110 protein-coding genes and 2 tRNA genes (2 of these 112 running past the window's edge) are annotated in these 111,042 nt (G+C 62.3%); 49 read left to right on the plus strand and 63 right to left on the minus strand.

Going from position 1 to position 111,042, the window contains the following annotated elements; translation table 11 throughout:
- Both C8N43_RS17685 and C8N43_RS17690 read right to left on the minus strand, forming a co-directional pair.
- Positions 1-684: the 5' portion of a mandelate racemase/muconate lactonizing enzyme family protein gene (locus C8N43_RS17685; protein ID WP_107847357.1), read on the minus strand. The gene continues 546 nt to the left of window position 1, outside the view; 684 of the gene's 1,230 nt are visible here — the first part of the coding sequence; it begins with the start codon at positions 682-684; the stop codon falls past the left edge of the window.
- Positions 685-696: 12 nt separating this feature from the next.
- Positions 697-1,785 carry an alcohol dehydrogenase catalytic domain-containing protein gene (locus tag C8N43_RS17690; protein WP_107847359.1) on the minus strand — a complete coding sequence of 363 codons (1,089 nt, stop codon included), beginning with the start codon at positions 1,783-1,785 and terminating at the stop codon, positions 697-699.
- A gap of 129 nt (positions 1,786-1,914) precedes the next feature.
- On the opposite strand from C8N43_RS17690, the gene pobA reads away from it, so the two are divergent.
- Genes pobA through C8N43_RS17705 form a run of 3 tightly spaced genes read left to right on the plus strand, consistent with a single transcriptional unit; the run spans position 1,915 to position 5,124 of the window.
- Complete coding sequence (pobA, locus tag C8N43_RS17695) at positions 1,915-3,072, plus strand: 4-hydroxybenzoate 3-monooxygenase (protein ID WP_107847060.1); 1,158 nt, start codon at positions 1,915-1,917, stop codon at positions 3,070-3,072.
- On the plus strand, positions 3,069-3,854 hold the full coding sequence (pcaD, locus tag C8N43_RS17700) for a 3-oxoadipate enol-lactonase (RefSeq protein ID WP_107847061.1): 786 nt from the start codon (positions 3,069-3,071) through the stop codon (positions 3,852-3,854). The genes pobA and pcaD overlap by 4 nt, the downstream gene beginning before the upstream one ends.
- Before the next feature lie 49 nt (positions 3,855-3,903).
- A complete protein-coding gene (locus C8N43_RS17705; protein ID WP_107847062.1) occupies positions 3,904-5,124 on the plus strand; it encodes a TCR/Tet family MFS transporter in 1,221 nt (406 codons plus the stop codon).
- Here the strand turns inward: C8N43_RS17705 and C8N43_RS17710 are convergent.
- The 9 genes from C8N43_RS17710 to fabA form a co-directional block, all read right to left on the minus strand.
- Positions 5,093-6,280, minus strand: a complete 1,188-nt coding sequence (locus C8N43_RS17710) for an endonuclease/exonuclease/phosphatase family protein (protein ID WP_107847063.1) — start codon at positions 6,278-6,280, stop codon at positions 5,093-5,095. The two genes, C8N43_RS17705 and C8N43_RS17710, sit on opposite strands and share 32 nt — an antisense overlap.
- A complete protein-coding gene (locus C8N43_RS17715; RefSeq protein ID WP_107847064.1) occupies positions 6,277-7,257 on the minus strand; it encodes a threonine ammonia-lyase in 981 nt (326 codons plus the stop codon). Before C8N43_RS17715 ends, C8N43_RS17710 begins: the two co-directional genes overlap by 4 nt.
- Positions 7,254-8,075, minus strand: a complete 822-nt coding sequence (locus C8N43_RS17720; RefSeq protein ID WP_107847065.1) for an alpha/beta fold hydrolase — start codon at positions 8,073-8,075, stop codon at positions 7,254-7,256. The genes C8N43_RS17715 and C8N43_RS17720 overlap by 4 nt, the downstream gene beginning before the upstream one ends.
- Positions 8,072-8,758, minus strand: coding sequence for a haloacid dehalogenase type II (locus C8N43_RS17725; protein WP_107847066.1), 687 nt, complete (start codon positions 8,756-8,758; stop codon positions 8,072-8,074). Before C8N43_RS17725 ends, C8N43_RS17720 begins: the two co-directional genes overlap by 4 nt.
- A 56-nt stretch (positions 8,759-8,814) precedes the next feature.
- The gene (locus tag C8N43_RS17730) at positions 8,815-9,597 is read right to left on the minus strand and encodes a metalloprotease (RefSeq protein ID WP_107847067.1); all 783 of its coding nucleotides are present in this window, start codon (positions 9,595-9,597) and stop codon (positions 8,815-8,817) included.
- Positions 9,598-9,686: 89 nt separating this feature from the next.
- Positions 9,687-10,136, minus strand: a complete 450-nt coding sequence (locus C8N43_RS17735) for an RDD family protein (RefSeq protein ID WP_107847068.1) — start codon at positions 10,134-10,136, stop codon at positions 9,687-9,689.
- Complete coding sequence (locus C8N43_RS17740) at positions 10,133-10,921, minus strand: enoyl-ACP reductase FabI (protein WP_107847069.1); 789 nt, start codon at positions 10,919-10,921, stop codon at positions 10,133-10,135. The genes C8N43_RS17735 and C8N43_RS17740 overlap by 4 nt, the downstream gene beginning before the upstream one ends.
- 4 nt (positions 10,922-10,925) lie before the next feature.
- Complete coding sequence (gene fabB, locus C8N43_RS17745) at positions 10,926-12,155, minus strand: beta-ketoacyl-ACP synthase I (RefSeq protein ID WP_107847070.1); 1,230 nt, start codon at positions 12,153-12,155, stop codon at positions 10,926-10,928.
- Positions 12,156-12,233: 78 nt separating this feature from the next.
- Complete coding sequence (fabA, locus tag C8N43_RS17750) at positions 12,234-12,743, minus strand: bifunctional 3-hydroxydecanoyl-ACP dehydratase/trans-2-decenoyl-ACP isomerase (RefSeq protein ID WP_107847071.1); 510 nt, start codon at positions 12,741-12,743, stop codon at positions 12,234-12,236.
- Between the two features lie 164 nt (positions 12,744-12,907).
- On the opposite strand from fabA, the gene irrA reads away from it, so the two are divergent.
- The 3 genes from irrA to C8N43_RS17765 all read left to right on the plus strand — a co-directional run bounded on the left by irrA (position 12,908) and on the right by C8N43_RS17765 (position 14,943).
- On the plus strand, positions 12,908-13,324 hold the full coding sequence (gene irrA / locus C8N43_RS17755; RefSeq protein WP_107847072.1) for an iron response transcriptional regulator IrrA: 417 nt from the start codon (positions 12,908-12,910) through the stop codon (positions 13,322-13,324).
- Complete coding sequence (locus C8N43_RS17760) at positions 13,296-13,976, plus strand: DUF1007 family protein (protein ID WP_107847073.1); 681 nt, start codon at positions 13,296-13,298, stop codon at positions 13,974-13,976. Before irrA ends, C8N43_RS17760 begins: the two co-directional genes overlap by 29 nt.
- Before the next feature lie 79 nt (positions 13,977-14,055).
- A complete protein-coding gene (locus C8N43_RS17765; protein ID WP_107847074.1) occupies positions 14,056-14,943 on the plus strand; it encodes a mechanosensitive ion channel family protein in 888 nt (295 codons plus the stop codon).
- Between the two features lie 35 nt (positions 14,944-14,978).
- Here C8N43_RS17765 and C8N43_RS17770 read toward each other — a convergent pair whose 3' ends face one another.
- The 3 genes from C8N43_RS17770 to C8N43_RS17780 form a co-directional block, all read right to left on the minus strand.
- Positions 14,979-16,427, minus strand: coding sequence for a TRAP transporter large permease (locus tag C8N43_RS17770; protein ID WP_107847075.1), 1,449 nt, complete (start codon positions 16,425-16,427; stop codon positions 14,979-14,981).
- A 3-nt stretch (positions 16,428-16,430) separates the two neighbouring features.
- A complete protein-coding gene (locus tag C8N43_RS17775) occupies positions 16,431-17,243 on the minus strand; it encodes a TRAP transporter small permease subunit (RefSeq protein WP_107847076.1) in 813 nt (270 codons plus the stop codon).
- Between the two features lie 181 nt (positions 17,244-17,424).
- Complete coding sequence (locus tag C8N43_RS17780; protein WP_107847077.1) at positions 17,425-18,471, minus strand: TRAP transporter substrate-binding protein; 1,047 nt, start codon at positions 18,469-18,471, stop codon at positions 17,425-17,427.
- Between the two features lie 134 nt (positions 18,472-18,605).
- Here C8N43_RS17780 and C8N43_RS19680 point away from each other — a divergent pair, with 134 nt between their 5' ends.
- Both C8N43_RS19680 and C8N43_RS17785 read left to right on the plus strand, forming a co-directional pair.
- A complete protein-coding gene (locus tag C8N43_RS19680) occupies positions 18,606-18,758 on the plus strand; it encodes a hypothetical protein (protein ID WP_158270013.1) in 153 nt (50 codons plus the stop codon).
- Between the two features lie 137 nt (positions 18,759-18,895).
- Positions 18,896-20,977, plus strand: a complete 2,082-nt coding sequence (locus C8N43_RS17785) for a putative bifunctional diguanylate cyclase/phosphodiesterase (protein WP_107847078.1) — start codon at positions 18,896-18,898, stop codon at positions 20,975-20,977.
- A gap of 10 nt (positions 20,978-20,987) precedes the next feature.
- Here the strand turns inward: C8N43_RS17785 and C8N43_RS17790 are convergent.
- Positions 20,988-21,064 (minus strand) — tRNA-Arg (locus C8N43_RS17790).
- Between the two features lie 95 nt (positions 21,065-21,159).
- Between C8N43_RS17790 and C8N43_RS17795 the strand changes: the two genes are divergently transcribed.
- The 6 genes from C8N43_RS17795 to C8N43_RS17820 all read left to right on the plus strand — a co-directional run bounded on the left by C8N43_RS17795 (position 21,160) and on the right by C8N43_RS17820 (position 25,018).
- Entirely contained in the window at positions 21,160-21,765 is a 606-nt protein-coding gene (locus tag C8N43_RS17795; protein ID WP_107847079.1) for a TetR/AcrR family transcriptional regulator, read from the plus strand.
- 95 nt (positions 21,766-21,860) lie between these two features.
- Positions 21,861-22,538 carry a PspA/IM30 family protein gene (locus C8N43_RS17800; protein ID WP_107847080.1) on the plus strand — a complete coding sequence of 226 codons (678 nt, stop codon included), beginning with the start codon at positions 21,861-21,863 and terminating at the stop codon, positions 22,536-22,538.
- 24 nt (positions 22,539-22,562) lie between these two features.
- Positions 22,563-22,850: a hypothetical protein gene (locus tag C8N43_RS17805; RefSeq protein WP_107847081.1), complete on the plus strand. Its 288-nt coding sequence runs from the start codon at positions 22,563-22,565 to the stop codon at positions 22,848-22,850.
- Positions 22,851-22,965: 115 nt separating this feature from the next.
- Entirely contained in the window at positions 22,966-23,604 is a 639-nt protein-coding gene (locus C8N43_RS17810; protein WP_107847082.1) for a lysophospholipid acyltransferase family protein, read from the plus strand.
- A 1-nt stretch (position 23,605) separates the two neighbouring features.
- Positions 23,606-24,574, plus strand: a complete 969-nt coding sequence (locus C8N43_RS17815) for a phosphatidate cytidylyltransferase (protein WP_342748733.1) — start codon at positions 23,606-23,608, stop codon at positions 24,572-24,574.
- 30 nt (positions 24,575-24,604) lie between these two features.
- Positions 24,605-25,018: a hypothetical protein gene (locus tag C8N43_RS17820; protein WP_107847083.1), complete on the plus strand. Its 414-nt coding sequence runs from the start codon at positions 24,605-24,607 to the stop codon at positions 25,016-25,018.
- Here C8N43_RS17820 and C8N43_RS17825 read toward each other — a convergent pair.
- Positions 25,015-25,326 (minus strand): ETC complex I subunit, encoded by a 312-nt coding sequence (locus tag C8N43_RS17825; protein ID WP_107847363.1) that lies wholly within the window; start codon positions 25,324-25,326, stop codon positions 25,015-25,017. The two genes, C8N43_RS17820 and C8N43_RS17825, sit on opposite strands and share 4 nt — an antisense overlap.
- Before the next feature lie 124 nt (positions 25,327-25,450).
- On the opposite strand from C8N43_RS17825, the gene uvrB reads away from it, so the two are divergent.
- The 3 genes from uvrB to C8N43_RS17840 all read left to right on the plus strand — a co-directional run bounded on the left by uvrB (position 25,451) and on the right by C8N43_RS17840 (position 28,922).
- Positions 25,451-27,658, plus strand: a complete 2,208-nt coding sequence (gene uvrB, locus C8N43_RS17830; protein WP_211308622.1) for an excinuclease ABC subunit UvrB — start codon at positions 25,451-25,453, stop codon at positions 27,656-27,658.
- Positions 27,659-27,924: 266 nt separating this feature from the next.
- Positions 27,925-28,296 (plus strand): HNH endonuclease, encoded by a 372-nt coding sequence (locus tag C8N43_RS19945; protein WP_425437100.1) that lies wholly within the window; start codon positions 27,925-27,927, stop codon positions 28,294-28,296.
- Positions 28,297-28,496: 200 nt separating this feature from the next.
- Complete coding sequence (locus C8N43_RS17840; protein ID WP_107847368.1) at positions 28,497-28,922, plus strand: hypothetical protein; 426 nt, start codon at positions 28,497-28,499, stop codon at positions 28,920-28,922.
- A 65-nt stretch (positions 28,923-28,987) separates the two neighbouring features.
- Here the strand turns inward: C8N43_RS17840 and C8N43_RS17845 are convergent, their stop codons facing one another.
- The 3 genes from C8N43_RS17845 to C8N43_RS17855 all read right to left on the minus strand — a co-directional run bounded on the left by C8N43_RS17845 (position 28,988) and on the right by C8N43_RS17855 (position 30,170).
- Positions 28,988-29,269 (minus strand): hypothetical protein, encoded by a 282-nt coding sequence (locus tag C8N43_RS17845; RefSeq protein WP_107847085.1) that lies wholly within the window; start codon positions 29,267-29,269, stop codon positions 28,988-28,990.
- 110 nt (positions 29,270-29,379) lie between these two features.
- Positions 29,380-29,937, minus strand: a complete 558-nt coding sequence (locus C8N43_RS17850) for a hemerythrin domain-containing protein (RefSeq protein ID WP_245913076.1) — start codon at positions 29,935-29,937, stop codon at positions 29,380-29,382.
- Positions 29,937-30,170 carry a TFIIB-type zinc ribbon-containing protein gene (locus C8N43_RS17855; RefSeq protein ID WP_107847086.1) on the minus strand — a complete coding sequence of 78 codons (234 nt, stop codon included), beginning with the start codon at positions 30,168-30,170 and terminating at the stop codon, positions 29,937-29,939. The genes C8N43_RS17850 and C8N43_RS17855 overlap by 1 nt, the downstream gene beginning before the upstream one ends.
- A gap of 114 nt (positions 30,171-30,284) precedes the next feature.
- Here C8N43_RS17855 and C8N43_RS17860 point away from each other — a divergent pair, with 114 nt between their 5' ends.
- Positions 30,285-30,626 carry a hypothetical protein gene (locus C8N43_RS17860; protein WP_107847087.1) on the plus strand — a complete coding sequence of 114 codons (342 nt, stop codon included), beginning with the start codon at positions 30,285-30,287 and terminating at the stop codon, positions 30,624-30,626.
- Here the strand turns inward: C8N43_RS17860 and C8N43_RS17865 are convergent.
- The 4 genes from C8N43_RS17865 to C8N43_RS17880 form a co-directional block, all read right to left on the minus strand.
- Positions 30,623-31,030, minus strand: a complete 408-nt coding sequence (locus tag C8N43_RS17865; protein WP_107847088.1) for a universal stress protein — start codon at positions 31,028-31,030, stop codon at positions 30,623-30,625. The two genes, C8N43_RS17860 and C8N43_RS17865, sit on opposite strands and share 4 nt — an antisense overlap.
- 132 nt (positions 31,031-31,162) lie before the next feature.
- Complete coding sequence (locus tag C8N43_RS17870) at positions 31,163-33,454, minus strand: glycosyl hydrolase family 28-related protein (RefSeq protein WP_107847089.1); 2,292 nt, start codon at positions 33,452-33,454, stop codon at positions 31,163-31,165.
- A gap of 186 nt (positions 33,455-33,640) precedes the next feature.
- Positions 33,641-34,042, minus strand: coding sequence for a DUF4864 domain-containing protein (locus C8N43_RS17875; protein WP_107847090.1), 402 nt, complete (start codon positions 34,040-34,042; stop codon positions 33,641-33,643).
- A gap of 63 nt (positions 34,043-34,105) precedes the next feature.
- Positions 34,106-35,683 (minus strand): lysine--tRNA ligase, encoded by a 1,578-nt coding sequence (locus C8N43_RS17880; protein WP_107847091.1) that lies wholly within the window; start codon positions 35,681-35,683, stop codon positions 34,106-34,108.
- Positions 35,684-35,812: 129 nt separating this feature from the next.
- Here C8N43_RS17880 and C8N43_RS17885 point away from each other — a divergent pair, with 129 nt between their 5' ends.
- A complete protein-coding gene (locus C8N43_RS17885) occupies positions 35,813-36,235 on the plus strand; it encodes a tellurite resistance TerB family protein (RefSeq protein ID WP_107847092.1) in 423 nt (140 codons plus the stop codon).
- A gap of 2 nt (positions 36,236-36,237) precedes the next feature.
- On the opposite strand, the gene C8N43_RS17890 is transcribed toward C8N43_RS17885, so the two are convergent.
- Positions 36,238-36,681, minus strand: a complete 444-nt coding sequence (locus tag C8N43_RS17890) for a response regulator (RefSeq protein ID WP_107847093.1) — start codon at positions 36,679-36,681, stop codon at positions 36,238-36,240.
- Positions 36,682-36,900: 219 nt separating this feature from the next.
- Here C8N43_RS17890 and C8N43_RS17895 point away from each other — a divergent pair, with 219 nt between their 5' ends.
- Positions 36,901-38,961 carry a PAS domain-containing hybrid sensor histidine kinase/response regulator gene (locus C8N43_RS17895; RefSeq protein WP_107847094.1) on the plus strand — a complete coding sequence of 687 codons (2,061 nt, stop codon included), beginning with the start codon at positions 36,901-36,903 and terminating at the stop codon, positions 38,959-38,961.
- Between the two features lie 17 nt (positions 38,962-38,978).
- On the opposite strand, the gene dacB is transcribed toward C8N43_RS17895, so the two are convergent.
- A complete protein-coding gene (gene dacB / locus C8N43_RS17900) occupies positions 38,979-40,463 on the minus strand; it encodes a D-alanyl-D-alanine carboxypeptidase/D-alanyl-D-alanine endopeptidase (RefSeq protein ID WP_107847095.1) in 1,485 nt (494 codons plus the stop codon).
- A gap of 66 nt (positions 40,464-40,529) precedes the next feature.
- Here dacB and C8N43_RS17905 point away from each other — a divergent pair, with 66 nt between their 5' ends.
- A complete protein-coding gene (locus C8N43_RS17905; RefSeq protein ID WP_107847096.1) occupies positions 40,530-41,384 on the plus strand; it encodes a DMT family transporter in 855 nt (284 codons plus the stop codon).
- Here C8N43_RS17905 and C8N43_RS17910 read toward each other — a convergent pair.
- Complete coding sequence (locus C8N43_RS17910) at positions 41,359-41,958, minus strand: nicotinate-nucleotide adenylyltransferase (RefSeq protein WP_107847097.1); 600 nt, start codon at positions 41,956-41,958, stop codon at positions 41,359-41,361. The genes C8N43_RS17905 and C8N43_RS17910 overlap by 26 nt on opposite strands.
- A 1-nt stretch (position 41,959) precedes the next feature.
- Positions 41,960-42,991 (minus strand): L-glyceraldehyde 3-phosphate reductase, encoded by a 1,032-nt coding sequence (gene mgrA, locus C8N43_RS17915; protein ID WP_107847098.1) that lies wholly within the window; start codon positions 42,989-42,991, stop codon positions 41,960-41,962.
- 178 nt (positions 42,992-43,169) lie between these two features.
- Between mgrA and C8N43_RS17920 the strand changes: the two genes are divergently transcribed.
- Positions 43,170-44,345 (plus strand): Hint domain-containing protein, encoded by a 1,176-nt coding sequence (locus tag C8N43_RS17920; protein WP_158270014.1) that lies wholly within the window; start codon positions 43,170-43,172, stop codon positions 44,343-44,345.
- A gap of 23 nt (positions 44,346-44,368) precedes the next feature.
- A complete protein-coding gene (gene ettA, locus C8N43_RS17925) occupies positions 44,369-46,024 on the plus strand; it encodes an energy-dependent translational throttle protein EttA (RefSeq protein WP_107847100.1) in 1,656 nt (551 codons plus the stop codon).
- 20 nt (positions 46,025-46,044) lie between these two features.
- Here ettA and C8N43_RS17930 read toward each other — a convergent pair whose 3' ends face one another.
- Together C8N43_RS17930 and C8N43_RS17935 are read right to left on the minus strand one after the other, a co-directional pair.
- Positions 46,045-46,593: an REP-associated tyrosine transposase gene (locus C8N43_RS17930; protein WP_107847372.1), complete on the minus strand. Its 549-nt coding sequence runs from the start codon at positions 46,591-46,593 to the stop codon at positions 46,045-46,047.
- Positions 46,594-46,653: 60 nt separating this feature from the next.
- On the minus strand, positions 46,654-47,028 hold the full coding sequence (locus C8N43_RS17935) for a BrnA antitoxin family protein (protein ID WP_245913077.1): 375 nt from the start codon (positions 47,026-47,028) through the stop codon (positions 46,654-46,656).
- A gap of 227 nt (positions 47,029-47,255) precedes the next feature.
- Here C8N43_RS17935 and C8N43_RS17940 point away from each other — a divergent pair, with 227 nt between their 5' ends.
- Entirely contained in the window at positions 47,256-47,429 is a 174-nt protein-coding gene (locus tag C8N43_RS17940; RefSeq protein WP_107847102.1) for a DUF1328 domain-containing protein, read from the plus strand.
- A gap of 153 nt (positions 47,430-47,582) precedes the next feature.
- Positions 47,583-47,813 carry an HP1242/YdcH family protein gene (locus C8N43_RS17945; protein WP_107847374.1) on the plus strand — a complete coding sequence of 77 codons (231 nt, stop codon included), beginning with the start codon at positions 47,583-47,585 and terminating at the stop codon, positions 47,811-47,813.
- A 13-nt stretch (positions 47,814-47,826) separates the two neighbouring features.
- Here C8N43_RS17945 and C8N43_RS17950 read toward each other — a convergent pair whose 3' ends face one another.
- The gene (locus tag C8N43_RS17950) at positions 47,827-48,087 is read right to left on the minus strand and encodes a hypothetical protein (protein WP_107847103.1); all 261 of its coding nucleotides are present in this window, start codon (positions 48,085-48,087) and stop codon (positions 47,827-47,829) included.
- A 151-nt stretch (positions 48,088-48,238) separates the two neighbouring features.
- On the opposite strand from C8N43_RS17950, the gene C8N43_RS17955 reads away from it, so the two are divergent.
- Positions 48,239-49,405: a geranylgeranyl reductase family protein gene (locus tag C8N43_RS17955; protein ID WP_107847104.1), complete on the plus strand. Its 1,167-nt coding sequence runs from the start codon at positions 48,239-48,241 to the stop codon at positions 49,403-49,405.
- Here the strand turns inward: C8N43_RS17955 and C8N43_RS17960 are convergent.
- Positions 49,402-49,605 carry a dodecin family protein gene (locus tag C8N43_RS17960; RefSeq protein WP_107847105.1) on the minus strand — a complete coding sequence of 68 codons (204 nt, stop codon included), beginning with the start codon at positions 49,603-49,605 and terminating at the stop codon, positions 49,402-49,404. The two genes, C8N43_RS17955 and C8N43_RS17960, sit on opposite strands and share 4 nt — an antisense overlap.
- A gap of 94 nt (positions 49,606-49,699) precedes the next feature.
- Between C8N43_RS17960 and C8N43_RS17965 the strand changes: the two genes are divergently transcribed.
- Complete coding sequence (locus C8N43_RS17965; RefSeq protein WP_107847106.1) at positions 49,700-50,248, plus strand: gamma-glutamylcyclotransferase family protein; 549 nt, start codon at positions 49,700-49,702, stop codon at positions 50,246-50,248.
- Here C8N43_RS17965 and glpK read toward each other — a convergent pair.
- Complete coding sequence (gene glpK / locus C8N43_RS17970; RefSeq protein WP_107847107.1) at positions 50,245-51,732, minus strand: glycerol kinase GlpK; 1,488 nt, start codon at positions 51,730-51,732, stop codon at positions 50,245-50,247. The genes C8N43_RS17965 and glpK overlap by 4 nt on opposite strands.
- Positions 51,733-51,760: 28 nt before the next feature.
- Positions 51,761-53,359 (minus strand): glycerol-3-phosphate dehydrogenase, encoded by a 1,599-nt coding sequence (gene glpD, locus C8N43_RS17975; RefSeq protein ID WP_245913078.1) that lies wholly within the window; start codon positions 53,357-53,359, stop codon positions 51,761-51,763.
- Positions 53,360-53,372: 13 nt separating this feature from the next.
- Between glpD and C8N43_RS17980 the strand changes: the two genes are divergently transcribed.
- Positions 53,373-54,188, plus strand: coding sequence for a DeoR/GlpR family DNA-binding transcription regulator (locus tag C8N43_RS17980; protein ID WP_342748734.1), 816 nt, complete (start codon positions 53,373-53,375; stop codon positions 54,186-54,188).
- Here the strand turns inward: C8N43_RS17980 and C8N43_RS17985 are convergent.
- The 6 genes from C8N43_RS17985 to C8N43_RS18010 form a co-directional block, all read right to left on the minus strand.
- Entirely contained in the window at positions 54,185-55,015 is an 831-nt protein-coding gene (locus C8N43_RS17985) for an NAD-dependent epimerase/dehydratase family protein (protein ID WP_107847109.1), read from the minus strand. The two genes, C8N43_RS17980 and C8N43_RS17985, sit on opposite strands and share 4 nt — an antisense overlap.
- Before the next feature lie 37 nt (positions 55,016-55,052).
- Positions 55,053-55,964, minus strand: a complete 912-nt coding sequence (locus tag C8N43_RS17990; protein ID WP_107847110.1) for a hypothetical protein — start codon at positions 55,962-55,964, stop codon at positions 55,053-55,055.
- Entirely contained in the window at positions 55,958-57,361 is a 1,404-nt protein-coding gene (locus C8N43_RS17995; protein ID WP_107847111.1) for an L-serine ammonia-lyase, read from the minus strand. Before C8N43_RS17995 ends, C8N43_RS17990 begins: the two co-directional genes overlap by 7 nt.
- A gap of 83 nt (positions 57,362-57,444) precedes the next feature.
- Positions 57,445-58,713 carry an ABC transporter permease gene (locus C8N43_RS18000; protein ID WP_107847112.1) on the minus strand — a complete coding sequence of 423 codons (1,269 nt, stop codon included), beginning with the start codon at positions 58,711-58,713 and terminating at the stop codon, positions 57,445-57,447.
- On the minus strand, positions 58,710-59,516 hold the full coding sequence (locus tag C8N43_RS18005) for a taurine ABC transporter ATP-binding protein (RefSeq protein ID WP_107847113.1): 807 nt from the start codon (positions 59,514-59,516) through the stop codon (positions 58,710-58,712). The genes C8N43_RS18000 and C8N43_RS18005 overlap by 4 nt, the downstream gene beginning before the upstream one ends.
- 78 nt (positions 59,517-59,594) lie before the next feature.
- On the minus strand, positions 59,595-60,599 hold the full coding sequence (locus C8N43_RS18010; RefSeq protein WP_107847114.1) for a taurine ABC transporter substrate-binding protein: 1,005 nt from the start codon (positions 60,597-60,599) through the stop codon (positions 59,595-59,597).
- Between the two features lie 491 nt (positions 60,600-61,090).
- Between C8N43_RS18010 and C8N43_RS18015 the strand changes: the two genes are divergently transcribed.
- From C8N43_RS18015 to C8N43_RS19850, 5 genes are all read left to right on the plus strand, one after another.
- Positions 61,091-62,509 carry an aminotransferase family protein gene (locus tag C8N43_RS18015; protein WP_107847115.1) on the plus strand — a complete coding sequence of 473 codons (1,419 nt, stop codon included), beginning with the start codon at positions 61,091-61,093 and terminating at the stop codon, positions 62,507-62,509.
- 144 nt (positions 62,510-62,653) lie between these two features.
- Entirely contained in the window at positions 62,654-63,238 is a 585-nt protein-coding gene (locus C8N43_RS18020; RefSeq protein WP_107847116.1) for a hypothetical protein, read from the plus strand.
- A gap of 85 nt (positions 63,239-63,323) precedes the next feature.
- Positions 63,324-64,307 carry a membrane dipeptidase gene (locus C8N43_RS18025; protein WP_107847117.1) on the plus strand — a complete coding sequence of 328 codons (984 nt, stop codon included), beginning with the start codon at positions 63,324-63,326 and terminating at the stop codon, positions 64,305-64,307.
- Positions 64,304-65,956: a hypothetical protein gene (locus tag C8N43_RS18030; protein WP_107847118.1), complete on the plus strand. Its 1,653-nt coding sequence runs from the start codon at positions 64,304-64,306 to the stop codon at positions 65,954-65,956. The genes C8N43_RS18025 and C8N43_RS18030 overlap by 4 nt, the downstream gene beginning before the upstream one ends.
- Positions 65,953-66,558 carry a hypothetical protein gene (locus C8N43_RS19850; RefSeq protein ID WP_245913079.1) on the plus strand — a complete coding sequence of 202 codons (606 nt, stop codon included), beginning with the start codon at positions 65,953-65,955 and terminating at the stop codon, positions 66,556-66,558. Before C8N43_RS18030 ends, C8N43_RS19850 begins: the two co-directional genes overlap by 4 nt.
- Positions 66,559-66,583: 25 nt before the next feature.
- On the opposite strand, the gene C8N43_RS18040 is transcribed toward C8N43_RS19850, so the two are convergent.
- The 15 genes from C8N43_RS18040 to C8N43_RS18110 form a co-directional block, all read right to left on the minus strand.
- Complete coding sequence (locus C8N43_RS18040; protein WP_107847119.1) at positions 66,584-67,123, minus strand: histidine phosphatase family protein; 540 nt, start codon at positions 67,121-67,123, stop codon at positions 66,584-66,586.
- A 38-nt stretch (positions 67,124-67,161) separates the two neighbouring features.
- Positions 67,162-68,037, minus strand: a complete 876-nt coding sequence (locus C8N43_RS18045; protein WP_107847120.1) for a dimethyl sulfoxide reductase anchor subunit family protein — start codon at positions 68,035-68,037, stop codon at positions 67,162-67,164.
- Positions 68,037-68,780: a 4Fe-4S dicluster domain-containing protein gene (locus C8N43_RS18050; RefSeq protein ID WP_107847121.1), complete on the minus strand. Its 744-nt coding sequence runs from the start codon at positions 68,778-68,780 to the stop codon at positions 68,037-68,039. Before C8N43_RS18050 ends, C8N43_RS18045 begins: the two co-directional genes overlap by 1 nt.
- On the minus strand, positions 68,777-71,593 hold the full coding sequence (locus C8N43_RS18055; RefSeq protein ID WP_107847122.1) for a molybdopterin oxidoreductase family protein: 2,817 nt from the start codon (positions 71,591-71,593) through the stop codon (positions 68,777-68,779). The genes C8N43_RS18050 and C8N43_RS18055 overlap by 4 nt, the downstream gene beginning before the upstream one ends.
- A 9-nt stretch (positions 71,594-71,602) precedes the next feature.
- On the minus strand, positions 71,603-72,364 hold the full coding sequence (locus C8N43_RS18060) for a sulfite exporter TauE/SafE family protein (protein ID WP_107847123.1): 762 nt from the start codon (positions 72,362-72,364) through the stop codon (positions 71,603-71,605).
- Entirely contained in the window at positions 72,361-73,299 is a 939-nt protein-coding gene (locus C8N43_RS18065; RefSeq protein ID WP_107847124.1) for a phosphate acyltransferase, read from the minus strand. The genes C8N43_RS18060 and C8N43_RS18065 overlap by 4 nt, the downstream gene beginning before the upstream one ends.
- Before the next feature lie 90 nt (positions 73,300-73,389).
- Positions 73,390-75,159 carry a sulfoacetaldehyde acetyltransferase gene (xsc, locus tag C8N43_RS18070; protein WP_107847125.1) on the minus strand — a complete coding sequence of 590 codons (1,770 nt, stop codon included), beginning with the start codon at positions 75,157-75,159 and terminating at the stop codon, positions 73,390-73,392.
- Between the two features lie 207 nt (positions 75,160-75,366).
- Positions 75,367-76,830 (minus strand): MocR-like pyridoxine biosynthesis transcription factor PdxR, encoded by a 1,464-nt coding sequence (pdxR, locus tag C8N43_RS18075; RefSeq protein WP_107847126.1) that lies wholly within the window; start codon positions 76,828-76,830, stop codon positions 75,367-75,369.
- Between the two features lie 72 nt (positions 76,831-76,902).
- Positions 76,903-78,345, minus strand: coding sequence for an NAD-dependent succinate-semialdehyde dehydrogenase (locus tag C8N43_RS18080; RefSeq protein WP_107847127.1), 1,443 nt, complete (start codon positions 78,343-78,345; stop codon positions 76,903-76,905).
- A 3-nt stretch (positions 78,346-78,348) separates the two neighbouring features.
- Positions 78,349-79,335, minus strand: a complete 987-nt coding sequence (locus C8N43_RS18085; RefSeq protein WP_107847128.1) for an aldose epimerase family protein — start codon at positions 79,333-79,335, stop codon at positions 78,349-78,351.
- Entirely contained in the window at positions 79,332-80,423 is a 1,092-nt protein-coding gene (locus C8N43_RS18090) for a Gfo/Idh/MocA family protein (protein ID WP_107847129.1), read from the minus strand. The genes C8N43_RS18085 and C8N43_RS18090 overlap by 4 nt, the downstream gene beginning before the upstream one ends.
- Entirely contained in the window at positions 80,420-81,775 is a 1,356-nt protein-coding gene (locus C8N43_RS18095) for an L-fucose/L-arabinose isomerase family protein (RefSeq protein ID WP_107847130.1), read from the minus strand. The genes C8N43_RS18090 and C8N43_RS18095 overlap by 4 nt, the downstream gene beginning before the upstream one ends.
- The gene (locus tag C8N43_RS18100) at positions 81,776-82,801 is read right to left on the minus strand and encodes a tagatose 1,6-diphosphate aldolase (RefSeq protein WP_107847131.1); all 1,026 of its coding nucleotides are present in this window, start codon (positions 82,799-82,801) and stop codon (positions 81,776-81,778) included.
- Positions 82,792-83,655: a PfkB family carbohydrate kinase gene (locus tag C8N43_RS18105; RefSeq protein ID WP_107847132.1), complete on the minus strand. Its 864-nt coding sequence runs from the start codon at positions 83,653-83,655 to the stop codon at positions 82,792-82,794. Before C8N43_RS18105 ends, C8N43_RS18100 begins: the two co-directional genes overlap by 10 nt.
- Entirely contained in the window at positions 83,655-84,875 is a 1,221-nt protein-coding gene (locus tag C8N43_RS18110) for a cytochrome-c peroxidase (protein WP_107847133.1), read from the minus strand. Before C8N43_RS18110 ends, C8N43_RS18105 begins: the two co-directional genes overlap by 1 nt.
- 48 nt (positions 84,876-84,923) lie before the next feature.
- On the opposite strand from C8N43_RS18110, the gene C8N43_RS18115 reads away from it, so the two are divergent.
- Entirely contained in the window at positions 84,924-85,388 is a 465-nt protein-coding gene (locus C8N43_RS18115; RefSeq protein ID WP_107847134.1) for a tetratricopeptide repeat protein, read from the plus strand.
- A gap of 93 nt (positions 85,389-85,481) precedes the next feature.
- Here C8N43_RS18115 and C8N43_RS18120 read toward each other — a convergent pair whose 3' ends face one another.
- The 4 genes from C8N43_RS18120 to C8N43_RS18135 are packed head-to-tail and all read right to left on the minus strand — an operon-like array spanning position 85,482 to position 89,430.
- Positions 85,482-86,549 (minus strand): TRAP transporter substrate-binding protein, encoded by a 1,068-nt coding sequence (locus tag C8N43_RS18120; protein WP_107847135.1) that lies wholly within the window; start codon positions 86,547-86,549, stop codon positions 85,482-85,484.
- Between the two features lie 29 nt (positions 86,550-86,578).
- Positions 86,579-87,868: a TRAP transporter large permease gene (locus C8N43_RS18125; protein WP_107847136.1), complete on the minus strand. Its 1,290-nt coding sequence runs from the start codon at positions 87,866-87,868 to the stop codon at positions 86,579-86,581.
- A complete protein-coding gene (locus tag C8N43_RS18130; protein ID WP_107847137.1) occupies positions 87,869-88,459 on the minus strand; it encodes a TRAP transporter small permease in 591 nt (196 codons plus the stop codon).
- A 53-nt stretch (positions 88,460-88,512) separates the two neighbouring features.
- Positions 88,513-89,430: a DeoR family transcriptional regulator gene (locus C8N43_RS18135; RefSeq protein ID WP_107847138.1), complete on the minus strand. Its 918-nt coding sequence runs from the start codon at positions 89,428-89,430 to the stop codon at positions 88,513-88,515.
- A 32-nt stretch (positions 89,431-89,462) separates the two neighbouring features.
- Between C8N43_RS18135 and C8N43_RS18140 the strand changes: the two genes are divergently transcribed.
- Positions 89,463-90,596 (plus strand): carboxylate-amine ligase, encoded by a 1,134-nt coding sequence (locus C8N43_RS18140; protein ID WP_107847139.1) that lies wholly within the window; start codon positions 89,463-89,465, stop codon positions 90,594-90,596.
- 3 nt (positions 90,597-90,599) lie between these two features.
- Here the strand turns inward: C8N43_RS18140 and C8N43_RS18145 are convergent, their stop codons facing one another.
- A complete protein-coding gene (locus C8N43_RS18145) occupies positions 90,600-91,658 on the minus strand; it encodes an ABC transporter ATP-binding protein (protein WP_107847140.1) in 1,059 nt (352 codons plus the stop codon).
- 18 nt (positions 91,659-91,676) lie between these two features.
- Positions 91,677-92,474 carry an IclR family transcriptional regulator gene (locus tag C8N43_RS18150; protein ID WP_107847141.1) on the minus strand — a complete coding sequence of 266 codons (798 nt, stop codon included), beginning with the start codon at positions 92,472-92,474 and terminating at the stop codon, positions 91,677-91,679.
- 142 nt (positions 92,475-92,616) lie between these two features.
- Here C8N43_RS18150 and C8N43_RS18155 point away from each other — a divergent pair, with 142 nt between their 5' ends.
- The 9 genes from C8N43_RS18155 to C8N43_RS18195 all read left to right on the plus strand — a co-directional run bounded on the left by C8N43_RS18155 (position 92,617) and on the right by C8N43_RS18195 (position 102,913).
- Positions 92,617-93,879, plus strand: a complete 1,263-nt coding sequence (locus tag C8N43_RS18155) for an ABC transporter substrate-binding protein (protein ID WP_211308623.1) — start codon at positions 92,617-92,619, stop codon at positions 93,877-93,879.
- A gap of 117 nt (positions 93,880-93,996) precedes the next feature.
- On the plus strand, positions 93,997-94,929 hold the full coding sequence (locus C8N43_RS18160; protein ID WP_245913080.1) for a carbohydrate ABC transporter permease: 933 nt from the start codon (positions 93,997-93,999) through the stop codon (positions 94,927-94,929).
- A complete protein-coding gene (locus C8N43_RS18165; protein ID WP_107847142.1) occupies positions 94,929-95,777 on the plus strand; it encodes a carbohydrate ABC transporter permease in 849 nt (282 codons plus the stop codon). The genes C8N43_RS18160 and C8N43_RS18165 overlap by 1 nt, the downstream gene beginning before the upstream one ends.
- Positions 95,777-97,876: an alpha-galactosidase gene (locus tag C8N43_RS18170; RefSeq protein ID WP_107847143.1), complete on the plus strand. Its 2,100-nt coding sequence runs from the start codon at positions 95,777-95,779 to the stop codon at positions 97,874-97,876. The genes C8N43_RS18165 and C8N43_RS18170 overlap by 1 nt, the downstream gene beginning before the upstream one ends.
- 46 nt (positions 97,877-97,922) lie before the next feature.
- Complete coding sequence (locus C8N43_RS18175; RefSeq protein WP_107847144.1) at positions 97,923-98,693, plus strand: SDR family NAD(P)-dependent oxidoreductase; 771 nt, start codon at positions 97,923-97,925, stop codon at positions 98,691-98,693.
- On the plus strand, positions 98,693-99,604 hold the full coding sequence (locus C8N43_RS18180) for a 2-dehydro-3-deoxygalactonokinase (protein ID WP_107847145.1): 912 nt from the start codon (positions 98,693-98,695) through the stop codon (positions 99,602-99,604). Before C8N43_RS18175 ends, C8N43_RS18180 begins: the two co-directional genes overlap by 1 nt.
- Positions 99,601-100,206: a 2-dehydro-3-deoxy-6-phosphogalactonate aldolase gene (locus tag C8N43_RS18185; protein ID WP_107847146.1), complete on the plus strand. Its 606-nt coding sequence runs from the start codon at positions 99,601-99,603 to the stop codon at positions 100,204-100,206. The genes C8N43_RS18180 and C8N43_RS18185 overlap by 4 nt, the downstream gene beginning before the upstream one ends.
- The gene (locus tag C8N43_RS18190; protein ID WP_107847147.1) at positions 100,203-101,054 is read left to right on the plus strand and encodes an SMP-30/gluconolactonase/LRE family protein; all 852 of its coding nucleotides are present in this window, start codon (positions 100,203-100,205) and stop codon (positions 101,052-101,054) included. The genes C8N43_RS18185 and C8N43_RS18190 overlap by 4 nt, the downstream gene beginning before the upstream one ends.
- The gene (locus C8N43_RS18195) at positions 101,051-102,913 is read left to right on the plus strand and encodes a beta-galactosidase (RefSeq protein WP_107847148.1); all 1,863 of its coding nucleotides are present in this window, start codon (positions 101,051-101,053) and stop codon (positions 102,911-102,913) included. Before C8N43_RS18190 ends, C8N43_RS18195 begins: the two co-directional genes overlap by 4 nt.
- 38 nt (positions 102,914-102,951) lie before the next feature.
- Here the strand turns inward: C8N43_RS18195 and C8N43_RS18200 are convergent.
- Positions 102,952-103,028, minus strand: a tRNA-Met gene (locus tag C8N43_RS18200).
- 113 nt (positions 103,029-103,141) lie between these two features.
- On the opposite strand from C8N43_RS18200, the gene C8N43_RS18205 reads away from it, so the two are divergent.
- Positions 103,142-104,557: an FAD-binding oxidoreductase gene (locus C8N43_RS18205; RefSeq protein WP_107847149.1), complete on the plus strand. Its 1,416-nt coding sequence runs from the start codon at positions 103,142-103,144 to the stop codon at positions 104,555-104,557.
- Positions 104,558-104,711: 154 nt separating this feature from the next.
- Here the strand turns inward: C8N43_RS18205 and hemC are convergent, their stop codons facing one another.
- Positions 104,712-105,662 carry a hydroxymethylbilane synthase gene (gene hemC, locus C8N43_RS18210; RefSeq protein ID WP_107847150.1) on the minus strand — a complete coding sequence of 317 codons (951 nt, stop codon included), beginning with the start codon at positions 105,660-105,662 and terminating at the stop codon, positions 104,712-104,714.
- Between the two features lie 97 nt (positions 105,663-105,759).
- Between hemC and hemE the strand changes: the two genes are divergently transcribed.
- Both hemE and C8N43_RS18220 read left to right on the plus strand, forming a co-directional pair.
- Positions 105,760-106,797, plus strand: a complete 1,038-nt coding sequence (gene hemE / locus C8N43_RS18215) for a uroporphyrinogen decarboxylase (RefSeq protein WP_107847151.1) — start codon at positions 105,760-105,762, stop codon at positions 106,795-106,797.
- Between the two features lie 66 nt (positions 106,798-106,863).
- Positions 106,864-108,249 (plus strand): mechanosensitive ion channel family protein, encoded by a 1,386-nt coding sequence (locus tag C8N43_RS18220; protein ID WP_158270016.1) that lies wholly within the window; start codon positions 106,864-106,866, stop codon positions 108,247-108,249.
- 88 nt (positions 108,250-108,337) lie between these two features.
- Here the strand turns inward: C8N43_RS18220 and hemF are convergent, their stop codons facing one another.
- Positions 108,338-109,228 (minus strand): oxygen-dependent coproporphyrinogen oxidase, encoded by an 891-nt coding sequence (hemF, locus tag C8N43_RS18225; protein ID WP_107847153.1) that lies wholly within the window; start codon positions 109,226-109,228, stop codon positions 108,338-108,340.
- Between the two features lie 86 nt (positions 109,229-109,314).
- Here hemF and C8N43_RS18230 point away from each other — a divergent pair, with 86 nt between their 5' ends.
- Together C8N43_RS18230 and C8N43_RS18235 are read left to right on the plus strand one after the other, a co-directional pair.
- On the plus strand, positions 109,315-109,695 hold the full coding sequence (locus C8N43_RS18230) for a hypothetical protein (protein ID WP_107847154.1): 381 nt from the start codon (positions 109,315-109,317) through the stop codon (positions 109,693-109,695).
- A gap of 335 nt (positions 109,696-110,030) precedes the next feature.
- Positions 110,031-111,042 carry the 5' portion of a D-alanyl-D-alanine carboxypeptidase family protein gene (locus C8N43_RS18235; RefSeq protein ID WP_211308632.1) on the plus strand. The gene runs 293 nt beyond the window's last position, so 1,012 of the gene's 1,305 nt are visible here — the first part of the coding sequence; it begins with the start codon at positions 110,031-110,033; its stop codon lies beyond the right edge, outside the window.

Consider the following 111,042-nt stretch of genomic DNA (forward strand, 5'->3'; position numbering starts at 1 on the left):
GTAAGGCTCGATCGCGCGGCCCATGCGGATCGCGCCTGCGGTGTTGAACTGCCCGTGGGTGCCAAAGAGCAGGTCGGCGCGGTCGCCGACCGCCTCGCGGATGGCCTTGCAAAAGGCGACCGACAGGGACAGGTCGAACATTGCAGGTTGGTGACCAGCGTGGATCGTGTAGGGGCCAGCCGGATCGAACTTGACGGCCGTATAGCCGCGATCCACCGCATCAATGGCGGCTTCCGCGGCCATCTCGGGCGAGGTCCAGAAATCCGTCAGATCATGATGCGGCAGCGGGTAGAGATAGGTGTAGGCGCGCACGCGCGGGTTCATCATGCCGCCGAGCAAGGCCCAAACGGGGCGCTCCCGCGCCTTGCCAAGAATGTCCCAACAGGCGATCTCCAGCCCCGAGAACGCGCCCATCACTGTGGGATCGGGGCGCTGCGTGAAGCCGGATGAATAGGCGCGGCGGAACATCCATTCGACGTTCTCGGCGCTCTCACCCGCCATATGCCGGGTGAACACATCCTCGATCACCGCGCGCATAGCGTCGGGGCCGACGGCGGAGGCATAGACCTCCCCCACGCCGGTGATGCCGCAGGCAGTCGTGACCTTGACGAAGATCCAATATTGCCCGCCCCAGCCGGGGGCCGGGGGTGAGGTAACGATGATGTCGAGGTCCTGAAGCTTCAGCATGTCGGGGCCCTATTTGAACACGATGACATTGCGTCGGGCGGCACCGGATCGGGTATCGGCGATGGCCTCGTTGATCTGGTCGAGAGACCAACGGCCGGAGACCAACTCGTCGAGCTTCAGGCGGCCCTGCTGGTACAGATCCACCATCCATGGAATGTCGCGCCGCAAGACGACGTCCCCCATCTTCGAGCCCTTCATCCCCTGCCCCAGCGCCCCGAGGATCACGGGCTCGTAGCGCGCCATATCGCCCGAATGCGGCAGACCCACAATATACATGTTGCCACTTGCCGCCAGATAGCGCGGCGCGGCCTCGAACGCGGGGATCGCGCCCACGGTCACGAGGACGGCATCGGCCATGCGGCCATTGGTGATCTCGGCGACGCGCGCCCATGGTGCTTCGTCAGTCGCGAGAACCCCGTCCGTTGCGCCGAATTCGCGCGCGACATCGAGCTTCTCTGGCACCATATCGACCGCGATGATGCGTGCGGCCCCCGCGATGGCCGCGCCCTGAATGGCATTCAACCCGACCCCGCCCGCGCCGATGACGACCACGGTTTGGCCCGGACGGACATTCGCCGTGTTCACCGCAGCGCCCACCCCCGTGATCACGCCGCATGACAGAAGGCACGCCGCGTCCATCGCCATGTCATCGGGGATGCGCGCAATCTGGCTTTGGTCGACCACCGCGCGTTCGGCAAAGGCCCCGCAGGCCAGCCCGTGTTCCAACGCGCCGCCCGTGGCAGTGGTGAGCGGCCCGGCCATTTTGTCATAGGGGGTCGCGCATTGCGTGGGCACGCCCGACGCACACGGCGCGCAAGCGGCGCAGGACCGGATCAGGGTGACGAGCACCGCGTCGCCAACCGCATAACCGGTCACGCCGTCCCCCAATGCGGTGATCCGCCCCGACGCCTCGTGTCCGTAGACTGCGGGCAGATTGCCACCCCAGCCGCCATCAAGATATGAAATATCCGAAAAGCAGATTGCGCAGGCCTCTAGCGTGACCTCGACCTCGCCCGCAATCGGCGCGCGCAGCTCGACCTCCTCCACACTCAGGGGCGCGCCAAAGCTGTGGCAAACTGCGGCTCGTATTGTCGTCATGGCGGTCGTCCTGTCGTTCAAACTTCGCTGACCCTCGACGCCAAACACGGCCTTCGCAAGCGCGATTTTCAATTTGATTGACAGTGCCAATCAAATTCCTCCAAGCTGCCCGGTAACAGGGAGGGGCGAATGCGCACTCAGGTTGCCATCATCGGCGGCGGCCCATCGGGCATGCTGCTGTCCCGCTTGCTGCGTCTGGCGGGTATCGACAGCGTTGTGCTGGAGCGGCGCACGCGCGCCTACGTGCTGTCGCGCATCCGCGCAGGTGTACTGGAATGGGGCACGGTTGAGATGCTGAAGCACGCCAATCTCGGCGCACGGATGCAGAGCGAGGGTTTCGTTCACACCGGCACTTACCTTGCCGCGCAGAATCGCGGCTTTCGCATCGATTTCGATGCGCTCATTGGCAAGAAGGTCATGGTTTACGGCCAGACCGAAGTGACGCGCGATCTGTATGATGCCCATGGTGACGCGGTGATCCACGAGGTGGACGGCGTCACGCCGGGCGGGCTCGACACCGATGCGCCTTTCGTGACCTACACGAAGGATGGCACCGAGCACCGCATTGATTGCGACTTCGTGGCGGGCTGTGACGGCTTCCACGGCGTCTCGCGCAAGGCGATCCCGACGCACGTGTTGCAGGAGTTCGAGCGGGTTTACCCCTTTGGCTGGCTCGGCGTTTTGTCCGAGACGCCCCCCGTGTCCGACGAGCTGATCTACGCCAACCACGCCCGCGGCTTTGCGCTGTGTTCGATGCGCAACGCGGCGCTCAGCCGCTACTACATTCAAGCCCTGGTCGATGACCCGCTGGAGAAGTGGAGCGATGCCGCTTTCTGGGACGAGCTGAAACGCCGCATCCCAGAGGACGCCGCCGACACGTTGGTCACTGGCCCCAGCATCGAGAAATCCATTGCCCCGCTGCGCTCTTACGTGGCGGAGCCAATGCGGTGGGGGCGGCTGTTTCTGGTGGGCGATGCCGCCCATATCGTGCCGCCGACAGGGGCGAAGGGGCTGAACTTGGCCGTGTCGGATGTGCATTACTTGTTCGAGGGGCTGACGCAGCACTATCAGGGCGATGACCATGGGCTGGACTGTTATTCCGAGCGCGCGTTGGCGCGGGTCTGGAAGGCCGTGCGGTTCTCGTGGTGGATGACAACCAAGCTGCACCGCTTCCCCGATCAAACCGCGTTTGATCAGCGTATCCAAGAGGCGGAATTGAGCTATCTGGAACACTCGACCGCGGCCCAGACGGAGCTGGCGGAGAACTACGTGGGACTACCCTATTGAAGATCGACCTTGGCCATATCTCGCTGAACGTGCGTGAGGATGGCAACCCCTCCGGCCAGCCGGTGTTGTTTTCCAACTCGCTGGGCACGTCGCTGGAGCTGTGGGACAAGATCATCCCCCGCCTGCCGTCCAACCTGCGGCTGATCCGCTATGACATGCGCGGGCATGGCGGCTCGGACGTGCCGGAGCCGCCCTATTCCATGGGGTCGCTGATCCGCGATGCGGAGATGCTTCTGGACCATCTGCATGTCCGCGATTGCGTCTTCGTGGGCCTGTCCATTGGCGGGATGATCGCGCAAGGGCTCGCGACCAAACGGCTCGATCAGATCCGAGCGCTGGTGCTGTCGAACACGGCGCCGAAGATGGGCACGGCGCAGCTGTGGCAGGACCGCATGGATGCGATCCGGACGGGCGGGCTCGAGTCCATGGCCGATGCGGTGATGGAGCGGTGGTTTTCCCGCGCCTTCCGCGCGACGCCGGAGCTGGCGGAGTGGCGCAAGATGCTCACCGACACGCCACAGGACGGCTATCTGGGCGCATGTGCCGCGATCGCGGGCACCGACTTCTATACGCAGACCGCGGCGCTGACCCTGCCGACGCTGGTGATTGCGGGCTCCGATGACGGGGCCTCACCCCCCGATCTGGTGCGCGAGACGCATGAGTTGATCAAGGGCTCGCGGTTCGAGCTGATCCGCCGCGCGGGCCACCTGCCCTGCGTCGAACAACCCGAGGCCTTCGCGGATCACGTGTCACAATTCTTGAGCGATATCGGGCACATCTGACCCCGTGTAACGCTTGCCTTGAAGGCCGCGCGGCTTCAAGAGTGGGCGGATGAAGTCGAACCTGCCCATCACATTCATCCTGATCACGGTCGTGATCGATGCCATGGGCATTGGCCTGATCCTGCCCGTGATGCCGGATCTGATCCGCGACGTGGGGCAGACGGATATCTCTGGCGCGGCGCTGTGGGGCGGCATCCTGTCGGCGACCTTCGCGCTGATGCAGTTTCTGTTCTCGCCCACCATCGGGGCGCTGTCGGACCGGTTCGGACGGCGCTCAGTCTTGCTGACCTCCAACGGGGTGATGGCGCTGGATTATGTGATCATGGCGCTCGCGGGCACGATGTGGCTGCTGCTGCTGGGCCGGGTGATCGGCGGCATCACCGCGGCGACCCAGGCGACCGCGTCGGCCTTCATGGCCGACATCTCCCCGCGCGAGAAGAAGGCGCAGAATTTCGGGCTGATCGGCGCAGCATTCGGGGTAGGGTTCGTGCTGGGCCCGGTGATCGGCGGATTGCTGGCAGAGCTTGGCCCGCGCGCGCCGTTCTGGGCGGCGGGGGCACTGGCGGCGGCGAATTTCCTGTTCGGCTACCTCATCTTGCCCGAAACCTTGAAGCCCGAGAACCGCCGCCCCTTCGATCTGTCCCGCGCGAACCCGGTGGGCGGGTTGGAGGCTATTGCGAAGCTTCCGGGCCTTGGCGCGCTGCTGGCCGTTTACTTTTTCTACCAGGTCGCAAACATGGTCTATCCGGCGATCTGGGCCTACTACACGGCGGCAAACTTCAACTGGTCGCCGGGCATGATCGGCGCGTCGCTGGCGATCTACGGCATCTCGATCGCGGTGACCCAGGCGGTGCTGATCCGCTGGGTGATCGCGCGACTGGGCGAGCGGCGCACGGTGGTTTGGGGCCTTGTCTATAACGCCGGAACCTTGTGCATGATGGCTTTCATCTCCAACGGTTGGCTGCTGCTGGCGCTGACGCCGATGGCGGCGTTTGGCGCGGTCGTCGCACCCGCGTTGCAGGGCATCATGTCGGGCGAAGCGCCGGACAACCAGCAAGGCGAGCTGCAAGGGGTGATGTCGTCGATCAACGCACTTGGCATGATCTTCGCGCCGTTGATGTTTACCAAAGTGTTCTCGATCTTCACCGCGTCGGATGCTCCGATTTTCCTGCCCGGCGCGGCTTACTTGCTGGCGATGGCGCTGATGCTGACGGCTTGGGTGACGGTCGCGAGCGCGCTCAGGCGTCCCACAACCGCAGATGCGCCATGATCTGCCCGTGGTCGGACGCGAGCTTGTTGTAGGGCGCTTCGGGGTGTGAGCCGTCAGTCAGGTGGTCATTAAACACCGAGAAGTAATTCATCTCGCCGATCTGCTCCTCGCCACCCACGAAATGCGGACTGAGCAGGATCTGGTCGATGCTTTCAAACACGCCACCGAAGGCCGAGGTGTAGACCATATCGCGCATGGATTTGCGCACGAAAAGCTTTTCGCAGCTCTCCAGCCGAACCTGCTCAATCGCACCGCGGATCAATTCGTCCTCGGCATCGGTGTAGCGCTCATTGGCGCGCTTGGCGTCGTGCCGCCGCAGCCATGCGTAGTTTTTGAACGGGCGTTCGCCGGCGAGAATTTCCGAACTGACGGCACTGTCGCTGTCGTTCAGATCGCCCATGACGATCACCGGATAGCCCTTCTTAATCTCGCGCACCACGAGGCGGCGCAGCACCCAGGCTTCCGCCATGCGACGCACTGCAGACCGTAGCGAGCCCAGCGCTCGGCCCACCGGATCGTAGTTAATGAGATCGACCTCTGGCACGCTGCCATCGGGGCGCGCGACAAACTCGCCGAGCTTGGATTTCAGGTGGCAGTTGAACACCGTGATTACTTGGCCACCGACGGGGATGCGCGCCTTGAGGATCGGTCGCGAGAGGCGGTCGAGCCGGAACATCCCGCCATCCCCGCCCGCCATCGTGCCGAAGGGAATTTCGAGCACCGGGTCGATTTCCTGAATCACCTCGGGCGTGCCCTTGAAGCCAAAGCGCGAGATCATTGCGACGCCCGGACGGCGCTGGCCGGGCGCGCCATCACTCAGGTTTGGTGCGAAGGCCAAGGCGGCGTGCTGGTAGTCGGTATAGGCCAGCTTGCGGAAAATCGCCTTGCGCGCGTAGCGTTTGGAGCGGTCTGGCACGGCGTCATCGTTGGAGGCCATGCCGCGCCTGTCCGCCTCGACGATGACCTTCTGCAGCGCCTCTTTCTCGAAGATTTCCTGGAAGCCGATGATGTCAGCGTTCAGCGTAAACACCTGATCTGCAAGCCAATCTTCCTTCCAAGCGTGCTCTTCTTGGGTGTATTTCTCGAAGCGGTAGTATTCCTGCTCGGGGCCGATAAGGTTTTTCACATTGAAGCTGGCTATGGTGAAATCGGTCATGTCGCGTCTCCGTATTTCTCCAGCGCCATTTGGAAAACGTCCGCGTCGACATTGCCGCCGGAGGCCACGGCGATGACGTCATCGCCCGCAATCTGGTCACCGTGATAAAGCGCCGCGGCGAGCGCGATTGCGCCGCCGGGCTCGAGCACGATTTTAAGCCGGGCGAAGGCCACGACCATCGCACGAAGGCAGTCTTCCTCTGGCACGACCAGGCCAGGGCCGCACAGACGGTGCAAGATCGGGAAGGTGATATTGCCGGGCTGCTGCGTGATAATCGCGTCGCAGAGCGAGCCGGAGACCTGCGCGTTGCGCTCGATCCGGCCGCTGACAAGCGAGCGGGTCACGTCATCAAAGCCTTCCGGCTCGACCGGGCGTATGGTTAATTCCGGGGCTTTGGCCTCCAACGCCAAAGCGATGCCGGAGGTCAGTCCCCCGCCCCCGCAACACACCAGCACTTCGGATGCGTTCGCGCCGAGCTCCGCCGCCTGTTCGGCGATTTCCAACCCGACGCTTCCCTGCCCTGCGATCACCTGCGGCTCGTCGAACGGTTTGACGAGGGTCAGGCCGCGTTCTTCGGACAGGCGCGCGCCGATCTCGTCGCGGTCCTCGGTCTCGCGGTCATACAGCACGACCTCTGCGCCGAGTGCCTTCGTGTTCTCGATCTTCATCACCGGCGCGTCGGCGGGCATGATGATCACAGCGCTCGTACCATGTTCCCGCGCGGCCAAAGCGACCCCTTGCGCGTGGTTGCCGCTGGAAATCGCGATGACCCCCGCCTTGAGCGCATTATCGGTTAACGCCGAGAGCGCGGACCACGCCCCGCGGAATTTGAAAGAGCCGGTGTGCTGCAGTGCTTCGGTCTTCAAAAACACACGCCGCCCGGCGATCTCGTCGACGAAGGGCGAGGTCAACATCGGGGTGCGCCGCGCGTGGCCTTTCAGCCGCACGGCGGCGGCTTCGATCAAGTCGATATTCACTGCATTTCCTCAATCCAGGCGCGGATCACCAGAACGCTTTCTGGCTCGTCTAAGAATGGTACGTGGCCGCGGTCGGGAATCTCTGCGACCAGCATATCGGGGCGGCGGTCGGCCATTTTCGCGGCTGTCTCTGCCGTCAGAAGGTCGGAATTTGCGCCGCGGATCAGGGCCGTCGGCAGGCCTTCGAGCGCGTCGAAAAAGGGCCAGAGATCCGGATTCAGATTGCCCGATTGCCCCAACACGCCTTCGCGCAGGCCAGGATCGTAGTTAATATCAAGGCCCTCATCCGTCTCGACATAATGCTTCTCAGCCTCGGCGCGCCAGCGCTCAACGGGCACATTTTCGAACCCTGCCATGAGCTTGGCGCGTTCTACCGTCGCCTCCTCCATGGTACGAAACGTGGGTCTGCGGCCAAGGTAATTCTTTATGGCATCGAGCCCCGGCGCGGCGATCTCTGGCCCAATGTCGTTCAGGCAGACGCCGAACAGGCGCTCCTTGACCGTCGCCGCGAGCCCCATGGCGATGATGCCGCCGCGCGACGTGCCGAGGATCGCGGCCTTCTCGATCCCGAGATGGTCGAGCAGCGCCAGCACATCCGCGCCCTCCTGCATCAAGGTGTAGGTTTCGGGCGCGGACCAGCCGGATTTGCCGCGCCCGCGATAATCCATGCGGATCATCCGCACGTCCCCCAGATGCGGCGCGATGTAGTCGAAATCGGTGCTGTTACGGGTAAGTCCGGCGAGGCAGAGAACCGGAAGCCCCGCGCCATCATCGGTGTAGTAAATCGGGACGCCATCGGCGGCGGTGAACGTGCTCACAGCGCACCCGCCAATTCTGGAATCGTAGTTAAGTCGGGCAGGATATGGGCGGGCGTCCATGGCAGTCGATCGACCGGCTCGCCCGCGCGATTGACCCACGCGGTTGTGAAGCCGTAGCCCGTCGCGCAGCCCGCATCCCAGCCGTTGGACGAGACGAACAACACCTCGTCCTTGGCGCAGCCGAATTCCGTGCCGACCATGTCATAGACGGCTGCAGCGGGCTTGAAGATGCCCACATTTTCGACCGACAACACCGCATCGAGCGTGTCGCCAATGCCCGCAGAGGTGACCGCGCCCTCAAGCATGTCGGGCGAGCCGTTGGACAGGATCGCGGTCTTCAGCCCGGCGGCTTTCAGGTGGGCCAGCATGAAGGGGACCTCTTTGTAAGCGCGCAGCTCCCAATAGAGCGCGAGGAGCCGCTCACGCAGTTCCAGATCATCGAGATCGTTGGCCTCCATCGCCCAGTCGAGCCCGTTTTGAGTGACGTCCCAGAAATCGCAATGATCGCCCGTGACCGCCCGCAGCCACGTGTATTGCAGCTGCTTCAGCCGCCAGTCATTTGCAAGCTTCTGCCAGCAGGCGGCCAGCGCGTCGCGCCCGGGCTCTTCGGCGGCCTGCCGGGCCGCGGCAGAAACATCGAAGAGCGTGCCATAGGCATCAAAAACGCAGGTGGTGATCGGCATGGGGCGTCCTCCTTCTTGTGCGCGAGAGTGGCACAGGGGACGCGAAAGGCAACCGCTTATAGGAAGCGCATGACCATGGAATAGCCGCCCCACAGATGGGCGCCCGCGGTGAACAGGTAGGCCGACAGCGCCAGGATACCTTGGCCTTTCGTCAGGCCCGCTTTCTGGATCCAGGCTTCCGACCAGGAGAACAGCGACTGCGCGCCGAGGATGGCGAAGAAGAACAGCGCCATGGATTGCATCGCGACGGCGGAGGCGGCGAGGGCGGCGCTCATGGCGATGGTGACGTAGGACGTGGCCCCCGGCGCGAAGGTGTCGGTCAGGATGCGCACGCAGCGCCCCCCGTCGAGCGGCCAGAAGGGCAGCAGGTTGAAGAAGTTCAGCGCGCCGGTGACAATGGCGAAGATCCACAGGAATTCCGCCGCCTGATGCGAGAACGGCGCGACCATCTCGGACAGGGCGTAGGCCAGCGCCATGGGTGCCAAACAGATGCCGGGACCCATCAGCGTGATGAAGAAGTCATGCGCCTGCGTTTCGGGGGCGCGGTCAGAAATCGCCACGCCGCCCATCAGCGGGATCAGGCGGAAGCGCGCGTCGTCATGGCCCGCAATGCGGTAGGCGGCCACATGACCGAACTCGTGGATCATCACGGAGAATACGATGGCGACGCCGTAGAGCGGCCCGAAATACCAAGCGGCGGCAACGAAGGCCAAGACGCCCAAGCCCAAGCTTTCGATATCCATGCCGACCACGGTCAGCCCCCGGTCGGACACCAGCCCGCCCCGCAGGGTATACAGCATCATCACGCACAAAACGCAGGTGGCCAGAAGCGCCAACATCGCCAAATCCTCTCAAACTTAGAGGCGAGAGAACACGCATAACGTGGCCAAAGAAGGACCATCGATTGGCTTCATCTTGGCTAAAATATTCAAGATCGACGGGGGCCGACGCTCAGGCCGGTGGCCCGATTATGCACCAAGTCTTCTCCGCGCAGGAGCGGCCAGAGATGGGTCATCCACATCGCGACGATGCCCGCGAGCGTGCAGAGCAGAACGAAACCCGAAGGCGGGACGGCACCGCGCAAGGCTGCGGCCTCGAGCGCCAGCGCGAACAAGCCCAGCGCCAGCAAAGGCCAGAGGCGGCGCAGCTCGCGGCAGGCGTGGCAGCCGGTGCCGTAAACGCTCAAGCCCAGCAGGCGCTTACCCGGTGTGGCCCCGCGTAGCGCCGTCGAGACGACCAACAGGATGAAACTCGCCACCGCCAGCACGCCCGCGTCCGACAAGGGCAGGAACAGGTCGAGGACCAGCATCACCGGGAAGAAATCGACGCAGAACGCCGCAAGCCGTCGCAGGGTCAGAAACGGCGCAGCCGCGCTCAAAGGTTCTCCGGCTGCGGCATGCCAAGCACGTGATAGCCGCCATCGACGCGAATGATCTCGCCCGTGGTGCAGGCGCCCGCGTCCGACGCCAGATAGACGGCGGTGCCGCCCACGGCCTCGAGCGTGGCATTGGCGCGCATGGGGGCATTGGCCTCGGTCTGGCGGAATGTGCGCCGCGCGCCGCCGATGGCGGCCCCTGCAAGTGTCTTCATAGGACCCGGCGAGATGGCGTTCACGCGGATACCGTCGGGACCGAGATCATTTGCGAGGTAGCGCACGGTGCTCTCTAGCGCGGCCTTGGCCACGCCCATCACGTTGTAGAATGGCGTCACCCGGTTGGATCCCTGATAGGTCAGCGTCAGCAACGTGCCGCCCTCCGTCATCAACGGGGCAGCGCGGCGGGCGACGTCGATCAGCGAGTAGCACGAGATCACCATGGAGTTCTTGAAATTGTCGCGCGAGGTGTTGATGAAGCGCCCGGTCAGCTCGTTCTTGTCGGAGAACGCGATGGCGTGGACGACGAAATCGAGCGTGCCCCATTTCTCCTTCAGCCCGTCAAAGCAGGCATCGAGCGAGGCATCATCGGTCACGTCCACATCGACCAGAAAGTCCGAGCCGAGGGAAGCCGCCAGCGGCTCGACTCGTTTGCCGAAGGCCTCGCCCTGATAGGAAAACGCCAGCTCCGCGCCCTCCGCCGCCATTGCCTTGGCGATGCCCCATGCGATGGAGCGCTCGTTGGCGACCCCCATAATGAGGCCGCGCTTGCCCTGCATTGATCCGGCCATTTCCCTACCCTTTGAACTTGGAAAGCAACATGGACCCGTTGGTCCCACCGAACCCGAAAGAGTTGGTCATCACGGTGTCGAGGCCTGCGTTCTCGACCATCTCGGTGGCAATCTCGGCGGGCTTGAGCGCGGGATCGAGCGTCTCGACATTGATCGAGGGTGCGATGAAATCGCCGTCGAGCATCAGCAGGCAGTAGATCGCCTCCTGCGCGCCGGTGGCGCCCTGGCTGTGGCCCGTCATCGACTTGGTGCTGGAAATCGGCGGCGTGCTGCCATCGCCGAAGACCCGGCGCACGGCCTCGACCTCGCCCACGTCGCCCACCGGGGTCGAGGTGCCATGGGCGTTGATATAGCTCACGGACCGGCCTTCGGGGATGGTGTCCAGCGCGATGCGCATCGCGCGCTCGCCGCCCTCGCCCGATGGCGCGACCATATCCGCGCCGTCTGATGTCGCGCCGAAGCCTGTCACCTCTGCGTAGATCTTTGCGCCGCGTGCCTGGGCGCGTTCCAGCTCCTCGAGCACGACGATGCCGCCGCCGCCCGCAATCACGAAGCCGTCGCGGTCCGCGTCGAAGGCGCGGGAGGCGCGTTCGGGCGTGTCGTTGTATTTGCTGCTCATCGCGCCCATCGCATCGAACAGGCAGGAAAGCGTCCAGTCCAGCTCTTCCCCGCCGCCTGCGAACATCACGTCCTGCTTGCCCAGCATGATCTGCTCGCTCGCAGCCCCGATGCAATGCAGGGAGGTCGAGCAGGCGGAGGTGATCGAGTAGTTGATACCCTTGATCTTGAAGGAGGTCGCCAAGTTGGCAGAGATGGTGGACGACATGGTCTTGGGCACCGCGAAGGGCCCGATCCGCTTGGTCGCGCCGGTGTTGAGCACCGATTGGTGCGCGGCGAACATGGCGCTGGTGGACGGGCCGCCAGAGCCCGCGATCAGACCGGTGCGCGGGTTCACGACGTCATCCTCCGACAACCCAGCATCGGCGATCGCTTGCGTCATGGCGATGTAAGCATAGGCCGCGCCGGGGCCCATGAAGCGCAGGGCGCGCTTGTCGACGTGCTCTTTAATGTCGATCTTGAGGGTGCCTGCGACCTGACTGCGAAAGCCGTGCTCGGCCATCTCGGGGCTGGCCTCGATGCCGGAGGTGCCCGCCTTCAGGGCGGCGGTGACCTCCGCTGCGGAATTTCCGATCGGGCTGACGATCCCTAGCCCGGTGACGACGACGCGGCGCATGGGCGCACTCCTCTTTCAAGCCGTTATCTCATGTAGGACGGGCGAGCCGGGGGGTGCAAGCAGGAAGGGTCGGTGCCCTCAGCTCTCGCTGAGCGCGACCTTCATGTCCTTGACCTCGTAGATCACCTCGCCGTCGGCCTCGACGATGCCGTCGGCCACGCCCATGGTCAGGCGGCGGGTCTGAACCGCCTTGGTGAAGTCGATCTTGTAGGTCAGCATCTTGCGGTCGGGGCGCACCATGCCCTTGAGCTTCACCTCACCCACGCCCAGCGCATAGCCGCGCCCGGTCCAGCCGCGCCAGCCGAGGTTGAAGCCGGTCAGCTGCCACAGACCATCAAGGCCAAGGCAGCCGGGCATGATCGGGTTGCCGGGAAAGTGACACTCGAAGAACCACAAGTCCGGCGTGATGTCGAACTCCGCCAGAACGTGCCCCTTGCCATGGGCCCCGCCGTCGCCGGAGATATCGGTGATCCGGTCCATCATCAGCATGGGCGGCTCCGGCAGCTGCGCATTGCCGGGCCCGAAGAGCTCGCCGCGCGCGCATTTCAGAAGGTCGTCCTTGCCGAAGCTTGTCGGGTAATCCGCCATGCCACTTGCCCCTGTTTTCCCATCTCATATCCTGTCGCCCCGTCTAGCACCGCCGCTTTGGGGCGTGCAAGGCCCGGCACTCGGCCTACCTGCGACTGAATTTCATTTGAAAAAAGGGGGCAGGACACCCTATATGGGTAATAAGCAAAGAGGAATTCCGTCCGATGACGACCGAGAGCATCAAACGTGGCACCGATTGGCTGGCAGGCGCCGGTCTGCGTCCGACGCGTCAGCGCGTGGCATTGGCCGAGCTGCTGGTGGGTGACGGGCAGCACCGGCACATCACGGCCGAAAGCCTCTATGCCTCTGCGTCCGAGAGGACGGATGGCGTGTCGCTGGCGACCGTCTACAACACGCTCAAGGCGTTCTCCGAGGCGGGGCTGATCCGCGAGATCATGGTGGACGGCACGAAAAGCTACTTCGACACCCGCGTCGACGATCACCCGCATTTCTTCTGGGAAGACGACGGTCACCTGACCGATGCACCGAAGGAGCAGCTTGAGATCAGCGCATTGCCAGACGCCCCTGCAGGCACTGAGATTTCCAAGGTCGATGTCGTTATTCGCGTCCGCCGCACGTAGCGCGGCCCTTGCGGGCGCGTTGTGCTGTGCAGCAGCAACCGCACCCCACGCCCACCCCCATGTCTATATCGACGCCGGTCTTGAGGTCATCGTTGACGAGACGGGCCGTCTGACGCACGTGCGCGTCAGTTGGCGCTACGATCAATTCTATTCCCTGCTGATCGCCGAAGAGCGCAAGGTCGACGGCGACGGCGACGGCAACACAGAGGCGGATGAAGAGATTTGGCTTGCCGGGTTCGACATGTTCTGGGCGCCGGATTATTCCGGCGATCTGGTGGTCAGGCTCGACGGGCAGCCGCTGGTTCTGTCCCGCCCGATGGAGCCCACCGCGCAGATGCGCGACGGTCAGATCACCACCAGCCACCTGCGCGAGGTCACGGGCCAGCCCGTGATCGGCGCCGACATGGTGTCGATCAAGGTGTTCGACGAAAGCTACTACACGGCGTTCACCCTCTCCTTGCCGGTGTCCCTTACTGGACCGGACGCCTGCACGCTTGAGCGGATCGAGCCCAACATCGACGGCGAACTTGCGGCAATGCAGGCGATGCTGCTGAGCATCGACGCAGACGCCGATCTTGAAGAAATGGACATTCCGCTGGCCGGGGAGAAATTCGCCACTGACGTGCGGATTACCTGCCAAGGGCTCGGCTAAACCGCCCCGAAATCTCACAGAATGAACCTTTCGGCCCATTGGTGCGTTAGTGTGCGCACTTTAACGGAAGGCCTGTCCCGTGGAACCAGTATCCATACTCTTCACCCAGCTGCGCGAAATCGCGCGCGGCACCATCGAAATCCTGCCGCAGCTGGCAGTCTCGCTTTTCGTCGTCCTTCTGACTTGGGGGATCAGCAAACTGGCGCAATCGATCATCCGCAAGGTGCTCAGCAGCACCGGGATGCGCCAAAGCCTGAAAGAACTGTTCCAGTTGCTCACCGCCATCTTCGTCTGGGTCGTCGGGCTGATGATCGCCGCCGTCATCCTGTTTCCGGGCCTGACACCCGCCAGCATCCTCGCCGGGCTCGGCATCGGGTCAGTCGCGATCGGCTTCGCTTTCAAGGACGTGTTCGAGAACTTCCTCGCGGGCATCATCATCCTGTTCCGCCGCGAGATGCGGATCGGGGATCATGTCGAGTGCGAGGGGATCGAGGGCAAAGTGACCCACATCGCCATCCGCGAAAGCCATATCCGCCAGACGGACGGGCAGTTGGTCATCGTTCCGAACTCGATCCTGTTCAAGAACCCCGTTGTCGTGCGCACGGATCAGGATCAGCGGCGCGTCACGGTGATCTGCGGCGTGGCCTATGATGTAGACATCGACAAGGCGCGCGGCGTGATTGAGGACGCCGTGAAGTCCTGTGACACGGTGATCACCGACGACAAGCCAGTGCAGATTTTCGCGCAGGAGTTCGGGTCGTCCTCGATCAATTTCGAGGTGACGTGGTGGACCGGCTCAGAGCCCGTCGATATCCGCCGCTCCCGCGATCAAGTGGTCGCTGGCGTCAAGCGCGCGCTGGATGATGCGGGGATCGAGATTCCGTTCCCCTACCGCACGCTCACTTTTAAGGAGCCGTTGCCGTTGGAAGATAGGTGCAGCGACGCGCAGGATATCGCCGCCGAATAAAGGAAAAAGCCGCGCTCTAGGGCGCGGCTTTCTCTTTAGTTTCCGTAAGCCACCGAGGGCAGCCACGTCGTGAGCGCCGGGAACTCGAACACGATGAAGAGCCCGAGGATTTGCAGCATCACGAAGGGGATCACGCCCTTGTAGATGTGGCTGAGCGACACGCCCGGCGGGCAGACGCCCTTGAGATAGAACAGCGCAAAGCCCACAGGTGGCGTGAGGAACGATGTCTGCAACGTCACCGCTACAAGGATCGCGAACCACACCACGGCCGGGTCACGCACCTGATCGAAGCCCGGCACCGCCAGCTCCAGTCCGACGATAATCGGCAGCATCAGTGGCATGATGATGATCGTGATCTCGATCCAGTCCAACAGGAAGCCCAGCAGGAACACGATGAACAGGATGAACAGCACAATCATGTAAGGGTCGTCGAAGGTGGACAGCACGAGGTTCTGGATGATCTCGTCCCCGCCGTAGCGGCGCAGCACGAAAGCGAAGAAGTTTGCGGCCAGGAAGATACCCACGATGTAGCCCGCGGTATTGAGCGTCGAGCGGGACACTTCTTTGAGAACCGTGTAGTTCAACTTGCCGTTCATCGCCGCGAGGATCGTCGCACCAAACGCGCCCAGACCGGACGCCTCGGTCGGCGTCGCGAAGCCCGCGAAGATCGAACCCAGCACCAGCAGGATCAGGAACATCGGCGGCACCACGGCCAGCAACACCTCCTTGATCACCGGCCAGCCGACCTCGTCGGTCTTCTCGGGCGCGGGCATCGAATTGGGGCTGATGAAGCCGTAGATCACGATGAAAACGATATAAAGCGCGCCGAGGATCAGGCCCGGAAACAGCGCGCCCATGAACAAATCGCCCAGGCTGATCGCCAGCTGGTCGGACATGATCACCAGCATGATCGACGGCGGGATCAGGATGCCAAGGGTGCCTGCCGAGGCAATCGTGCCGGTCGCAATCGGCTTGGAGTAGTTCTGCGCCATCATCGCCGGCAGCGCCATCACGCCCAGCAGGGTCACGGAGGCCCCGATCACGCCGGTGGAGGCGGCGAGGATGATGCCGATCAGCAGCACCGTCAGCGACAAGCCGCCCTTCAGCGAGCCGAAGAGCTTCTGCATCGACTGCATCATCCGCTGGGCCACGCCGGACTGGTCCAGCATCAACCCCATGAAGATGAACATCGGTAGGGCCACCAGCACGGGGTTCTTGACGATGTTGCCGAACAGACGGCCCGACAAAGCGCCCAGCTTCTGGTAGTCGATGCCGGTGCGGTCGAACTCGATATATTCCTGCAGCACCCGGCGGTACGGGTCCAATGCCACCTCGGCAAAGAGCGCAAAGATCAGCGAAATGCCAACCAGCGCGTAAGCCACGGGCACCCCGCGGAAGAGCAGGAAGATGAAGCCCAGGAACATGGCCAACACGGCCAGCTCGTTGAGGGTCAGGATCTGCCCGATGAATTCCAGAATGAACATGGGTCAGCCCTCGGATGTTTTGGAGGCGCCGCGATTGCTGGTGACATAGGTCACCGCCAGGAGCAGCAGGGTCAGCACGAGCGTGATGATAATGGTGATCTTGATGTCTTGGGCGCCGAACTCGACCTCGTCAAACAGCCAGTGCCGGGTCACCTGCCGTGCGTTGGTCAGATCGGGCGTGGTCACATAGACGAACCACCACAACGCATAATACGTCGCCAGGTTGACCAGATACATCACCGACGGGAACGCCCAGAACAGCTTCTTGAACAGCGTCAGCTCCGTCAGCTTCGCCAAATTGCGCGTGTAGGCAAACCAGCAGGCCACGGCGACGAAGAGGAAGGAGACGTTCATGAAAATCTTCAGGATCCAAAGGTTATGCAACCCGTTCGGGCTGTCAGAGCCCTCCCAAGCGCCAACGGATGAAATCGCGTAATGGACCGTCACATCCCAGCAGAGGATGATGAACGGCAGGAACAACCAGGAGAGGCCGAAGATGTTGATCTTGGTCTGCTTCGCCTCGTCGAAATTGTCGTAGAAGATGTCGACCCGAACGTGGCTGTCGGTCGTCACCGCATATCCGATGCCGACCAGAACCGCGGCACCGTAGAGCCACCACTGCAAATCGTCGAGCCAGGCCTGATTGAACCCCGACGAGCGCAGCACAACCTGCGCACAAATGGCGATCATAAGGATTGGAAACAGCCATGCGAAAAGGTTGGCCGTCGTGATAATCGCGCGGTCACCCTTGTTGTGGCTGGCGCGGTCCACCTCTCCGGGATCGGAGATGGAGACAAGCGGTTCGACAGTGTCCATTTTGGTGCTCCCCTCTGCACGGCCCGCCGTTGAAAAGCTGGCCGGTGCGGTGCGCTCACGGCGACCTATGGGCCGCCCGGTGCGTCTTCACCGAAATATCTGCAAGTGTCGAAGGGGCAGGATCACCCGCCCCTTCGTGTCTGAAAGAACCCGCGCCACCATCAAGGGGCACGGGATCCGATCAGTTGCGCGGACGCGGCAGGTAGATGGTGTCGCCCCAGGTTTTGTAGCCTGCGCGGTACTCTTGCAGGTCGTCCCAGACCTCTTTGAAGTACGCATCTTCTGCGGCCAGCTCACCGGCGACCTCGTTCCAGGTGCTCTCGAAAGTCTCGAGGATTTCCGGCGACCACTGCTTGATCGTCACGCCGTTGTTTTCGGTGTTGTCGATCATCGCGGCGAAGTTGGTGGCCTCACCTTCGGCGTAGTTGGTGGTGATGTTGGCCAGGCAAGCTACTTCGATCTGGTTCTGAGCGCGCTCGTCGAGCCCCTCCCAGACGTCCTTGTTGATCAGCAGCTCGAACATCGTGGCGGGCTGGTGCCAGCCGGGGAAGTAGTTGAACTTCGCGATGTTGTAGAAGCCCAGACGCGCGTCGATGCGGGGCATCGAGAACTCGGTCGCGTCAATCGCGCCGCGCTCCAACGCCGGGAAGATGTCGCCGCCTGCCAGCAGGGAGGTCGAGACGCCCAGACGCTGCATCACCTCGGCACCAAGGCCGAAGAAGCGCATGTTCAGACCTTCGAGGTCCGCGACGGAGTTGATCTCGTTCTTGAACCAGCCGGAGGTCTCGGGCGCGATGATGCCGCAAGGCGTCACGTGCACGTTATAGCCGTTCTCGTCATACATGCGCTGGAACAGCTCGGCGCCGTCATCATAGAGCATCCAGCCCAGGAATTCGCCGGCCTCGGGGCCAAACGGCACGGCGGCGAACAGCGATGCGGCGGTGATCTTACCCTGCCAGTAGCCCGCGGTGGTGTAGGCCGCGTCGACCGAGCCGTTGGAGACGGCGTCAAGCGCTTCCAGCGTCGGCACAAGCTCGCCGGGATCGAAATGCTCGAATTCGACCTCTTCGGAGATCGAATTGATCTTGGCGGCAAAGTCGGTGGCCGCGGTGCCGAGGATCGGCAGGTTTTTCCCGAAGGCGGACGTCATTTCGATGACATCTTGGGCCTGCGCGCTCCCAGCGGCGACAGACAGCCCGAGGGCGGCAGCGATAAGGTTAGTTTTCATAGTTTCTCCTCCCAGAGATCGTAATTGGTAAAGATTTCTCACCACATTGGGGTTTTGCGCCAGCGGGCCGCTGGCAGCAATACCCAGAATCAGGGAGGATAGGGCCAAATGGGCCGGTTGCCAGCGATAAAGCCATGATTTTGCCCGTCCGGCAGGTGCAATTCGAGAAAAAAGAGATGCGCCGCGCCGCTGGTCTGCGTCCGGCGAAAACGGTGATTCCCTCACCAGACCGTTGCCATTTTGGTAAAATGGTAAGCGACACTCCGGTGGAATTAACCATTCATTAGGAATTGAACTCTAGCCCGGGAGACGCGCACAGCCCCCGTCGTTACTTCGTAGTATGATGAGTTGATCCCCTGATGAGACCGCATGTCGCCCCGGCTTGGTCCTTCCCTGCCCGCAGCGCAAACCTGTGGATTGCGCGATGACGGGGTCTGCTCCGCTCCCACGCGCCGCTTTCGACACGTTGATGCGCAGCTTGGCCTGCCCGGCGGCGATCATCGACGCGGATGGCGCGGTGGTCAGTTGGAGCGACAGCTTCGCCGATATTGCCGGTGCAACGCTGGATGCGCTGCGCAGCACCAATATCGACGCACTGCTCAATCCGCAGGACACAACAGCGCTTCACCACCATCTCGCCAATGGAACGGGTGCGCTCGACATAACGCTGCTGCGCGCACGCGGGCCGGTGCCGATGAGTGTCAGCGCCTTGCCGGTCGACGGCGACGCGCCGTTCTTTTTGTGCCAGGCCACTGGGGCCGCAGCGACGGCGCAGCACCAAGACGATGCCGAGCAAGATCTGCACATACTGCGGACGACCAACACGCTCAAGCTGGCGGTCGAAGCGTCGGGCATGGGCATCTGGGAATATACGCCCGACACCGGGCAGGTGCATTGGGACGACCGCCTGCTGGAGATTTACGGACGCGCGGGCGAGCCGAATATGCGCTCGGAAGATCTGTGGGAGACCTACATCCACCCCGATGACCTGGAAGCGACACTCGCCTATGCCAATGAATGCCGCCGCACCAACAGCGATTTCTGCCGGGACTTTCGCATCATTCGCCCCGATGGCGAGGTGCGCCATGTCCGCAGCGTCGCGCGCTTCGTGCCAGCACCGAAAGGGGCCGGAAAACTGATCGGTGTGAATATCGACGTCACAGAGGATTACGCCCGCACCGAAGAGCTGGAGCGCGCCCAACGCCAGCTTGAATATGACAGCCGCCACGACGCGCTAACCGGTCTCGCCAATCGCCGCAAGTTCGACGAGGTCTCGACGGCTCATTTCGATGCTATGGCCCGCACGGACCGTAGCGCGGTGATGCATCTTGATCTCGACCTGTTCAAACAGATCAACGACACGCTCGGGCATGGTTTCGGGGACGCTGTTCTAGAGACCACGGCGCAGCGACTTGTCAAAATCATCGGCGAGCGTGGCATTGTGAGCCGCGCGGGCGGAGACGAGTTTGTCATCCTGCTTTTCGATGCGCCGGGCCGCGCCGAGCTGGAAAGCCTGTGCGAGACACTGATCTCGCGATGTCAGCAGCCGGTGCACCACGACGGGCAGAATTGCACCGTGGGCGTCAGTATCGGTGTCGCCATCACCCTGGGGCCACCGCGCAACCCTTCGAAGCTTTTCGCCAATGCCGACGCGGCGCTCTACACCGCCAAAGAACAGGGGCGGTCTCGCTTTCGGTTCTTCGATGCAGAGGTCCGCACGCGCACCGAGCGCGAGACAACCCTGAGACAGGATTTGGTCGACGGGCTGGTTCGGGGTGAAATCACCTGCCATTTTCAGCCGCAATATGATGCCGAAACGCTCGACATCATCGGAACGGAGGCGCTCGTGCGCTGGAATTCCCCAAGCCGGGGCATCCTGTCCCCTGCCGATTTCATGCCCCATGCGCGCAAGGCCGGGCTTGTCGCGCGTATCGACGCTCAGGTCTTTCGCCATGTCATCGCCGCCCAGTCGCGTTGGGCTGCGCAGGGCCTGAACTTTCCGGTCGTCGCCCTCAACATCTCGATGGAGCGGCTCTTGGGAGACGGGCTGGTCGAAGAGGTTCGGTGGCTGCTGCAAGATCATCACCGCATTTCGTTCGAGCTGCTTGAAACTGCCTTTCTTGACGAGAGCGAGCCGAAGCTTCTGCGGCGACTGGATCGCCTACGCCAGCTTGGCATCGGGATCGAGCTTGATGATTTCGGCTCCGGGCATTCATCGGTCGTCGCGTTGCAGACGGTCCGCCCGGACCGCGTCAAGATCGATCAACGCCTTGTCGATCCGATCTGCACGGACCCGAACCAGCTTCTGGTTTTGCAATCGCTGACCAAGATCGCACGCCTCAACGGAGCGCAAGTGATCGTCGAGGGGATGGAGACCGGAATCCACCTCGCCGCGATCCGCAATGTAGATTGCGACGCGTTGCAGGGCTTTGCGCTGACCTACCCAATGCCAAGCGATGAGTTCGCAGCACTGCTGCGCGATAGCGGTTATTGCGTCGCGAATTAGATGAGGTGAATGGCGATCCCTGAAGGACTCGAACCCTCAACCTGCTGATTAGAAGTCAGCTGCTCTATCCAGTTGAGCTAAGGGACCGCTGGGATCGTTTTGCGATCCTCGCTGCGCAAAGGCAAGGCCTTTGCATTCCCAATGGGTCGCTTTAAAGATGAACGCAGTTCACGAGAGGCGTCATGGTCGGAAAAGTCCAAAAGAAGCGCGAGGACCTGCGCGTCAAACTTATCGACATCGCCGAGGCGCGGGTGATTGCGGGCGGTATCTCTGCGGTGCGCGCGCGTGACCTGGCGGCGGAGGCCGGCTGTGCGGTGGGCGCGATCTACAACGTCTTCGGTGATCTCAACGACCTGATCATGCAGGTCAACGCGCGCACGTTCAAACGGCTCGGCGCGCAGGTGTCTGCGGCTGTCGCGGAAGAGCAAGGCCGTCCGGTCGACCAACTGATCGCCATGTCCCACGCCTATCTGCACTTCGCGCGGGACAACACACCCGCATGGCGCACCCTGTTCGATCTGGAGGTATCCAGCGAGGACGATGTGCCGGCGTGGTATCTTGAAGAGTTGCAAAAGCTCTTTGCTCTTATCGCAGCGCCGCTGGTGCGAATCTTCCCCGAATTGGGGCGCGAAGACGTGATTCTGATGACGCGTGGGCTGTTCTCCTCGGTGCATGGAATCGTGCTTTTGGGTCTGGAGAAGCGCATTTCAGCCGTTCCAACCGATCAGTTGGAGCATATGATTTCGTTGGTTTTCAACCACTTGAGTTCAAAAAACTCGAAATCCTGAACATTGTTCAAAATAATTCTTGAACGGCGTTCAGAAATTCGTATCTTTGATTCATGAACGGCGTTCACGAAACGCTCTCACCAAGGAGAAGACAGATGTTCATGACTTTGAAGACGTTGATGACCGGCGCGAATGCCCGGGCCGAGGAACGGGTCCGCGACGTCTACGCCATCGAGTTGATCGAGCAGAAGATCCGCGAGGCCCAGAACTCGCTGACTGCCGCTAAAGCCACCTTGGCCTCGCTGATCCAGCGCCAACGCGGCGAGCAGCGTCAGGTCACCGCCATCGAAGCCCGGGTCTCCGACCTGACGGATCGCGCCACGAAGGCACTCGATGACGGCAACGAGGGCATCGCCAGCGAAGCCGCGAATGCCATCGCCCAGCTTGAAAACGAGCTGGAAGTGCGCCGCGCCACGCTTGACCGGCTCGACCAGCGTATCCTGCGTCTGCGTCAGTCGATCGAGACCGGTCACCGCCGCATCATCGACCTCAAACAGGGCGCGATCACCGCCAAGGCCGTCCGCTACGAGCAGAACGTGCAGGCCAAGCTGAACACCACCCTCAGCGGGCAAAGCTCGGTGGCGGAGGCCGAAGAGCTGATCGCCAATGTGCTGGGCAAGGACGACCCGTTCGAGCAGGCCGAGATCCTCGCCGATATCGACCGCGACCTCAGCCACGAGACCTTGGCCGACCGCATGTCGGACGCGGGCTATGGCGACGCCACACGATCGACCGGGGCAGACGTTTTGGCCCGTCTCAAATCCAAGAAGTAACTGAATTCAATAAGGAACAGACCAATGCATAACGCTTTCAAATCCGACAACGGCCTGATCATGCTTGTGAACCTGGCCGGTACCTTCATCGCACTCGGCATGCTGGGACTGTCTTTGTACCTGTCCACCGAGGTGCCGCTGGCCACCAAGGGCTTCTGGGGGATCGGCGTGCTGATGCTCTGCCTGAGCCTGGTGAACTTCGTCAAATACCGCTTCGACGAGCGGATCAACGAAGACCGCATCCAGCAGATCGAACGTGCGAAGAACGAAAAGATCCTGGAGGATTACGTCGCCATCGATAAGGCCGCGTAAGCGTCCCGCTCCAGCGATCCTGCCGCGCCCTCTTCTCCCCAAGGGGGCGCGGTTTTTCTTGCCAAAACCCCGCAAACCTAGTCCCTTGGTTGGACGAAAGAAAACGAGAGCCACAATGCGCCGCTTCGCCGCCTCCATCGTTGGGAAATTGCTGTCGCTCTTCGCGCAGATCCTGACCGCCGTCCGCGCCGATTGGCGTGGGATCGAGCCGGTGGCAAAGCAGCGCGTCTACTACGCCAACCACACCTCCAACGCCGACCTTCCGCTGATCTGGGCCGTGCTGCCCGCCGCCATCCGCCGCGACACCCGCGCGGTCGCCGCAGCAGATTACTGGCTGAAGAACAAGCTGCGCGCCTTCATTGGGCGCGACGTGTTCCAAGGCGTCATGGTCGATCGCCGGGCTGAGCACCGCACCGAAGACCCGATCGCGAAGATCGTGCAGGCGCTGGATGAGGGCTCTTCGATCATCATTTTTCCCGAAGGCGGCCGCAACCGGTCCGAGGACCCGCTGATGCCGTTCAAATCCGGCCTCTACAACATCGCCAAGGAGCGGCCAGAGGTCGATCTGGTGCCCTGCTGGATCGACAACATCTCGCACATCATGCCCACGGGGGAGGTCATCCCCGTGCCGCTTGCCTGCACCGTCATCTTCGGCGCGCCGGTGCATGTGAAAGAGGGCGAAGAGATCGGCCCGTTCCTGCAACGCGCCTCCGATGCGCTGCTTGAGCTGATCCCGAACCGAGGGAGCGCCTGATATGGAAATGATGGACGAAACCTCGTCGGGCCTGTTGTTCCTGTTCGCCGCCTGCTGTGGCCTACTGGTGCTCGCCACGCTGATCGGCGAGGTGCTGCGCGCCCGCCTTCCGCGCACAGGCGCGCATCTGGTGGTCGAGACGTATCTCACCCGCGTCAACAGCTGGTGGGGTATGGTCTTCCTGTTCTCGCTGGCCCTGCTGATCGGTCCGGTGGGGATCATCTTGCTGTTCGCCTTTTGCTCAATGGCCGCGATGCGAGAATTCCTGACGCTCACCACCAAATCCAAGGCCGACCACTGGTCGCTGATCGCCGCCTTCTACGTGATCCTTCCTCTGCAGTATTTCTTGATCTGGCTGGGCGAAGTCGGCCTGTTCTCGACCCTGATCCCGGTCTACGCCTACCTGATGCTGCCCATCCTGTCGGTCCTGCGCGGCGGCAACAAGCAAACGGCGGACAAGGACTTCCTCGCCCGCATTTCCGAGACGCAATGGGGCCTGATGATTTGCGTCTTCTGCGCCAGCTTTATCCCGGCCTTGGTGACGCTCGACATTCCGGGCTACGGCGACCGCGCGCCGATGCTGATCGCGTGGCTCGTCTTCGTGATCCAGATGGGCGACCTGATGGAGTATTTCACCGGCCGCAAATTCGGCAAGCGCAAGGTCGCCGCCGCCGTGTCGCCGAAGACGCTCGAAGGGATCGGTTGCGGCGCGGCTTTTGCAGCAGGGCTCGGGCTGCTGCTCACTTGGATGACCCCGTTCTCCCCGCTCATGGCTATGGTCATGGCGCTGATTGCCTACATGATCGGGGTTGGCGGCAGCCTGGTCATGGCCGCGATCAAATCAGATCGCGGCATCAAGAACTGGGGGCATCTGATCCCCGGACAAGGGGGCTTCGTCGACCAGCTAGATAGCGTGGTCTTCGCAGCGCCCATCTTCTTCCACCTCACCCGATATCTCTACGGCGGCTAGCCCCGCTTTTCATTTTTCAGGAGAAAAACCATGGACGTATTCCGTCTTGCCCCAGCCGTGCTGTGCCTGCTCGCAGCGATCCTTGCCGCCGCTCTTGGCGGATTCCTTGGCGTGGCGCTCGCCTGCTGGGGAAGCTGCGAGCCCGCAACCGTGGCAACATTGCCGGCGCTTTTCGCAGCCCCCGGCGTCTTTTTCGCCATCTGCTATTTCGTGTTTCTGCGCGTGCTGCGCGGTCGTGTGGCCTATCGCCGGGCCCACGGGGTCTGGGCCACGATTGGCACCATGATCCTCGCCGCCGCCGCCGCGCTGACGATGAACGACGTGATCGCGGGTTACTGGGGCCGACCCCAGGAAGCGGCGTTGCTGCTGATGGGAATTGCTGTTCTCAGCTGCCACGGCATGACCATGCGCGGGCTTTGGCTGAAAACACGCGAGGCGGTCTAGTGCGTCCAGACGCCCCGGCGGTTCGTGGCGAAATTCTCGCCATAGCCGCCCTGCCGGATCACCGGCTTGCGCTTCTTGGGCTCGGTCACCGTTGCATCGATGCCGTGATCCTTGGCGTAGTCCAGCGCGGCTTCCTTGCTCTCGAAACTGATCTTGACCTGCGCTTGCGTGTCGGCGGACGACGTCCAGCCCATCAGCGGATCAACCTCGCGGCCCGTGTCGTTGACGTATTCCAGCACCCACGTTTTCGTCTTCGCCTGCCCCGAGGACATGGCGGTTTTGGCTGGCTGGTAGATACGTGCGCGCATCGTGGTCGTCTCCTGCATTATGCGTGATATATCGCGCTCCTGACATCTCATGGCAAGAGCGCAAAAGGCCGCGTCTTGAAGCTCCGCGCAAAAGGCGCATCTTAGGGGCAACAGAGGTATCCCCATGCACAACAATTCCCCCGAAGCCATGCCGGAGCAGAAGCCCATCCTGTCCAACCCGGCGCCGGACGTGAAAAACCGCGACAAGCTCGAAGGTGGCATCCGGTTCAAGCTCGAGACCGAGTTCGAGCCCGCAGGCGACCAGCCCACCGCCATCGCCGAGCTGACCGAAGGCATCAACACCGGCGAGCGCGACCAGGTGCTGCTCGGGGCCACCGGCACCGGCAAGACCTTCACCATGGCCAAGCTGATCGAAGAGACCCAGCGCCCCGCGATCATCCTTGCGCCGAACAAGACGCTGGCAGCCCAGCTCTATGGCGAGTTCAAAGGCTTCTTCCCCGAGAACGCCGTCGAGTATTTCGTCAGCTACTACGACTACTACCAGCCCGAGGCCTATGTCGCCCGCTCCGACACGTTCATCGAGAAGGAGAGCCAGATCAACGAGCAGATCGACCGGATGCGCCACTCCGCCACCCGGGCCCTGCTCGAGCGCGACGATGTGATCATCGTGGCCTCGGTCAGCTGCATCTACGGCATCGGCAGCGTCGAGACCTACGGCGCCATGACGCAAGACCTGCACGCGGGCACCGAGTATGACCAGCGCAAAGTCATGGCCGATCTGGTGGCGCAGCAATACCGCCGCAACGATCAGGCCTTCCAGCGCGGCTCCTTCCGGGTCCGCGGCGACAGCCTTGAAGTCTGGCCCGCCCACCTCGACGACCGCGCCTGGCGGCTGTCCTTCTTTGGCGAAGAGCTCGAGACCATCGTCGAGTTCGACCCGCTCACCGGCAAGAAGACCGACACGTTCGAGCGGGTGCGCATTTACGCCAACTCCCACTACGTGACCCCGCGCCCGACGATGCAGCAGGCCATCATCGGCATCAAGAAAGAGCTGCGCACGCGGCTCGACCAGCTGGTCAATGAGGGCAAACTGCTCGAGGCGCAGCGGCTGGAGCAGCGCACCAATTTCGACATCGAGATGCTCGAGGCCACCGGCGTGTGCAACGGGATCGAGAACTATTCGCGCTATCTGACGGGCCGCGCCCCGGGCGAGCCGCCCCCCACACTCTTCGAATTCATCCCTGACAATGCCATCGTGTTTGCGGACGAGTCCCACGTCTCTGTGCCCCAGATCGGTGGCATGTATCGCGGCGACTACCGGCGCAAATTCACCTTGGCCGAGCACGGCTTCCGCCTGCCCTCCTGCATGGACAACCGCCCCCTGAAGTTCGAGGAATGGGACGCCATGCGCCCGCAATCCGTCTTCGTCTCCGCCACCCCCGCCGCGTGGGAGATCGAGCAGGCGGGCGGCGTCTTCGTCGAACAGGTGATCCGCCCCACCGGCCTTCTGGACCCAATGATCGAAATTCGCCCCGTCGATACGCAAGTCGATGATGTCATGGACGAAATCCGCACCGTCACCGCAAAGGGGATGCGCACTCTGGTCACCACGTTGACCAAGCGCATGGCCGAGGATCTGACCGAATATCTGCACGAGAACGGAATAAAAGTCCGCTACATGCACTCCGATATCGACACGATCGAGCGGATCGAAATCCTGCGCGACCTGCGCCTCGGCGCCTTCGACGTGCTCATCGGCATCAACCTCTTGCGCGAGGGGCTCGACATCCCCGAATGTGGCCTCGTCGCGATCCTTGATGCCGATAAGGAGGGTTTCCTGCGCTCCGAGACCTCCCTGATACAGACCATCGGCCGCGCCGCGCGCAACGCCGACGGCCGCGTCATCATGTATGCCGACAAGATCACCGGCTCGATGGAGCGCGCCATGGGCGAGACCGAGCGCCGCCGCGCCAAGCAGATCGCCTATAACGAGGAACACGGCATCACGCCCGAGACCGTCAAAAAGAATGTCGAGGATGTGCTGGCCGGGCTCTACAAGGGCGACGTCGACATGAACCGCGTCACCGCGACCATCGACCAGCCCGCAGGCGCGAACCTGCAAGCCGTTCTGGACGGTTTGCGCACCGACATGCGCAAGGCGGCAGAGAACCTCGAATTCGAAGAAGCCGCCCGCCTCCGCGACGAGGTCAAACGCTTGGAGACCGTCGACCTCGTCGTCTCCGACGACCCCCTCGCCCGTCAATACGCGGTCGAGAAAGCCGTCTCTGAGAGCACCAAAATGTCCGGCCGCAGCACCGCTGGCCGCCCAGGGCAAAGAGGCGGTGTGAAGCGGCGGGGACGAAAGACTTGAGCGTTTCTGGTCGGCCCGCCGAAAAGCGCAGTTTCACAGAGCCAATCCCCGAGGTCTATTTGGCAGCAGGGCTGCTCGAGAGAGCCGTCGAGCAACACATCGCAAGTAACTACAAATTCGCCGAGGATCTTTTCGGTTCGGCAGATTTAATGGTGCTTTGGGACTGGGCAAATAGTCATTGGGATCGTCGGTGGCGGTCTGTCGTGAAGCCTCACGTCGACGGGCTTCCAACTGCAAACAGTTTAGACGGTCGAGAAAAGGCACGTATGCCATCTAAGATAACACGAGCGGAGGTGCTCCAAAGAGACGGGTATCATTGTAGATTTTGCGGCATCCCGGTGATACCTGAGGAAGTGCGAAAGAAAGCTCACTCACTATACCCTTCCGTAGTTCGCTGGGGACGGAAGAGCGAGGAACAACACGCTGCATTTCAGGCACTTTGGCTGCAGTTTGATCATCTGGTCCCGCACTCTCGAGGTGGCACCAATGAAGTACGAAATATCGTAGTCGCCTGCGCTCCCTGCAACTATGGACGAGGAAACTTTCTTCTCAATGAAGTTGGTATCTCAGATCCATTCTTACGCCCGCCTGTAAAATCGATGTGGCAGGGTCTCGCTCAATTTGTAAAGTCGAGATAGCGTAGGGGTTTTTAGTTCGCGACTTATCTGAACGCTTGCCCAATCCGTTCATCTCAGGCTCCGACCTTTCGTCCATGCCTCCGATAAAGTGGCTTCGTGCTCGGAAACTCTTAGAGAGGATCCTTTGCGAGTGTTCGACACCAATGTTGAGCGGAGAACTTCAGGATGATATTGGACAATTCCGTCCTATCATCCCTTTTATGCGTGTCTTAATCCTGACAGTCCTCCTGCCCCTTCAGGCGCAGGCATGGACCTTCACTCCCGGCCCCATCTGCCGCCTCTCCCACGCGACGGATATGGCCGAGATCGAGCTGACGTTTGACCCCTCAGCCCCCCTCTACTCGGTCACCGTGACCACCCCGGCCCCGCTGCCCCAGGCGCCTTTCTTCTCGATGCGGTTCATCGGCCCCAGCGGCCAGACCATCTCGACCAATCGCCATGCCTACGGCGCCGACGGCACCTCCGTCACGGTCACGGATACAGGCTTCGGCAACGTGCTCGATGGGCTGCAATTCAACCAAAGCGCCGAGGCGATCGTCGGCGACACGATCATTGCCTTCCCGCTTGAAGGCGCCGCGCAGCAGACCGCCGCTTTTCGCGCCTGCGAAGCCGCCGCTGGCGTCTGAACGGCAAAAAGGCCCCCGGGATCGAGGGCCTTTTCGAGCGGTGCAAAACCTGAAATCTGCGCGACTTATCCGTCGTTGGACGGCGGTGTGACGGAGATGCTCGGCACCGAAACTTCGCTTTCGTTCACCGACACTTCCACGTCGACATCCGGCACGGTGACGGTTTCTTCGGTCACTGCGATCTCGCCGACCTCGGCCTCAAATTCGGGCAGGTTCCCGCCCTCGACGCTCACATCCACATCCGGCAGTGCGGCTTGTTCGGTCTGTTCGATGTCAATCATGTAGACACCCGCGGCGATGGCTGCGACGGCGACTGCACCAAGAATAATTGCTGGTCCGGTTTTCATATCGTACTCCTTTCGAATTGTTTTCTTTGAGCTAAAACATCGATCAGAGGCGAAGCGTTCCCGAATTAATTTCCGGAACCTTATCAGGGGCTTCTGCGTTTCTGCACACTTCAGCCATCAAACCCGGTCTTCAGGATCACCGGCACGATGATCTCTTCCTCGTCGGTCAAATGGCGGTCCAGCATCCGCGCCATATCGCGCAAGACAACTTCCAAGGCCGCGATATCCGCACCTTTTGATCGCAGCAACGTGTTCGCGCCGTCTGCCACGCCATTGATCGCCCCATCCATCGCGTGGTGATCACGGTCGAGCAGCGCAAAGCCCTGCTCCAACCGGGTGTCGAGCGTCACGAGGCGCGGGAAGTAATGCTGATCCTCGATCTGATGGTGCGCGTGCAACTCGTTCAGCAGCGTGCCACCGTAATGCGACAGCCGCCCACCATATGTCTCGAACCCCACTTGCCGGTCGATCAGGCGCTGCAGGTCTGTCTCCAGCACATCCAGAAGGCGGCGAAACATCAAGTGGCGCTGCAACCAGAACTGGACCATTCCGCCAAAGTTCGGATGTGCCTCCCACGTCTCGCGGGGAAGGTCCTCCAGCAGCACGCGCAACGCGTCGGGCAGGCCGTCGCGACGGCTCAGGTCAAGCGGGTCAATCTCGGCACTCACTAGAAGTCGAAGATATCGCCAAGCATCCCGCCCAGCCCTTCCTTCTTCTTGGGCTTGCGGCCGCGGTCATCATAGCCCCGCTGCGGCGCAGGCGCGACAGAGGCGCTGCGCTCGATGATCTTGTCCAACTCCCCGCGGTCGAGCCAAACGCCGCGGCATGTCGGGCAATAGTCGATTTCGACCCCACTTCGATCGGCCATAACAAGGGTGGTTCCATCGACAGGGCATTGCATTCGCGGCTCTCCGGTTTGGTTGGCGTTGACCCCGTATATGGGCGTGCGGGACCGGTATCACAATGTGCCCGGCAATTAACCGCATAGAAATACGAATCTACAAAGCTGCGTGGCATGACAGTATCTGACTTCGACCCGCTCGCCCTGCGCCACGGCCCTTTAATTTCTGATATCTGGGGACAGATCGCCCACGCCCGCCAAGCGGCCCAAGGCAACCCCGATCAGGCGCAGGCCGCCTTCTGGCGGCGACGGCTACGCCATCTGTCCGGCAAGGTGCGCGCCGCACATCGGCGGGAGATGGCACAATCTGAGCTACCGACTGCGACAATCGATGCCTGGTTCAGCCCCATCATCGAAACCCTGGCCAAGGCCGGATCACATTTCGACGCGGTCCTCGCGCAGCATGCCATTGCCGCTGCGCGACATCTTACAACTGGGCCGGAACTCAGGGCCTAGCGGACCACGTGCACCGCGCATTGGGCGTAGCGCACCACGCGCGCGGCGGTGCCCCCAAGGAAATAGTCCTGAATCCCGGGCTTGTGGGACGACACGATGATGCAGTCATTGCTGTGGGTCTCAGCCCACTCAAGGATCGAACGCGCGGAATGCCCCGTCACGACCATAGCCTCACCGCCCTTGACGCCGGAAGCCATGCTGTTGAGCGTCGCCTTCACATCGGCACGGCTTTTCTCGATGAAGTCCGCGGCAAGATAGCTGGTGGCGTAGCCCGGCAGCTCTTCGATGACATGCAGCAGGGTGATCCGTGCACCATCCTCGCTAATCGCTTCGGCCACTTCCAAAGCAGCGGTTGGGGGGTGTTCGGGATCCAAAACAACCGGAACTAAGATGTTGGTGTACATACGCCTATCTCCTCACTGGGCCAGCAGACTATCGCAGCCAGTGGAGCGCGGCACCTTGATCCAAGTCAAGCAAATGGAACCAAAAAAGCCCACCCCGAGGACCGGGATGGGCGCATCTTCAAGCCGTGAGACCTAGTAGGGATTATCGCATCGCGCCGTGACGTTGATGCGACCTTTGACAGCGGACGGCCAGATGATCTTGACCTCGCCACCGGTCGCGCCCTCTTCCGGATCGCTGTAGCCGGACAGGTACTGCTTGACGTTGTTAGAGTTGCGCAGCGGTCCCACCGGGGTCACATCCGTGACGTTGCGCGCCCGCGCGCCAAACGGCATCCAATCGCTGAAATCGCAATCCCAGGTCTCTTGCGGACTGTCCTCGGTGAAGGACTGTGTCGTGGGGCTGATGGTCCACTGATCGACCGCGTGATAGGTATTGCCGGTCCAGTTCACGTTGCGGAACCGCGTGAAGTTCAGCGTCGCAATACTGTCATCAAGTTTGTCGACCCGCTCGATATTACCGTTGATCGATTTGAACGTGTTGCCGGATACATTCAGCCCGTTGACGAAATGACCCGTGCCGTAGGGCTTGATCACAAGGAACCGGAAGAACGAGGCAGCCCCCATCGAGGTGAAGATGTTGCCGACAATGGAAAGCGAGCCGAAGCTGAACTCGCTCGAAAAATCGGGCTCCGCGTCATGCTCATTCGTCCACTCAATGAAGTTGTTGTCGCAGTAATTGCCATTGATGATGATCTTCGAGTTCGGCTTGGTCAGGATCAGCCCGGCCACGCGTGGCGCATTGCGATTGTCATCGCCGTGGAACCAGTGATTGCCAAGGATCATGTGCCCCGAGCCATTGATCACCGCCCAAGCGCCCATCTTGATGCAGCGGTTATCGCGGATCTTCGCGTCATTGGCGTTGATATTGAACCCGATTGACGTTCGGTCGATGGAGTCCAGCGGCTGCTCGCTGGAGATAAACTGGCAGCGGTCGATCAACATCCCCTGACACGCAAGCCCGATCGAGGTGATGCCCCGATCCTTCGGCTGGTTGAAATAGCAGTCCCGGAAGTGCCAGATCAGGCCCGCAGGCGGCAGCATCACACAGCTCGCCACCCCGTCAGCCTTGATATCCACATCGTCCATGTTGAACTGAGAGATCTTCTCGAAACCGCTGAAATCCAGCAGATACCGGAAGCGCTTGAACGTATAGGTCTGCGTGCCGACCGCATCATAAAGCGGCTGGGTTATTGTCAGCTCCTGCGCGCCGACGTTTTTCGAGGTCACGTAGACCTCCCGTCCGACCCCATTGGCCGTGATCAGTGACCCAACCTCGATATTGGCCACATTCGTGACATTGGTCAGCTTCAGCGGATTACCGATCGAATAGGTCGCAGCCGATGTAGCCTCGCCCGTGGTCCAGGCGCTGTCGTTGATGGCATCGAACTGCCCGTTGCGGATCACCCGGCGCGAGGTAAATGTCGCCACGTCCGGCACAGCGGCCCGCATATCAACCGGCCCGCGCAGGCCAATGGATCGCCCGCACAGATCAAGGCTCTCGTGACTGGATTGCTTCAACAGCGCCTGGAACGCTTTGCGAAACGCAAGCTCTTCATCGCCAAACGCCTTCGCATAGGTGTCAAAGTCAAAGTTCTGTTGCAGCGCCAGATATTTCTCCGTCGGCATCGTCACGGTGCCCTGAAAGCGCACGGGGCTCTCGAAGGTGACGTTATCGGCAAGATAGAACTCACCGTCAGAGATCAGCACCTCCCGCCCGTCCGCCGCGGCGTCGGCGGCCTCGAAGGCGGCGGTGTTGTCGGTTGTGCCATCACCCACTGCGCCAAAATCTTTCACGTCGACCCAGTTCATCATCGAACGCAGGAACGCCGAGGTGATGTCGGTAATCTCGATATCATCGACCCGGACCACGCCACCGTTGGAGCCGGTCAGGTCAATCCCGAAATGCCCGTAGATCGCATCACCGCCCCAGGACAGGTCGACGCCACCGCGCGCGCCGCCACCGACGATGGCCGTGATCTCGACCACCTCACCGTAGCTCGTAAGCGTCGTCTCGGGCCCGGACGTCTGCACCCCCGGCACCGCGCTGCCACCCGCGCGCCCAGCATAGGCCGCGATGCGCACCGTCGGCAGATTGCCCGAAATCGCCTTCACGCGCGCCTTGATCTGCAGATAGCAGCCGGGCAGCAGGGGCGTCTCGCCCATGTAGCGCAGGGTCTGGGTGTTCTCGGTTTTCAGAATCTCGAGGCATCCGCCAAAGTCCTGATCGGCGGGCACATAGGCCGCCGTGGCGAAGCCGTCATAGGTCGGGGTGCCCGGGGTGCCGTCGCCCCGCGACCACATGTCGAGCCCGTTTGCAAATGGGGGCGGGGTCAACACCAGCCCGTCGGTAATCGCCTTGTTCATGGATAGCCCTTTTCAACTTGGTTGGAGCGGGCGTGTCAGGAAAAGGGACGCGCGCAGCCAAGGGGCCAGCGCACGCGCCAAAGGAATGCTCGAATGGGGAGGTGCCGGACACGCCGTCCTGACGGGCGGGGGTCTAGCCGTTCGGGGTTAACGCGGGCTTAAATCGCACCGTACGCTGCCCTCGGATCACGCTCCTACAGGGGGCGCCACGAGATATTGCACACCATCGATCTGCCACCCGGCCTCGGTCTCTAACATGTTGTATTCCAACACATGTGGCGCGCCTTTCTGGTCAATGAACAGCACTTTCTGGAACAGGAACGGGCCTTGCCGCCGCAGCTCCAGAAACTTCACCTCGGACGGGTTCCAGACCATCGGATAGCCGTTCTTGACCATCATCCCGAACCGCTCGGGCGTGCCGAACAGCCGCTTGATGTTGGGGGATGCAAAGGTGAACGCGGTGGCAGCATCCTCGGCGAGGAACGCATCCACCTGACTTTGGATCGTCTGCTCGATCCCGGGAATACGTTCTTGCGCCGCCGCCTGGCTTACAAACAAAGCCGCCACCAAAGCCAAAATCACACGCATGGATCGTCCTCCTCTTTGGCTGCAAACTAGGGGCCAAAGCTGAACAATCAATTCACGCGCGTGTCAGGAGACGAGCTTGCCTGCCAAAGCATCGTCGATCAGCGCGATGGTCTCGTCCACACCGTAAAGCGCGATGAACCCGCCAAAACGCGGTCCTTGGGACGCCCCAAGCAGAACCTCGTACAAGGCCTTGAACCAGTCGCGCAGCGGATCGAACCGCTCCCGCCCGCAAGCAAACACGACCGATTGCAGCGCTTCGGCATCCAAACCACCATCCCACGCCACCAGCTGCGCGCGCAGGTCTTCCAGCGCCTCACGCTCCAGATCGGACGGCAGGCGGAAGGTCTTCGCGGGTTTCACGAAGTCATTGTAATAGGCCACCGCAAACCCCGCCGCCTGATCCAGATCAGGATGCGTCTCAGGCGCGGCCTCTGGCGCGTAGCGCTGGATGAAGCCCCACAGCTGGCCTTTCTCTTCCGCATTCGCGACCGAAGCGAGGTTCAGCAGCATTGAGAACGGCACAACCATGTTAGACGCGGGCACATTATGCCCGTGGATATGGAAGACCGGGTTGTTCGCACGGGCGGCAGTGTCCTGATCGGCATAGGCGCGCAGCTGCTGGTGGTATTCGTCGACTGCCTTGGGGATCACGTCGAAATGCATCCGCTTCGCCGTCTTGGGCTTTTGGTACATGAAGTAGGACAGCGATTCAGACGAGGCATAGGTCAGCCATTCGTCAATCGACACACCATTGCCGGAGGTTTTGGATATCTTGTGACCATCGGCATCAAGAAATAGCTCGTAGGTGAAGTGCTCGGGCTTGCGCCCGCCCAGAATCTCGCAAATGCGATCGTAGATTGGCGTGTTTGTCGAGTGATCCTTACCGTACATCTCGAAATCGACATCCAGCGCGGCCCAGCGCGCGCCAAAGTCCGGCTTCCATTGCAGCTTCACATGACCGCCGGTGACCGGAACGGTGAACTCGCGCCCGTCCTCGTCGTTAAACGTGATCTCGCCCTTCGCCGCATCCACATGCTTCATCGGAACATACAGGACGCGGCCCGTTTCCGGGTGGATCGGCAGGAAGATCGAATAGGTCTCGCGCCGCTCTTCGCGCAGGGATTTCAGCATCACCCGCATGATGTCGTCATAGCGCTCGGCGGCGCGCAGCAGCACGGCATCAAACTGTCCGGAGGCATAGAACTCCGTGGCCGAGATGAACTCGTACTCGAACCCGAACGTGTCGAGGAACCGCCGCAGCATGGCGTTGTTGTGATGGCCAAAGCTCTCAAACTCGCCAAACGGATCCGGCACCTTGGTCAGCGGCAACTGCAGATACTCGCTCAGCGCCTCAGGGTTCGGCACATTGCCCGGCACCTTGCGCATGCCGTCCACGTCGTCGGAAAAGCAGATCAGCCGCGTCGGGATGTCAGAGATCACCTCGAACGCGCGCCGGATCATCGTCGTGCGGGCGACCTCTCCGAACGTGCCGATATGCGGCAGGCCGGACGGGCCATAGCCCGTCTCGAACAGGACATATCCCTTCTCGGGCGGAGCCTTTTCGAACCGTTTCAAAAGCGCGCGGGCCTCGACAAAGGGCCAAGCTTTCGAAGTCATTCCGGCGTCACGCAAATCGGTCATCGGGGGCAAATCCAAACTGTCGCGCGACGCCCCATGCGCCGCAGCAGTGCCGCTACCTATTGTGCGACCCCGGATTGGTCAATATTCTGCAGCTGCGAACACACCCGAATTCACCGAAAGCCCGCGGCAATGACCCAAGAAACGATGCCATTCTCTGCGCAGGACTGCCTGATTGCCTTGATGATGTCGATCTCCATGTCGGACACGAATATCCGCACGGCAGAACTGGTCTCGATCCAGCAGGTTGTCGATCACCTGCCGATCTTTGCGGACTACGATGTCGGGCGGATCAAGGTGGTGGCCCACATCACCGAGCGGCTTCTGGACGAGCAGGACGGGCTAGACGCGCTCTTTGCCGTGATCCGCGAACAGCTGCCCGAAGATCTCTTCGAGACGGGCTATGCGCTGGCGGTCGAGGTCGGTGTGGCAGACAATTTCCTCGGCCAGCCAGAGCTGCGTATGCTCGAGGAAATTCGCTACGAGCTCAATATCGACCGCCTACACGCCGCCGCCATCGAGACCGCGGCCCGCATTCGCCACCGGACTCTGTAGGTTTACCGCGGTGATGGGGGCGCCGGGACCGGTTCACCCTTCAGCAGGGCATCGATCACCGCCTCGAGGTGATCGAATTCCACCGGTTTGCCAAGCGCCGCATTCGCGCCGACACTGCTGGAGATGCGAAACAGATTGGCCTGACCGGGCATCTGGATTCCGCCCGAGATCACCAGCACCGGCAAGTCCCGAAGGTGGGCATGTTCGCCATTGATCATCTGGTTGCGCACACGGCTGATAAGGGCAAGACCGCCGTCATTTATCAGCTTGCCGTCCTGGCGCACGAAGATGTCCGTCACCAGCAGATCAAAGTGCCGCAGCTTGAGAAGCTCCAACGCTTCCATCCCGGTGGTCGCACAAGCAACGTCATGGCCCATGTTTTCCATCGCCGTCGAAAAGAGGAGGGACTGGTCCGTCTCGTCCTCCATGAGCAAAATCGCTGCCATATCTTTTCTTCCATCCGTGGGGGCCAAAGCGTGCCAGGGCGCGCGAATGGCCGATCGCGTACGGTCGGGCTGGATCGTCGCGCCGAGCACGTAACAAAGCCGGAACTGCGGGCTATATCTAATGTCATGGCTTATAGGTCAAGGTAAGCTGACACTGATCTTGCTCCGCTTGCCGGAACCGGGCTAGCGTACAGGCTTATGTGATCGGGATCAAAATACGTGGCAAAGACCGACGACAACTACCTCAAAGCGGAACTCGATCGGCTCATTGCAGAAGACAAGTCGGTCTTCCAATTCCTGCGCAACAGCTCTCTGGACGGCGTCTGGTACTGGGATCTTCAAGACCCCGAGAACGAATGGATGAGCCCGGAGTTCTGGCGTCTCTTCGGCATTGACCCCGAAACCAAAGAGCACAAGACCCACGAGTGGCAGAACCTGATCCACCCCGATGATCTTGCCTTGGCACTCGAGAATTTCGAACGTCATTCCGCGGATCCCGATCACCCCTACGACCAGATTGTCCGCTACAAGCATGTGGACGGCAATTATGTCTGGGTGCGCTGCCGTGGCATGGCCATCCGGGACGAGAATGGCACGCCGATCCGGATGCTTGGCGCGCATAACGACCTGACAGAGCTGATGCGTACGCAGGAAAAGCTCGACGGGGCCAATGCGCGGCTCACCACCGTCCTGGATACGGTGACCGCGGGCATCATCGGGGTCAGCCCGGACAAGCAGGTCCTCGAGATCAACATCGCAGGGCGCCATATGCTCGGCGCCATTTCCGACGAGACGCCTTTTCCATGGCCAGAAGAGATCGTGTTTCTCGAGCCGGAGCACCTGAACACGGTCGACGAGTCCGCCGATCCGGTCAACCGGGCGCTCGCCGGGGAGGTCCTTGTCGGCGAAGTGTGCCAGATGTCGCGCAAATCGTCTGAAAGCGACCGCTACGTGAAAGTATCCAGCCGCCCGATCGAAGATACTCTTTCCCCGATCAAGACGGTGCTCGTGATCGACGATATCTCCGACCTCGAACAGAACAGGCAGCAGATCGAACGCGCCAGCCGTCTTGACGCGCTCGGCCAGCTCACCGGCGGCATCGCCCATGATTTCAACAACCTGTTGGCGACGATCCACTACGCGCTGCAACTGTCGCTGACACCCGAGGTTCCCGAACGCCCCAAGCGCTACCTCGAGACTGCGCTCAGCGCGGTCAAGCGTGGCTCTACGCTGACAAACCGCCTTCTGGCTTTCGCAAAGCGCCAGCCCGGCCTTGCGGCGTCCCGCGCGCTCAAGGAAGTCTTCAACGAGTTTGACGAGCTGATCCGCCCCACCATCGAAGAGACCATCGAGCTGCGGATTCAGGTGCCCGAGACCAAGGATCTGCAGGTCTATTGCGACCTTCACCAGCTTGAGAACGCGATGCTCAATTTGGTGCTGAACTCCCGCGACGCCCTGATGCGCGGCGACACGTCGGACAGGGAGCACAAGATCATCATCTCCGCGCGCCCTGTCGACGAGTTAGAGGTCGACACGATGCGTCGGAGCAACAAGCAGGGCAATTATATCACCCCGGGCATGATCGAAGATCACGCCAGCGATTTCGCACGCAGCGACAACAAGGCGTACCGCTACGTGCAAATCTCCGTCACGGATAACGGCCCCGGCATGTCCGACGAGATCAAGCGCCGCGCGATCGACCCGTTTTTCACCACCAAGCGAAACAACAGCGGCACCGGGCTTGGCCTGTCGATGGTTTATGGCTTCGTGCAGCAATCCGACGGCGAGCTGCGGATTTACTCAGAAGAGGGCCACGGAACGACAGTCTCTCTCCTGTTGCCCCGCGGCACGACCGAGAACACCCGCGAGGCTCCCATGGACCGCCTGCCGCTTGCAACCGGTGGCGGCCGCCGTGTGCTCGTGGTCGAAGATGAGCCAGCCCTGCTCGAGATGATCAAGGAAATGCTGGTCTTGCTGGAATACAATGTGCTGACGGCGCGGTCAGGCCGGGAGGCCCTGAAACTGGCGCAGGACGGCGAAGAGTTTGACCTGCTTCTCACCGACATCGTGATGCCCGGCGGCGTGGGCGGGTTCGATCTGGCCAAGGCGATGCGCAAGGAGCGCCCCGATCTCGCGATCGTCTACATGTCGGGCTACACCGGCTTCACACGTAGCGAGATGGGCAATGTCGAGGCGCCGATGGTGCAAAAACCCTGCCCGCCGAAAAACCTGACCGAAGCCTTTGAGACCGCCTTCAGCCTCGTCGCCAAATCGAAGTGACGCGCTAAGCGGAGCCCTCAGGCCCCGTGCACGACCGCCCACCTGTTGATCAGCTGCCCTTGCAGCTTCTTGGCACGCCCGTTCCACGAACGTGAGCCGCGTGGGTTTTCCTTCTCGGACACTTTCAATGCACGGCGGCGCGGGACATCCGCCATGAACATCGCAAACACCAGCTCCCGCCCGTCCGGCGTGCGCATGTAGCCCGCCAGCGCGCTGACAAAATTGAGCGTCCCGGTCTTCGCCACGACCTTAATGGGGCTGTTTTGCACGACTTTGTTATCATTATCACGGATCGCCACGGGCTTGAGGATAGCACGCAGTTGCCCATTGGGCCCCGCCCCAACCAACGCCCTGCACATCTCCGTCGGGCTGATCTGAGACGCGTCTCCCAGCCCTGAATGATCCACGAACTTGGCCTTCTTGGTGCCGTGACGCGCGCCGAGCCAGCTCGACATCTCCCGCGCCGACGCCCGCAGGTTCCCCTTGCCGCTCGCCTGCATGCCGACGACCTCCGCCGTCAGATTGGTCGAGAAGCGCAGCATATCGCGGGTCACCTTGCGCAGATCAGCGCTGCTGTGCTCCACCAAAACGGTCCCGCGCGGGGTGCTGGTCATTTTCTGCGGGAAAGGCAGCTTGATCCCGTGGGAGCGCGCCACGGTTTGTAACACGTCGCCCGCGTAGATCTCGGGCCTGCGGACCGGCAACCAGCGGCCTCCACCGCGGCCCAGCGCGGCGCGCGCGACGCTCCAATTGTCGCGCCCGCCCTGGCCGGAATAGGTGAAGACCGGGGTCTTCCGGTCCGCCACCGTGGTGCGCGCGAAGCCCACGCCCGGCCGGATTTTGTCGGACCGTCCGTCCATGGTGACGGAATAGCCGTTCGAGGTCCGCTTCCACTCCAGATACACCCGGTTGAAATTCAGGTTCAGACCCGCCACCGCCGGGTTGTAGCCCACGTGGTCCGGCTGGCTTTTGTCGATGCTATCGATCACGCCGACCCCGCCCCAGACCCGCAGCTTGCCACGCACCTCGCGCACGCCCGCCTGCTTCAGCCGCGCGGCCATGTTGAACAGATCGTCGGTCGACAGCGTCGGATCGCCCCCACCCTTCAGCACCAGATCGCCTGCGAGGATGCCATTTTGCACCGGCCCGGTCGCGATCAGCTGGGTCTTGAACCGCTTGCCTGACCCAAGCTTTTCCAGCGCGAACATCGTCGTGATCGCCTTCGCCGTGCTGGCCGGCGGCAGCGAGGAGAGCGGGTTCTTCGCCTCGAGGATTTTGCCCGTGCGCGCATCCGCGACCGCAAACGCCACCTTGCCCCCCAGCTTGGCTTCAGAGATCAGCGCATCGATGCCGCGCGCGGCCAGTTTGGGCGCGTTACCCGGCTTGCGCACAGGCCGCAGCGAGGCCGCCGGCGCATTCGCCCAGGCCGCGCTCGCGGTGCCGTACAGCAGGAAACCCAGAACCGCGCGGCGGCCAAATTTCGTCACGTTCGATCTGCTCATGGGCCTGAGTATTCCCCCAAGCACTTCGCGGTGGCAAGCGCCCATCGGCGCTGTTACGCAAGTGTTATGGACCGCCAGTTGCTCATCGCCTCTGCAATCATGTCGCTGGGCATGTTGCTTATCCCGTTCGGGGACACGGCCGGAAAACTGATGACGTCCGCCGGTATCGCGCCGTTCTTCGTGGCATGGACCCGCTACCTGTTCGGGCTGCTGCTGCTGGCGCCCTTCGCCCTCTCGCCGACCGCCCTGCGCCTGTTGCGTGACCCGCGCATTTGGCTGCGCTCCTTCGTGCAGGTCGTCACGATCGTCACCATCCTGACGGCCTTGCAAACCGAGCCCATCGCCAACGTGTTCGGCGCGTTCTTCCTGGGCCCCATGGTCAGCTACCTGCTGTCGATTTGGCTTTTGAAGGAACAGGGCTCAACCCTGCGCATCATCTTGCTACTGATCGGTCTGGCGGGTGTCTTCCTGGTGGTCAAACCGGGCTTTGGCATGACGCCCGGCCTGGCATGGGCGCTGTTTTCGGGCTGTTGCTACGGCATGTTCCTGACCGCCTCGCGGTGGGTCTCGCCCTTGGGCCGTCCCGTGCATTTGCTTCTGAGCCAGCTTTTGATCGGCGCGCTGCTGCTCACACCGCTGGGCCTGATCTACGTGCCGCCTCTCGACGTTGCGACAGGTGGTTTGGTTATGTGGTCTGCGGCGGCCTCGATGCTGGGGAACTTGTTGTTGGTGTTTGCCTATTCCCGCGCCGCGGCCTCGGTGATGGCACCCTTTGTCTACGTCCAGCTTATCGGCGCGACCGCCTATGGCGTCGTGTTCTTCGGCGCATGGCCAGATGCGGTGTCGGCGCTCGGCCTTGCGGTGATCTTCGCCTCCGGCTTCGCCACACTGTTTCTCAGGACCAGTCGCCCTTCGCCCTGATCGCGCTTGAGGATGTCTCGTTCAGCGGCAGGTTGACGTAGCACCAGCGCGGGGCCTGCCCGCGCGCCAGCAGCTGCGACGCCAGCCCGGGCAGGCGCGCGGCCTCAAAGCGTTGCGCCGCGACGGAGCGTCGCGCCGAAATCCTGTCCCCCGGCCGCGCCAGCACGCCGACCGGCACGCTTTCCATGATGGTCTGCCAGTCTTGCCAGCGATGAAAAGAGGCCAGGTTGTCGGCCCCCATCAGCCAAACAAACCGCACGCCGGGATAGCGCGCAACCAGCGCGCTTAAGGTCTCGGCCGTGTACCGGGTGCCCAGATGCGCCTCCAGATCGGTCACCTCCACCCTCGGGTGGTCCATGACCGTCCGCGCGCGCGCGAGCCTTTGGGCCATTGGCGCAGGGCCGCGGGCCTTCAGAGGGTTTCCGGGCGATACCAGCCACCAGACGCGGTCCAGCCCGAACCGTTTCAGCGCCTCGCGCGTGATATGCGCGTGTCCCTCATGGGCCGGGTCGAACGAGCCGCCCAGCAGCCCGATCACCTGTCCCGGCACGGCCAAGGGCCAGCCCTGTGCCATGTCAGTCCGTTTCCGACGATTTGGCCCAGAGGTTGATATCCTCCTCCGACGAAATCCGGTCGATCTCCGCCAACTCGTCGGCGCTGAACTCCAGATTGGCCACAGCGCCCGCGCAATCCACGATCTGTTCGGGCTTCGACGCCCCGATCAGCGCGGTCGTCGCGCGACCTTCGCGCAGCACCCATGCAATCGCCATCTGCGCCAGCGTCTGCCCGCGCGTCTCGGCCATGTCGTTGAGCGCCCGCACGCTTGCCAGCGAGCGCTCGTTGATCATGCCTTCCAGTAGTGACTTGCCTTGCGTGGCGCGGCTGCCCTCCGGGATGCCACCGAGGTACTTTTTGGTCAAAATCCCCTGCGCCAGCGGTGTGAACGCGATGGAGCCGATGCCCAGGTCATCCAGCGTCCCCCACAGCCCATCATGCTCCGTCCAGCGGTTGAGCAGATTATACGACGGCTGGTGGATCAGGCAGGGCGTTCCCAGCTCCTTCAGGATCGCCGCCGCCTGCCGGGTCTTCTCGGAGTTGTAGGACGAAATCCCCACATAGAGCGCGCGGCCCGACCGCACGATATAGTCCAGCGCGCCCATCGTCTCTTCGAGCGGCGTCTCGGGGTCGAACCGGTGCGAATAGAAAATATCGACGTAGTCAAGCCCCATCCTCTTCAGCGACTGGTCACAGGACGCCACCAGGTATTTGCGACTGCCCATCTCGCCATAAGGCCCCGGCCACATCAGGTAGCCCGCCTTGGAGGAGATGATCAGCTCATCGCGGTATCCGTGGAAATCGTATCGCAGGATCTGCCCAAAGGCCTCCTCCGCGCTGCCCGGCGGTGGGCCGTAATTGTTGGCGAGATCGAAATGGGTGATCCCGTGATCGAACGCCGTCTGGCACATGGCGCGCTTGTTTTCATGCGGGCTGTCACCGCCGAAGTTGTGCCACAGCCCAAGGCTGATCGCGGGTAATTTCAGACCCGACGCGCCGCACCGGCGGTAGGACATGGTCTCGTAACGGTCGGCGGCGGGGGTATAGGGCAAGACGGGAGCTTTCGCTGGGCGTTGAACTTTGGACATGTCGCGCAATTTGCGCGCCTACGGGCGCGGCGTCAAACCGTTGATGGGCGGCGGGATCGGCCGGGGCGCACTTAGACTAAGGGTTCTTCAACTTTTCCCCGATAAGTCTTGTCCTTTCTCATTTGGGGCAAGAGCAATGCCAGTGGCCAATCTCGGCGGCGTCCGCTTCGATCAAATCTACGGCGACAATTCCGGTGGCCCGGAATTCGACACCGATGGCGATGGCACCGCCACGCAGGAAGACGAATTCGTCTCCATCTCGAACGATTCGGGCGGTCCGATGGATATTTCCGGCTGGCAGATCTGGTCGGACGCATCAGGGGTGGGCGCACCGGACCTGCCGCAGGATGGGCTGTATCACACCTTTCCCCCGGGAACAGTTCTCGCGCCCGGCGAGACGCTCTACATCATCAACGAGATCACCGGGCCGGTGCCCAGCTGGGCGCAGGAAGCCTCTGAAGGCGGCGTCGAGTCCGGGGCCGGCGACGAGAGCACCAACTTCCTGTCGGAAGGCTCCCCCGATGACGCGTCCGAATCCGTTGCGCTGGTCGACCCGTCAACCGGCGATTTCATCGTTTTCAACATGTCTCCGATCCCCAGCGACTGGACCAACGAGCCCGGCTTTCCCGGAACAACCCTCGTCGGCGAAGTCGACGGCGCCGCGGTGCAGGAAGACCAGAATGCAGGCAGCTCCTACCGCTACAATTCCACGTCGGAGAGTTACGAATATTCCGCCACCTCTGTGCCTTGCGTGGTGCGGGGGACGCTGATCGTCACGCCCGGCGGCCCGGTCCCGGTCGAGACCCTGCGCCCCGGCGACATGATTGCGACCTTGGATGCGGGCGCGATGCCCGTGCTTTGGATCGGTCATCATCGCGTCGACATAAACGCCCCCGGGCGGCGGCACCTCGCCCCTGTCCGCATCGGCGGTGCCATGCCCGCCCTACTGCTCTCACCCCAGCATCGCCTGCTCACCCGCTCCGGGCATCTCGCGCCCGCCAAGGGCCTGTTGCGCATGCGCGGTGTGCGCCGTGAGCGCGCGGACCGGATCGTCAGCTACTACCACCTGCTGCTTGAACGCCATTGCATCATCTTCGCAAACGGTCTGGCGGTCGAAAGCCTGCTGCTGGGTGGCACCCATCTCGCTTCCTGCAGCATGTCTCTCAAACTCGCCCTAGATCGGCTCAAACTGCGCCCCACGCCTCCGGCCCGGCCCTGCCTTACCGTGGCTGAAACCCGTCGCGCCGCCGAGCGCGATGCGCACTTTCTGGCCCGCCACGATTGCCCTTCCCGCGCGGCTTCGCTAATCCCTAGCTGATCCAAACATGGGGCACAGAAATCATGGCAGCCAATCAATTCGTCTACTTCATGGACGGCGTCTCCAAGCAGTATCCCGGCGGCAAGAAGGTGTTCGAGAACATCCGCCTGAACTTCCTGCCCGGGGTGAAGATCGGCGTTGTGGGTGTGAACGGCACCGGTAAGTCCTCGCTCATGCGCATCATGGCCGGTCAGGACAAGGACTTCACCGGCGAGGCCTGGGCGGCGGAGGGCGCAAAGGTCGGCTACCTGCCCCAGGAGCCCACGCTCGAGGAAAACCTCACCGTGCGCGAGAACGTCATGCTCGGCGTGAAGGAGAAGAAGGACATCCTCGACCGCTACAACGAGCTGGCGATGAACTACTCCGACGAGACGGCCGACGAGATGGCCAAGCTGCAGGACGAGATCGATAGCCAGAACCTGTGGGACCTCGACGCGCAGATCGACGTCGCGATGGAGGCGCTGCGCTGCCCCCCCGATGACGCCATGCCCGAAAACCTGTCGGGCGGCGAGCGCCGCCGCGTGGCGCTCTGCAAGCTGCTGCTCGAGGCCCCCGACATGCTGCTGCTCGACGAGCCGACCAACCACCTCGACGCGGAAACCATCGCGTGGCTGCAGCGCCATCTGATCGAGTACAAAGGCACGATCCTGATCGTCACGCACGACCGCTACTTCCTTGACGACATCACAGGCTGGATCCTCGAGCTCGATCGCGGCCGCGGCATTCCGTATGAGGGCAATTATTCCAGCTGGCTGGAGCAGAAGGCCAAGCGGCTGGAGCGGGAGGCCAAGGAAGACAAGTCCAAGCAGAAGACACTCGAGCGAGAGCTGGAGTGGATGCGCTCCGGCGCGAAGGCCCGTCAGGCCAAGGGCAAGGCCCGGATCAACGCCTATAACGAGCTCGCCAACCAGTCCGAGAAGGAAAAAGTCGGTCGCGCGCAGATCATCATCCCCAACGGCCCGCGCCTCGGCTCGAAGGTGATCGAGGTCGAAGGGCTGACCAAGGCCTATGGCGACAAGCTGCTCGTCGAGGACCTCAGCTTCTCCCTGCCCCCCGGCGGTATTGTTGGCGTGATCGGCCCCAACGGCGCGGGTAAATCAACACTTTTCCGCATGCTCACGGGCCAGGAACAGCCCGATGCTGGCACCGTCAGCTACGGCGACACGGTGCAGCTCAGCTATGTCGACCAGTCCCGTGACAGCCTGAACCCCGACGCCAATGTCTGGGAGGAAATCTCCGACGGGGGCGAGATCATCCAGCTCGGCGACGCCCAGATGAACAGCCGCGCCTACTGTTCGTCCTTCAACTTCAAGGGCGGCGATCAGCAAAAAAAGGTCGGCTCGCTCTCAGGCGGCGAGCGCAACCGTGTGCATATGGCCAAGCTGTTGAAATCCGGCGGCAACGTGCTGCTGCTCGACGAGCCGACCAACGACCTCGACGTCGAAACCCTGCGCGCGCTGGAAGACGCTATCGAGAATTTCGCGGGCTGCGCCGTGGTCATCAGCCACGACCGCTTTTTCCTTGACCGCCTCTGCACCCACATCCTCGCCTTCGAGGGCGAGGCCCATGTCGAGTGGTTCGAGGGCAACTTCGAGGCCTATGAAGAAGACAAAATTCGGCGACTCGGACCGGATGCGGTCGAGCCGACCCGGGTGAAGTACAAGAAATTCACGCGGTAGGATGGGTGATCTCACCCATCCTACTTCGGCTCGCCAAACTCACCTTCCACCTGCAAATGAGTGAGCTCGGGATCTGCGCGACCCCTTCGGATATCGCGATGTATTGAAGAATAGGGCCATTCGGCTGCACGGGCGACAAGCCCGTGTCGCACCGGATTTTGCCAGCAGTATTCGAGGTGCGTTTCGAAATCCCTTTCGTCACGGATGCAATGCTCCCAGAAGCGCCTTTGCCAGATGCCGCGCTCGACTTTTCGACGCTTGGACGCCGATAGGTAAGGTGGGTGCTCTGCACCCATAGTCGCCAAGACACTGCGCGTGAACCGCGTCTTCAGGAGCCGCCACCGGGTCGAGTAATCCCAGTCGTCTTGAGGCATGGTCCACATCGCATGAAGATGGTCGGGCAAAACGACAAAGGCGTCACACCGAAACGGTCGCTCAGCCCGCGTCACTGCGTAGGCTCGGCGCAATGCGTCGACATGGGCCACCAGATTGTTCGAGCCGCGGGCGGCCAAGGCAACGGTGAAAAAATAGGTGCGCCCGGGACGTTTTATCCGTCTGTAACTGGTCATATCGTCAGACATGCTTCGAAGCGGGTTAAGCAGGGGTGAATCGCCCATCCTACCTCTGCGTCACTCCTCCTCCCTCGCCCCCGGCGGAATATCCCCCGGCCGCGCCTTGTTGAGCCCGTGCATCTGCTCCAGAAACTCCAGTGCGGAATGATCCTGCTTCAGCGCGTCCGCGATCTTCATATGCGCATATGTCGCCAGGATCCGGTTGATCCGCGCCTGATAGCCATGGCCCATCGCGCGGTAGAAATTGGCCACTAACTTGTCGAGCCGCAACGTGATCTTCTTCTTCGGCTCCTGCACATCCAGATCATGTTCCAGCCGGTGCCAGGCCTGTGGGACAACGTCGCGCATGTTGAGGCTGATCTCGTCCTCCCATTTGGCCAGCCACATGTAGTAGCTCATCTTCTGTCGTGCGAGCCGCTGGCGTTTGGTCATGGGCGGTTTTCTGGTGGTCATGGCACCCCTCTGGCGTAACTGCGCGGCGGGGTGTGCCACGACATTGGTTAACATCGCGACAAGGCAGCGTACGCAGGGTCCGACGGATGTCCGACGCAAAGCCGACAGCGATCCGACAGCAAATTTGGAACCCATTCGCGCCCCAATCCGTTGTGTGAACAATGGCGGCCCAGACAGGGCCACACACAATGAGAAGGAGAAATATCATGCTCGGTTGGGCACTTACGTTCCTGGTCATCGCACTTATCGCGGCGCTTTTCGGCTTCGGCGGCATCGCCGGCGCCTCCGCAGGGATCGCACAAATCCTGTTCGTCGTCTTCCTGGTGCTGTTCGTCGTCTCGATGATCGCCCGCGCCGTCCGCGGCAAATCAGTAAGCTAAACGCTTAAATCTGAATTCGAAAAATGCCGCTCCATCCGCATGATGGGGCGGCCTTTTTGCGTCTTTGAACCGACATCGCTGACCTTGACCCAAATCAATGTATGCTTGGGACCCTTCGCGTATTCCAATCGCATCACAACGTCAGAGGTCCCAATGTCTCATACGCCCCACGAACTCGCCGAAGAATTCCCCGACAAGATCGAGAAAATGCATGCGCTTAAAGAAAGCGACGCGCATTTCAAGCGGCTGTTTGACGACTATCACGAGGTCAACCGCGCCGTTCATCGCGCGGAAACAAATGTGGAGCCGTGCGACGAGAGCCACGAGACGCAGCTACGCCGCCAGCGCATGTCTCTGAAAGATCAGATCGCCGCGATGTTGTGACCAGGATGTGCGCCTAGAGGGCGACGCGCCAGAACAGCAATACCGGTGCGATCATCGCAAACCAGATGCAGAACCATTTGGCCGCGAAGGAGATTTTGCCGAACACCCCGTCGCCCAGCGACCCTTCGCCATACGCCATGGCGCCGCCGATCACCGCATAGCCGGCGGCTGCGCGTTTGCGTTCTGTCGCGTCGATGGACGCGAGGGCGGTTTTGGTTTTTTCGGACATCTTGGATACTTCCATTTCCGCTTTGCGGTCTTCCAGGCTCGACATGCGATACTCCAATTAATCTTTGACTCAGAGATGGAGCGCGCGGGGCAAAAGCCAAGGCCCTGCGACAGTCTTTCCCGGCTGAACCGGCAATTACTTGCCCGCGTCCCTTGGCGCATTGGCACTGTCTCGCTCTTGGCCTAAAAGCAGCGCCATGTCTGACTTCGATCTCATAGTCGTAGGCTCTGGCCCGGCAGGCTCCGCCGCCGCAGTGACCGCGCGCAAAGCGGGTCTGCGTGTGGCCCTCGTCGACAAGGCCACCTTTCCGCGGGACAAGCTATGCGGCGGGCTTTTCACCGGCCGCTCCGAGAAGGCGATGCGCGCAATCTTTGGGCGTGACGTGACCCACGATCTCTTTCTGACGTCCGACCACATGCGCTTTCTCGCCAAGGGTCGGGTCCTCGCTGATATCCCCAACGCGCCACCGGTTCATCTGACCATGCGCCGCGATTTCGACGCGGTGCTGCACGCGGATGCGCTTGCAGCGGGCGCGGTGCTCTATCTCGGGGAGCCCATCACCGACATGGGCGAGAACAGCCTGACGCTGCGGGATGGAACTGAACTGACGTTCAAAACCCTGATCGGCGCAGACGGAGTGAATTCCTTCGTCGCCCGCACGCTGTTTGGCCGCCCCTTCGATCCAGAGACTATCGGCTTCGGCCTAGAGATCGAGACGCCATTGACCGAGTCCCGCGATAACGCCGTTGAAGTCGATTTCGACGCCGCGCGATGGGGTTATGGCTGGGCATTTCCAAAACGCAAGACGGTGACGGTCGGCGTGGGCGGGATCAACTCCGAGAATGCGGATATGAAGGCCAATATGGCCGCCTATGTCAGCCAGACCGAGAGCGACGAGAGCCTGAAATACAAGGGCCAGTACCTGCCCTTCGGCGACTACAAGCGAAAGCCCGGAAGAGACCACATCCTGCTGGCAGGCGATGCGGCGGGGCTTGTCGATCCCATCACAGGCGAAGGAATCGCGCTTGCGATGGAAAGCGGTGATTACGCCGCGCGGGCCGTCGTGGATGCCTTGGCGGACGGCGCGCCAGAGACGGCGCTGCGCCGGTATCTGTCGGCGGTCAAACCTATCCACCGCTCGCTGGATCAGGCGCGGCTTTGGCGGATGATCATGTTTCCGAAAGCGACCGAAGGCTACTTCAAAAAGGCCTTCGAGCGCGGCTCATCGCTACAGATGAAATACCTCGAATTGCTCGCGGGCGAGGCTGATTATCACGATCTGAGATGGGCCCTGATGCAGCGTCTCCCGAAGCTTGCCTGGCGCTTGCTCAAGCATCGCCTCGGGATGAGCGGTCCGGCCTAGTCTTCGAGAACGAAGGTCACCTTCAAGATCACGCGGTATTCGTTGATCTTGCCGTCCTTGACGGTGCATTTCATGTCCTGAACCCAGGCGCCCTCGACGTTCTTCAATGTCTTCGAGGCCCGATCGACCCCGTTCTCGATTGCGTCCTCGAAGCTCTTTTTAGACGAGGAAATGATCTCTGTGACGCGTGCGACTGACATGGTGGTCTCCCTTGGGTTGAAAGGAGGCCAGACTACGCCAATCTGTGTATAAAGCAAACTTGCGCTCAGCAGAAAAACGCCGTCCTATGCGCCCATGAACGACCCTTATTTCTTTGGCTACGGCTCGCTGGTCAACACCGCGACCCACATCTACGACAACGCCCACCCGGCCAAGGTGAAGGGCTGGCGTCGGGTCTGGAAACACACCCATTTGCGCGATTTGGCTTTCCTGTCGGTAGAGCCATGCGACAGCACTCAAATTGAAGGTCTGATCGCCAAAGTCCCTGGCGCCAACTGGAACGCGCTGGACGAGCGAGAAACCGGCTATGTCCGCGCGCCCCTGGCTGGTGAAGAGATTGAGCATCCGGCAGGCCCCTTACCCGTCGAGATGTACAGGGTCGCGGCCCACAGCAATAGGGTCGCCGCAAAACCGCTTCTGCTCAGCTATATTGACGTGGTGGTGCAGGGGTTCCTGCGCACCTATGGCGAAGATGGGGTTCAGCGCTTCTTCGACACAACCCATGGCTGGCACGCGCCGATCATGAACGATCGCGCCAACCCGAAATATCCCCGCGCGCAGAAACTCACCGCTGACGAAACTTCGCTCGTCGATCAGCACCTGATGCGGGTGACCCGGGACTAGCTGACCGTCAGCGTCGCGGCGACCGCCTTTTTCCACGCGCCGTATTTCCGGGCTCGTGTGTCTTCGTCCATCGACGGCTCAAAGCGGCGCTCCAGCGCCCAGGATTTCGCAAAGCCGTCCATGTCGGGGTAAATCCCGGCGCGCGAGCCTGCGAGCCACGCGGCACCAAGCGCCGTCGTCTCCAGCACTTCGGGGCGGTCCACCTGCGCGCCGATGATGTCGCTGAGGAACTGCATCGCCCAATCGCTGGCGGTCATCCCGCCGTCGACGCGCAGGACGTTCTCGCCATTACCGGACCAGTCGGCCTGCATCGCCTCCAGAAGATCACGAGTCTGATATCCGACGCTTTCCAGCGCTGCTTTCGCAAGTTCTGCAGGACCCGAGTTTCGGGTCAGCCCGAACACTGCGCCCCGGCAATCTGCGTCCCAATAGGGCGCACCGAGGCCGGTGAAGGCCGGTACCATGATTACGTCCTGGCCGGGGTCAGCCTTGTCCGCCAAAGGCTGCGTCTCGGATGCCTCGCGGATGATCTTCAACCCGTCGCGTAGCCATTGCACAACTGCGCCTGCGATGAAAATCGAGCCTTCCAAGGCGTAGGTCGGCTTGCCGTCGAATTGGTAAGCAATCGTCGTCAGCAAGCGGTTTTCCGACGTCACCGGCGTCTCGCCCGTGTTCAAAAGTGCGAAGCATCCCGTGCCGTAGGTCGATTTCAACATGCCCGGCTGGAAACAGGCCTGACCAACGGTCGCCGCCTGTTGGTCGCCCGCCACGCCAAGGATCGGTATCTCGCGCCCGAACAGATCGGCGCGCGCCATGCCGAAATCATCGGCGCAATTCTTGACCTCGGGCAGCATCGACATGGGGATGCCGAACATCTCGCAAATGGTCGTGCTCCAGCGGCCCTTGCGGATATCATAAAGCAACGTACGCGCTGCGTTCGTTGCGTCAGTCACATGGGCCGCACCACCGGTCAGCTTCCAGATGAGATACGTGTCGACCGTGCCAAACAGCAGCTCGCCCGCTTCCGCGCGGGCACGCACGCCATCGACGTTTTCCAAGATCCAGCGCAGCTTGGTGCCCGAGAAATACGGGTCCAGCAGCAGGCCGGTGCGGTCGGTGAACATCGGTTCATGACCCGCCTCACGCATCTCGCGGCAGAAGTCAGAGGTCCGGCGATCCTGCCAAACAATGGCATTGTAGACCGGCTGGCCGGTCGATTTGTCCCAGACGACAGTCGTCTCGCGCTGGTTGGTGATGCCGATGGCCGCGATGTCGTCAGCGCTGAGCCCCGCCCTCTCGATCGCTGCGCGACAGGTCCCTGCGGTGGTGGACCACAGATCCGCCGGGTCATGTTCGACCCAGCCCGATTGCGGAAAATGCTGCGGGAACTCCTCTTGCGCGGAGGCTTTGATTTTCATGTCCCCGTCGAACAGGATCGCGCGGCTCGAGGTGGTGCCCTGATCGATGGCAAGAATATGGGTCATGGTCGCTCCTCCCTAAAGCGGCGTGGTTCTATGCGGCGGCGGCCGTCTGCGCGGTCATCCAGTCATCGAGCTTTTGTATCTCGGCCTCGCTCATCCGTAAGCCCAGCTTCGAGCGACGCCAAACGACATCTTCGGCGCGGCGCGCATATTCGTTTTCCATCAGCCACGTGATCTCACGCGCGGTGAGGGTCGCGCCGAAGCTTTCCCCCAGCTCTTCAGGCTTGCGGGCGGTGCCCAGGATCAACCGCGCCTCGGTGCCATAGGCGCGGATCAGCCGTTTGGCCCAGAAATCATCCAGGAAGCCGAAATCCCGTTTCAGCTCCGCAATCAGCTTGTCGACATCAGCGACCTTGAAATCGCCCCCGGGCATCGCGACACCGGCCGTCCATCCCTCTTTCGATTTCCCGAAGAAAGGCACGATCTTTTCCAACGCGTGTTCGGCCAGCTTGCGGTAGGTCGTGATCTTTCCGCCAAAGACGTTGAGCATCGGCGCGCCGCCATCCTCGTTCAGGCTCAGCACATAGTCACGGGTCGCAGCGGTCGCGGATTTGGCCCCGTCATCGTAAAGCGGGCGTACGCCGGAATAGGTCCAGACGACATCATCCTTGGTGATGTCATACTTGAAGTAGCCGTTGGCAAACTTGATCAGGTAGTCGCGCTCTTCATCGGTGCAGACGGGCTTCACAGACGGGTCGGAATGCTCGGCATCCGTCGTGCCGATCAGGGTGAAATCCGTCTCGTAGGGAATGGCGAAGATGATGCGTCCGTCCTCGCCCTGGAAAAAATAGCACTTGTCGTGATCGAACAGGCGCTTGGTCACGATGTGGCTGCCGCGCACAAGGCGAATGCCTTCGGTCGAGTTGATGCGGGCCTTCTGCCGGATCACATCCTCGACCCACGGCCCGCCTGCGTTGACCAGCATCTTGGCGTGCTGCTCCCACGTCTTGCCATCCGCTTCCAGCGTGATCACCCAGTGATCGTCAACACGTTCCGCCTTGGTCACCTTGGTGCGCGTCATGATCTTGGCCCCACGCGCCTCGGCGTCGCGGGCGTTGAGCACCACGAGGCGCGAGTCCTCGATCCAGCAATCGGAATATTCATAGGCGAATTTGAAGCGATCCTCGATCCCTTCGCCTTCGGGCGCACTGGTCAGGTCGACGGTTTTGGTGCCGGGCAAAATCTCCCGCCCACCGAGATTGTCATACATGAACAGGCCCAGCCGGATCAGCCACGCCGGGCGGCGGCCTTTCATCCAGGGCATCACTGTGTTCAGCAGCTTGGATGTGGGCGTCGTGCCTTCGAACCGCATGTCCTTGTGGTAGGGCAGCACGAAGCGCATGGGCCAGCTGATATGCGGCATCGCCTTCAGCAGCGTCTCGCGTTCGATCAGGGACTCGCGGACGAGGCGCACCTCGAAATACTCAAGATACCGCAACCCGCCGTGGAACAGCTTGGTCGACGCGCTGGAGGTGGCGGAGGCCAGGTCGTTCATCTCGGCCAGGGCGACGGACAGGCCCCGCCCAGCGGCATCGCGCGCGATCCCGCAGCCGTTGATCCCGCCCCCGATCACGAACAGATCGACCATCTCGTCCTGCGCCATATCCTGCGACTCCTCTTGCGTGTGCATGCGCCCTTCACACATGTTTACTTTCGTTTGGTCAAGGTTTACTTTCGTTTTTGATACGAAAGGGCGCAGTTTGGCCGTTAATCTAAGACAAACCGAGATTTTGGACATCGCCCGCCGGGACGGGCGTGTGAGCGTGGATGCCCTGTCGCGCCAGTTCACCACGTCGGTGCAAACAATCCGTAAAGACCTGACCGAGCTTTGTACCTCGGGCCAGTTGAAGCGCGTGCATGGCGGCGCGATCCTGTCGGAAAGCGCGGCGGTCATCGGCTACGAGGAACGTCGCCAGTTGAACCACGACGCCAAGACCCGCATCGCGCGCAGCTGTACGGCGGATATCGCGGAAGGGTCGTGCATTTTCCTCAACATCGGCACCACGACGGAGGCCGTGGCGCGTGCATTGCTCGGGCACCAAGCGCTGACCGTGGTAACCAACAATCTCAACATCGCCAATATCCTGTCCGCCAATGAGGGGATCGAGGTGATGGTGGCGGGCGGCACATTACGCCGCTCCGACGGCGGGCTGACCGGCTCGATGACCGCGAAGCTGATCGCGCAATTCAAGTTCGACGTCGCCGTGATCGGCTGCTCGGCGCTGGACGAAGACGGCGACATTCTGGATTTCGACCTGCAAGAGGTCGATGTCAGCCAAACGATCCTGGACCGCGCGCGGCAGAGCTATCTGGTTTCTGACGCCTCAAAATTCAGCCGCACAGCACCGGTCAAGATCGCGAGCCTCGAGCATATCGACCGCTTCTACACTGACAGCGCCTTGCCCGCGTCCCTGCAAGAGGCGTGCAGCGGATGGGGGACGGATTTGAGGCTGGCCTAGTCGTCCTCGGGGATGCCCATCAGCGCCATGGGGCTGACGCCCAGCGTGGCAGACGCAAATGGTCCACCGTGGCACGTCACGCCCGGATCGCTCAGGTCAACCGGACCTGTTTCGGCCAATATCTCTGGCGCGTAGACCTCGGCATTATCCTTGGGCCGGTAGCCCAGATGGGCCGCAGCGGAGTTATCGACCGGGGAGCGATCGTTGTTCGACACGCCATAGACGACGGTGAAGCCCACCACGGGGGTATCAATCGCGCGGCTCACCAGTTGCACCAGATCATCGGCGCTAAGCCATGAGCCCAGCGCCCGTGCATTTCCGGGCCGCGACGTGGCGGAATAGATGCGCAGATGCACGCTCTCGATACCTTCCTTTTCCCAGAACATGCGGCCCAGATCCTCGGTGAAGCATTTGGCGAGGCCGTAGTACGTGTCGGGCCGGTGCGGCATCTCCGTGTCGATGGCAACCGTCTTGGGATACATCCCCATCGCGTGGATTGACGACGCGTAGACGATCCGGCGCACGCCATGTTCCTTACCCGCTTGCCATATATTGTAGGAGCCCACGAAGTTCGGCCCCCACATCTGCTCAAACGGCAGCTCGTCCACGATGGCCCCGAAATGCACCACCATCTCGGCGTCTTCCAGCACCGGCCCAATCTGCGTCATGTCGGCCAGATCGGCCTGCACGAAGCGCTCGTTTTCGGCCAGATCGGGCACGTTGTCCTCGATATCGGTTGAAACCAGTTCGTCGCACATCGCCGCCAGCGGCCCGCGCAGGATTTTACCCAGATTGCCCGCAGCACCGGTCAACACGATCTTCTTCATTGCCAAGTCTCCCTCAAGGTCCTGCCACATTGCCACATCACGCCGCGCGGTCCAGCGCTTTCAGGATGCGGCCTGTGATCAAAGGCGTCAGGTACATCGGCACCTGGTAGCAGCCGACGAAGATCAGCAGCGGCGCCATCACCTCTGCCGGGAGGGCCACGAGGAAGAGTGCAATGTTTCGGTTGCCCGCGATCACGGTGATGCCCGGTTTGCCCGTCGCAATGTAGCCCACGGCCTGCAGGCCAAAATTCACGACGCAAACGAACAGCGTCCACAGCGCAAAAGTGCCGGGCTGGGTCCAGAGCGCGTCGTTCACCGCGGCCATCAGCCCGATGACGACGATCGCCAATAGCAGGGCCGATGCGCCGTCGATGGCTTTCAAATCTCGCAGGCCGGGCTCTGGCAGGATCGCGCGCAGGGCGAAGGCCACCGCGCCGGAGCCGAGGATCACCACGACCAGTCGCAGCGCCGCCGCAATCACCGTTTGCAGATCGCCCAAGGCCGGGACGAGGTAGAGCACTGGCAGCGAGGTCAGCGGCAGGATTAAAGTGCCAAGGATCAGCAGCCGCATGGTTGAAGCCGGGTCAAAGCCCATCATTGCGACCATGTTCGGGCTCCCCGAAATCGGCGACGCCATCGCGATCAGCAGCAAGGCCAGCACGAAAACGGAGCCGAGTAGCCCAAGCGCCCCGAACACGGCCACCAGCATCAAAGGAAAGGCCAGTTGCAACACCAAAAGCAGCGCAAGTGAGCGTGGCACGTCCGTCAGCGACGCCCACATGCGCGCGGGCCCGATCCGCAAAGCGGCAAGGAACAAGAGCCCCGCCACCATATGCGGGATGTACGGAACAAGATCAGCGGCGAGCCCTGGCAAGGCGATGCCCGCCACGATACCCGCAACCAGGACCCACGGTCCGCGCGCGGCCAAGGCACCCAGCAAGCTCAGCATTCGGGGATGTTGACCGCCAAGCCCCCTTGCGAGGTCTCTTTATACTTGGTCGACATGTCGACGCCGGTCTGGCGCATCGCCTCGATGCAATTGTCGAGCGGCATGAAATGCGTGCCGTCTCCGCGCAGCGACAGGGAGGCAGCGCTGACGGCCTTGATCGCGCCCAGTCCGTTGCGCTCGATACACGGGACCTGCACCAGCCCGGCCACAGGGTCGCAGGTCATGCCCAAGTGGTGTTCCAAGGCAATCTCGGCGGCGTTTTCGATCTGCTCGTTGGTGCCTCCCAAAGCCGCACAAAGCCCGGCAGCCGCCATGGAAGAGGCCGAGCCAACCTCGCCCTGGCAGCCAACTTCGGCCCCTGAAATCGAAGCGTTATACTTGATCAGCCCACCGATGGCCGCCGCAGTCAGAAGGAAATCACGCTGCCCTGCCTCGGATGCACCGACGCAATGGTCGCGGTAGTAGCGCAGCACCGCAGGCAGCACGCCTGCGGCCCCATTGGTAGGGGACGTCACGACCTTGCCGCCCGCCGCATTTTCCTCGTTCACCGCCATGGCGTAGACGCTCATCCAATCGTTGATCGTGTGAGGCTGGGCGCGGTTGAGTCCCTCTTCCGCGCGCAATTGCTCGTGGATATTCTTCGCGCGGCGCTTGACACTAAGCCCCCCGGGCAGAATTCCGTCGAGGCGCAGCCCGCGGTCGATACAGTCGAACATGGCGTCACGGATACGGGCCAGATCGCGGTCCAGCTCGACCCTCGACATCGACGCCAGCTCGTTGGCCTCTTTCATCTCGGCGATGCTTTTGCCCGCCATGCGCCCCATTTCGAGCATCTCGACCGCCGAGCCAAACGGATAAGGAAAGCCCGCCTCGACCTTTTGGACGTGCAGCGACGGCTCTTCGCCTGCAAGCTCGGCCTCGGTCATCACAAAGCCGCCGCCGACCGAATAGTAGGTCTCCTGTAGATACAGGTTCCCGGCGGTGTCCCAGGCTTTCAGGATCATGCCGTTGGCGTGGCCCGGCAGGGTCAGGTCGTAGTCAAACACGACGTCTGTCTTCGGGTTGAACCTCAGCGCAGGCAGGCCGTCCGGGTGGACCACCCCCTCTGCCTCCGCCGTCGCGATCAGGTCATCGACCGCATCCGGGTCAAGCGTGGCGGGCAGGAAGCCCATGAAGCCCAACACAACGGCGCGGTCCGTTGCGTGGCCCTTTCCAGTGAAAGCCAGCGATCCGTGCAAAGAGGCGGACACACCGCCCAGCTCCCCGGCGCCGGGTTCCTTGTCCCGTCCGTTACGCAGATCGTCAAGGAACCGCCCAGCCGCAGTCATCGGCCCCATCGTGTGAGACGAAGACGGGCCGATACCCACTTTGAAGATGTCAAAGATGCTTAGAAACATGAGGCCACATCTACCCCCAAACGCAAACCGCCGCCCGTCTCAAACCAGACGGGCGGCGGCCAATTCACGACAAGAATGCGCGCTTAACTGCGGCCCTTCCACGGCACCAGGAACCGCTCGGCCCAGCGCATCAGCACATCGATGGAGAACCCGATCACTCCGATCAGGATGATGCCCATCAGCACGATGTCGGTGTTCTGGAACTTGGAGGCGACCATGATCATCATGCCCGCGCCCTTCTCGGCGGCCACCAGTTCCGCGGCCACAACGGTGCCCCAGCAGACCCCCATGGCAACCCGTGCGCCGGTGAAGATCTCCGGCAGGGAGTTCGGCACAATGACATGCCGCATGATCTGCCATTTGGAGGCCCCCAGCGAGTAGGCCGCGTGCACCTTGGTGATGTTCACGCCGGACACCCCGGACCTTGCGGCAATCGCCATGATCCAGAGCGCCGCGAGGAACAGCAGGATGATCTTGCCCACCTCTCCGATGCCCGCCCAGATGATCACCAACGGGATCAGCGCCAGCGGCGGCACCGGACGCATGAATTCCACGATCGGGTCAAACCAGCCACGGAACCAGTTGCTCAGACCCATGGCGTAGCCCAGCGGGATCCCCACCAGCGCGCCGAAGAAGAAGCCCACGACCACGCGAAAGAGCGAGTAACCCAGGTGCTCCCACAGAGTGAAATTGCGGAAGCCCTCGGTCGCGACTTCGCCGATGCGCTTGACCACATCCTCCGGGGGCGGCAGCCAGATCGGTTCCATCTGCCAGCCCGTGTTCGGCACAATATTAAGCGTCCCTTTGGGGCTCATCGCGATGCGTGCAAAATCGGTGAACACTTCGCCACCGGGCGCGATGGCATCGCCGTTGACCGCAACAATCGTCGCGCCCGCGTCGCGGCCCAGTTCGTCGTTTTGATCAACGCGAACCAGTTTCGAGCGGTATTTCTGCACGGAGGCTGCGTCATTCTTGGCAAAGCCGTCGCCGGGATCGACCGTGGGCGCAGTTTCGTCCGCGCCGGTGTCGAACACGTTGATCGTCACCGTCGCGTCGTCGCGCTCGCCATTGGCTTCTACCGTGTAGGTGAACTCTCCGGTGCCGGTGAAGGGACCCGGCGCGTGCAGGAAGCCCGGGATCATCGACGATCCGGTAAACGCGCCCCAAAGCAGGAAGATCGACGCAACCGAGATGATGGATGCCGCCCGGTTCGGACGCACAGCGCTCTCGTCGCCGAATGTCACCGTCTTGAGCGACGTGTAGTCCGTCACACCGGCGGCGGTCTTGGCCACGGCCTGCACTGCGAAATATGCGCCAATGAAGATGGCGAGATAGATCAGAAAGATGATCATGCGTTTTCCTCCGCGCGGCCCATAATCTCTTCTTCCATGTCCCAGATCATCGCCAGAATTTCCTCGCGGGTTTTGGCATAGTCGGGGTGTTTCTTGACCTCACGCAGGTCCTGACCGACGCCCAGATCGGCGAACGGCAGGCGGTACTCCTTGTGGATGCGTCCCGGTCGCGGGGCCATGACCAGCAGGCGCTCGCCCAGAAGCAACGCCTCCTCCACCGAGTGGGTGATCAGGATGATGGTCTTGCCGGTCTCTTTCCATAGCTTCAGCACGAGGCTTTGCATCTTCTCGCGGGTCAGCGCATCCAGCGCGCCCAGCGGTTCGTCCATCAAGATCACATCCGGGTCATTGGCCAGACAGCGGGCAAGGGCCACGCGCTGCTGCATCCCGCCCGAAAGCTCGTAGATTGCTTTTTCCTTGAAGTCCTGCAGACCCACAACATCGAGGAGGTGGTCAACATTCGCGCCATACTCGCTGTCGCGCTGGCCCTTCATACGCGGGCCGAAGGCCACGTTCTGGCGCACGCTCATCCACTCGAACAGCGCGCCTTGCTGGAACACCATGCCGCGCTCGGCGTCGGGGCCGGTGACAACATGGTCGCCCAGCCGGATCTTTCCTTCGGTCGGGGCGAGAAAGCCCGCGACGATGTTGAGCAGCGTGGTCTTGCCGCAGCCCGAGGGGCCCAGCACGCTCATCAGCTCGCCCTGGTTAAGCTGCAGGGAGACGTCCTTGAGCGCCTGCACTGAGCCGCCATTAGGCAGATCGAACCGCATGGAAATTTTGTCGATTGTCAGGCCTGACATGGCTGCCCCTTTGCGATGTATGGGTCGTCAAAAGTGAGAAGGGTGGCGCGGATTACCCGCACCACCCCACTTCAGGTCTTACATGTTGGATGCAGCTTCCAGCGGGCCCGTGTTCACGGTGGCCTCGTAGCTGTCCAGCGCGGCGTCGATGGAATTCGCATTCACGAACACATCTGCCACGCCCTTCATGAAGGACTGTGCGCCGCCTCCCAGCCATTTGCTGCCCAGCTGATCTTCCACGGAGGGGAAGGTGAAACCGGCGAGAGTGGTCTCGGTGGCAGCCTCATCCATACCAGCATCTTTGGCGATCACCGGCAGCATCTTCGCGCGGTTTGCCTCGTCGGCCCACATGGCGTTGGCGTCAGCGGTGACTTTGAGGAACTTGGCCAGCGTATCGCTGGACTCGGCCACGAAGGACGCGGGCGCGGAGGTCACGTCGAACACCAGAATACCCAGCTCTTCCTTTTCGGCGCCGGTCAGCAGAATGTTGCCGGACTCTTTCATGCGACGCAGCGCGCCACCCCAGCCACAAGCCATGTCGACGGAGCCCTGCGCCAGCGCAGCAGCGCCTTCAGCCGGGGCCATGTCGACAACTTCCATGCCGGAGACGTCCACACCGAAGTGGTTCATCTGGCTCAGGAAGCCGTAGTGAGCTGCGGTGCCCAGCGGTACGGCAACTTTCTTGCCAGCCAGCTCGGACGCGCTGTCCTTGTCGATTTCAAGCCCGGAGGACACAACGCAGTTGTCGTTCTCGGAATAGGACACGGCCACGTCGACGATCTGGATGTCCTGACCGGCGGAGGTCGCAACCACGAAGGGCGGCACACCCTGGCTGACGGAGATATCCACGTCGCCCGATGCCATGGCGGCGGACATAGCGGTCCCGGTGTCGAAGGACACCCAGGTGACAGGCGCGCCAAGCGCTTCGTCATACATGCCTTCGACCTTGGCGAACTGGAACGGCATCGGCCACTCCAGGAAGTAGCCCACGGTGATCCCGTGGCCGTCGGCCATAGCGCCCTGAGCGCCGGTCAGCATGGCAACGCCAGCAACAGCGCTCATGAGTTTGGTGGTCAATTTCATATGTTCATCTCCCAGTGTTGAACAGATGCGCCCGTCTCGGGCGCGGTATTGCCTTGGCGCCGTTTGGCCCGGTTTTCCGGGTCCGACAGGGCGCGTCGGGGCGAGTGGAGCAAAGCACAGGGTGCGACAGATGCCAACGCTTCTTGCGATGCGCGCAACTGTTTCAACTTTTCTTAGGTCCCCATGCAGCTTTCCTGTGCGCCACGCTACGTTTGGTAGGGGGGGATGCGTCAATCTTTTAATTGGAGTCCGATATCGGGCGGATTACGCAAAAATTGGGAGACCTGAGAGTCAAAGTTCCTGATCTCCTTGATTCTTTCGCCTTTGATCGAGACGAGATGCCGCGACGCAGCGCAAAACTGGACATACGTGTGACCTGACGCTGGCCCTATTGGCGACCTATTATCCGTGCTGCTTGTAATTCGGCTATACTCGCGGTTGACCCTACGAGAATCGCTCTGCCTTCTTACTTTTTGCATCGGAGAACTCCCATGGACGGCAATCTGAACAGCAATGATCTCTCCGGCGTTGTCGAGGCCGACCGCGCCCATGTCTGGCACCACCTGAGCCAGCACGCCCCCTACATGGCCCCCGAGGGCCAGGGCCGCACCGACCCCAAGATCATCGTCGAGGGCAAGGGCATCAACGTCTGGGACCAGCATGGCCGCAAGCATATCGACGCCGTGTCCGGCGGCGTCTGGACCGTCAATGTGGGCTATGGCCGCGAAAGCATCGCGAATGCCGTGCGCGACCAGTTGGTGAAGATGAATTTCTTCGGCGGCACCGTAGGCTCGATCCCCGCTGCGCAATTCTCCGAGCGGCTGATCTCCAAGATGCCGGGCATGAGCCGCGTCTACTACGCCAACTCCGGCTCCGAGGCGAATGAGAAGGGCTTCAAGATGGTCCGCCAGATCGCCCACAAGGTCTATGGCGGCAAGAAGCACAAGATTCTGTACCGCGACCGCGACTACCACGGCACCACCATCGCCTGCCTGTCGGGCGGCGGTCAGGAAGAGCGCGGTGCGCAATACGGTCCCTACACCCCCGGGTTCGTGGCTGTGCCCCACTGCCTTGAATACCGCGCTATGGATCAGGGGCTGGGCCACCTGTCGGGCGAGGCTTACGGCATCGCCGCGGCCAACGCGATCGAAGAGATGATCCTGCGCGAAGGCCCCGACACCGTTGGCGCGCTGTGCCTTGAGCCGGTCACCGCGGGCGGCGGCGTCATCACCCCGCCCGAGGGCTACTGGCCCCGCGTGCAGGAGATTTGCAAGAAGTACGACATCCTGCTGCATATCGACGAGGTTGTCTGCGGCATGGGCCGAACCGGCACCTGGTTCGGCTACCAGCACTATGGCGTGCAGCCCGACATCGTGACGATGGCCAAGGGCGTGGCATCCGGCTACGCCGCAATCTCATGCTGCGTGACGACCGAGAAGGTCTTTGACATGTTCAAGGACGACACGTCGGATCACCTGAACTACTTCCGCGACATCTCGACCTTTGGCGGCTGCACAGCTGGTCCTGCCGCAGCGCTGGAAAACATGCGCATCCTCGAGGACGAGAATCTGCTCGAGAACACGATCGAGATGGGCAATTACATGATGGAACAGATGCACGGCCTCGCCGAGAAGCACGCCTGCATCGGCGACGTACGCGGCAAGGGTCTGTTTACCGGGATGGAGCTGGTCGAGGATCGCGAGACCCGCAAGCCCCTGCCCGAGAAGATCGTGGCGCAGATCACCGGCACGTCGATGAAAGACGACGCAGTGATCGTCGGCATGACCAACCGCTCGGTCCCGGGTCACAACAACACCCTGTGCTTCTCGCCCGCTCTGATCGCGACGAAGGACGATATCGACGCCATTCTGGCCTCGGTCGATCGCTCCATTTCGATCGTAATGGGCTAAATTACAGGTCCGACCCGCGCCGCTTAGGTGCGGGTCGCTGACCTATATTGACCTTGCGTCAACTTGGGAATCGGCGGACGCTGTTCATGTTTTTACATGTCGGCGGTTTTCCGACCTATTTTTCAAACGCAAAGGTGATTTTCCATGAAGAAATTTTCCCTCGTTTCACTCGCTGACCTGAGCAAGATCAACAAGAACAACCTCAAGACCATGACCGCAGAGCGGCAGGTGAAGGCAATTCGGCTTTGGACCGACCAGAACATCCGCAAATATGGCCCGATGGGCACGCAGAACAGCGACGCCGAGATGCAGACCTTTCTGACTGAAGCCGCCGCTTATCTCGACGTCGACACGACGTCTGCCTTGTTCAAACGGGCAATAGCCGAGCAGAAGGGGTGGGGCCCGGCCTGGCGCGCCAAGATCGTGGATCGCCATGGCACGGTTGTGGACCTTGATGAGGAACCATCCACCTCCGACGACACCCTGCAAACCCAGCTTCAGCGGATCGTGCAGGATCGCGATGCGACCGGCCACGGCCCGGTGACGCTTGCGGGAACCGCGAAAGAAACTTGCACGCACTGGCGCAGCGGCGACAAACGCATCTTCGGCAAGCTGAGCGGCAAGGGCACCCTGACCCTGATCGGCATTGGCCGGCACACGGGCACCGACAACAAGAACTACAAGCTCGACCTCATCGGCGGCGGAAGCACGACGGCGAAGATCGACTAGGCGCGCAGTAGGCCCACAGGGCTCAACACCAGCGCTGCGCTTGTCTTTTTCTTGCCTTGGCCAAAGAATCTGACAGGGTGTCGGCATGCGCGCGCCAGTGATTGATAACCTGCAATATGTGAATTGGTCAGAGACCGCCTTCCGCCAGTTACGCGAGGGTCGGGTCGACGCGATCCATGTCACGATTGCCTACCACGAGAGCTTCCGTGAGGCCGTTCTGAACGTGTCGCAATGGAACGGTTGGTTCGAACAATTCCCCGACCTTCTGCTGCGCGGCACCACCGGCGATGACGTGCGCCGCGCCGTCGAGACAAACCGCACCGCAGTGTTCTTCGGCTTTCAGAACCCTTCGCCCATAGAGGATGACATCGGCCTGATCGAGGTCTGGCATCAGCTTGGCATCCGCTTCATGCAGCTCACCTATAACAACCAGTCGCTGCTCGCGACGGGCTGCTACGAAGACAACGACACCGGCCTCACCCGCTTCGGGAAACAAGCCGTGGCAGAGATGAACCGCGTCGGTCTTGTCGTCGATATGAGCCACTCTGCCGACCGGTCCACACTGGAGGCGATAGAGAACTCCACCCGCCCCATCGCGATCACCCATGCCAACCCGAAATGGTGGCACCGCGCGCTGCGCAACAAGGAAGACCGCGTGATCCGCGCCTTGACCGAAAGCGGCGGCATGATCGGCTTCTCGCTCTACCCCCATCACCTGAAAGACGGCACTGACTGCACGCTGCAAAGCTTCTGCGAGATGGTGGCGGAGGCGGCGTCGCGCTACGGGGTCGCCAGCCTCGGGATCGGCTCGGACCTGTGCCAGGATCAGCCGGATTCCGTGGTCACGTGGATGCGTAACGGGCGCTGGTCGAAGCAGATGGACTACGGCGAGGGCTCTGCCGCACAGGCGGGTTTCCCGCCGCAACCCGATTGGTTCACCGACAATCGCGACATGCCCAACATCGCAAAGGGCCTGGCCGATGCGGGCTTCGCGCAGGACGAGACCGACGCGATTATGGGCGGCAACTGGCTGCGCTTCTATGACACCTCTTTCGGAGCGCAGGAATGACGATCGCGCAACCGCCCCAAGAACCTTTGCGCCCGCCCAGCGAGGTTATGCGCCTGTCCCGCATGGGCGCAATGTTTCCCTCTCGTCTGAGCTTTCTGCGCAGCCTCACCCGCCGTCTCGCCTCCGAGGGCGCCAAGGTCATCAGGCCCGTCTGGGACATGGATGCCGATGGGTTTGGGCATGCGGTCTATTCGATTACCCTCGGCCAGCATGTCTATTCGCTGGTGGCTTTCTCCAATCGGCTCGATCCTTCCGAGCGCACCGACCGCGTCATTGCGCAAGCGTGGGACGCGGCCTTCGTCCTGTATGACGGAACGCCCGATGCGGGCGAAATCGAGCGCCTGCGAGCCAATGCCCCGAAACAGGAAGCAGGCCGCTTCAGCGAACGTGATCTTATCCTGAGCCGCGCCAACAAATCCGTCCGCCTGTACGCCGAGGTGACACGAGCCTTGCGGGAAGGACGGCAGCCTGATGCCGCAATGATCGGCGAGATCGGCTACCTGATGCGCACGACGGCGGTCTATGGCAACGGCAAGTTCGGGATCGCCGACCGGGACCGCATTGCGGACCGCCCCGGCCTGGAGGGGCCGTTTGCGGCCGAGATGCTGACGGTCTGGCTCATCCGCGGCTTCACCCACGATCTGGCGGAGCATGTCGGTGGCGCGCCCCTTGATCGAGAGTTGAAACGTCATCTGGGCATCGGCAACTCGACCGGGCTGGGCATGGCCCCCTTTCTGGTGTCCCACCCCGAGCTTTTGAACAACTGGATGATGGTGCGCGAGACCGCCCTCGCCCGGGTCCGCGCGATCCCCCGCCTGGCCTCAAAACAACGGGCCCGACTTCTGAAGCTCGCGGTGCGTGCCGGGCTGCATTTGGCGCAGTGGAGCGTGCCGGATGAAATCCAGCAAGCGCGTATCGAGACGTTGCAACAGGAATGGGCGGAGCTGGTCCCGACCCTCGATGAACTCTTGGATCAGCCAAAGCCGCTCGATCAGCTGGTCCGGGTCTCGCAGGTCTTCTCGCTCGAATGCCAAGAGCTTGTCGTCTCGCTGGTGCTGGAACCCTTTGGTGATCTGATCGACGGGCTGACGGACTGCATGGGCTGCGGGCCCATCCAACCACTCGACCCGCGCATGGATGTCGCAGACTTGCGGGACATGGTCACCCGTCACTGCGACTGGGCAGAGACGTTCGACTTCTCCGATCCCGCGCAGGACGCCCAGTTCTGGTACGTCAGCGAAGAGAAGCTGGAACCCCGCCTTGGCCTGCGCCATGAAGAGCCAGGGGGCGAGCTGGAAAGCCCGCTTGATGTGGCGCGCCAGATGCAAGCGCTCTCGCTCGATCTGCAGGGGGCCACCGGGGCGCTTGGGCCCTTTTTGCGCGCGCATCCGCAGCACCGCAGCATCGCGCGGCGCGTTCAGTTGCTGGCGTCCCACCCCTACGCTGAAATCCGCGACAATCTGATCTGCGTCGATTGCCGTCCAATCGACATGCTGCGCTGCAAGCTGTCCTTCTTCGGTGCCGCGAAGTTTGATCCCAAATCCGACCGCTGGACCCGGATCACGCTGGCGCAGGGCGCGCCGCTTCATGACGAATTGCATAATCCGGTCGTCGCCGATGATTGGTGGCTACCGGTCTTTACCCGATGAGCGGACCCGACTGGCTTTCGGACTTCCTTTCCGCTGGCCCTGACTACCCGGCAGAGCGCCGCGCAATGGCAGAAATGCAGGCACTGCTCCTGAAGGCAGGCATCGGTGGCGGGCTCCCGTTGGGGCATGCGCAAGACATGGCCGCCCTTGCGCCGCTCCTGATGAGCGACCCGCAGCTTCTGGCAATGGCGACGGCTGCCCTTGAAGGGCCGCACCACGCCGTGCGCACCGAGGGCACCGCGCAGCATCTGGTGATTGAGCAGGCGCGGATCGCGATGGCGGGACCCGTTCTGGTCGATGCGCTTATCTGCGGCGCGGACCGGGTTGTGCTGCACGATCTCGACTGGCCCATGCTGCTCTGGCCTGTCCTTGCCCATGCACAAAAGGTCTTCGGCGCGTATTTCCAGATCGACAAGCCGGGCAAGCACACGTTGATGATCACCCCGAGCGAGACTGACAGGATGGAACCTTTCGGTCCCGCACAGCCCGTTCCATTGATCCCGCTAGAGCGGCTCACGGCACTGGCCGCCAAAACCTACGTCCCCGCGACGGAGGCCTCCCGCCTCAGCGGCGCAGGTGCGGGGCTCCGCGACAACGATTGATTTCTGCGACGCGTTTGGCCCTCGGTTATGGGTCGATCAGGATGCTCCCGATCACCTCCGCGCCGCTGTCGGTCAGACGGATCACGATGATTTCCCCGGACGCGACCCCACCCCCGGTGATGGCCGTGATATTGACCTGATGGGTGACCACCATCAGACGCCCTTCGGTCTCGCGCAAAAGATCAAGGGTCTTGCGGGTCTGCGCATCACGATTACCGCGGTTCTCAAAGAAGGAATTGAGCGCGGCAGCTTCCTCCACGGGGCCAAGATCAAGCAGACGCGCGGTTTCTAGAGTGCGGCACCATTGGCTGCTGAACACCCGGTCAAAATTGATGCCGCGCGCGCGGATGGCATCGCCGATCGCTCGGGCCTGCGCCCGTCCGCGCGCGTCAAGATTGCGTTGCGTGCTGCAGTCGCGCAGTTCGAAATTCGCGGGATCGCTGAAACCGGGCGCGAGCGCATGACGCATCATGGCAATCGCGCCGGGCTGCTCAAGTGCGTCCCAGTCATTGGCCAGCGCGGGAAACGCCGCGAGGAAGAAGAAAACAATCGTCAGACAACGCATAGGCAGGAGCTAGGCCGCCTCGCCCATGCGTCCAGAGACTACCTTGCCCCGTAATAGAGCCCCACGGTGTGCTCGGCCTCGGCAAAGAAAAGCCAGCGGATCATGAGCGCGCCCGCGATGTGCAACAGCACAGCCAGAAGGGCGACAAGGTGGCTGAAGGGCACGACCAGCAATAGCACCAAGGGCAGCAAGGACAAGCACAGCACACCGATGATGCGCAGGGTTCGGGCATGCTTTCGACCGACCACGTGCACCATTTCCTTCATCAGGTAGTTCTTCGAGCTGTGCGGTGCCTCGAACATCCGAACCTTGCCCATATGGCCCAAACCCGTGGCGGTTTCGATGGTCGAGCCCGCCTTGGCGAACTGCCCGTCCCCGATCATCCAGACCACGCATTGGAACACCCCGAGGACAAGCAAAAGCGGTGTCGCGGTGGAGGTCTGCCCGGTCAGGAACGCCCCGCCCGTCAGCGCGTAAAGCAGGAACAGGACCGGCGTGGTCCAGTTGCTCCACCGGGGCACGGTCTTGATCTGCGTGTAGATCATCGAGGTGCCGAACACGGTCGCAAGGCTGAGCGCGCTACCGAGCAAGCCCAACAGGGTCCACCTCGTGTCCAGAAAGACAACGCCAATCGCGTAAAGCCCCATGATCATCAGGGTAGCGACAGCCAAGCAGCCCTCGCGCGACAGCCAGCTGGTCTTCCACTGCGAGAACGCCTTGAGCGCGCGCTGCGGATTGCCAAGGTGGAAGGTCGACGAGATCAGCCCGCCCACGGCCAATGCATAGGCGATGGCAAAGAAGACAAAGGCGGTGAAGCCGGACACATCCGGTTTGCCGAGCCCAAGGAAGAACATCATCCCGAAGCCTAGGCCAGAGAAGACGGTGAAGAAGATGATGGACGGTGCGGGATGCATTAGCCGATCCTCTCAAGTGTTTTGTCGAGCCAGCCCAGGAAGCCTTGCGGCTCTGCCGCGACGGGCTCCAGGAACGGGGCAAGCACATCGATCTGCTCGTCTTTCAGACGCGGCGGCAGGTACTTGTTCACGGGCTTGGTGCCCTGCTCGGGCATCAAGTCCATGCCGCCACGCTCGGCCACCAGTTTGGAGACATCCGAGGTCTCGTCACCAAGATCGCCAAAGTGGCGCGCACCCGCGGGACACGTCCGCACACAGGCTGGCTGACGGTCTTCCTCGGGCAGGTTCTCGTTATAGATCCGGTCCACGCAGAGCGTGCATTTCTTCATCACGCCTTCCACCTGGTCCAGCTCCCGCGCGCCATAGGGGCAGGCCCAGGCACACAGCCCGCAGCCGATGCAGTCGCTTTCGTTGACCAGCACGATCCCGTCCTCGACCCGCTTGTAGCTGGCGCCCGTGGGACACACCGTGACGCAGGGCGCGTCCTCGCAATGCAGGCAAGATTTCGGAAAGTGCACCGTCATCGCAGCGCCCTCGTCCGGGGTGACCTCGTAGGAGTGCACGCGGTTCAGGAACGTCCCCGACGGATCCGCGCCGTAGGGGTTCTGATCGCTCAGCGCTGCGCCGTAGTTTTCCGTGTTCCAGCCTTTGCACGACACCACACAAGCGTGGCAGCCGACGCAGGTATCAAGATCGATTACAAGGCCTAGCTTCTTCTCGGTATGCGTTGGGAGTTGGGTCATTTGCCGAGCTTCCATGTCAGAGATTTCGGACCTTTGCCCACCGGCGACTTTTGGGCCGCGATGTTGGGCTTGGACTGATTGTCCGCAGGGGCCGTGGTTTTTTCGATGCGAACTTTCAGGTCGAACCAAGCGGCCTGACCTGTGATCGGGTCAGAGTTGGACCAGCGCAGACCGTCGCCTTTGGGTGGCAGCAGCTCGTGGATCAGGTGGTTCAGCAGGAAGCCTTTTGTGGTCTCCGGCGCGTCCTCTTCCAAAGCCCACGCACCTTTGCGCTTGCCGATGGCGTTCCATGTCCAGACGGTGTTGGCGTTCAGCGCTGCCTGCAGCGCGACCGGCACGGTAATTTCGCCATGGGGCGAGGTGACTTTGGCCCAGTCGCCTTCGGCAAAGTCGTTATCGTCCCAGATCTTCTTGGAGACGTAGAGCGGGTTGTGCCCATGGATTTGGCGCAGCCACGCATTCTGCGAGCCCCAGGAGTGGTACATCGCCATGGGCCGCTGCGTGAGCGCTGTAATCGGGTATTCTTCGGCCAGATTATCTGCCTCGTTCGAGTACCAGATCGGCAGCGGGTCCATCGTTTCCTTGATGCGCTCGCGCAGGTGATCGGGGGGCTGGCGGGTGCCGTGGCCTTCGGCTGCGAGCTGGAACTTCCTCATCGGCTCGACGTAGAGGTTGAACAGGTAAGGCATCGGCTTGTCGTAGAAGGATTTCGCGACCGCCCAGTCCTGATAGTTCATGTTCCACGGTTTGAAATACGCGCCATCCTCCGGGACGTGCTCCATCCAGAAGCCGCCATTCTCGATATAGCGGTCCAGCTGGTTGGGGTTGCTTTCGCCGCGCCCTTGATCGTCGCCATTGCCCCGAAACCCCGCCAGGGGGCCCACGCCGGGGCGGCGGATGTGGTTTGTGATGTAGTCGGCGTAGTCTTTGTATTTCTGGCTGCCATCCTCGTTGACGAAGCCGGGCAGACCGAGACGCCCACCCAGATCGCACAGCGCGGATTGGAACCCTTTGACGTCCCGGTCCGGCTCAACCACCGGCCAGCGGATGGCGTCGGCCACCGCATCCGCTTCGCAGATCGGGCGGTCCAGAAGGCTGATACAGTCGTGGCGCTCCAGATAGGTCGTGTCGGGCAGGATAAGGTCGGCGTAGCTGACCATCTCCGAGCTATAGGCGTCGGAGTAGATGATATTCGGGATCACATAATTCCCATCCTCATCCTTGTCGGTCAGCATGTCGATCACGCCGCGGGTGTTCATCGACGAGTTCCACGACATGTTCGCCATGTACATGAACAGCGTGTCGATCTTGTAAGGAATCCCGGCGTGGGCGTTGGAGATGACCATGTGCATCATACCGTGCGACGACATGGGGTTTTCCCAAGTAAAGGCCTTGTCAATCCGCGCGGGCGAGCCGTCTTCCTTCAGGCACAGATCATCCGGGCCATGGGTGAAGCCCAGATGCGGGCCGTCCAGTGCTTGGCCGGGGGTTACCCCGTAGTGCGGTTTCGGATGCGCTTCTGGCGGCTTGGGATAGGGCGGCTTGAAGCGCATGCCGCCGGGCGTCTCAACCGAGCCGAGGATGATCTGCAGCAGGTGCAAAGCGCGGCAGGTCTGGAAGCCGTTCGCGTGGGCCGAAATCCCGCGCATGGCGTGGAAGGATACGGGCCGACCGATGAATTTGGTATGCTTGGTGCCGCGGAAGTCGGTCCATTCCTGCTCGATCTCGATTGACTGATCGAATGCCACATCGGCCAGTTCCGCAGCGAGACGTTTGATGCGGTCCGAAGAAATGCCGGTCTTCTCAGCCACGGCCTCTGGCGCGTAAGCCGGATCGAGATACTTCTCCGCCATGTGCTGGAAGACGGAGCGGTGCGTGACGCCCTTGTCGCGCAGGGACCCGGCCAGATCGGGCTGCACGCCGGGTTTGTCGAAAGCGGCGGGCTTGCCGGTCGCGCGGTCGATCACCATCAGCTTGTTGTCCTTGTCGCGCAGCAGAAGGCCGAAATCCTCGGACTTCTCGTCGCCATTGACCAGAACGGGCGCGTTGGTGAATTGCGACAGGTAGGCGAGGTCCAGCTTGCCCGCCTTGAACAACTCGTGGACCATGGCGAGGATGAACAATCCGTCGGTGCCGGGCGTAATGCCGACCCACTCGTCGGCCACAGCGTTGTAGCCCGACCGAACCGGGTTCACACCGATGACTTTGGCCCCGCGGCCCTTCATCTTCCCCAGACCCATCTTGATCGGGTTGCTGTCATGATCCTCGGCCACGCCAAAGATCATCAGCATCTTGGTGCGGTCCCAGTCAGGCTGTCCGAATTCCCAGAACGCGCCGCCCATCGTGTAGATGCCAGCGGCTGCCATATTAACCGAGCAGAAGCCGCCATGGGCCGCATAGTTTGGCGTGCCGAACCCTTGCGCCCAGAGCGAGGTGAAGCTCTGCGACTGATCGCGCCCTGTGAAGAAGGCAAGCTTCTCGGGATTGTCGCGGCGCACCGGCTCAAGGATGCCGACGGCAATGTCGTAGGCCTCGTCCCAGCTAATCTCTTCGAATTCGCCAGAGCCCCGCGGCCCCACCCGTTTCATCGGCGCACGCAGGCGCGAGGGTGCGTTGTGCTGCATGATGCCAGCGCTGCCCTTGGCGCAGAGCACGCCCTGGTTCACAGGATGGTCGCGGTTGCCTTCGATATAGGCGACCTTGCCTTCTTTCATGTGCACGTTGATCCCGCAGCGGCAGGCGCACATGTAGCAGGTGGTCTTGCGGACCTCGTCGGAGACCTTGGGGGACAGGTTGATAACCGGCTGGTTCATGGTGGTCTCCTAGTTCGATACGGTGCGGATCAGGCCAAGCGAGGCGAGGCCTAGCAGCAGCGTCAGACAGAAAGGTTTGTAGAAAGGCTCCAGCCGCGGCACGAACAGCGCGCGCCCTGCGTAAAGCCCCAGCAGCGTCGGGATGATAAAGAACAGCCCCCGCGCGATGGCGGTGTGGTCCATCGTCCCGATGGCCAGATGGGTGATCAGGCCAAGAAGGCCCGCGCCCAGAAGATAAATGCTCAGCGTGCCGCGCATGGTGCGCGCAGGCAGGTTCCGCGCCAGTGTATAGAGTGCGATGAACATGCCCCCTGCCCCCGCAAGGCCGGTGATGATCCCGGCACCAAACCCGGTGCCGTAGGTTCCGACCCGCGTGGCGAGAAAGGGCAGTTTAAGCTTGGCAAGCTGGCTGACCGCCAAGATGATCAGCAGAGACAGCGCAACGACCTTCGAGGCCTCGACAGGCAGCTGCATGGTCAGCAGCAGGCCAAAGGGCAGCCCGACCGCGGAGCCGATGATCAGCCCCTTCGCGGTCGGCATATCCGCATCGGCCATCCCGCCTTTAAACATGGCAAGTGAGCCCGCCATTTCCAGAAACCAAAGCATCGGGATCAGCGCGAGCGGCGGCAGGATGAAAACCGCAGCGGCCATCACCACCGCGCTGAGCCCGAACCCAGAAAAGCCACGCACCATCGACGCCACGAACACGACTGCGCCCAGCACGAGCAGCTCCGTCGGGGTCAGATTGGTGAAGGCGGCGAGCTGGTTCATGCGTTGGCGTTCGCAATCGCGGCCAGACAGATCGACGCCATACGCGCCGCCGGCGGGTCCGCGCGAGACGTGAGCAAAACGGGCACCTTCGCGCCCATCACGATGCCAGCCGCGCAGCCGCCCGTGAGATAGACAAAGGCTTTGAACAGCGAGTTGCCCGACACAATGTCGGGCACAATGATCGCGTCGGCCTGTCCCGCTACAGGGTCTGCAGTCAGCTTCTTGGTGGCCACTGCCGCGGGCGACAGGATCAGGTCAAGGGCCAACGGGCCGGAGAACTCCGCACCCTCGATCTCCGATTTCGCCCAGGTCGCCAACTCGTCCGCTTCGACCGAAGATGGCACGGCGGGCAGCACGGATTCCGTGGCGCTCAGGAACGCCACTTTCGGACGCGGATTGCCGATCATGTGCAGCAGCTTGACCACTTCGCGGGTCGCGTCCTTGCGGGTCTCGATGTTCGGGTCCACGTTGACCGCCGCATCGGAAATCGTGATCGGGCGGCCCCCATCGGGATGCGAGATGTGGAAAATGTGCACCAGCCGATTGCCCGTGCGCAGACCAGCATCGCGAGCGAGGGCCGCACGCATGAAGGTGTCGGAATGCAGCTGGCCCTTCATCATCACATCCGCTCGGCCTTCACCGCACGCCATCGCGGCGGCCATGCCGCTGTCTTGCTCGCCCTCGGCTTCGATCAATTGAAACTGCGAGATATCCCAGCCCAGCCTCTCCGCCTCGGATTCGATCAGGGCACGCTCGCCGGTGAAGACCGGCTCCATGATGTTGGCCTCGGTCGCATCGCGGGCGGCCTCCATCGGAAGTGGTGCGCCTGCGCGGGCAATGGCGACGCGGGGTGATTTCGCCTTCTGCGCCATCTCCAACAGGGTCGGCGGGCAAACAGCATCTCGGGTCGATAGAAACGGATTGGTATCGGACATGACGCAATTCTCTCCCAGAACCGAGGTCTTTTCACCCAAAAACCCGCCCCGATCTCTCGGGGCGGGCGATCTCTTGGGCAGACCGACGGCTTATTCGGCGGCCATGTCCGACGCGGCAACCCCGGCCACGGAGACCGGCTTCTTCATCGCATCGCGGCGGAAGGGCTCACCGAGCTCCTGGTTCAAGATCACCTCGATGAAGGTGGTCACGTTGTTTTCCATCTGCTCTTTGACGGCGGTGTTCAGCGCATCGGTCAGGGCGTCCATGCCGTCGACCTGAACGCCCTTTAGGCCACACGCTTCGGCGATTTTGGCGTAGGAGACGTTCGTGTCCAGCTCGGTGCCGACGAAGTTGTCATCAAACCAGAGAGTGGTGTTCCGCTTCTCGGCCCCCCACTGGTAGTTGCGGAAGATGATCATGGTCATGGCGGGCCAGTCGCCGCGACCCACCGACACCATCTCGTTCATCGAGATGCCGAACGCACCGTCGCCGGCGAAGCCTACCACGGGGACATCCGGGCAGCCGATCTTGGCCCCCATGATCGCAGGGAAGCCGTAGCCGCAGGGGCCGAACAGGCCCGGCGCAAGGTATTTGCGGCCTTCCTCGAAGGACGGGTAGGCGTTGCCGATGGCGCAATTGTTGCCGATATCGGACGAGATGATCGCGTCTTTCGGCAACGCGGACTGGATTGCGCGCCAAGCCTGACGGGGAGACATCTTGTTCGGCTCGCGGGTGCGGGCGCGCTCGTTCCAGGTGGTGCCCGGATCGTCTTCCTCGTGATCGAGCGAGGTCAGCTCCTGCGCCCAGGCCGACTTGGTCTGCGCGATCATGTTCTTGCGCTCGTCGCGACCGGCATCACCGGCGCCGTCGGCCAGTTTGCCCAGGATGCCTTCCGCCACTTTTTTGGCGTCGCCGACGATGCCCACGGTGACCTTCTTGGTCAGGCCGATGCGGTCGGGGTTCAGGTCCACCTGGATGATCTTCGCGTCCTTCGGCCAGTAGTCGATGCCGTAGCCTGGCAGGGTCGAGAACGGGTTCAAACGGGTGCCGAGTGCCAGCACCACGTCGGCCTTGGAGATCAGCTCCATCCCGGCTTTCGAGCCGTTGTAGCCCAACGGACCAGCGAACAGCGGGTGGTTGCCCGGGAAAGCGTCATTGTGCTGGTAGCCCACGCAGACCGGCGCATCGAGCGTCTCGGCGAGCTTCATCGAGGCGTCGATGCCGCCTGCAAGTACCACGCCAGCACCGTTCAGGATCACCGGGAACTTGGCCGACGACAGCAGATCAGCCGCCTTCTGCACGGCTTCCTCGCCGCCCGAGGGACGCTCGAAATCGACGACGACGGGCAGCTCGATATCGATGACCTGGGTCCAGTAGTCGCGCGGGATGTTGATCTGGGCCGGAGCCGAGGCGCGATACGCCTTCATGATCACGCGGTTGAGCACTTCGCAAATGCGCGAAGGGTCGCGGACCTCTTCCTGGTAGGCCACGCAGTCGGCAAACAGGTTCATCTGCTCCATCTCCTGGAAGCCGCCCTGACCGATGGTCTTGTTGGCCGCCTGCGGAGTGACCAGCAGCAGCGGGGTGTGGTTCCAGTAGGCCGTTTTCACGGAGGTGACGAAATTGGTGATGCCGGGTCCGTTCTGCGCGATCATCATCGACATCTCGCCCGTGGCGCGGGTGTAGCCGTCAGCCATCATGCCCGCGGTCATCTCGTGGGCGCAGTCCCAGAACTTGATCCCAGCGGACGGGAACAGGTCCGAGATGGGCATCATGGCCGAGCCGATGATGCCAAAGGCGTGGCGGATCCCGTGCATCTGCAGGGTTTTGACGAAGGCTTCTTCGGTCGTCATCTTCATGGTGGCGATCTCCCAATCATGGTGAAGTGCGAATCCGGGCGCAGGTCCACGCCCCTTGGTATCTCTGGCACGTTATCTAGGCCGATGCGGGGGCGTATGTTATGACCAGACGTTTCCGTTGTTATATCCAGAAAAAAACTGGCACGCGTCAAATTCACTTAGAATGAGCGGAATGGTCGCAACCCGAGAGTCTCAAAAACTGTTAATTCACGCCTGCATCGCGTCGATTTCCGCAGCGATCAGTGCGACCCCAGGCGAAATCTGTGCTGCGCCGATCGACGAGTAGGCCAGACGGTAGTGCTTGAACTCCCTCTGCTCGCCCTCGCAAAAGGCTGCCCCCGGCTCGATCAGCACCGACTTGTCCTGTAACCGGCGCGCGAGCTCGAGCGTGTCGACCCCGTCCGGCGCGCGCATCCAGTAACTCGATCCGCCCGACGCGCCCTTTCCCGCCACGGTCAATCCGTGATCTTCCAACGCCCGGTCCATGATCCGCCGTCGGTCATGCAGGGCGTTGCGCAGGCGTCGGACCAGCGCGTCATAGTGGCCGAGCGACAGGAAATACGCCGCTGTGCGCTGCATGTGCCCCGGCGGATGCCGCAATACCGCCGAGCGCAGCGCCCGCGCTTCGCGAATGAACGGTGCGGGTCCGACAAGATAACCAAGCCGCAGACCGGGGAAGAGAGACTTGGAGAACGATCCGACATAGATCACCCGCCCGTCCTCATCGAGCGATTTGAGCGCGGGCGATGGCGGTTTCAGGAAGGACATCTCGAATTCGTAGTCGTCCTCGACGATCAGGAAATCGTCCTCGGACGCACGGCGCAGAAGCTCTTTGCGGCGCGCCAGCGGCATGGTGGCTGCCGTTGGGCATTGGTGGCTTGGCGTGGTGAACACCACGTCCGTCTCCGGCGGGATCATCGCGGGCGGCATGCCGTCGGGGTCGACGGGAATCTCCACCCGGTGACAGCGCGACTGATGCAGGATCGACCGAAGCCCCGGGTAGCACGGGTCCTCGTGGGCCGCCGTGCGCCGCTGGGTCAAGAGCACCTGCGCGGCAAGCCACAGGGCGTTTTGTGCACCGACGGTAATCAGGATCTCATCCGGGCTCGCCAAGATTCCCCGACGCGGCAGAGTATTCCGCGCAATGAACTCCAGCAGCTGCGGATCGTCGCGATCCACCTGATCCGCCGTCAGGCTGTCGAAGTCCCGCTGACCCAAGGCCCGCACGGCGCAGAGCCGCCAGTTTTGCCGATCAAAGAGCGCAGGGTCGACCTGTCCATACAGAAATGGATATTTGTACTTGCGCCAATCCAGCGGCTTCTCGACCTGCAGATTGCCTGAGAACCGCGTGCCAATCGCCCGCGACCAATCCACCGTATCCTGGGAGGAACGCGGCTTAAGCTGCGGCGGCTCCGGCGCGTTCTCGGACACGAAATAGCCGGACCGCCCGGCGGAGCGCAGGTAGTCATCGGCCATAAGCTCATTATAGGCGAGCGTCACCGTGATCCGACTGACACCCAAGTGCTGCGCCAGCTTGCGCGAAGAGGGCAGCTTCTCGCCCGGACGAAACCGCCCCGACAGAATGCCACCGGCGACGATCTGCTGAATTTGCTGTTGTAGCGTGCCCTCGAAGGCGGGGTCCAGAAAGAAGGTCTCGACGGCGATGGACATGTCTGAAGCTGGCCTTAAGCGGGGTCTGATTTGGCTATATCAGACCCCGTTCGCCAGCGGAAGCATCAGACTCTAGAAGTCGACGGCCGTGTATTTCACGTCGAGATAGTCCTCGAGCCCTTGGCTGCCGCCCTCCTTGCCCAAACCGCTTTCCTTCACGCCCCCAAATGGCGCTTCCACGGTGGTTATCAGGCCCGAGTTGATGCCGATCATACCGTATTGCAGCTTGGCGTTCAGCTTGAAGATGCGCCCGATATCGCGGGTATAAGCGTAGCTGGCGAGCCCGAAATCGGTGTCATTGGCCCAGGCAATCGCGTCATCTTCATCGGTGAACCGGAAGATCGGGGCAAGCGGGCCGAAGATTTCTTCCTTGGCGAATTTCATCTCCTGCGTGGCCTCGGTCACGATGGTGGGCTCGAAGAAGCTCAAGCCGTTGCCATGCCGCCCCCCGCCAGAGACCACTTCGCCGCCTTTCGCTTTCGCGTCCGCCACGAATTCTTCCACCTTCTCGACAGCCTCCATGTCGATCAGCGGGCCTTGCTCCACGCCGTCTTTCCGCCCGTCGCCGACCTTCATCGCCTCGACTTTCTCTTTCAGCTTGGCCACGAACTCGTCGTAGACGCCGTCCTGCACATAGATGCGGTTCGCGCACACGCAGGTCTGGCCCGAGTTGCGGAACTTGGACACCATGCAACCCGCGACGGCGGCGTCGATATCGGCGTCGTTGAACACGAGGAAGGGTGCGTTGCCGCCCAGCTCCATCGAGACTTTCTTGACCGTATCGGCCGACTGCCGGATCAGCTCTTTGCCGACCTCGGTGGAGCCGGTGAAGGTCACCTTGCGCACGCGCGGGTCGTCCATGATCGCCCCGCCGATCTTGCGTGCGGAGCCCGTCACGACGTTGACCGATCCTTTCGGGAAGCCCACCTCGTCGCACAACGCGCCCCAAGCCAGACCGCTATAGGGCGTCGCCGTCGCGGGCTTCGCCACCACGGTACAGCCCACTGCCAGCGCCGGTGCGATCTTGCGCGCTAGCATGGAGCTGGGGAAGTTCCACGGCGTGATCATGCCCACAACGCCCACCGGGTGCTTGGTCACCAAAAAGCGGCGGCCATTGGTGGGCGCAGGGACCATCTCGCCCTTGGCGCGGCGCACTTCTTCGGCGAACCAGCGCACATATTGCGCGCCGATGCCGATCTCGCCCATGCTTTCCGCCATCGGCTTGCCCATCTCGACGGTCAGCAACTCCGCCAGCGTCTTCTGGTTGTCCATCAGCGCATCATGCAGCTTCCACAAAAGCCCCACGCGCTCCAGAAGTGGCATATCCGCAAGCCCGTCGAACGCCCCGGCAGCCGCATCAATCGCGCGGCGCGTCTCTGCCTCGCCGCAGGCCGGCACGGTGCCGATCACCTCGCCCGTAGCCGGATTCGTGACGTCGATGTTCTCGCCGCTATCCGCGCCGACCCATGCGCCGGCAATGAAATTCGCCTCTTTCAGATATGCCGTGTAGCTCATGTTCTATCCCTTGCTGAACGCAAATTGTGTGCGCTGTTCATATCGCTCGCCGGGGCGGAGCACCACCTCGGGGAAGCCATCATGGTTGATCGCGTCCGGCCAGACATGCGGCTCCAGCGCGACACCGCCCTGCGGCCCATAGCTGCGCCCGCCCAGCCCTTTTGGACCGATCTGCATCTTGTACGCATCATAAACCTGCAGTCCCGCCTCGGTCGTGCGCATCTCCATCGCAACCCCGGAACGGGTAGAGCGCAGCGTACCGATCTTGCGCAAGGCCTGTCGCTCATCCGACAGGCACAGATTATGATCAATGAACACGTCGTCTGCGATGGGCCGTTCTGCGCGGAAATCATAGCGCGTGCCAGTCACGTCTCGGGCCTCGCCGGTCGGGATGAATCCGTCATCCACTACAGTGAACCTGTCCGCGTCGACCTGCATCAGGTGATCCGCTGTTGTCTCACCGCCATCTAGGTTCCAGTAGGTGTGATGGGCGAAGTTGCACAGCGTCGGCGCGTCGGTCTCGGCGGTCAGCTCAATGTCGAAGACACCGCCGTCGAGGCAGGCATAGGTGCAACGCACCACCATGTTCCCGGGATAACCCATCTCGCCATCGGCCAGATCGATCCGGAAAGTGATCCGGTCGTCGGAAACGCTCTCGACCGTCCAGTTGCGCTTTCCAACCCCTTTGCTGCCACCATGCAAATGGTGGCGGTCCTGAAAGTTCTGATCGACTTGATAGCGCACCCCATCAAGCGAGAACTGCCCCTCCCCGATCCGGTTCGCGCAGCGCCCGGCGATAGCGCCAAAGTACGGGCTGTCGGTCAGGTAAGGCGCGAAGTCGTCGAACCCCAGCACCAGCGGGGCATCGTGGCCGTCCAGCCGCAAATCCTGCAGCACCGCGCCGTAGGACAGTACCCAGGCCGTCAGCCCGCCGCCCGCGATCCGGTGCTGCGCCACTGGGCTGCCATCAGGCATCTCGCCGAAGCTCATGGTCCCCTCCCCCGCAAATCAATCGCCTGTCCCGACCGTGCGGACTCCTCCGCCGCCTCGCCGACGAGGACGGACCAGTACCCATCCATCAGCGACACCTCCGGCGCGCCTTTGCCACTGCGCACGAGCTCTATGAATTTTTCATGCTGGAAGAAGGTCGAGCCGTGGTGATCTCCCGCCGCCAGAATATGCTCTGGCACGTGCACCACCTCGCGCACCTCTTCCTTGAGCGCTCTGAGCGACATGACGAACTCTGCCTCGCGCTCGCGGCCATCGGGCGAGAACCGCGCGGGCCCCGGCACAAAGGCCTCGACCCGGGCCTTCTCGCCGGTCACCGCGATCGTTTCCTGCCAGAACGAGCCTTCGGCGAACATGCACAGATCCAGCATGCCCCGAGACCCGTTCGCGAAATCGACCACGACATAGGCGTTGTCGATGATATCAGGCATTTGCCCCATGTAGCGCTCGTCGCGGTGGTTCACGTCGACCCCGCCCGACGCGTAGACCCGCACCGGATCAGACTTCAACACCAGCCGCATCAGGTCCCAGAAGTGGCAGCATTTCTCGGTCAGGGTGCCGCCCGTCCGCGCGTTGAAGCGGTTCCAGTCGTCCACCTTCGGCAGGAACGGGAAGCGATGCTCCCTGATCGACATCATGCGCGGCGTGCCCACCGCGCCCTGATCCACCGCCTGCATCAGCCGTTGTAGTGGCGGCATGTAGCGGTACTCCATCGCGACCCAAACGGGCGCGACCCGCCCCTTCGCCATATTCAGCAGATCGCGGCAATCAGCGCTGCTCGTCGCCAGCGGCTTTTCCACCAGGATCGGCTTGTCGGTCGCCAGCAGCTTCTGCATGATCCCCGCGTGGGTGTCATTTGGCGCCGCGACAAGGACCACGTCGCACGCATCAGCCGCCAGCATCTCGTCCATAGACGCATACCCGACCGCGCCGGAGCTCTGGACCGACACGGATCGCATCTGCTCGTTCGGGTCCGCAATTGCTGCGACCTCGGCGCCCTCCAGAAGCGCGATGTTGCGGATATGCTCCTGGCCCATCATGCCGGAACCGATGATCCCGTATCTGATCATGCCGCCCCCAACTCGATGACGGGCAACCCCATCCCCGCCGCGATCCGGCGCAGCGCGTCGCGGTGGTCGCCATAGGCAATGGCCATGTGATGCTCCAGCCCGGAATCCATCACATCGCGCAGAACTTTCTGCGCAGCATGATCGAAGCGCACGACCCCGGATGTCCCGGTAAACGCCATTTCGCTGCGCAGCATTTCACCCCCGGCAATGACGACCTTCGGCACGCCGTAAGCCTGCGAAATCCGGAAAAACGTCACGCGTCCCGGCTTCAGCGTGAACTCGTAGAGCAGCGCCTGTTTGCGGTTGGTGTGTACTGTCGCCATTGGCTCATCATCGGTCATCGAGACGGGGGCTTGGCCGCAATGCCACACGACACCTGTATCGGATTCAGCGTCCATATCAACCAGATCGGCAAGAAAAACAGGGCTATCACAGACTCTCTGCAAGATCGCCTGCGTCACCGCGCCATAGACATCCGCCTCGCAAGCGCAAGGCACACGCGCCTCGCCCATCATCGAGACAGGGCCGCAAACGGCGCCACCGTATTCGGTGAAAGTCTCCGGCCAGCAGCGGATTGCAAAGGCGTCGTAGTCGTTTTCGCTGCGCAGCATTTCAAGCGCGCTGGCAAGACGCAATGAGCGATCCAACTCGCCCTGATCCATGTCCTTCAGGTTCGGCACGGCCGCCACCTTGTCGCGGTAGGGGGCGACCGCAGCATCGTCCAACCCCCGCGCCGCGGCGAACATCTGGTCCAGCTCCAGCTCGTCCACAGAGGCCCCAGTCAGCGCCTCCAACTCCGCCTTGTCATAAGCGCAGGTATCGAACCCCACGGGATGCGCACCGATCCGCGCGATACGCAAATGAGGCACTGGATTCTCCACCGCCGCGACGCCCGGCTCCTCACCGTCAAGGCGCGACACCGCGTTTTTCCCGGCAAGCAAGCCGGCCAAATCCGCATCACCCGGATCGCCATAGAGCCAGCCGAAGCCTACCCCATTGCGGCCCAAGGCATGGCCCGCAAGGTTCAGCCCGCAAAACGCGTTAAGCCGCAGTCGCCCGCCCAGTCGCGGCTCCGGCACCGCCCAAATTGCGAGCGGCACGCCCAGCTTCGACGCCTCCACTACGAAGGCGGCATCCGTAAAGGTCACCTGCAGGACCAACACCAGATCGGCCTGCGCGACCTGCGATAACGCATCCGGCGACGGCTCCATCAGCAGAGCGCGCGGCCCGATGACCTCGTGGCCCTCCGCAGAGGCCAGCGCGTCGATCTTCGCCAGCATGCCCGCCAGCTTTTCCTCGGCATAAGGCACATCGAAGGTTGGTCGCCCCAGCGGCAGCAATCCGATTTTCATCTAGAGGCCCTCGTAGCCGTGACGGAAGCTCGCATCCGCAGGCTTGAACTGCGCGCCGCCCGCGCCCCAGCATGCGTGCTGGTCCCAGGGCGTAGCTTTCGCATCCGCCAGGGCCGAGATTTCGGCCATGTAGGCCGCGCTTTCGCCTTCAAGGCCCGCGCGTATGGCATCCCAATCGGGAAACGCCTGAAACGCATCCAGCCAGATCGCGCGGCCCGCCAGGAAACCCGACGCACCAGCGGCAAAGGCATGCTCGAGGATCGCCTTGAACTCCGGCTTGCCCGCGCCCGCGCTCAGCATCACCCAAGGCCGCCCGGCAAGACGCCCCATCTCGTCGAACAGGGCTTGAACACCGTCGGTCTGGGCAACATCCTTGGCTGGCACCGGGCTTTCCAGCTTGAACACATCCACGCCGAAATCCGCGCCCGAGAACGCTTCCACCGAGCGCAGCACATCGTCGGCGCGCTTGGTGTTCATCTCGATATATTCGCTGGTCTGCTCAGTATCGCTGTCGAGCGGGTGCACCAGCAGCTCGAACAGGAACGGGATGTCATATTTGGCGCAGGCCTCGCCGATGCGCTTGGTCCAATCCCGCTGATGTTGGCAGACAGTCGGGTCTGCGTCCGGGCGATACCACGCCAGCACCTTCACGGCATCGCCGCCCATCCGCTTGATCTTGCCCACGTCCCAGTCGTCGATCATGGAGGATTTGCGGCCATTGCCGGTCTCTTCGAACAGCGAATCCTCCAGCGTCACGATCAACCCCTTCGTGGGCGACAGGTGTTTCAGCCCCACAGGGATCGCGTAATGCGGATCGAGCAGCATCGCGCTTGAGCCCTCTTGCAGCGTCTCAACCAGCATCGCCTTGAACCGCGCGACGTCCTCATACGGGGCCGCGTCGGTGCCGTAATGGGCGGCAATTGGGCCTTTGATCGGCGGGCGCTGGTCCACCGCGGTCATCTTGAATAGCCCGCCCGCATCGGCCATGCGGCGCATGCCCCAAAGTTTGCCTGCCGTCAGTTCCATTGGTCTCTCTCTTTCAGAAATTCGATCACTTGGTCCCGGGTCGGCGTCGCGCGGCGACCGCCTGCCCCTTCGCATTTCAAACTCGCCGCCGCTTGCGCGAAACGCATGGCGTCGCGGGTGGTCCTGCCCTCGGCCAGCATCAGCGCGAAGGCACCGTGCCACACGTCCCCTGCGCCGAGCGTGTCCTTGACCACCACCAGATGCGCGTCCAGATGCCCGGGCGCGTCGTCGATCCAATCCACTCCATTCGCGCCGCGCGTTACCGCCACGAAAACGCCCAAAGCGCGGTGCGCCTCCTCGAGGTTCCGATACGTGTCGTCCAAGCCCTGCTCCGAGAACACGATATGGCTCGCCGCGCGCATCATCGCCTCGCTTACCGGTGCCTCGCCATCGAGCACACAAGGCACGCCAAGCTCTCTCCCTCGCGCGAAGGCCGCCAGCGTGGCCTCTTCCCATCGCGTGTCAGCCAGCACGGCGTCGGCGGTGAATTGGCACGGCTTCGGCACTTCGCACAGCCCCTCGCCGCGGAACGCCATGATTTGCCGCTCACCCGCCGCGTCCACATAGACCGATGACACCGCCGACCGGCCCGGGGTCAGCTCCAACGCGGTCAGGTCCACGCCCTCGCGCCGCAGGTCATCGCAGACCAGATCGCAGACCTCGTCCTGCCCGAAGCGCGCCAGCAATTGCGCGTGACCGCCCAGGCGTTGCACCGCCACGGCGGCGTTGGCGGCACATCCACCGCCCACCAGATCCAGCCCGTCGGCCTGAAACTTTTCACCGCCGACCGGCAAACTCTCCATCCGATAGACAAAATCCAAAACGGCGCTGCCCGCCACGAAGACCCGCGCCATCAATCCACCGCCAGCCCGCTGGGCACCGTCTCTGGCCGCCCGAGCCGCCCATAGCGGCTGTCGCCGCCGCTCAGCGCATGCATGAAGGCCACCAGATCGGCCACCTGCGCGTCTGTCAAATCGACCGGCGTAATGTCGAGTTTGGCGCGCTGTCGCGCCATCTCGCGGCTGTCACTCTGGATCACGAAATCGATCTTCTCGACCGCCGGTGCCTTTGGCAGCCGTGCCATCGCGGGCGTCCACTGATCGAGGCTCGCGCGCGGATCGAGGTGGTGCCGTATGATCCCCTCGAGCGTCGGGAAGGCCCCATTGTGCCCGTAGGGCGCAGTCAACGCGACATTGCGTAGGGACGGCGTGCGAAAACGGTATGCATCGTCCAGATCGTTGCTTTCGGCCATCCGCCCCACGTCGCGCGGGATCGGATCAAACCGCCGCGTGCGGCCCGGCCCGAAGGCGGGCAGGCCAATGGCGTGGAAATCGTGATCCGTCTGGAACGGCCCGGAATGGCAGGTTGAGCAGCCCGCCTCGCCGTAGAACAGCTCCGCCCCGCGGGTCTGTGCGGGCGTCATCGTTCCCAGATCATAGGGACTGTCGAAGCTGCGCCATTCGCTGTCCATGAACGACGCCAGCGCGTTCACGATATCGGCGATCTTGGCTTCCTGGACCCCGATCTGTGTAAACATCTCCCGGTATGCCGGGATCGCGCGCACGCGCTTCGACAGGATCGGCCATGCGTAGTCGATCCGGTCATGGATCGCGCCCGCGACCTCGTTTTCTTTTGGATTGCCGGCCATCTCGAACTGCGCGGTCAGCGGGAACAGCGCCTGTGCGGCCAGTAAACTGTCGAGCCCTTCGGGCAGCCATTCCTCGGCAGGTGAGTTGATCCCGTTGCCGTAATCTTCCGACGCGGAGACGCGCCCGTCATGGAAGAACACCGTGAACTCCTTGGCCCCGATGTTCCAAAGCGCGGGCGCGTGGCGCGGCACGCGTTTCTTGATCCCGTCCGGCCCGACGACGCGCTGCGGCCCCAGACCCACGCCGCCTTCGCCGATCCCAAGGCTCAAGCCATCGGCAGAGAACAGGTCATGGTGGTGGCAGGTCCCGCAAGAAATGTTGCGATTGCCCGACAGGATCGGGTCGTAGAACAGCAGCTGGCCCAGCTTCGCCTCGGCGGTGTCGAACTCCGGGTACATCTCTGGCGTAACCCGCTCCCACGCCATTGCAGGCCCGGCGATGCAAAGGCACACTGCCCCAAACAGGAGAGAGACATGCGCGCGATTGCCCTTTTGCTTTTGATGGCCCTGCCCGCCCACGCTGATATCGAGAAGGCCCGCGACCTGATGGAGTCGAGCCAGTTTGAGGCCGCCTATGAGGCGCTCTGGCCCGCCGCCCGCTCCGGCAATGCCGACGCCGAAGAGCTGATCGGCGTCATGTACGCCCTTGGTCTTGGTGTCGAAAAGGATCCGGTCCGCGCCTTCGAGTGGTACTTGCGCAGCTCCATGAAGGGCCACCCCGGCGCGCAGTCCGGCCTCGGCTGGTACTACGAGGTCGGCATCGGCACCGGCATCGATCTGACCCGCGCCTACATGTGGTACGCGCTCAGCGCCATTGGCGGCGACCCCGACGCGGCGATCTCCCAAGAGGAGGTGGTCAAGAAGATGACGAAGGCGCAAATTGAGCATGCCCATGAGTTGATCGCAGATTACAAGGTTTGGATGTATCCGTTCCGGTAACGGTTTCATCTTGGCTCAGATAGACCCGCGCGCAGGCCCATGTGAGGCAAGACGAAGCGGGAGCACCAAAGCCCCCGCTTCACCTTTGAACACTTAGTTCAGGTCTTTGGCCAGATCGGCGTCGATCTCTGCCTCTGCCTCAGCCACGGCTGCGGTCAGGGCGTCGAAGATTTCCGGGCCGCCGTCGACATTGGCTTTGAACCAGTCAAACACCGGGGCGGCTGCCTCTTTGAACGCGGCCTTTTCTTCCGGGGTCGGCACGTAGAGATTGCCGCCGCCTTCCACGAAGTCCGCGTAGGCCTGGATCGACTTGCGCTTGGGCGAAGCGAAGGTGGCCTGTTGCAGGGCGGCAAAGCCGTCTACCACGACGCGGCGCATGCCCTCATCCATCGACATGAACTTGTCGTTGTTCATGAACCACAGCGCGCCCATGTAGGCGTGGCCGTCCAGCGTCACATATTGCAGACCCGCATCGGGGAATTTCATGCCCATGATGTCGGTGATGCCGTTCTTGGAGCCTTCCACAACGCCCGTCTGGAACGAGGTGAACAGCTCGGGCCACGGGATCGGCGTGGGCGCTGCGCCAAGGGCCTTCACAAGCTCTTGCGGCAGGTCGGCCACCACGGTGCGGATTTTCAGGCCTTCCATATCAGAAGGCTTCTGAATGGGCCGCTGCGTGTTGGCGAAGTTGCGCCAGCCGCCGGTGTTGCCGATGGTCATCAGGCGAATTTGGTCGCCGGAGGCGGCCAGCGCCATCTCACGCATCTTGCGGGTGAAGTCACCTGACAGCACGGCCTCGGCCACGCGGTCGTCGCGCATCAGGTAGGGCAGGTCCAGAACCTGAACGAAGGGGAAGATGCCCGCAGCACCACCGGAGGTGGAGATGTAGACGTCGATCGACCCATCCGCGATGCCCTGCAGGCATTCCGCGCCGTTGGCGCAAAGCTGGGTGCCGATGAACAGCTCAACCTCAATGGCGCCGTTCGATGCCTTTTCGACATAGTCCTTGAAGACGACCAGACCGTCATAGTCCTCGTCGTTCTCGTTAGAGTTGGCTGTCGCGCGGATGGTCATCTTGTGGCCGTCGGCATAGGCCGTGAAGCCCATCGCCGCCATGCCAGCAGCCAGCGCCGCGGTCTTGAACAGTTTTCCGAGTTTCATTTAGGTAATCCTCCCTTTGGATTTCTTGATTATGCGATGAAGCCGAACAGCCGCGGCAGAAACAGCGAGATGGCCGGCACGTAGGTGATCAGGAATATAACCGCGACCTCCACCGCCAGGAACGGCAGGATCGCTTTCGAGATGCTCTCGACCCGTTCGCCCGACACTGAAGACGCCACGAACAGCACCAGTCCCATGGGCGGCGTCGCCAGACCTACGGTCAAGTTGACGGACATGATGATGGCGAAGTGCACCGGGTGCACGCCCAGCTCCAGAAAGATCGGGGCGAGGATCGGGCCAAGGATGATGATCGCGGGACCTGCATCTAGGAACATGCCGACGACAAAGAGCAGCAGGTTGATCAGGAACAACAGCACAAGCGGGTTCTGCGACAGGGTCAGAATGAACTCGGCCAATTGCTCCGGTGCGTGGGACAGCGACACAACCGTCTTGAACGCCATTGCGGCGCCCACCAACAGCAGAACGACCGACGAGGTCAGCGCCGCTTTCAGCAGCACCTCTGGTACGTCTTTGACGCCCATTGAGCGCAGCAGGAACAGCGATACAAACAGCGCATAGGCCACGGCGACGGCACTTGCCTCGGTGGGCGTGAAGACCCCGCCTAAGATGCCGCCCAGAATGATGACGGGCGTCAGCAGCGGGAAGAACGCTTTCAGCGAGGCTTGGCCCTTCTCACCCCAAGTCGCCCGCTCGCGCGAGGCCGGGAAGTCCGCGCCTTTCGCCAGATAGGACGTGACCATCATCAGGCCGACGCCCACAAGGATGCCCGGGATGATACCAGCAAGGAACAACGCCGCCACGCTCTCGCCCATGACGTAGGAATAGATGATCATGATGCCGGAGGGCGGGATGATCGGCCCGATCACCGAAGACGCGGCGGTCACGGCGGCGGCAAAGCGACGCGAATAGCCCTCTTTCTCCATCGCCGGGATCAGCATTGAGCCCAGCGCAGAGGTGTCGGCCACTGCCGAGCCTGACAGCCCCGCAAACAGCATTGACGATAGGATATTCACCTGCGCCAGCCCGCCCCGCAGATGGCCCACACAGGCCTGCGAAAACTCGACCAACCGCATCGTGATACCACCCCGGTTCATCATCTCGCCCGCCAGCATGAAGAACGGGATCGCCATCAGCGGGAAGCTGTCCATGCCGTTGTAGACATTGCGGTAGAGCAGCGCCAAGTCGCGTTCCTGCCCGTTCATCCACAGCAAGATCCCCGGCGCGGCCAGCAGGCCGAAGAACACCGGCAGGCCGATCATCAGGAACAGCAGGAAGAGCGGCAGGAACCAGACCAGCATCTAGTCGGCCTCCATCGCGAACATCGGCTTGACCGGGGGCACGTCGTCCTCGCGGTCAAAGAGCGTCAGGAAGGCGCGCAGCACCAGCTCGATATTGACCGCCACCAGCAGGCAAACGCCCACGAACATGCTCAGATACATCCAGGCAAGCTTGATGCGCTGTATCCCCTCGCCGCCCCAAATGGCGCGCGGTATCTTCAGCGACGACGAGTTGAAGAGCCAGCCGGAATTGACGTGGTTCCAGCCCAATTGCACCGCGGTGACCAGCACCAGCATCGCGACGAGCAGCAAAACAAAGGACAGGATTGCGCCGACTTTCTTCGGCAATAGCTCCGGCACCATGTCGATGGCGACGAAGCCGCCCCAGCGATACGCACTCGGTGCGGCGAGGCCCGCCATCCACAACATCATGAAGCGCGCAGCCTCTTCCGACCACGGCAACGCGTCGTTCAAGACATAGCGAAAGACCACCTGCAACAGGATCACCAGCACCATGAGGCCCATCAGCACGATCGCGATCTGCCGACCCACAGCAAGCACGGCGCTGTTCAGCGCGGCCAGAAGAGCGGTGGCTTTGGCGATAACGAGCATTAATCCTCCCAGACGCGCGTTAGTTTCGAGTTGGGCGCAAGCGAAAACGTGAGTCAAGCATTAACGACGACCAGGTCCACCTCGGCGGCCTCACAAAGTGGCGCGACCCAGCCCGGCACGCCGTCATCGGTGACGACCGTGTGCACGCCCTCCAGCGTGCCAAGGGTCACCGGGGCAGACCGCGCGCATTTGGAACTATCGAGCGCGAGGATCACATGGCGCGCGCCTGCCATCATGGCGCGGCAGACCTGCACCTCGGCCAGATCGAAATCCAGAAGCGCGCCATCTTCCGACAGCGCTGCAGCGCCGATCACGGCGTAGTCGACCCGGAACTGCCGGATGTAATCCACCGCCTCCGCGCCCAGAATCGCGCCATCTGACCGGCGCACGATGCCCCCCGGAACGATGACCTCCAACCCGGGATAAGCTCTTAATTTTGATGCCATATCGACGTTATCTGTCACGACGCGAAGCTGCGAATGGCCCGACAGCATCCGGGCCACTTGGCCCGTGGTCGTGCCCGCATTGAGGAAGATCGCACAGCCTTCCGGGATGCGCCCCGCGACGGCGGCCCCGATGGCCTGTTTCTCGCGCAGCGCGTCCGCCTCCCGGGTCGACAGCGCCATATGCTCGACCCCACCCACCAATGTCGCACCACCGTGAAAGCGCACGACATGGTGCAGCTCTGCCAGCCGCTCAAGATCCTTTCGGATGGTCTGTGGCGTGGTCGCAAAGCTGTCGGACAGGTCATCGACCCGCACGCGTTTCTGCGCCTCGATAAGCCTCAATATTTTTCGCTGCCGTGGGCTGAGCATCGCGTAATCCGATCTTCGAGTCGCGCCAACCTGACGCAATACCGAAAATAACGAAAGTCTTTTGCGCAACGGAGCTTTCGAATTGCGCCCTCTTCCGTACAAATCAGGCAGGTCCGAGGCTGACACCGGCGTGGAATAGGCTAACCTCCGTCCCATCGCCGCGCGCGCGGCCTTCTGGAGATTTGCCCATGGCTCAGACGGATCCCTCCTTCACGCTTGGTGTTGAAGAAGAATACCTGCTTGTCGATCCCGAAACCCTTGATCTGACCGAGGCGCCCGACGGGTTGATGGAAGCCTGTGTCGAAAAGCTGGGCGAGCAGGTCAGCCCCGAATTTCTGCAATGCCAGATCGAGGTGGGAACCGGCATCTGCAAGACGGTCGCCGACGCGCGCGCCGACCTCGCCCACCTGCGCGGCACGATCAAGGAGGTCTGCACCAAATTTGACGTCGCCCCCATCGCGGTGTCGACCCATCCATTCGCGAAGTGGCAGCAGCAGTCCTTCACCGACAAGGCGCGGTATCGCTCGCTTGAAAAAGATCTCGCCGGGGTGGCCCGGCGCATGCTGATTTGCGGCATGCATGTCCATATCGGCATCGAGGATGACGATCTGCGCATCGACCTGGCCAATCAGTTTTCCTACTTTCTGCCGCACCTCTTGGCGCTGTCCACCTCGTCCCCATTCTGGGAAGGCGAGGATATGGGCCTGCATTCCTACCGCTTGTCCGTCTTCGACAACATGCCGCGCACCGGCTTGCCGCCGACCTTTTCGAGCTATTCGGACTATAACCGCTCGGTTCAGACGCTGATCGACGCGGAGATCATCGAAGACGCCACCAAGGTCTGGTGGGACATGCGCCCCTCCGTCCGTTTTCCAACCCTCGAATCCCGCATCTGCGACGTGGTCCCGCGCATCGACCACGCCATGGCGATCACCGCGCTGACCCAAAGCATCATGGCAATGCTCCACGACCTGCGCGGCAAGAACCAGCGTTGGCGCCAATATGAGCGTTTCCTGATCGAGGAAAACCGCTGGCGTGCCCAGCGCTACGGACTGACCGGCGGCATGGTCGATTTTGGCGCGGGCGAGATCATTCCCTTCGCGGACGCGCTGCAAGATCTGATCGAGCTGGTCTCACCGCAGGCAGAGCGGCTTGGCTGTCTCGCGGAAGTGCTCAGTGCCCGCACGATCCTCGAGGATGGCACCAGCTCCGCCCGACAGGTGGCGACTTACGAGGCCGCGATCGAGGATGGCGCAAATCCCGACGACGCCCTGCGGAAGGTGACGCGCGAACTGGTCTCGGAGTTCAGCGCAGGCTTGTAGCGCTTACCGGATGCGCAGCTCGGTCTCGCCGTCAAACACCATCGCCGTTGCGGGATCGTAGCTGATCCCCACCGTGTCACCCTCGTTCGACCGGATATCGCCGCGCTCTTCGATCACGATCTTCTCGCCGGTGGTGCTCATCAGATAAGCGTAAGAAACGCCACCCAATGCCTCGGTTAGCTCGACGATATGGGTGGAGCCATTCGGGTCCACCGCCAGGTGCTCGGGCCGCAGTCCCACCGTCACCGCGCGCCCATCCTCGGGCAGGGTGACCGGGATTTCCAGATCGGCGTCGAGCGCCGGAACCTGCACCTTGCCGCCTTTCACCGAACCACCGAGGAAGTTCATGGCGGGCGAGCCGATGAAGCCCGCGACAAACTTGTTGTCGGGGTCGCGGTAAAGCTCCAGCGGCGCGCCAACCTGTTCGATCCGGCCCGCACGCAGCACGACGATCTTGTCGGCCAAGGTCATCGCCTCGACCTGATCGTGGGTCACGTAAATCATGGTCGCGCCGATCTCCTTATGCAGGCGTGCGATCTCGACCCGCATCTCCACCCGCAGCTCGGCATCGAGGTTCGACAGAGGCTCGTCGAACAGGAACACTTCTGGCCCGCGCACAATGGCGCGCCCGATGGAGACCCGCTGGCGCTGCCCGCCGGACAGGGCGGCGGGCTTGCGGGACAGGTACTCTTCCAGCTTCAGGATGCGGGTGGCCTCTGCCACCTTCTTGTCGATCTCCGCGCGCGGGTGGCCGTTCATCTTGAGACCGAACCCCATGTTCTCCTTCACCGTCATATGCGGGTAGAGCGCGTAGGTCTGAAACACCATCGCCACCCCGCGCTCGGACGGGTCCATCCGGGTCACATCGCGCGCGCCGATATGGATCGAGCCCTCGGTGGTCTCTTCCAGCCCCGCAATCATCCGCAGCAGAGTAGACTTGCCGCAGCCCGAGGGGCCGACGAAGACGCAGAACTCCCCGTCCTCAATGTCCAGATCGACCCCGTGCATCACCTGCACCTCGCCGTAGCGTTTGATCACGTTGCTGATTGTCAGGCCGGACATGGGCGTGGTCCCTCTTGGTTAGGCATTCTGTTTGATCTGGTCGGGAAAGCGGAAGGCTTCGGCGTCCTCGGCGATGCGGGACACGGTCGTCTTGATGAGCGGCAAATGCGCCTCCAGCGAAGCCAGCGTGTGCCGCTCGGTCGTCGAGGTCAGCGACAAGCCTCCCAGCACCCGACCGTTGGCCGACAGGACCGGCACGGCGACGCATATGATACCCGGCTCGTGCTCTTCGCGGTCATAGGCATGGCCGCGGGCGCGGATGGCATCGAGCTCGTCGCGCAACGCGTGCGCGGTGGTGTAGGTGGTGTCCGTGAAGCGGTGAAAGCTCTGCTGGGCGATGATCGTGTCCTGCTCTGCTTCAGGCAGGAAGGCCAGCATCGCCTTGCCGACACCGGTGCAGTAGACCGGCCCGACGCGGCCCGCCTGCGAGTACATCTCGACCGGCACACGGGCGTTGCGCTTGTCGACGTAAAGCACCTGACCATTGTCGAGCTGCGCGACATGAACGGTCTCGCCGGCGCGCTGCGACAGTTCTTCGACATAGGGCTGGGCCACCGGGGCAAGCGAGCTTTGTCGCCACGCCTGATGGGCAAGGCGTACCAGCCGGACCCCCAGCGCGTAGGTCTGCCGGTCCCGGTCGAGGGAGATCATCCCCTGCTGCAACAAGGTCTGGAGCAGGCGGTAAAGCGTGGCCTTGGGGTAATCCGACACGGCAAGCAATTCAGAGAATCGCACCGGGCGGCCGAAACTGGCGACCTGATCGAGGACGCTCAACGCCTTGCCCACAGTGCCTTCAGACCCACCGGCGGTTGTCATATGCCCTCCCAAGCGAACGCTCCTCCTCCCAGAGAAGATGTTGACAAGCCTAAGCGAGTCGCCATTAATATTTCAATATGTAAAACCAAGTTTCATATAATGGAACCTGAAACATAAACGCACAAAACCTTGGGAGGACTTCATGCGTTCATTCTTCAAAGCGTCCACGGCGGCGCTTGGACTTGCTGCCATTGCGGCTTCCGGCGCCTTCGCCGACGGCCATGCCAAGCTCAGCGGCGATCTGCGGATCATCTCCGACATGTCCAACCCAGCGCCGCGTGCGGTGATGGAAGGCCTGGCGGCTGACTTTGGCGCCCTGCACCCTGACCTCAACATCGAGCTCGACATCGTCGACCGCGAAGCGTGGAAAACCCAGATCCGCAACGCGCTGACCGCCAACGCGCCCGACGTGATCAACTGGTATGCCGCCAACCGCATGGGCCCCTATGTCAACGCAGGCCTGTTTGAGGATATCTCCGACATGTACGCCAATGGCGATCTGCCGGGACTCGAGGCCGTCAAGGGCGCGATGACGCTGGACGGCAAGCAGTGGGGCGTGCCCTATACCTACTACCAGTGGGGCATCTACTACCGCGAGGACATCTTCAACGAGCTGGGTCTCGAAGAGCCCGAGACATTCGAGCAAGAGCTGGCCAACTGCCAGAAGATCGTCGACAGCGGCAGGAAATGCTACGCTATCGGCACCAAGTTCCTATGGACCGCGGGCGGCTGGTTCGACTACCTCAACATGCGTACCAACGGCTTTGATTTCCACATGCAGCTCGCCCGTGGCGAGGTCGAGTGGACCGATGACCGTGTGCGCGAAACCTTCGCCAATTGGCGCAAGATCATCGACATGGGCGGCTACATCGACGACCACCAGTCCTACAGCTGGCAGGAAGCGCTGAAGTTCATGACCGATGGCGAGGCCACGGCCTACCTGATCGGCAACTTCGCCGTGGCGCCGATGCGTGACGCAGGGCTGGGCGACGACCAGATCGACTTCTACCAGTTCCCGATGATCAACGATCACCCGATGGGTGAGGACGCGCCGACCGACACGTTCCACATTCCGGCCAATGCCACGAACAAGGACAACGCCCGCGCGTTCCTGCAATACGTGACCTCGGCCGAGGTGCAGACGGCGATCAACTCGGGCGACGCGCTCGGCCAGCTTCCGGTCAACGCCAATTCCTCCGTGGATGCGGACGAGTTCCTCGAGCAGGGCTTCGAGATGCTGTCGAACAATGCCACCGGAGGCGTGGCGCAGTTCTTCGACCGCGACTTCCCCGCCGAGATGGCGTCGGTCGGTATGGAAGGCCTGCAGGAATTCATGGTGTTCCCGGACAACCTCGACGATATCCTGGCCCGTCTCGAAGACGCGCGTCAGCGTATCTACAAATAAAATCCACCATAGGATGGGTCCTCAGGACCCATCCTACCTCTCAATCCATCCGCAAGCCCTGAGCCCCAGAGTTTGCGCATGTGTTGACCCACAGCCGAGAAAACAGGGAGCCCCCAGATGACCGACATGGTGAGCCCGCCGATCCCACCCCAACGCTCCCGCGGCTGGTACAAGCGCAACGAGATCGCGGTCACGCCATGGCTCTTCCTGCTGCCGGGCATCCTGTTCTTCGCGGTCTATGTCATCATCCCGATCTTCCAGTCCTTTTGGATCAGCTTCCACGAATGGGACGGTCTGGGCGAGAAGGTCTGGGTCGGCACCGGCAACTACGAGCGCCTGCTCGGCGGGGACCGCAAGTTCGAGGTCTCTTTCTGGAACAACATCAAGTGGCTGTTCCTCTACCTGCTGGCGATCCCCGCGGGCCTGTTCATCGCGTTGCTGCTGAACCAGACCGTGCGTGGCATCCGGCTCTACAAGTCGATGTTTTTCTTTCCCTTCGTGCTGTCCCAGGTGGTTGTGGGCCTTGTATTCTCTTGGTTCTACTTGCCGCGCGAGGGGTTGCTGAATGCCATCCTCGGCGTGGTCGGCGCGGGGCCAGTCAACATCCTGGGTGACCCGACTCTGGCGACCTACGGCATCATCGCCGCCGGTCTCTGGCCGCAAACGGCCTATTGCATGATCCTCTATCTTACCGGGCTCAATGCGGTCGATCCCGAACAGATCGAGGCCGCGCGCCTGGACGGCGCAAAGGGCTGGAAGATGCTGTGGTACGTCGTGCTGCCGCAGCTGCGCCCCGCCACGTTCATCGCCTTCGTCGTCACCATCATCGGCGCGCTGCGCTCGTTCGACCTGATCTCGGTGATGACCAACGGCGGGCCATTCGGCTCCACCCGGGTGCTCAGTTTCTACATGTTCGAGGAATCGCTCTCAGAGTTCGGCTTCCGCATGGGCTACGGCGCGGCTATCGCGGTGGTGCTGTTCTTCATCATGCTCTTCTTCATCGCGTATTTCCTGTACTCGATGTACCGCGACGAGAAAGGGGCCCGCTGATGTTCCCGACCCCGATCGAAAAGACCTCGCGCACGTGGCAGCTGACCTATCAGGCGCTTTTGCCGGTGGCGCTGGCGATCTGGCTGCTGCCGCTGATCGCGGTGGCGACCTTTTCCATCAAGCCCGACGCAGACTTCACCAACGGCAACTACTGGGGCCTGCCCTCGTCTTTCGAGTTCTTCACCAACTACGGCAAGGTCTTTTTCGAGAGCGACATGCCGCGCTATATGCTGAACTCGGTTCTGATCACGGTTCCCACGGTGATCGGCGCAGTGGCGCTCAGCTGCATGACGGGCTTCGCGCTCGGGGTCTACAAGTTCAACGGGAACCTCTGGATTTTCTTCATGTTCATCGCGGGCAACTTCGTGCCCTTCCAAATCCTGATGGTGCCGGTGCGCGACCTGTCGGTCGACTTGGGGCTCTACGACACCAAGCTGGGGCTGGTGCTGTTCCACGTGGCTTTCCAGACCGGCTTCTGTACGCTCTTCATGCGCAACTTCATCCGTGCCCTGCCCTATGCGCTGATCGAGGCCGCGCGGGTCGAGGGCATCTCTGAATGGCGCATTTTCTTCTTCGTGGTCATGCCACTGATGAAGCCCGCGCTGGCGGCACTGGCCGTGCTGATCTTCACCTTCATCTGGAACGACTACTTCTGGGCGGTTGTGCTGACCCAGGGCCCCGACGCGCAGCCGGTGACCGCAGGGATCACCTCATTCAACTCGCAGTACCGCGCCGCATATCACCTCATGAGCGCAGGCTCGATCGTCGCGGCCTTGCCGCCGGTGGCCATGTTCTTCCTGATGCAGAAACACTTCATCGCGGGCCTGACCCTCGGAGCCGTTAAGTAATGATCGACGAGACGTTTCAGGCCTGGCGCCTGGATGACGTGCGGCAGACGCTTGTGCTGGCCGCACGCCGAACCCGACTGCCAGAGGTCGTCTACTGGGGCCCGCCGCTGCCCGCGGAGGAGGACCTCGCAACCCTCTTTCATGCCCACGCGCTGGACGTCACCGGCGGGATGCTCGACGAGAACCCCGACCTGTCGATCTGCCCGGAAGCCTCGCGCACGTTTCCGGGCCAGCCCGGCCTGATCATCCGCTCCGAAGGTGGCACGCCGCTGTTGCCGAAGTTCTGCTATGACAGGGCCGACCAGACAGACGACACGCTTACCTTGCGCTATAAGGATGCCGATCTGGGCCTGCATTATGCGGCCCAGTTCAAGACCGATCCCGACACGCGGGTCATCACCTGCAAGGCTACGCTCGACACCGATGCGCCGGTGCATCTGCATTGGATGGCGGCACCGGTCATGCCCGGCCCGCAGCTCAGTGACGAGATGATCGACGTGGCGGGCCGCTGGACGGGGGAGTTCCAGCTCAACCGCACCGCATGGTCGCCGGGGATGCGCTACCGCGAGAACCGCACGGGCCGCACCGGGCACGAGCATTTCCCCGGCCTGATCGTCCCCTGCCGCGGCGCCACCAACACCCTAGGACAGGCCTACGCCTTCCACTACGGCTGGTCCGGCGGGCACAAGATGATCGCCGAGGAATTGCCAGATGGGCGCCGCCAGATTCAGTTCGGCCACGCCGCAAGGATGGAGGTCAACGCCGCCACACATTTCTCCTCCGCCTCGCTTTATATCACCTTTTCGGATGACGGCCTGAACGGCTGCGCCGTGGCGTTTCAGCGCCACCTGCGCGACCGTATCGTGACGCCCGCCAATGACCGCCCGCGCCCTGTGCATTACAACTGCTGGGAGGCGGTGTATTTCGACCATAAGCTCGACGTGCTCAAAGACATCGCGACCCGCGCCGCCGATCTGGGGGCTGAACGGTTCGTGCTTGATGATGGCTGGTTCGGGCAGCGCGACGACGACACCACGTCGCTGTCGGATTGGGAGGTCGATCCGCGCAAATACCCCGACGGGCTTGGCCCCCTGATTGACCACGTCCACGCGGCGGGCATGTCCTTTGGCATCTGGTTCGAGCCGGAGATGATCAACCCCGACAGCAACCTGCACCGCGCCCATCCCGACTGGGCCTTGGGCTCTGAGGATCAGACCCTTGGCCGCCAACAAAAGGCGCTTAACATGGGTCTGCCCGAGGTGCGCGATTTCGTCTACGACCGTATGGCCGCGATCCTGTCGGAATACCCGATCGACTACATCAAGTGGGACCACAACCGCGTTCTGCCCGCGCCTGACGCGGACCAGACCCGCGGCTCTTATGCGCTGATCGACCGGCTGCGCGCCGATTTCCCGGCCGTCGAGATCGAAAGCTGCGCGTCGGGCGGCGGACGCATCGATTTCGGCATTCTCAAGCGCACCCAGCGGGTGTGGCTGAGCGACAGCAACGACGCGCTCGAGCGGTTGAAAATGCAGCACAATGCGGCGTTGTTCCTGCCCATGTCGGTCACCGGCTCCCATGTCGGCCCACGCCGTTGCCATACGTCCGGCCGCGTGCTCGACATCTCGTTCCGCGCCTGGGTCGCGGCCCAGCGGCATATGGGGTTCGAAATGGACCCGCGCGAGCTGGACCCCCGCGAGGAGGCCGTGCTGCGCGAGGTCACCTCGTGGTGGAAGCACAACCGCGACTGGTTGATCCCCGCTGATATTCTGCGCCTCGACAGCGCTGATCCGGCAGTAATCGCAGAGCAGCAGATGGCCCGCGACCACTCCCGTTTCGTGGTCTTCGCGGGCAAGGCCGGCACGTCGACCCAGATCGCGCCGCGCCCGCTGCGCCTGACCCGGCTTGAGCCTGACGCGCGCTACCGTGTGACGCTGGTCAATCGCAACAACATCGCCCCACCAGCCCTGTCCCGCGGCAACCCGATCCTGAAAGAGCGCAGCATCGAGGTCTCGGGCACGTGGCTGATGACCCAAGGCCTGACACTGCCATGGTCCTTCCCGGAAACGATGTGGGTGCTTGAAGGGGAAAAACTGTGATGGACGTCAAAAATGAGACCGTTACAAATACACCTCGGAGGCTGACATGACGAAGATTGCCACGTTCCACGACCTAGAGGGCGCATCCGTTTTCATCACGGGCGGTGGCTCCGGCATCGGCGCGTCGCTCACGGACGGCTTCCTCGACCAAGGCGCCAAGGTGGCCTTCATCGGTCGCTCGGATGCCTCTGACTTCGTGGCCGAGATGCACGAAAAGCATGGGGCTGCACCGCTGTTTATACAAGGCGACATCACCGACACCGATGTTCTGACGGCCGCAATTGCGCAATCCGCCGAGGCCCACGGTCCGATCACCGCCCTGGTCAACAACGCCGCCAATGACAAGCGCCACACCACCGCCGAGGTCGACGACGACTTCTTCGACCGGATGATGGCGATTAATCTGAAGGCTTATTTCTTTGCGTGCCAGGCAGTTTTACCGCAGATGAAGGACGCAGGCGGCGGCTCGATCATCAACTTCTCTTCGATCAGCTACATGATGGGCAACGCGGGCTACCCGCTCTACACCGCCGCCAATTCCGGCATTAACGGCATGACCCGATCGCTTGCCCGCGAGTTCGGCCCTGATCGCATCAGGGTCAACGCGCTGGCCCCCGGCTGGGTCCTGACCCAGAAGCAAAAGGACCTCTGGGTCACGCCCGAAGGGCTCGACTCCCATCTCGACCGGCAGTGCCTCAAGGACACGCTCGATCCAGACGATATGATTAACGGCGTGCTCTTCCTTGCCTCCAAAACGTCCAAAATGATGACCGGCCAATCGCTCGTGATCGACGGCGGTGTGGTCGTCACCGGCTGATGAGCGATGATGTAAGATATCCTGACTGGATCGCGGTCGACTGGGGCACCTCGAACCTGCGCGTCTGGGCGATGACGGCAGAGGGCGAGATGCTGGCACACAACGGCTCCGACGCGGGTATGTCGACACTGGAGCCCGCAGATTTCGAAGTCACTCTGTTGGCTCATATCGCCCCGTGGCTTCCGGCCGGGCGCACCACACCCGTGATCGCGTGCGGCATGGTCGGCTCTCGCCAGGGCTGGGCCGAGGCACCATACCGCGCCGTACCCTGCCCCCCGTCCGGCGTGCTGATTGACGTGCCCTGCAAGGATGCCCGCATCACGATGCACATCCTGCCGGGCCTCAAACAGGAAAAATCCGCCGATGTCATGCGCGGCGAAGAGACCCAGATCGCGGGCTTTCTCGCCAGGGAGCCGCGCTACGACGGCATCGTTTGCCTGCCCGGCACCCATACGAAATGGGCGCAAATCTCGGCGGGCGAGGTCGTGTCGTTCCAGACGTTTATGACCGGCGAGATGTTCGACCTTCTCAGCCACGCCTCCGTGCTGCGGCATTCCCTGGGCGAGGGCAAAGCGCTGGATGAAGCCAGCTTCGCCGATGCCGTGTCCGACACGATGTCCCGCCCCGAGGCGGTCGCCACGCAACTGTTCAAGATCCGTGCAGCCGACCTGCTGTTCGGTGCGTCAGAGGCCGTGTGCCGGGGGCGCCTGTCCGGTCTCTTGCTCGGGCTGGAGCTTGCCGCCGCACGCCCCTACTGGCTGGGCCAGCCTGTCTGCCTCGTGGGCGCGCCCAGCCTGAACACGCTCTATGCCAAGGCGCTGGTGATCCAGGGGCTGGAGGCCCCGCAATATGATGCCGATGAGATGACCCTCTGGGGCCTGTCCGCCGCGTACAAGGAGAGTTTCTCATGAGCCGCACCCTGATCGCCATTCTGCGCGGCATTACCCCCGACGAGGCCGTGCCGGTCTGCGAGGCCCTCATTGACGCGGGCATCACCTCGATCGAGGTGCCAATGAACTCGCCCGACCCGCTGGACAGTATCGCGGCGATGGCGCGGGCCTTCGGCGACCGCGCCCTGATCGGGGCTGGCACCGTTCTGACCAAGGGTGATGTGGCCGGCGTCGCAGGCGTAGGTGGCAAGCTGATCGTGTCGCCCAATGCGGATGTGGATGTCATCAAGGCCACCGTTGCGGCGGGCTTGCAAAGCTGGCCCGGCGTCCTGACGCCCACAGAGATGTTTGCGGCCCTGCACGCAGGCGCGACGGGCCTGAAGATATTTCCGGCCTTCAAGCTCGGCCTCGACGGCCTGAAGGCCGTGCGGGCGGTGCTGCCTCCCGATGCCCCGGTCTATGCCGTGGGCGGCGTCGGGCCAGAGGGGTTCGCGGACTGGAAGGCGGCGGGCGCGGACGGCTTCGGGATCGGCTCCGCGCTTTATAAACCGGGTCGCTCCGCCGATGAGATCAGCATCATCGCCAAGGAAATGGTCGCGGCCTACGACGCTGCCTTCTCGTGAGCTGGAAGGTTCACGACGACCGCGCTTGCGTGCTGGGCGAAGGCGCCTTCTGGCATCCCGGGCTCGGCAAGCTGTTCTGGTGTGACATCATGGGCCGCCGACTTTTGTGCGATGAAGGGCGGGTCTGGTATTTCGAAGAACACATCTCTGCGCTTGGCTGGGTCAACGACCGCCTCTTGTTTGTCGCATCGGAAACCGGACTGGCAACTTTCAACCTGCAAAGCGAGGTGTGGTTTCCGATCTGCAGCCTGGAGGCCGACGAGCCCAAGACACGCTCCAATGACGGACGCGCTGACCCCAAAGGTGGCTTTTGGATCGGGACGATGGGCAAGAACGCCGAACCTGACGCGGGCGCAATCTACCGGTTCCACAAGGGCGAGTTGCGCCAGCTTTTCGCCCCGATCACAATCCCGAACGCGATCTGTTTCTCGCCCGACGGCGCCTTCGCCTTCTTCGCCGATACGTATTTCGGGCGCGTCATGCGCGTGGCGCTGGACCGCGACGGCTGGCCCTGCGCGCCGCCGATCAAATACCTTGACCTTGCGGCAGAGGGTTTGAACCCTGATGGCGCGATCATCACCGCCGAGGGCGACATGCTGCTCGCCCAATGGGGGGCCGGGCGCGTCGCGCAATACGGCCCCGATGGCAGTTTCAAAGCTGCGTTCGACCTGCCGACAAGCCATATCACCTGCCCGGCCTTGGGCGGTTCAAACTTTTCGACCTTATTTGCGACCTCCGCCCTGCAGGGCCTCAGCGAGGCCACCGCGGCAGATCAACCCCACGCCGGGTGCACGTTCGCTATCGAGACGAGCCTGACCGGCCTTCCCGCCCCGAAAGTCCTGCTATGAAACGCACACTTGGTGTCTGTTATTACCCCGAACATTGGCCGGAGGATCTCTGGCCAGAGGATGCCGCGCGCATGGTCGAGGCGGGCCTGTCTTGGGTCCGCATAGGGGAATTCGCCTGGTCTCGTTTGGAGCCGTCCCCGGGAAATTTGCAGCTCGACTGGCTCGACCGGGCAATTAAGGTGCTCGGCAATGCCGGGCTGAAGGTGATCCTCGGCACGCCCACCGCTACGCCGCCGCGATGGATGGCAGACAAGCACCCCGACATGTTCGCCCGTGACGCCGGGGGGCATGTGCGCGGCTTCGGCTCGCGGCGGCACTATTGCTTCTCCCATCAGGGCTACCGCGCCGAGAGCCGCCGCATCACCGAGATCCTCGCCAAACGCTACGGCGCGAACCCGCACGTTGCGGCGTGGCAAACCGACAACGAATACGGCTGCCACGACACGGTGCTCAGCTACTCCGACGCGGCGTTGGCCGGATTTCGGGACTGGCTGTCCCAGAAATACCAATCCCCGGACGCGCTGAACCGCGCCTGGGGCAATATCTTCTGGTCGATGGAGTACGCGAGTTTCGACGAAATCGGCCTGCCCAACCTGACCGTGACCGAGCCGAACCCGGCCCACGTCATGGATTTTCGACGCTACAGCTCGGATCAGGTCGTCGCGTTCAACCGCGATCAGACCGAGATTCTGCGCCGCCACACCGACGCGCCGCTGATCCACAACTACATGGGGCGGGTCACGGAGTTCGACCATTTCGATGTAGGTGCCGACCTCGATATTGCGTCGTGGGACAGCTATCCGCTGGGCTTTCTCGAGGACCGGATGGAGGATAGCGACGCCCACAAACGCAGCTTCGCACAACAGGGCGACCCCGATTTTCAGGCTTTCCATCATGACCTGTATCGCGCCGTCGGACGCGGGCGCTGGTGGATCATGGAGCAACAGCCGGGCCCTGTTAATTGGGCCCCGGTCAACCCCGCGCCCTTGCCCGGCATGTGCCGTCTATGGGCGTGGGAAGCGTTTGCCCACGGGGCTGAAACCGTGTGCTATTTCCGCTGGCGGCAGGCCCCGTTCGCGCAAGAGCAGATGCATGCCGGACTATTGCGCCCGGACTCAGTGGCGGCTCCGGCCTTGGGCGAGGCCGCCGACGTGGCGCGCGAAATCGCGGCGATGCCGGATGTCGGCACGGTGGAGGCAAAGGTCGCGCTGATCTTCGACTACCCGTCGAACTGGGCTTGGGAAGTGCAACCACAGGGATCAGCCTTCAGCTATTTCCGTCTGGTCTTCGAGACCTATCGCACCCTGCGCAGTCTCGGCCTCGATATCGACGTGGTCGCCCCAAGTGGGGTCTTGCAGCGTCACAAACTGGTGCTCGCACCCGGCGTTTTCTCGGGCGCGCAGATCCCGGATGACTGCCGCGTGATCTTGGGTCCGCGCTGCAATTCCAAGACCCCGGACTTCAAAATCAACGCCTCCCCCATTCCGGGCGTGACCGTGTCCCACGTCGAAAGTTTCCGCGCCGACATGCCCCGCGCACTGCCGGACGGTGGCGCGATGATCCATTGGCAGGAGCATCTCGAAACCACGCTTCCGGTGCACGAGACCAGTGCCATTGGCGAGGCGGTGTTGGTGGGGGGTCGTGCGATGTATCTCGCGGCGTGGCTTGATTTCGAGGCGTTGCGGCGGGTGTTTCGCACCCAATGCGAGGCCTGCGGGATCACGACCGTGGATCTGCCCGAAGGGCTGCGCCTGCGCCGCACTCAAACGCATCAGTTTGTGTTCAATTACGGGCGGGATCCGGTGTCGTGGCGCGGGCAGAACATCGCGCCCGCAGGGGTCTATTGGACTGAATTATAACAAAAAACCCGCGAGGCCATAAGGCGTCGCGGGCTTATTGGTGGCGTTAGGTGGACTTGAACCACCGACCTAACGATTATGAGTCGTTCGCTCTAACCAACTGAGCTATAACGCCAATGGGCGGGGGATATTAAAGCCAAGGCGTCGGGTCAAGCGGGAATCGCTGAATTAAGGTTTCCTAACGCGCGGGCCATTAACCTTCGTGAACGGCAAGAGGGAGAGCTTCCGGTGGCATTGTTGGACGAGCTGAAAACCATCGTCGGCGCGGCGCATGTTCTGGTCGATACAGATACGGCGAAATACGATCATGACTGGACGGGGAAGTATCAGGCGACGCCAATTGCTGTCGTGCGCCCCTGCTCGACCGAGGAGGTCAGCGCCGTTGTAAAGGCCTGTGCTGCAACGAAAACTCCCATCGTGCCGGTGTCTGGAAACACCTCCCTTGCGGGCGGCACCTATGGCAAGGACGCGGTGATGGTGTCGATGGAGCGGATGAACGACATCCGCGAAATCCGCCCCGATGCCCGCATCGCGATCGTCGGCGCTGGCGCGGTTTTGTCGTCGATCCACGAGGCTGCGGATGCCCATGATCTGGTCTTTCCACTGACTTTCGGCGCCAAGGGCTCCGCGATGATCGGTGGCGCGCTCAGCACCAATGCGGGCGGCTCGAATGTCGTCAAATACGGCTCAACCCGCGGGTTGTGTCTGGGATTGGAAGTCGTGCTTCCCGATGGGCAGATCATGAATTTAATGTCGGAATTACATAAGGATAACTCCGGCTATGACCTGAAGAACCTGATGATTGGGGCAGAGGGCACTTTGGGCTTCATCACCTCTGCGGTGCTGAAGCTTTTTCCGAAACCCCGGGCCTATGCGACCGCGATGGTGGCCGTTCGCGAGATGGGTGATGCGTTAACACTGCTTAATGACCTGCAAGAGGCCACAGGCGGGTTGGTGGAGGCGTTCGAATACATGGACGCGCTCTACATCTCGGATCATCTGGACATGTATCCCAAAGCCCGCGCGCCGTTCGAGGACCGCCATGAGATCAACATCATGGTCGAGATCGGCGCCACTGCGCCAAACCTGACCGACCTGCGCGACGACGGCACGTTGCCCCTGACGGAACTTCTGGAAAACACGCTTGGCGCCATGCTGGAAGACGGTCGCGTCCTTGACGCGTCGGTTGCTCAAAACGAGGCGCAGCGGCGCGAAATGTGGGAGCGGCGCGAAGCGGCAGGCGAGGTGATGCTCATTCGCAAACCTATGATCAACAACGATATTTGCGTCCCCGTAGACAAGGTCGCCACCTTCTTTGAGCGCATAGACGAGCAGCTGGCAGAGCATGATCCGGGCTCACTGCATACCTCAGTCAGCCACTTGGGCGACGGCAATATCCATTTCCTGCTGTTCCCGACCAAAGATGATCCTGCCCATATCGACCGACTGACCGAATTGGTGGAAGACGTGACGCTGGGTCTGGGTGGAAGCTTCTCTGCAGAGCACGGGATCGGGCTGACCAAAAAGCCGTCTATGGCGCGGCGCAAGGATCGCGTGGCTCTGTCGGTGATGCATGCGGTGAAGGCCGCGATTGACCCCGATAACATCATGAATCCGGGCAAGGTGCTGCCGCAGGTGAATTAAACTAGGTTAAAAATTCGCACTGTCGGATTTGCGTCGGATACCTGTCGGACTTGCGTCGGGCAAAGTGTCGGACCCGATTGATTTCGCTGAATTTCTTTGGTCCGCCGCTTGGCGCCTCTGCCAGCCCGGGAAAATCGAGAGCTAAGGCCGGTATTCAGTGCGCACGCCAATCGAAGAAGTTCGCGGGCGCGCGCGCGGTCAGGCGTTCCGCGACGGCGCGGCCCATTTCGGCGGCGTCTTCGATGCTCGCGGTCTCGGCGTCCGTCAGCGCCTCTGACCCGTCCGGGCGCAGGATCTCTGCCCTGAATTTCACGGTGCCGCCGTCGAGTTCCGCCAACCCGGCGATCGGTGTCTCGCACGATCCCTCAAGCGTCGCGAGATAGGCACGTTCGCAGGCGAGGCGCTGGCCCGTGGGCACATCATGAATGGCTTCCAGCATCTCGGCTGTGCGGCTGTCATCGCCGCGCCGTTCGATCCCGATTGCACCTTGCGCGACCGCGGGCAGCATATCATCCGTCGCTATCCCGTGGGCGGGCACGTCGGCAAGGTTCAAGCGGTTCAATCCGGCCATCGCAAGGAATGTGCAGCGCGCGATCCCGGCGTCGAGCTTCTTCAGGCGGGTCTGCACATTGCCGCGAAACTCAACGAGTTTCAGATCGGGACGGCGGTTCAAAAGCTGCGCCCGGCGGCGCAGGGAGGAGGTGCCGACGACGGCCCCCTCTTCCAGCTCGGCAATCGAGGCCGCCGATCGCGAGACAAATGCATCGCGCACGTCTTCGCGCGGCAGATACGTGTCGAGCAACAATCCACCCGGCTGCTCCACCGGCATGTCCTTCATGGAATGCACGGCGATGTCGATCGCGCCGGACAGCAGGTCTTCCTCGATCTCCTTGGTGAACAGGCCCTTGCCGCCGATCTCTTTCAGCGGGCGGTCGAGAACCGCGTCCCCGGTGGTCTTGATCACGACGATTTCGAACGCCGCCTCGGGCAAGTCGAACGCGGCCATCAACCGCGCGCGGGTCTCATGGGCCTGCGCCAGAGCCAGCGGCGAGCCGCGGGTGCCGATCTTCAAAGGGGTGGTCGGGGACGGGAGATCAAGTGCCATAATCCAATCCTTAGATGCGTCAACTAAAGTTGACAACCTTTCTTGACATTCGGGGGGCGAAGACCCGACAAGTATGGGCAAGAGAAGGAAATTTACCATGGCTGCCACCAAGACCATCCTGCGCGCTCTGGCGGGCGAAACGCTGGACACCCCGCCGATCTGGATGATGCGCCAAGCCGGTCGCTACCTGCCCGAATACCGCGCCACGCGGGCCGAAGCGGGGGATTTCCTGTCGCTGTGCTATAACTCCGATCTGGCCGCCGAAGTGACCTTGCAGCCGATCCGGCGCTACGGTTTCGACGCCTCGATCCTGTTTGCCGACATCCTGTTGTTGCCGCAGGCGCTTGGCGCCGATCTGTGGTTCGTCACCGGCGAAGGGCCGCGGCTGTCGACGGTCACGGGGGCCGCAGACTTCGCTAAATTGAAAGGCCCGAGCGACGTGCATGAGCACCTCGCCCCGATCTACGAAACCGTGCGCATCCTGCGCCGCGAGCTGCCGGAAGAGACCACGCTGATCGGCTTTGCGGGCGCGCCCTGGACCGTCGCCACCTACATGATCGCCGGGCGCGGCACCCCGGATCAGGGCCCTGCTCACGCGCTGAAAGCCGAGGATCGCGAGACGTTCGAGAACGTCATCGACCTGCTGACCGACGCGACGATCGAATACCTGTCGATGCAGATCGAGGCGGGCGCAGAGGTGGTCAAGCTATTCGACAGCTGGGCCGGCTCGCTGAAGGGCGAGGATTTCCGCAAATACGCGCTGGAGCCCGCCAAGACCATCATCTCGGCGCTGAAGGCCCGCCATCCTGACACCCCCATCATCACCTTCCCGCGGGAAGCGGGGGACAACTATATCGGCTTCGCCAAGGCCACAGGCGCCGATTGCGTCGCGCTCGACAATTCCGTCTCGGCAACATGGGCGGCGGAGCATGTGCAGGTCGATGGCTGCGTGCAGGGCAACCTTGCCTCGTCGCATATGGTCACCGGCGGCCAGGCGCTCGTTGATGAGACCCGCGCGATTGTCGACGCGTTCTCTGGAGGGCCACATATCTTCAACCTCGGCCACGGGATCACGCCGGATGCGGACCCCGAAAACGTTCAGTTGATGATCGACACGGTGCGCGCCAAGCGATAGAGACCCTCGCTTTTTCACTGGAACCATTTCGCGCCACCGGCGTACTGTTTTGACATGTTCATTCGTATGCTCTGGGCGCTGTGCGCCATCTTCGCCCTGTCCCTGCCCGCCGCAGCCCAAGAGGCCAGCGACGACACGACAACTGTCACCGATCCCGCGCAGTCCGTCTCCGTCGCGCCGGTCGCGCGCGACGAAGAGATCGCTGAGCGTATTCTGGAGATCATGAAAGCCACCGGCTGGTTCAAGTTTAGCCGGGTTGAGGTGAAAGACGGCATCGTCTTCCTAGACGGCCGCACGAACAGCGCCGATCACAAGCTGTGGGCGCGAAATCTGGCGGCGCAGACCCAGGACGTGGTGGCAGTCGTCAACCGCATCACCGTCGTGACAGAGGCCAACTGGTCCTTCGCCCCCGCCCTTGCGGAGATCAAATCCGTCGGCAACCGGGTAGTGACCTCGCTTCCGCTCATCCTGCTCGCGATCATCATCCTGCCGTTTACGTGGTGGCTTTCGGCGCTGGCGGCCAGAGGGCTGCGCCGCTGGTTCCTCAGCGGGATATCCTCGCCGTTCCTGCGCGATATCGTGGCCCGCGCGATCGCCTTGCCGATCTTCCTTCTGGGCCTCTTCGTGGTACTTCAGGTCGCGGGCCTGACGCAGCTGGCCGTGTCCGTCGTCGGCGGCGCGGGGGTCTTGGGCATTGTCGTGGGCTTCGCCTTTCGCGACATCGCGGAAAACTTCCTCGCCTCGCTGCTTCTGTCGATCCGCCGCCCGTTCCGATCCGGCGACTATATCGAGGTCGCAGGCCTCGCAGGCTCAGTGCGCTCCATGAACACCCGCTCGACCGTGCTTCTGAGCCCCGAGGGCAACCATATCCAGATCCCCAACGCCACGATCTTCAAAAGCACCATCGTCAACTACACCGCCTCCGCCAACCGCCGCGACACGCTGATGGTGGGCATCGGCTACGACGTCTCGATTGCCCGGGCGCAGGCCCTGATCCTCGAGGTGATCGGGGCGCATGAGGCGGTCCTGAACGAGCCGGAGCCGATGATTCTTGTTGATGATCTGGGCAGCTCGACGGTCAACGTGAAGGCCTATTATTGGGTCAACGCCCGCGACTTCTCGATCCTGAAGGTGAAATCCGCGCTGCTGCGGCAGGTGACCAAGCGGCTGACCGAAGAAGGGGTCTCCATGCCAGATGACGCGCGCGAGGTGATCTTCCCGCAAGGTGTCCCAGTGCTGCAGCTCGAAGGGGCCGCCGAGCGCTCCGCCCTCGCACTGGCCAATCAGGAATTCTCCGACGAGAAGAAAAGCGCCACCGGTCCTCAGGCCACCGCTGCCGAGGTGCATGCGGTGGAGGGCAATCTCGGAAACGAGCAGGTGGAGACCGAACAGGCCACCGCCGACGCCTCTATCCCCGAAGACGAAAACGACCTTCTGGCCGAAAAGTCCTGACCGGTTTCAGTGCTTCAAAAATACTCTCAGGGGGCCTGGGGGCCAAATAACCCCGGCGGATCGACGCGCCATAAGCGCGGCGACAGGCCTAGTACCACTTGGCGACTGGCGGAAGCGACATCAGCACGGCATTCGCGTCATGCCCTGTCTCCAACCCGAACTTCGTGCCCCGGTCATAAACCAGGTTGTACTCGGCATAGAGCCCGCGGTGCTGCAACTGTTTCTCTTTGTCCGCGTCATCCCAAGGCGCGTTGCGCCATTTCTCTGTGACGCCGAGGAAAGCCGGCAAGAACGCCCGCCCCACATCCTGCGTGAACGCGAAATCCGCGTCCCAGTCTCCGGTGTTGAGATCATCGTAGAAAATGCCGCCGACCCCGCGGGCACGATGGCGATGCGGGACGTAGAAATACTCATCCGCCCATGCCTTGAAGCGCGGGTAGTATTCGGGATCATGCTTGTCGCAATGATCTTTCAGGACATTGTGGAAGAACGCGGTGTCCTCGTCGCGCTCGATGCAGGGGTTCAGGTCGGAGCCGCCCCCGAACCACCACGCGCCCGGCGTCCAGAACATGCGGGTATTCATGTGCACCGCCGGGGTCTGCGGGTTCTGCATATGCGCCACCAGCGAGATGCCCGAAGCCCAGAAGCGCGGATCATCTGCCATGCCCGGGACGCCGCGCGCGGCCATCGCCTTTTGCGCGCGCTCGCCCAGCGTGCCGTAGACGGCGGAGACATTGACGCCGACCTTCTCGAACACGCGACCACCGCGCATCACGCTCATCAACCCGCCACCGGCGTCCGACCCGTCGTCGGAGGTACGTTTGGTCTCCGTAACTTCGAAGCGCCCGGCCTCGAGCCCCGCGAACGGACCTTCGGTTTGGGTGTCCTCCAGCCCCTCGAACGCGGCAACGATCTCGTCGCGCAGGCTACGGAACCAGGCAGAGGCCTGGGCTTTCTTGGCATCAAAGTTGATCGTCACGGAGCTGTCCTGTTTGGTTTACACTATGCTAACACCATGGGCGTAGGCCTGTCACGATCCCTTGCTTGCCGAACGGAGGTATAGATATGCGCCGAGCCCTGTTGCTTCTGATGCTGGCCGCCTGCACCGACCCGCGTCAGGCCTGTCTGAACGCGGCGGTAGAGGATTTGCGCATTGTGCAGGCGCTCATTGCCGATACCGAAGCCACGATCGAGCGCGGCTATGCCATTCAGACAGAGACCCGCACCGCAATCTACACCAATTTCTGCGTCGGCACGGGGCGCAGCGATGTGGGCTTCACGTTCTGCAACTATCCCTATCCGGTCACCACCCGCAAACCCGTGGCCGTCGATCTGAATGCCGAGCGGCGCAAACTGACCTCCTTGCGCCAGAAGGAACGCGAGTTGCGCCGCGACAGCCTACGCGCGCAACAGGCCTGCGAGACGCAATTTCCCACCGGGGCCTGAGCCACAAATCAATTGTGGCGGGAATGTGGCGCGCGATAGCAGGCTTGGACATCTAGTAGCGCACCTGAACCACACCACTACATCTTGCTTTCCGCCGCCCGAAATTTGGGCAAAGCATATGAAAGTAAACTGTTTTCTGAAAATGGCCTTTATGCTAGGTTATCCACAATTGCCGGTAACCGGCTGAAAAAAACAAAAGGGGCCGCAACGTCGTCCCCGAGGCAGATTGGGCAGACGTCGTGGCATTACGTCTTTTGAATGCAGTCCGTGCAGGGCTGATACTTTGTGTTTTCTCGACATTGGGCGGGGCGGCTTTCGCGGCCCCCTACGCAGCCATGGTGATGGACGCGCGCACCGGCGAAGTGCTGCATGCGCGCAACGCCGACACGCGGCTCCACCCGGCATCCCTGACCAAGATGATGACGCTCTACGTCGCGTTCGAGGCGATCCGCCGGGGCGAGATCACGCTGGACACCAAGGTGAAGATTTCCCGCAAGGCCGCGGCAGAGCAGCCGTCCAAACTGGGCCTGAAATCCGGCCAGCGCATCGCGCTGCGCTACCTCATTCGCGGCGCGGCGGTGAAATCCGCCAATGACGCGGCCACCGCCATCGGCGAGGCGATCTCCGGCTCGGAGGCCGCGTTCGCCCGCCGCATGACCAACACCGCCAAGGCCCTTGGCATGACGAAGACCACGTTCAGGAATGCCCATGGCCTGACCGAGAAAGGCCATATGTCGAGCGCGCGGGACATGACGATCCTCGGCCGCCACATGATCTACGACTACCCGCAATACTATAACCTATTCTCGCGCCAGACGACCCATGCCGGCGTCAAGCAGGTCTCGAACACGAACCGCCGCCTACTGAATGCCTATCGCGGGGCCGACGGGATCAAGACCGGCTACACCCGCGCTGCGGGCTTCAACCTCGTGGCCTCCGCAGAGCGTGGCAACGAGCGCATCATCGCCACCGTCTTCGGCGGCACCTCCACCGCCGCGCGCAACGCGCGGGTGGCCGAGCTGCTCGACATGGGCTTCAAGCGCGCACCGTCCCGCGCCAAGCTGCGCAAGCCCCGCCTGCCCGACTACCAAGGCAACACGGTCGAGCCCAAGGTCATCAAGGTGCAGCCCACCATCACCGCCCGCCGCAAGAGCCCGCGTCCGCTGATGCGCCCGATTATGCCGCCTTCTGCAGATATGCTGATGGCCATCGTGGAAAGCGTGGACAACAACGTGAGCCAGGCGCGCGAAGAGGTCGCGACCCGCAACGTGGAGACCGCGACCACCGTCACACCGATCCGCAGGCCGCAAAACATCGTGCAGGCGGCCATCGACACCAGCCTGACGC

It is taken from the genome of Litoreibacter ponti (genome assembly GCF_003054285.1).
GTDB lineage: Bacteria > Pseudomonadota > Alphaproteobacteria > Rhodobacterales > Rhodobacteraceae > Litoreibacter > Litoreibacter ponti.

What these genes read in the sequence shown, in the direction of transcription:
- C8N43_RS17690 (WP_107847359.1), bottom strand. Translation starts at nt 1,785, where the DNA reads ATGACGACAATACGAGCCGCAGTTTGCCACAGCTTTGGCGCGCCCCTG.
- pobA (WP_107847060.1), top strand. Translation starts at nt 1,915, where the DNA reads ATGCGCACTCAGGTTGCCATCATCGGCGGCGGCCCATCGGGCATGCTG.
- C8N43_RS17705 (WP_107847062.1), top strand. Translation starts at nt 3,904, where the DNA reads ATGAAGTCGAACCTGCCCATCACATTCATCCTGATCACGGTCGTGATC.
- C8N43_RS17710 (WP_107847063.1), bottom strand. Translation starts at nt 6,280, where the DNA reads ATGACCGATTTCACCATAGCCAGCTTCAATGTGAAAAACCTTATCGGC.
- C8N43_RS17725 (WP_107847066.1), bottom strand. Translation starts at nt 8,758, where the DNA reads ATGCCGATCACCACCTGCGTTTTTGATGCCTATGGCACGCTCTTCGAT.
- C8N43_RS17730 (WP_107847067.1), bottom strand. Translation starts at nt 9,597, where the DNA reads ATGTTGGCGCTTCTGGCCACCTGCGTTTTGTGCGTGATGATGCTGTAT.
- C8N43_RS17740 (WP_107847069.1), bottom strand. Translation starts at nt 10,921, where the DNA reads ATGGCCGGATCAATGCAGGGCAAGCGCGGCCTCATTATGGGGGTCGCC.
- fabB (WP_107847070.1), bottom strand. Translation starts at nt 12,155, where the DNA reads ATGCGCCGCGTCGTCGTCACCGGGCTAGGGATCGTCAGCCCGATCGGA.
- fabA (WP_107847071.1), bottom strand. Translation starts at nt 12,743, where the DNA reads ATGGCGGATTACCCGACAAGCTTCGGCAAGGACGACCTTCTGAAATGC.
- irrA (WP_107847072.1), top strand. Translation starts at nt 12,908, where the DNA reads ATGACGACCGAGAGCATCAAACGTGGCACCGATTGGCTGGCAGGCGCC.
- C8N43_RS17760 (WP_107847073.1), top strand. Translation starts at nt 13,296, where the DNA reads ATGTCGTTATTCGCGTCCGCCGCACGTAGCGCGGCCCTTGCGGGCGCG.
- C8N43_RS17770 (WP_107847075.1), bottom strand. Translation starts at nt 16,427, where the DNA reads ATGTTCATTCTGGAATTCATCGGGCAGATCCTGACCCTCAACGAGCTG.
- C8N43_RS17775 (WP_107847076.1), bottom strand. Translation starts at nt 17,243, where the DNA reads ATGGACACTGTCGAACCGCTTGTCTCCATCTCCGATCCCGGAGAGGTG.
- C8N43_RS17780 (WP_107847077.1), bottom strand. Translation starts at nt 18,471, where the DNA reads ATGAAAACTAACCTTATCGCTGCCGCCCTCGGGCTGTCTGTCGCCGCT.
- C8N43_RS19680 (WP_158270013.1), top strand. Translation starts at nt 18,606, where the DNA reads ATGATTTTGCCCGTCCGGCAGGTGCAATTCGAGAAAAAAGAGATGCGC.
- C8N43_RS17785 (WP_107847078.1), top strand. Translation starts at nt 18,896, where the DNA reads ATGACGGGGTCTGCTCCGCTCCCACGCGCCGCTTTCGACACGTTGATG.
- C8N43_RS17795 (WP_107847079.1), top strand. Translation starts at nt 21,160, where the DNA reads ATGGTCGGAAAAGTCCAAAAGAAGCGCGAGGACCTGCGCGTCAAACTT.
- C8N43_RS17800 (WP_107847080.1), top strand. Translation starts at nt 21,861, where the DNA reads ATGTTCATGACTTTGAAGACGTTGATGACCGGCGCGAATGCCCGGGCC.
- C8N43_RS17805 (WP_107847081.1), top strand. Translation starts at nt 22,563, where the DNA reads ATGCATAACGCTTTCAAATCCGACAACGGCCTGATCATGCTTGTGAAC.
- C8N43_RS17810 (WP_107847082.1), top strand. Translation starts at nt 22,966, where the DNA reads ATGCGCCGCTTCGCCGCCTCCATCGTTGGGAAATTGCTGTCGCTCTTC.
- C8N43_RS17815 (WP_342748733.1), top strand. Translation starts at nt 23,606, where the DNA reads ATGGAAATGATGGACGAAACCTCGTCGGGCCTGTTGTTCCTGTTCGCC.
- C8N43_RS17820 (WP_107847083.1), top strand. Translation starts at nt 24,605, where the DNA reads ATGGACGTATTCCGTCTTGCCCCAGCCGTGCTGTGCCTGCTCGCAGCG.
- C8N43_RS17825 (WP_107847363.1), bottom strand. Translation starts at nt 25,326, where the DNA reads ATGCGCGCACGTATCTACCAGCCAGCCAAAACCGCCATGTCCTCGGGG.
- uvrB (WP_211308622.1), top strand. Translation starts at nt 25,451, where the DNA reads ATGCACAACAATTCCCCCGAAGCCATGCCGGAGCAGAAGCCCATCCTG.
- C8N43_RS19945 (WP_425437100.1), top strand. Translation starts at nt 27,925, where the DNA reads ATGCCATCTAAGATAACACGAGCGGAGGTGCTCCAAAGAGACGGGTAT.
- C8N43_RS17840 (WP_107847368.1), top strand. Translation starts at nt 28,497, where the DNA reads ATGCGTGTCTTAATCCTGACAGTCCTCCTGCCCCTTCAGGCGCAGGCA.
- C8N43_RS17845 (WP_107847085.1), bottom strand. Translation starts at nt 29,269, where the DNA reads ATGAAAACCGGACCAGCAATTATTCTTGGTGCAGTCGCCGTCGCAGCC.
- C8N43_RS17855 (WP_107847086.1), bottom strand. Translation starts at nt 30,170, where the DNA reads ATGCAATGCCCTGTCGATGGAACCACCCTTGTTATGGCCGATCGAAGT.
- C8N43_RS17860 (WP_107847087.1), top strand. Translation starts at nt 30,285, where the DNA reads ATGACAGTATCTGACTTCGACCCGCTCGCCCTGCGCCACGGCCCTTTA.
- C8N43_RS17865 (WP_107847088.1), bottom strand. Translation starts at nt 31,030, where the DNA reads ATGTACACCAACATCTTAGTTCCGGTTGTTTTGGATCCCGAACACCCC.
- C8N43_RS17870 (WP_107847089.1), bottom strand. Translation starts at nt 33,454, where the DNA reads ATGAACAAGGCGATTACCGACGGGCTGGTGTTGACCCCGCCCCCATTT.
- C8N43_RS17875 (WP_107847090.1), bottom strand. Translation starts at nt 34,042, where the DNA reads ATGCGTGTGATTTTGGCTTTGGTGGCGGCTTTGTTTGTAAGCCAGGCG.
- C8N43_RS17880 (WP_107847091.1), bottom strand. Translation starts at nt 35,683, where the DNA reads ATGACCGATTTGCGTGACGCCGGAATGACTTCGAAAGCTTGGCCCTTT.
- C8N43_RS17885 (WP_107847092.1), top strand. Translation starts at nt 35,813, where the DNA reads ATGACCCAAGAAACGATGCCATTCTCTGCGCAGGACTGCCTGATTGCC.
- C8N43_RS17890 (WP_107847093.1), bottom strand. Translation starts at nt 36,681, where the DNA reads ATGGCAGCGATTTTGCTCATGGAGGACGAGACGGACCAGTCCCTCCTC.
- dacB (WP_107847095.1), bottom strand. Translation starts at nt 40,463, where the DNA reads ATGAGCAGATCGAACGTGACGAAATTTGGCCGCCGCGCGGTTCTGGGT.
- C8N43_RS17905 (WP_107847096.1), top strand. Translation starts at nt 40,530, where the DNA reads ATGGACCGCCAGTTGCTCATCGCCTCTGCAATCATGTCGCTGGGCATG.
- C8N43_RS17910 (WP_107847097.1), bottom strand. Translation starts at nt 41,958, where the DNA reads ATGGCACAGGGCTGGCCCTTGGCCGTGCCGGGACAGGTGATCGGGCTG.
- ettA (WP_107847100.1), top strand. Translation starts at nt 44,369, where the DNA reads ATGGCAGCCAATCAATTCGTCTACTTCATGGACGGCGTCTCCAAGCAG.
- C8N43_RS17930 (WP_107847372.1), bottom strand. Translation starts at nt 46,593, where the DNA reads ATGACCAGTTACAGACGGATAAAACGTCCCGGGCGCACCTATTTTTTC.
- C8N43_RS17935 (WP_245913077.1), bottom strand. Translation starts at nt 47,028, where the DNA reads ATGACCAAACGCCAGCGGCTCGCACGACAGAAGATGAGCTACTACATG.
- C8N43_RS17940 (WP_107847102.1), top strand. Translation starts at nt 47,256, where the DNA reads ATGCTCGGTTGGGCACTTACGTTCCTGGTCATCGCACTTATCGCGGCG.
- C8N43_RS17945 (WP_107847374.1), top strand. Translation starts at nt 47,583, where the DNA reads ATGTCTCATACGCCCCACGAACTCGCCGAAGAATTCCCCGACAAGATC.
- C8N43_RS17950 (WP_107847103.1), bottom strand. Translation starts at nt 48,087, where the DNA reads ATGTCGAGCCTGGAAGACCGCAAAGCGGAAATGGAAGTATCCAAGATG.
- C8N43_RS17955 (WP_107847104.1), top strand. Translation starts at nt 48,239, where the DNA reads ATGTCTGACTTCGATCTCATAGTCGTAGGCTCTGGCCCGGCAGGCTCC.
- C8N43_RS17960 (WP_107847105.1), bottom strand. Translation starts at nt 49,605, where the DNA reads ATGTCAGTCGCACGCGTCACAGAGATCATTTCCTCGTCTAAAAAGAGC.
- C8N43_RS17965 (WP_107847106.1), top strand. Translation starts at nt 49,700, where the DNA reads ATGAACGACCCTTATTTCTTTGGCTACGGCTCGCTGGTCAACACCGCG.
- glpK (WP_107847107.1), bottom strand. Translation starts at nt 51,732, where the DNA reads ATGACCCATATTCTTGCCATCGATCAGGGCACCACCTCGAGCCGCGCG.
- glpD (WP_245913078.1), bottom strand. Translation starts at nt 53,359, where the DNA reads ATGCACACGCAAGAGGAGTCGCAGGATATGGCGCAGGACGAGATGGTC.
- C8N43_RS17980 (WP_342748734.1), top strand. Translation starts at nt 53,373, where the DNA reads ATGTTTACTTTCGTTTGGTCAAGGTTTACTTTCGTTTTTGATACGAAA.
- C8N43_RS17985 (WP_107847109.1), bottom strand. Translation starts at nt 55,015, where the DNA reads ATGAAGAAGATCGTGTTGACCGGTGCTGCGGGCAATCTGGGTAAAATC.
- C8N43_RS17990 (WP_107847110.1), bottom strand. Translation starts at nt 55,964, where the DNA reads ATGCTGAGCTTGCTGGGTGCCTTGGCCGCGCGCGGACCGTGGGTCCTG.
- C8N43_RS17995 (WP_107847111.1), bottom strand. Translation starts at nt 57,361, where the DNA reads ATGTTTCTAAGCATCTTTGACATCTTCAAAGTGGGTATCGGCCCGTCT.
- C8N43_RS18000 (WP_107847112.1), bottom strand. Translation starts at nt 58,713, where the DNA reads ATGATCATCTTTCTGATCTATCTCGCCATCTTCATTGGCGCATATTTC.
- C8N43_RS18005 (WP_107847113.1), bottom strand. Translation starts at nt 59,516, where the DNA reads ATGTCAGGCCTGACAATCGACAAAATTTCCATGCGGTTCGATCTGCCT.
- C8N43_RS18010 (WP_107847114.1), bottom strand. Translation starts at nt 60,599, where the DNA reads ATGAAATTGACCACCAAACTCATGAGCGCTGTTGCTGGCGTTGCCATG.
- C8N43_RS18015 (WP_107847115.1), top strand. Translation starts at nt 61,091, where the DNA reads ATGGACGGCAATCTGAACAGCAATGATCTCTCCGGCGTTGTCGAGGCC.
- C8N43_RS18020 (WP_107847116.1), top strand. Translation starts at nt 62,654, where the DNA reads ATGAAGAAATTTTCCCTCGTTTCACTCGCTGACCTGAGCAAGATCAAC.
- C8N43_RS18025 (WP_107847117.1), top strand. Translation starts at nt 63,324, where the DNA reads ATGCGCGCGCCAGTGATTGATAACCTGCAATATGTGAATTGGTCAGAG.
- C8N43_RS18030 (WP_107847118.1), top strand. Translation starts at nt 64,304, where the DNA reads ATGACGATCGCGCAACCGCCCCAAGAACCTTTGCGCCCGCCCAGCGAG.
- C8N43_RS19850 (WP_245913079.1), top strand. Translation starts at nt 65,953, where the DNA reads ATGAGCGGACCCGACTGGCTTTCGGACTTCCTTTCCGCTGGCCCTGAC.
- C8N43_RS18040 (WP_107847119.1), bottom strand. Translation starts at nt 67,123, where the DNA reads ATGCGTTGTCTGACGATTGTTTTCTTCTTCCTCGCGGCGTTTCCCGCG.
- C8N43_RS18045 (WP_107847120.1), bottom strand. Translation starts at nt 68,037, where the DNA reads ATGCATCCCGCACCGTCCATCATCTTCTTCACCGTCTTCTCTGGCCTA.
- C8N43_RS18050 (WP_107847121.1), bottom strand. Translation starts at nt 68,780, where the DNA reads ATGACCCAACTCCCAACGCATACCGAGAAGAAGCTAGGCCTTGTAATC.
- C8N43_RS18055 (WP_107847122.1), bottom strand. Translation starts at nt 71,593, where the DNA reads ATGAACCAGCCGGTTATCAACCTGTCCCCCAAGGTCTCCGACGAGGTC.
- C8N43_RS18060 (WP_107847123.1), bottom strand. Translation starts at nt 72,364, where the DNA reads ATGAACCAGCTCGCCGCCTTCACCAATCTGACCCCGACGGAGCTGCTC.
- C8N43_RS18065 (WP_107847124.1), bottom strand. Translation starts at nt 73,299, where the DNA reads ATGTCCGATACCAATCCGTTTCTATCGACCCGAGATGCTGTTTGCCCG.
- xsc (WP_107847125.1), bottom strand. Translation starts at nt 75,159, where the DNA reads ATGAAGATGACGACCGAAGAAGCCTTCGTCAAAACCCTGCAGATGCAC.
- pdxR (WP_107847126.1), bottom strand. Translation starts at nt 76,830, where the DNA reads ATGTCCATCGCCGTCGAGACCTTCTTTCTGGACCCCGCCTTCGAGGGC.
- C8N43_RS18080 (WP_107847127.1), bottom strand. Translation starts at nt 78,345, where the DNA reads ATGAGCTACACGGCATATCTGAAAGAGGCGAATTTCATTGCCGGCGCA.
- C8N43_RS18085 (WP_107847128.1), bottom strand. Translation starts at nt 79,335, where the DNA reads ATGAGCTTCGGCGAGATGCCTGATGGCAGCCCAGTGGCGCAGCACCGG.
- C8N43_RS18090 (WP_107847129.1), bottom strand. Translation starts at nt 80,423, where the DNA reads ATGATCAGATACGGGATCATCGGTTCCGGCATGATGGGCCAGGAGCAT.
- C8N43_RS18095 (WP_107847130.1), bottom strand. Translation starts at nt 81,775, where the DNA reads ATGAAAATCGGATTGCTGCCGCTGGGGCGACCAACCTTCGATGTGCCT.
- C8N43_RS18100 (WP_107847131.1), bottom strand. Translation starts at nt 82,801, where the DNA reads ATGGAACTGACGGCAGGCAAACTTTGGGGCATGCGCCGCATGGCCGAT.
- C8N43_RS18105 (WP_107847132.1), bottom strand. Translation starts at nt 83,655, where the DNA reads ATGGCGCGGGTCTTCGTGGCGGGCAGCGCCGTTTTGGATTTTGTCTAT.
- C8N43_RS18110 (WP_107847133.1), bottom strand. Translation starts at nt 84,875, where the DNA reads ATGGCGTGGGAGCGGGTTACGCCAGAGATGTACCCGGAGTTCGACACC.
- C8N43_RS18115 (WP_107847134.1), top strand. Translation starts at nt 84,924, where the DNA reads ATGCGCGCGATTGCCCTTTTGCTTTTGATGGCCCTGCCCGCCCACGCT.
- C8N43_RS18120 (WP_107847135.1), bottom strand. Translation starts at nt 86,549, where the DNA reads ATGAAACTCGGAAAACTGTTCAAGACCGCGGCGCTGGCTGCTGGCATG.
- C8N43_RS18125 (WP_107847136.1), bottom strand. Translation starts at nt 87,868, where the DNA reads ATGCTGGTCTGGTTCCTGCCGCTCTTCCTGCTGTTCCTGATGATCGGC.
- C8N43_RS18130 (WP_107847137.1), bottom strand. Translation starts at nt 88,459, where the DNA reads ATGCTCGTTATCGCCAAAGCCACCGCTCTTCTGGCCGCGCTGAACAGC.
- C8N43_RS18135 (WP_107847138.1), bottom strand. Translation starts at nt 89,430, where the DNA reads ATGGGACGGAGGTTAGCCTATTCCACGCCGGTGTCAGCCTCGGACCTG.
- C8N43_RS18140 (WP_107847139.1), top strand. Translation starts at nt 89,463, where the DNA reads ATGGCTCAGACGGATCCCTCCTTCACGCTTGGTGTTGAAGAAGAATAC.
- C8N43_RS18145 (WP_107847140.1), bottom strand. Translation starts at nt 91,658, where the DNA reads ATGTCCGGCCTGACAATCAGCAACGTGATCAAACGCTACGGCGAGGTG.
- C8N43_RS18150 (WP_107847141.1), bottom strand. Translation starts at nt 92,474, where the DNA reads ATGACAACCGCCGGTGGGTCTGAAGGCACTGTGGGCAAGGCGTTGAGC.
- C8N43_RS18155 (WP_211308623.1), top strand. Translation starts at nt 92,617, where the DNA reads ATGCGTTCATTCTTCAAAGCGTCCACGGCGGCGCTTGGACTTGCTGCC.
- C8N43_RS18160 (WP_245913080.1), top strand. Translation starts at nt 93,997, where the DNA reads ATGACCGACATGGTGAGCCCGCCGATCCCACCCCAACGCTCCCGCGGC.
- C8N43_RS18165 (WP_107847142.1), top strand. Translation starts at nt 94,929, where the DNA reads ATGTTCCCGACCCCGATCGAAAAGACCTCGCGCACGTGGCAGCTGACC.
- C8N43_RS18170 (WP_107847143.1), top strand. Translation starts at nt 95,777, where the DNA reads ATGATCGACGAGACGTTTCAGGCCTGGCGCCTGGATGACGTGCGGCAG.
- C8N43_RS18175 (WP_107847144.1), top strand. Translation starts at nt 97,923, where the DNA reads ATGACGAAGATTGCCACGTTCCACGACCTAGAGGGCGCATCCGTTTTC.
- C8N43_RS18180 (WP_107847145.1), top strand. Translation starts at nt 98,693, where the DNA reads ATGAGCGATGATGTAAGATATCCTGACTGGATCGCGGTCGACTGGGGC.
- C8N43_RS18185 (WP_107847146.1), top strand. Translation starts at nt 99,601, where the DNA reads ATGAGCCGCACCCTGATCGCCATTCTGCGCGGCATTACCCCCGACGAG.
- C8N43_RS18195 (WP_107847148.1), top strand. Translation starts at nt 101,051, where the DNA reads ATGAAACGCACACTTGGTGTCTGTTATTACCCCGAACATTGGCCGGAG.
- hemC (WP_107847150.1), bottom strand. Translation starts at nt 105,662, where the DNA reads ATGGCACTTGATCTCCCGTCCCCGACCACCCCTTTGAAGATCGGCACC.
- hemE (WP_107847151.1), top strand. Translation starts at nt 105,760, where the DNA reads ATGGCTGCCACCAAGACCATCCTGCGCGCTCTGGCGGGCGAAACGCTG.
- C8N43_RS18220 (WP_158270016.1), top strand. Translation starts at nt 106,864, where the DNA reads ATGCTCTGGGCGCTGTGCGCCATCTTCGCCCTGTCCCTGCCCGCCGCA.
- C8N43_RS18230 (WP_107847154.1), top strand. Translation starts at nt 109,315, where the DNA reads ATGCGCCGAGCCCTGTTGCTTCTGATGCTGGCCGCCTGCACCGACCCG.